This is a genomic window from Paenibacillus sp. FSL H8-0122 (genome assembly GCF_038005345.1).
Classification (GTDB): domain Bacteria; phylum Bacillota; class Bacilli; order Paenibacillales; family Paenibacillaceae; genus Paenibacillus_AQ.
This window is the reverse complement of the sequence record NZ_JBBOTB010000001.1, coordinates 5,419,558-5,534,900: the sequence shown is the minus strand read 5'-3', so window position 1 is coordinate 5,534,900 and position 115,343 is coordinate 5,419,558. Positions and strand designations below refer to the sequence as shown.

Genomic DNA, 115,343 nt, shown 5'->3' with positions numbered 1-115,343 from the left:
GGTACATGAGCTGTCAGGCGGACAAAAGCAGCTCATGAACCTGGCCTCAGTGCTGCTGCTTCAGCCGAAGGTGCTGCTGCTGGATGAGCCAACCTCCCAGCTTGATCCTGTTGCTGCGCGGGAATTCATTATGGCGCTGCAGCGGCTGAACGAGGAAATGGCGGTCACAGTGATCATCAGCGAGCACAGGCTGGAGGAGGTGCTGCCGCTGGCCGATCGGGTGCTGATGCTGGAAGACGGCAAGCTGCTGGCCGATGCCGCCCCCCGCCTGTTCGCCCGGCAGACCGGCAGCGGAGCCTTGACCTCGGCTGGGCGCTACCTGCCAGCCGCCACACGCCTGTACTTGCCGCTCGCACCGGGAGCGGATTCGGCTGCGCCGGAGAATATTCCGCTGACCGTGCGTGAAGGCAGACGCTGGATACATTCTCTGATGACAGGAACGGAGGCTGGCGCTGAACTGGTTAATAACTTGAATAGGGAGGTAGGGATGACTCCCCTCGTTTCCCGCATACAATCTGTTCCAGAGGGGGATACACCTCCACCCCCCGCCGGAGTATCCGTGAAATCCCCGTCAGAGGAACTCCAAGCTGCCTTCGCCAAGACTATGCTCACCTGCCGCGAAGTGACCTTCCGGTATGAGAAGGAGGGCCGGGAGGTCCTGAGGAAGCTCTCGCTGACGCTTAAGCAGGGGGAGCTCCTGGCCGTCATGGGCGGAAACGGTGCGGGCAAGTCCACACTGCTGCATGTGCTGAACGGGCTGATGAAGCCGCAGCGCGGCAAGATAGAGCTGGCCAAGGGCATGACTACAGGTCTGCTGGCGCAGAATCCGCTGCTCTATTTCAGCTATGATACGGTAGCCGAGGAGCTGCAGCATATGGGCAGCTACGCCGGGTTATCGCCTGAAGCAGCAGCAAGCGAGATTGAGGCTTTGCTGGCGGTATTTCAGCTCCGGGAGGTGCTGCAGAGTCATCCGCATGACCTCAGCGGCGGGCAGCAGCAGCAGACCGCGCTTGCCATGATGCTGCTGATGAAACCGGATATTCTGCTGCTGGATGAGCCGACTAAGGGGCTTGATCCGGCCGCCAAAGACAGGCTGGCCGCCCTGCTTCAGCAATTGCGCGGGCAGGGGATCAGCATTCTCATCGTAACGCATGATGTAGAATTCGCGGCTAAGCATGCTTCGCGCTGCGCACTCCTGTTTGACGGGGGAATTACGGCAGAGGGCACACCGGCTGAGTTCTTCAGCAGCAATTACTTCTATACCACGGCAGTCAACCGGATAGTGCGGGACTGGCTGCCGCAGGCATTGACCATAGAGGATGTGATTCGCGCATGGCCCGCTTCCGCATTCCGCTGCTAATTGCCCTGGGACTCTTCACCGCCGGGCTTGCGCTTACCGCAGCCTTCACTGACCGGCATTATTTGCTGCTTAGCGTGGTGCTGCTGCTGGCTGCTCTCCTGCCGCTGTTCATCCGTCTGGAGCGCCGGCCGCGCAAGTCCCGTGAACTCGTGCTGCTGGCTGTGTTGTCCGCTATTGCAGCGGTCAGCCGGATTCCTTTTGCTGCGTTGCCGGGGGTAAAGCCTGTGTCGGCCGTTGTCATCCTCTCCGCTTATGTCTTCGGGGCAGAGGCGGGCTTCGTCATCGGAGCAGTCGCTGCCCTGGTCTCTAATATTTACTTCGGGCAGGGGCCCTGGACGCCATGGCAGATGTTTGCCTGGGGCATGACCGGACTTACAGCCGGTTGGCTGCGCAGGAGCTGGCTATTGCGCCGGAGAGCCGGGCTGCTGGTTTTTGGCTTCATCTGGGGGTTCCTGTTCGGCTGGATTATGAATATCTGGGTCCTTCTCAGTCTGCCGGATGCCTTAAGCTGGCGGCTGGTTGCCGTTACGTTTGCCGCAAGCTTTTACTTCGATCTGGCCCATGCCTTGTCGAATGTATTCTTCTTAGCGGTGCTGGCCGGAGGCTGGACCAAGGTGCTGCAGAGATTCCGCAAGAAATATGGCTTGCTTCAAGAGTGAATGGAATTATAATTAAGGGATATCGCTCTGTTAAAATGATATTTTTCTCCTTTATTCGACAAATTTCTTAGCAGGGCCATCAACAATTCGATGTTATTCTCCGATAATTAAGGTTACAGCTAGATATCGAGAAGGCGGGATAACAGGAAATGAGACATCTGAAGATTAAGCATAAAATGATTGTACTGATCGCAGTGGTTATCCTGCTGCTGATCGGGATCGGAACAACGGGTATCCTGACGACAGCCAGAATGGCTGAGAGGTCTGAAGAGACATACAGGCAGAACCTGCAGCCGATTTATTTCGTAACGGAGATCCGCGGGAATAACCGGGCGATTGAGTCTTTTCTGCTGGAGGATCTGATTACCACGGATGACGCGAAGAAGCAGGAGCTGAAGGCGAGAATTCAGGAGAATATCCAGACGAATAATGAGCTGATGGCCGAACTGAGGAAGATTGAATTCAACAATGACAAGATTGCAGCTTATGTGAACGAATATACCCTGCTGCTGCCGGATTACCGCTCACAGCGTGATAATATTATCCATCTGGCCGATAACGACCTTAACGATGAAGGATATCAGGTGTACACGGGCCGGACCTTTAATGAGCTGCGTGACAAAATGGTCCGGCTGCTTGAAGAGACAGCGACGTTATTCATTCAGGATGCGTCTGCCCATAATACACGGACGGCTGACAGTGCCAAGAGCTCTGTTACGTTAAGCAGCATTCTGATTGCGCTGGCCTTGCTGCTCAGTATTGTCCTGAGTGTGATCATTACCAGATTGATTACGAGACCGCTGAAGGAATTGCAGGGGCTGATGAAGCGTGCGGAAGAGGGGGATCTGACGGCCTCTGCCGCTTACCGGTCCAAGGATGAGATCGGCCAGATTAATACATCGTTCAATACCATGCTGGACGGGTTGAAAAATATGATGCGCGGCGTCTCGGAGAGCGCCGAGATTCTCTCGGCCTCCTCCCAGCAGATGAGCGCCAGTGCCGACCAGACCGCGCACGCCTCACAGATGATTGCTGAGACCTCAGGCGAGATCGCAGCCGGATTCGATGTGCAGGCGGAGAGCATTACCCTGACTACGCAGTCTGTGCGGACGATGTCCTATGAGATTGCCGAAGCCCGGTATAGCGGACAAGAAATGACCCGCCTGATGGAGCAGGCTGCCTCCTCCACGGAACGCGGTGTAGACGCAGTAGGGCAGATTCTGGCCCAGATGCGGGAGATTGACTCCAGTGTCTCGGCGAGCCGCCAGATTGTCGGCAACCTGGGCAGCCTGTCCGAAGAGATTAACACCATTATTACAACCATTAATGAGATTGCGACCCAGACCAATCTGTTGTCCCTGAATGCTTCCATCGAAGCCGCCCGGGCGGGCGAGCATGGCCGTGGCTTCGCTGTAGTTGCTGGTGAGATCCGCAAGCTGGCGGAAGCTACCGGAACAAGCTCGCTGCAGATTACAGAGATCATTAACCATATCCGTCAGCAGACCGCCAGTGCCGTAGAATCGATGGAGCAGGGCTCCGGGATTGTCTCTCACGGTGTAGCGCAGAGTGAAGTGGTATCCGAAGCCTTTACGGCGATCCAGACCTCCATTCAGGCTGCCAGTGAGCAGACAGAGCAGATTACAGAGGTCATCGGCCATGTCGCGCAGGAATCGGAGGAAGTGGCCAAATCCATGTCGACGGTGAATGAAATCTCGCGCAAAGGCGCCGCAGACGTTCAGGGCACCAGTGAAGCAAGCCTGGAGCAGCTGACTGCGATGGGAGAGATGTCCTCCTCTGCGCAGTATCTGGCTACCCTGGCCGAGGACCTGCAGAAGCATCTGGCCCGGTTCCGGCTGTAACGGTATAATAGACATCAGCCCGGCCCGATTCGGCCGAGGAACCCTGGAGATTCCCGGGCATCTTCGGCGGAGCCGGGCTTTTGAACGTATTAGTATTAACCCCAAGGAGGCGGTCTCTATAATGAACACCCGAACATGGAAGCTGGCGATAGTTCCAGCCTTGTTAATGACACTTGCAGCATGTAGCTCGAATCAGGCCAGTGCTCCGGCGGTTAGCCCCAGTCCACAGCCAACAGCGGCTCCTGTAGAAGCTTCTGCCCAGCCTACGGAAGGGCCAAAGGTTACACCGGCACCTGCTGAAGCTGCTGGGGTAACGGTAGGGGAAAGTAAACAGTATGAGAAAATAGCAATTTCCGACTGGAAGGACGATAGAACCGTTGTCGTGTCCAAGCAGAACGATAAGCTGGGGCCGATCAGCTCGGGAGAGCTGAAGGGTTCCTATCCGCAGAGCCTGTATTTCTTCCATCTGGATACCGGCGAATACGAATTGATTACAGAGAAGGCGAACATGATGCTGGGGGATGCCAAGCTGTCCGCCGATCAGTTGTTTCTGCTCTATAGTGAATTCTCCCTGGGTGATCCAGTCTACAATGTAATGGACCTGGGGTCCAAGAAGACGTTCACCATTAAGGGTGATACCATTGCTGGAGCAATGGGGGCCGATTGGGCGGATAAGGATACGGTAGTGGGTCCTGCATACAGCGGCGGTGCTTATACAGCGACGGCTACCTCAATGAAGATTGCCCCGGTGGAGGGACTAGGCGGGGAAGGTCTGATTGTTGTAAGACAAATCAAGGATAAGATCTATTACACCAGTAATTCGAAGGACTCCCTGCATAGCTTGGACCTGAATACTAAGGCGAAGGCTGACTTGAATATTCAGGGTACCAGCAGCGTAATCCCTTCACCTGACGAAGAACAAATGCTGATCCTGCAATATAAGGAGACGACCCAGTCGCTGCTGCTCAGCGGCACAGACGGTAAGAATCCGCGGATCCTGGTGGAAGGCACCGAGCTTGGGGCCGTCTCCTGGTCCCCGGATCAGCGGCTGATTGCCTATAGTGTAGCTCTTGAGGAGAATGGTACAACGAATCATACCTTATATGTCTACGATCTGTCTTCTGACAAGTCCGTCCAGATTGCGGAGAGCAACGGGACGATGACCACCTCATGGAGCCCCTCGGGCAAGCAGCTTGCGTATACAGAGCGGGATGACAGCGGGAGCAGCAGCAGTATAGTCCAGTTGAAGTATTAATCAAAAAAGCGGTCCGTACCGGTAAATCTACCGGATACGGACCGCTTTTTTTATAGATTGCTAGAAGGAGCATAACGCTCCTTTGCTTCTTACATACTAAGCATACCAGCCCCATACGAAGATGAACAGGGTGCCGAAGATGGTGACCAGAGCCACGAACATGGCGTATGCGATGTTGATATACAGTTCTTTTTTGGAATCGGCCGATTCTCCGATGTGCATGAACACAAACAGCTGCAAGGAGGCCTGGATCAGCGCTGTAACCAGCAGCACCACCATATTGGCACTGGAGGACAGGTCTCCGTAAATTACAATCAGTGCAGCGGCAGAGAGGACCAGAGAGGCTACATAACCCATCACATGCTTAATTGGGAATAGTTGCTTCATCATGTCACATCAGTCCTTTCAGGTAGACGAAGCTGAAGATAAAGATCCAGACCACGTCTAAGAAGTGCCAGAACAAGGAGAAGATGAACGTTTTGTTGGCGGTAGCGGGCGTAATGCCGCGCTTCCACAGCTGAATCATAATGCCAATTCCCCACAGCAGACCGAAGCTGACGTGAAGACCATGCGTTCCCAGCAGTATGAACAGACTGGAGAGGAAGCCGCTGGTCTGCAGGGTAGCTCCTTCATGTACATAAGTGAAGAACTCGTCGATTTCGATACCGACAAAAGCCAGACCCATCACCAGCGTAATCGCCATGAAGACCATCATGGCTTTCTTGTAGCCATGTCGCATGGCATGGACAGCCAGACCGATGGTGAAGGAGCTCGACAGCAGGAGGAAGGTCTCCATCAGCACTGGGCCGATCTCGAACAGCTCGCTGCCGCTCGGTCCGCTGGCATAGCGGTTAACCATTACGAAATATACAGTGAACAGCGTAGCGAAGAGAGGGATCTCGGCTCCGAGAAAGACCCAGAAGCCGAAGATCTTGTTACTGTTCTCTTCCGTTGAATATTCGAGCGGCTTGGACGCATCTATTTTCATACAGTCTCACCCCGCATCAGTTTCTTTTCTGTAGCTGCAATCTCTTCTACAGGAATATAGTAGCCCTGGTCCTTATCGAAGGACATGAAGGCCAGTACGACCAGAATTCCAATCCCTGAGACGATCGCCGGAATCCACATGCTGAAGACCAGGAAGAAGCCTAGGAAGAAGAAGACTACACCCAATATGAACGGTTTGCCGGTATTGCTTGGCATATGAATCTTGGTGTATTTAGTGTCTGTATACAATGGAATATTCTCATGCTTCGCAGACCATAGAGCATCGCGCGTCTCAACCTTAGGCACAACCGCAAAGTTGTAGAGCGGGATCGGGCTGTGTGTCGCCCATTCGAGCGTCCGGCCATCCCAAGGGTCGTTGGTCGTATCTCTCGGCATGTAGCGTGTACTCCAGTAGATATTGTAGACCAGGATCACGAAGCCGATGGCGAGCCCGACAGCCCCGACGAAGCTCAGCATATTGAGCGGACCGAAGCCTGATTCCTCAGAGTACGTATACATACGCCGCGTCATTCCCATGAGACCCAGGAAGAACAGCGGGAAGAAGGTTACGTTAAAGGAAATGATGATCCACCAGAAGGCATGCTTGCCCAGCCGTTCGTTCAGGCGGAAGCCGAACACTTTAGGGAACCAATAGTGGAACCCGGCGATGACGGCAAATACGGCACCCGGAATCAGGACGTAGTGGAAATGCGCCACCAGGAACATCGTATTGTGATACTGGTAATCGGCGCTGGCCATTGCCAGCATGACGCCCGTTACCCCGCCGATCGTAAAGATCGGGATAAAGGCGAGCGTATAGAGCATCGGTGTCGTGAAGGTAATCCTGCCCTTTCGCAGGGTGAATAGCCAGTTGAATATTTTGACCCCGGTTGGGACCGCTATGGCCATCGTTGTAATAGAGAAGAAGCTGTTGACCATGGCCCCTTGACCCATCGTATAGAAATGGTGCGCCCATACAAGGAAGGACAGGAGCGAGATGATCAGCATACTGAATACCATGGAGGTATATCCGTACAGGTTCTTCTTCGAGAAGGTGGCGATAATCTCACTGTATATCCCGAAGGCCGGCAGTATAACGATATAGACCTCCGGATGTCCCCAGACCCAGAACAGGTTGGCCCAGAGCATATCCATCCCGCCGTTGGCCATCGTGAAGAACTGGGAGCCGAAGAGGCGGTCGAACATCATCATCGCCAGCGCTACGGTAAGAACCGGGAAGGCGAAGACAATGATAACGTTGGTGATGAGTACGGACCAGGTGAACATCGGCATCTTCATCAGCGTCATGCCTGGTGCGCGCATTTTGAGAATCGTTACGATAAAGTTAACCCCGGTGATCAGCGTACCAATACCGGATATTTGCAGGGCCAGAGAGTAGTAGTTGTTCCCTACGGTCGGGCTGAATTCAAGACTCGCCAGCGGGAAGTAGGCTGACCAGCCCGCATCCGGCGAGCCGCCGATGACGAAGGAAATGTTCAGCAGCATGGCGCCCATGAAGAAGAGCCAGAAGCTGACGGCGTTCAGCCGCGGGAAGGCAACGTCCCGTGCGCCGATCTGCAGCGGAATGATTACGTTCATCAGACCGATGATAAAAGGCATGGCCATGAAGAGAATCATGATCAGACCATGGGTGGTGAAGACCTCATTGTAGTGCTGCGCATCGAGGAATTTCATTTCCGGCGCAGCCGTCTGCAGACGCATCATCATCGCATCTACACCGCCGCGGAACAGCATCAGCAGCGCCGCAAGGATGTACATGATCCCGATTTTTTTGTGGTCAACCGTGGTCAGCCATTCACGCCACAGATAGCCCCATTTCTTGAAATAGGTAAGCCCTACGAGAATCCCGATGGTTGCCAGTGCAATACTGATCATGGCTCCGTATATCAAGGGTTCGCCGTGAACCTTAAATTTGTCCAAATCCATTAGGGTAGCTCCTTTCAGTGTGTTGCATTAAGCTCTTCAGAGAGCTAGTGTCCTTCATGTGTGCTTTCATCCACAGGGGAGCTTGGCAGCGGCTGATCGACTTCCGGATCAGGCTTGCTGTCGAATTCCGTTCCGCTGGACGGCTCGGGAGACGGATGAATTTCCTTGTTATCCTGATGCTCCGGATTGCCGTTGTCCATATCCATCTCTTTGCCGCCGCCGCTCATATGATCTCCGTGATTTCCCGGAGGAGGGCTGAACTCCAGATGGGTGGAGGAATACGTTTTGCGTCCGAGGTAATCCGTGGCCAGCAGGCCTTTGAATTCTTCCTCAGTCAGCTTAGGTGCGGTTTCCTTCACTTCCTTCACCCAGTCCTCGTAACCCTTGTTACTAAGTACAAGCGCTTCGAATTCCATGTGGGCGAAGCCTTTACCGCTGAAGTTAGCATTCTTTCCGATATAAGAGCCTTCCGTATCAGCGGAGAGATGAAGCGTTGTCAGCATGTCGCTCATGGCGTACTTTTGACCGGCAAGCTGTGGAATCCAGAGACTGGTAATGGTGCCGAACGAGTACATTCTGAATTCTACCGCACGATGCACCGGCATATTCACGTAGTTGACCGTCTCGATCCCTTCCTCAGGGTAGCTGAAATGCCATTTCCAGTTGGACGAGGAAGCATAGATGACCAGAGGAGTCTGATCTTGATAGTCCGCAGCTACATTCTCCACTTCGTTAGTCGTCTTGACGGTAACAACGGACAAGAAGGCTACGATAATGATCGGGATAATGATCCAGATGGCCTCAAGTACCACATTGCCTTCTTCATGTTTAGGAATGTAGCCCTCATTACTCTTCTTCGCACGATATTTCACCAGTACAAAGATATACAGAATGTAGACAACAGCCAGAACCCCGAGCATAACAAGAATAGAGAGCACAATGGTGTCAGATAACGTCCTTGCAGACGGCCCCTTCGGGTTCAGAACAGCGATTGAGCTGCATCCCGGCAGGAGAAGGATCAGGCTTAGAAACAAAGCGTATAACGGTCCCTTTTTTTTCATATAGAACTCCTTCCTTCAATACTACTTTTCATTCGCCGTTCATTAACGGGAGTACATTGATCTGTATCTATAGTAAGAACTACTTACCCATAATGCAAAATACATATTTTGTATAAATATATAAAATAGACCTTAAAAATGGCGAACAAGTTAAATATGTGTGATCAAATTGTTACAACTCCCTAAGGGTATGATAAAGATCACTGTAGTGGCGCACTTTAGCTAATTTTAAGGTTGTTCAATTTTTGTTCAAAATTCCGATATTGTTATTAATTTTGTCACAATTATTCTGTGCCAAAAACCGCTGTTTTAACCGTGTAACGCCTGCTGTGACAGCATTCGACGAGAATTGCTTGCTTTCTGAAAATAATGGCGACCCCTCATTTATCATTGCATAAGAGTAACAAATTCTTAGCTTGCGGTTACAATCTCTCAAATTACGTTGAAAGTATATATGATAAAGTGATAGACAAATATACATAGATTGGAGACTGCTGCTGTGCGCATCAAGAAAATTCTGCTTTTATTCATGTCTTTATTCCTAATTATGGGGCTTGTGCAGGTCCCGGCTGACGCTAAAGGTGATAGCACTATTCTTAAACTCGGAGTCAACGATAAATTAAGCAAGGTTGAAGCTGTATCCGTAAAAGGCACCTATTATGTACCGCTGCGCGCGCTTGCGGATGAGCTGAAATGGACCCTTACCGGCCTGACGGACGGGATTCACGTAGCCGGCGGGACAGGTTCGCTGACCCTGCTGAGCAAGGACGGAGGTGCGGTGCTGAAGGATGGGACTGCCGTGCCTATGAGCACTTTCGTACAGGACGGCAAACTCATGGCTCCGCTGAAGCTCAGCGGGTACCTCGGGTATAGCATTTCCTATGCGGGAGATAAATATTTACTTCGTGTGAAGGACGGCTCGGCGCAGCTTACCGATGCAGCCTTCACCGATAAATATGCTGCAGAGCTGAAGCCTAAGGCTCCAGTGGCTCCGGTAACTCCAGTCACTCCGGTTCAGCCCACGGAGCCGGGCAAGCCTGGCCGGACCGTGTATCTGACCTTTGACGACGGCCCGTCAGCCACGACTGGCGACCTGCTGGACATCCTGCGTAAATATGACGTACAGGCAACCTTCTTCATGCTGGGGAACAACATGAACCAGCACCCCGCCCAGGTGAAGCGGACGGCGAAGGAAGGCCATGGCTTAGCGCTGCACGGCGTAACCCACCGCCAGGAGAAGTTCTATGCCTCCCCTTCAGCGGCGCTTGCCGAGATGTCAGGGGCCAATGCGACGCTGAAGAAGCTGACGGGAACCAGCACCACCTTGATCCGTACGCCTTACGGAAGTAAGCCCTATTTCACCAAGTCCTTCCGCGATAAAGTCCTGACTCAGGGCTATCATCTCTGGGACTGGAACGTGGATTCCTATGACTGGAAATACAAACAGAACAGCGACAGAATCTATAACACCGTGATGGATCAGGTGAATAAGCTGAAGGCGTCCAAGACCAATCCGGTGATTCTGATGCATGACCAGAAGGCTACACTCAAGGTGCTGCCGCGTATTCTGGAGAAGCTGAAGAAGGAAGGCTATACCTTCAAGCTCATTACGAAGGATATGGAGCCGCTCAATTTCTGGAAGGATAAACGCTGATTACTGCTTATAGCAACAGCAAAGAGCAAGCCCGGGAGACAATCTGTTCCCGCAGGCTTGCTCTTTTTTTGCGCTGAAACTAGACAAAGTAAAAGTTAATGATTGACATCATTCCTCAACTGTATTAATAATAGTAGTACAGTTAATACACTATGATACAGCAGCCGGAGTATCAGATGAAAGGAGGACTGTCATGTTCGAGTTGGATGTACGCAGCCGCAAGCCGATCTATGAGCAGCTGACCGACAAGGTGAAGGAGTTGATTATGCATGGTATTCTGCGGGCGGATGAACAGCTGCCTTCGGTGCGGGCGTTATCCTCGCAGCTTACCCTGAATCCCAATACGATCCAGAAGGCCTATAGGGAACTGGAGCGTGAGGGGTATATCTATTCACTGCAGGGCAAGGGCAACTTCGTAGCCGAGTTGCAGCAGGGCCAGAGTGAGCGCAAACGGGCAGAGCTGAAGGAGGAGCTGCTGCGGCTGATGGCAGAAGCAGTCTACCTTGGGTTCACGGAGACAGAGATCAGTTCCTTGTACCGCCAGGCGCTGGATATGAGAAGAGAGGAGAGCAGCCATGATTGAGATACGCGGTGTGAACAAGATTTTTCAGGAGGAAAAGGCTGTGAACGGCCTCTCGCTGACGGTACCCAAAGGGGCCATCTACGGATTGCTGGGATCGAACGGAGCAGGCAAAACCACGCTTCTTAAGATGCTTGCAGGCATCTATCGCCCGGATACAGGAAGTGTCAAGGTAGGCGGGCAGCCCGTCTATGAATCACCTGAGGTGAAGCGCAGTCTGTTCTTCATGCCGGACAGCCCTTATTTCTTCCCGCAGGCCACAATGAAGAGTATGGCGGAATTCTACCGCTCAATCTATACACAGTGGAGTCAAAAAAGGTATGAGGAGCTGGTTACAGTGTTCCGGCTCGATCCCCGGCGCAGGCTCAGCCGCTTCTCCAAAGGGATGCAACGGCAGGCCGCCTTCCTGCTGGCGCTTAGCTGCAAGCCGGATGCGCTGATTATGGACGAGCCGATCGACGGCCTGGACCCGGTGATGCGCCGCCAGATCAAGAATCTCCTGTTCCAGGAAGTCGCTGAACGCGAGCTTACCGTGCTGATCTCCTCGCATAATCTGCGGGAGATTGAGGATCTGTGCGACCATGTCGGCATTATGCATGAGGGAAGGATGCTTGTGGAGAAGGATCTGGATGATCTGAAGGCCGACACGCACAAGATTCAGGTCGCTTTCCGTGACGTACGTCATGCGGCGGCGCTGGAATCCAAGCTGCAGATTCTCCATCAGGAGCAGCGGGGAAGCGTCAGCCTATACATTGTAAAAGGGGAGCGGGAACGCATCAGCCAAGCTTTTCATGTCTATGACCCGTATGTGTATGACCAGCTTCCGCTGACGCTGGAGGAAATCTTTATCTATGAAATGGGGGATGCCGGTTATGACGCGCAGCCGATTATTCTGTAACAGCAGCATTATCCGCCAGAACCTGCGCCAGTATGGCTGGATCGGAATTTTGTATACACTGGTGCTATTGTTTCAGCTTCCACTGCAGATGTTCATGAACGGTGATCCTAATGCGGAGTCTGTGAAGCCTGATAACCTGTTCAATCTGGGGCCTGATATCGCACCCTTTTTGCTTGCTTTTCCGGTGATCGCCGGATTGTTCCTGTCCCGTTATCTGCAGTCCAAAGGCTCCTCCGATCTGATGCACAGCCTCCCGCTGCGCCGCTCGAATCTGCTGTCTTCCCATATGCTTAGCGGTCTGCTACTGCTGCTGCCTCCGGTGTGGGTCACTGCTGCGGTTACGGCTCTCGTCCGCCCCCTGAAGGGCAATATGTACATCTATCACGGAGCGGAGGTCTGGGAGTGGTGCCTGACCCTTACGGTGCTGACCCTGTTCCTGTTCGCGTTCACTATGTTTGTCGGGATATGTACGGGACAGACCATTCTGCAGGGTGTGGTGGTCTTCATTCTGCTGCTGCTGCCGTCGGCTCTTCTGGAATTTATCAATTTACATCTGAACCGTTATCTGTATGGTTACTTAAACGGGTCCGGACTGACAAGTCTTTCGAATAACGACTGGTCACCAATTCTGCGGATTATGGATATGTCCTATAAGACTTTCAGCCATACGGAGCTGTGGATATATGCCATTCTATCCGTTGTGTTCCTGGCGCTGTGCTTCGTTCTGTACCCTAAACGTCACAGTGAGAAGACCGGACATGCGGTAGCCTTCACTTACTTCGATCCGCTGTTCAAAGCGGGAGTGATGCTGTGCAGTATGCTTGTGGCTCTTGCCTATATTGGCGGCGACAAGCAGGGGGCAGGCTGGATTATCGGCAGCGTCCTGGCTGGAGGGCTGATCGGCTATCTTGCTGCAGAGATGGTACTCCGCAAAAGCTGGCATATTCTGACCCGCAGGCTGCCAATTGAATTCGCTGTGTACTTTGTGCTGCTGGGTCTGCTGCTCTATGTTCCTGTATCCGGCTTAACCGGATATGAGAACCGGGTTCCGGCGAGTGATAAGGTGGCTGCAGTATTCGCCGGAGGCAATTATGAGCAATTAACACAGCCGCCGCAGGGTGCTGAGAACTCAAAAGTCCTGGTCGATGATATCCGGTCCAAAGACCCTAAGTATATCGAAGCGGTAACCGCACTGCATCGGGCTGTCGTCACGGCGAGGCCGGAACAGCAGAAAAATGAGTGGAACAACGGCTACCTTTCACGGGTGAGCTTTACGCTGTCTTATCAGTTGAAGAACGGCAGGACGCTGCAGCGGACGTATTTCGTTCCGCGGACAGGCTTTGAGCCGGAGCTGAAGGCGGTTATGGAGCATGCGGATTATAAGCGCGAGCGCTATCAGGCGTTTCGCATGAATGAGAATGTGGAGAGCATCTGGCTCGGCAACCTGAACAAGGCGGTCACGATTTCCGACCCGCAGGAGGTTCAGGAGTTCAAGGATATTCTAACTCGGGAAATACTGAATATGTCCTACGAGGATCAGTTTTCGGATCAGCGGACACGGGCTTCTATCCGTGTTAGACTTAAGCCGGATCAATACGGAAACAGCGTCAATTATTACTATGACTGGTTCCCCTCCTATCAGGAGCTGGGGGCTTGGCTGGAACAGAAAGGCTATGCCGCAAAAATTAAAATTACTGCAGCGGATGTCGTATCCGCCGAGATGTTCAGGGATATTAATCACAGCCAGCTGACTTACGGGCTGAGAAATAATCCCGATACCCGCTTCGAATTAGCGCGCAAAGAGAAACGGTCGGTCACAGTCACTGACAAGGCGCTTATCAACGGCATTCTGGAGCAGCGGCGCAATTTCACCGGCGTGGAGGGAAGGGTTGTGGTAAGAATAGAGTATAAGGATGGAATGATTAATTACATTTCCCTGGAGGAGCAGGAGATGTCTCCTGCGCTCAAGGCGCTTCTTCCTAAATAGGTTTGTTATATTGCAGTAACCCGGCAATCCTGTTCCCCCCGTTAACGGATCTATATCCTGTGCGGGGGGATTTCTGTGTTGCAGCGTAAAGCCGGTGCGAGTGAGGTCCTCTGCTTCGGCTTCAGGTGTACCTGAGTCCAAAGCATGGGTATATTAGATTAGGGTCTGCAAAATAATGCGGCCAGTGTAAGGAGGAACGAACATGGAAGAGGTACGGGATCATCTGGATCACGGACTCCAGATTGTTTTCATCGGGTTCAACCCCAGCATCCGCTCCGGGGAGCTGGGGCATCATTATGCCAATCCGCGCAATAATTTCTGGCGCATCCTGCATAAGTCCGGGCTGACGCCGCGGTTATACGAGGCTTCCGAGGACGGGGAACTGCTGAAGCTGGGGTACGGGTTCACCAACATCGTCGCCCGCCCCACCGTAGGCGCTGAAGATATCACCCGGGAGGAGTACGCCAAGGGCCGCGAGCTTCTGCGGGCCAAGCTGGAGGAATACCGCCCGGAGATTGCCTGCTTTGTCGGCAAGGGCGTATATACAGAGTTCAGCCGCAGAACTACAGCCTCCTGGGGCTTCCAGGAAGGTATTGCTCCCGTGGTGGACGGAGTCCGCGAGTTCGTCGCCCCGTCATCCAGCGGTCTGGTCCGCATGCCGATGCCGGAGATCATCGGAATCTACTCGCAGCTGCGTGACTTCACGGAGGAGCAGGAGCCTTAAGGCCGTAGAAACGCGTCATATAGTTGCGTGGAATCGATGTATGCGAAAAACCGATTACAATCGGTACAGATGGGGGTGCGCGGGCCTGATGTATGCGGAAAACAGCATACATTTGCTGGCGCGCAGGCGTGTGTTCCGAATGTATGCGGAAAACAGCATACATTGTGCTGGTGCGCAGGCGTGTGTCCCGAATGTATGCGAAAAACAGCATACATTTGCTGGCGCGCAGGCGTGTGGCCTGAATGTATGCGAAAAACCTAACGCATGAGCTGACGCGAGGGCGAAAGGGTGTGTAGTATCGGGTTTGTGGTTTTAAATCGCATCCCGCTTAAACAGCGGAGAGGACGGAACGAATGCGGAAAAGCGATAGCGGTCGCCTTTGTCTCCGGATTTTTACCGATTAGGGAAATAAATAAAATCTGGAGACAACAGCGATTGTAGCAACGTTCCGTTCGCGGAGCGTCCACCCAAGTGCCCGCGTTGATCCTGCTCAAAAGTAAAAGGTTCTCCCATGTAATCAGGCAGGGCCCACGCTGATCCTGCTCGAAAAATTAAAAAGGCCGCCCCCATCAGCCATTTCATGACTTTTGGGAACAGCCCTTTTAATAAATAGCAGCCTGCCTACGTCTGGATCAGCAGCAGGATGATGGACGACAGGGAGAGGCAAACGCTGGCCAGATAGAGCACGCCGACCACCTGTCTCTGGTTCAGACCAGCCTTGAGCAGACGGTAATGAACCTGACTGGCGTCCGCCTGATAGATGGCTTGTCCCTTCAGGAAGCGTCTGATGACGACAAAAATATTGTCGAAGATCGGTACGCCCAGCGCGAGAATCGGAATGAACAGCGACAACACCGTGGCCTGCTTGAAGGCGCCGTCCAGCGCAATCACCGCCAGAATGAAGCCGAGGAAGGTGGCGCCGGCATCGCCCATGAAGATTTTGGCCGGAGCCTTGTTGAAGCGCAAGTACGCCAGCGTAACCCCGATCAGCGAAATTGCCATGTAGGCAGAAGTAGATTGGCCCATCGTGAGTGCGACGACGAACAGGGTAACTGCCGAGATCGCTGTAAGTCCGCCGGCCAGACCGTCCATGCCGTCCGAGAAATTAATGACCGTAGTGACGCCGAAGATCCAGATGATCGTCAGCAGGAACTGCAAAATGAACGGCAGTGAGATATAATCACCTGAGAACGGATTAATGAAGCCGGTAAACGCATTGCCGGAAAAGAACACCAGAACCGCGGCGGCAATCTGTACGATGAATTTGGGCAGGGCCGGGAAATCCTTGCCTTTGGTTTTGTACCAGTCATCGATGGTTCCTATAGTCAGCAGAAGCACACCGCCAATGAACAGGGCGAGCGTCTCCAGGGTGAATTCACGTGCGAAGAGCAGATATGTAATGAAAAAACCTACGAATATAGCGTAGCTTGCCGTTAGCGGGATAGGCTCCCTATGGATTTTGCGTTCAACATCTTCCCTCGGCCTGTCCACGAAATCCAGCCGGAAAGCCAGCCTGCCCAGAGGAGGAATCAGCAGATAAACGATAAAAAATGACACGAGAAAAGCTAAACCGTATAAAATGACAATCACCCCGTTGATTTTTTTAAGGCCTATCCCAAATTATATCGCAGAAGGATGTATGTTGTCGAACTACATAAGCGAGATGGAGGAAATGATGAAATACGAATGTATCTTATTTGATGCCGATGATACGCTGTTCGATTATGGAATGGCAGAGAGTCATGCCTTGATCCATGCCTTCGCCCACTTCGGGCTGCCGACGGGCGCGCAGGAGTATGCCGCCAGCTACCAGGAAATTAACCATGGACTGTGGAAGGAGCTTGAACAAGGGCAGATTACCGCTGCCGCCCTGCGGGTGGAACGGTTCAACCGGCTGTTCGCCGCCCATCAGCTCAGCCTGAAGCCGGATGAATTCAGTGAAGCATATTTGCGTTTTCTGGGGGAAGGCACCTTCCTGATTCAAGGGGCGGTAGAGATCTGCGGAGAGCTGGCGGGATGCAGGCTGGCTATTATCACTAATGGCTTCAAGCATGTACAGCAGGCGAGGATCAAGGGTTCTCCGCTAAGCGAGGTGTTCGAGGAGATTATCATCTCAGAGGAGGCCGGTTACCAGAAGCCGGAGACGGGGATTTTTGATTATGCTTTTGCTAAGCTTAAGCTGTCCGATAGACGCAAGGTGCTGATCGTCGGGGACTCCCTGACCTCGGATATCCGGGGCGGGAACAATTACGGCATCGATACATGCTGGTTCAATCCGCTGGGCAAGCCCGGTGATCCTGAGATCCTTCCTACCTATGAAATCGGCAGTCTGGACGAGCTGGTGGAGATTGTGAACCGCGCGTAAGCGGAATAAACGGCGGCAGGCAGGTTGAAAGTTTCGCTTCCGTGTTAAATATATAGGGATGCAAAGTTTCTACTTTTTTAACAACAACATACGGGAGAGGATATTATGAGAAAAAAATGGCTGATTGCCGCGGTGGTCACCGGCATGACGGTAACAGGCTCGGCAGGGGTGTATGCGGGCACCAAGCTGCAGCAGATTAAGGCTTATCTGAACCATAGCCTGGGTATTGTGGTGGATGGTAATCCTTTTTGGATGAAGGATGGCAATGGCAAAACCCTGACTCCGATCACCTACGAAGGTCTCACCTACCTGCCGGTCCAGTCGATCGCCACGGTGCTGAAGGTGCCTATCAATTATGACTCGGTTAACTATAAAGTGAGAATTGGTGCCGGCAGCGCGGATATTCCTGCGCCGACTCCTGCTCCGGGAACCTCTACCGGCGGGGTGAATACAACTCCTGCTCCAGTAGTGGAGGGAACGGCCAGACCGGTTAATCTGCCTAAGGATTTTCCGATTCCCCAGGACGCCCTGATTGCGATCACGCTGGATACAGATGCTAACGGCCAGAAGAAGGTGGCGTTCACGTATTCCACGCAGGAGACACTGGAGATCATGGGCTTCGTGTACAGTGAATATGCACGGATTAAAAATCTGGATAATGCCTCGGAGTCGGTATCAGCCAGCAATGTCAAAATTACGGGCAGACTCGGCGGGACAAGCCCTGTATCCATTACAGGTAAAGCCTCCACGGCCCGGCCGGGCTTCAACCTCTTCACGATCACCTGGTCGGAGAGCTGATCTGAGCCGGTAAGCCTAAGCTGTTATGCAGGCTTGGCCAACTCAAAAGAAACTCCGGCTTGTAAGTCAGCCGGAGTTTCTTCATGTGCAATTCGCCAAGGCTAATTCACCAAGGGAATATGATCAGACTTGCGGGCGGGTATCCAGCGGCTTCAGGTGGGCCTCAATCTGTTCGCGCTTTGCTTCCAGGAACGGAGGAAGGGCCAGCGCCTCGCCCAGATGCTCAACCTCTTCATCCGTCGCGAATCCCGGTCCGTCCGTTGCCAGCTCGAACAGAATACCATTCGGCTCCCGGAAATACAGGGAGCGGAAGTAGAAGCGGTCCACAAAACCTGAGTTCGGGAGCTGTACGCTGCGGATGCGTTCAATCCACTGCTTCAGCTCCTCTTCATTATCGACGCGGAAGGCTACATGATGCACGCCGCCCCGTCCCAGGCGCTCCTGCGGAAGATCGCTGCGTTCCTCCAGATGGATCTCCGTACCAGAGCCGCCTTCGCCAGTCTCGAACACGATAATATCCGGCTGGCCCGCGACTGGAGAAGGATAACTGCCTGCACGGCGGAAGCCGAGCAGGTCCTCCAGAATCAGGGCCGTATGCTCAGCAGTCTCGACGGTCAGATGTGCCGGTCCCAGCCCGACTATGGCATACTCGGCAGGTACCGGGCTCTTGGCCCAGGGCTTACCGCCGGGCATGCCCTCGTTATGCTCATCTGAGACGAGGATGAGGCGCTGGCCCTCATGGTCGGTGAAGGCCAGTGTCTTGCGGCCGCCGCGTTCGGTGATTTCTTCATGCTCTACGCCGAGCACCGTGAAGCGCTGTGTCCAGAAGAGCAGGGCATCATCTCCGGGAACGCGCAGGGAGAGCGCGGAGATGCTGTTGTTGCCATCACGGTTACGCCCGGCGTTAGGCAGCTCGAAGAAGGTAAGCTCCGTGCCGGGATTCCCGGTCTCATCCCCGTAGAACAGGTGGTAGACAGATACGTCATCCTGGTTGACGGTCTTCTTGATCAAGCGGAGCCCCAGCACTTCTGTATAGAATTTATAGTTTTCCGGCGCTTTGGCGGTAATGGCAGATACATGGTGAAGTCCTTTTAATGTTAAACTCATGGGAATACCTCCTGAAGTTTGGTTGTTATATAAGACACACTTAAGAGTTGAACTCGAAGCTAGGTCGTCACTGCGGTGAACATTTGGACTTTCGGCCGCTGTTGTATTAGGATTTCCTGATTAGAACCGCTCTTCGCGGTAGAAATCCAAATACAAAGGCGGTCGCTAACGCTCCTCCAGTTCCAAATTTCCCCTCCGCTTCTTTTTGCTTTTTGTTAATTTCTTTAGTGTTTCTTATATAACTTGGGTTGTTATATAAAAGCTGCAAATTACTTATTAATATTAAGTTACTATAATTTTAATAGTAAATGAGTAATTTTGCAAGATGTATTTCAGGGTGTATTTCAAGATGCATTTCAAGCTGGTATTTATTATTCAGGAAAGCGGGGTTAATCATGCACACCAGATCAAGTCTGATGAAGCAGCTGGAGAGGATGGGAATCGATCCGCAGGGGACACTGCTGGTCCATTCCTCGCTCAAAAGCATTGGTGAAGTGGAAGGGGGAGCGGATACCGTACTGGATGTTCTCTCAGAATATATGAAGGAGGGGCTGCTGGTTCTGCCCACTCATACCTGGTCTTATATCGACGGGCAGAATCCGCGCTTCTCTGTGCTGGAGTCGCCCGCCTGCGTAGGTATTCTGCCGGAGCTGTTCCGCAAGCGGCCGGGCGTGATCCGTTCCTGGCATCCCACACATTCGGTGGCGGCGCTGGGCAGGGAGGCGGCGGTGTTCACAGCCGGAGATGAGCGCTGGGATACGCCCTGTGCACGCGGGTCGGTCTATGGCAAGCTGCTGGACCGGGGAGCGGAGATTATGCTGCTCGGTGTGGATCTGCGGAGGAATACGTTCATTCACGGTATTGAAGAGTGGGTGGATATTCCCGGCCGGATGACGGACGGGCATGAGGCGCTCTATACCGTGACGCCGGAAGGAGAGGAGATTGCGGTGCCTTCGCGCAGACACTGCGGACTGTCTTGGTCGCAGCATTTCTGGAAGGTGGAATCCGTGCTGGAGGACGGCGGGGCGCTGCGCAGGGGCAGCTTCGGCGATGCGGCGGTTATGCTCTGCAGCACGGTGGAGACTACGCGTATCCTGAGTGATATGCTCAGGGAGAACCCGGATCTGTTCTCGGATAACGATCCGCTCTTCGGGGAGAATGCGCCTGAGGCGCTGCCGAAGACGAAACGGGGTCAACCTGTACAGGCAGTGCAGGAGCATACCAAGCGTTAACCCAGGCCGGATATTTACGGGTCTCTGGCAGGTTTCTATCAATGTATGGTATATTATTCTCACAAAAACATAGTAAGGAGATTGGAAATGACAAAAACTTTGATCTTTGGTCACAAAAACCCGGATACAGATACGATCTGCTCGGCCATTGCTTATGCGGCACTGAAGAAGGAACTGGGCTGGGATGCCGAGCCGGTCCGGCTTGGAGACATCAGCGGAGAGACTCAGTTCGCCCTCGACCACTTCGGGGTAGAAGCGCCGCGTCTGGTGGAGAACGTTGCTGCAGAAGCTGAACAAGTGATTCTGGTTGACCATAATGAACGCCAGCAAAGTGCGAATGATATCGATCAGGTCCGTGTGGTTGAGGTTATTGATCATCACCGGATTGCGAACTTCGAGACCGCCTATCCGCTGTATTACCGGGCTGAGCCAGTCGGCTGTACGGCTACCATTCTGAACAAGCTGTACAAAGAGAATGGCGTGGCCATTCCTAAGAACATCGCCGGTCTGATGCTGTCCGCTATCATTTCCGATTCCTTGCTGTTCAAATCGCCGACCTGCACGGAGCAGGATGTGGCTGCTGCGCGTGAACTGGCGGTCATTGCCGGAGTGGATGCCGAGAGCTATGGCCTGGACATGCTCAAAGCCGGTGCCGACCTGAGCGATAAGAGTATTGCCCAGCTGATCTCTCTGGATGCCAAGGAATTCAAAATGGGTGAATATAAGGTGGAGATTGCCCAGGTTAACGCTGTGGACGTGAATGATGTCCTGTCCAAACAGCCGGAGCTGGAAGCGGCGCTTACCGCGATTATTGACGACAAGGGACTGGATCTGTTCCTGTTCGTGGTTACCGATATCCTGAACAACGATTCCGTGGGTCTTGCCCTGGGCCGCGTAGCCGGCGCTGTGGAGCAGGCTTACAATGTGAAGCTGGATGATAACAAGGCTGTGCTGAAGGGTGTAGTGTCCCGTAAATCACAGATTGTACCGGTTCTTACCGAGACGATCGCCAAGCTGTAAATGCTGCTTCCGGGTGCACCCGGTGCAAGAAGGTTGTCCCGTGACCGGCTGTGCCTTTTCCTCAGGAAAAACGTACAGCCGGTTTTATTTTACAATTCACAGCAACTCCTTGCCGCCTGAAGGGTATAAACAGCATAGGACATTATAGAGGGGGACGGGAATAATGGGGAAGATGCGCAAGCTGGCGATTTCAACAATGTGCCTGATGATGGTCTCGGGGGGAGGCCTGCTGTATGCTGCTGCCGGCAAAACAGATCTCTCATTCTATGTGAATAATATGATGCTTAAGCAGCCTGCACTATCCTCGGATGGCGGGGTCTATGTGCCTGTGGAGCAGCTTTCGGAGAATATGCAGGCGATTGTATCCGTGGACGAGTCAGCAGGGACGGTCAAGCTCTACAAGCCTAATGTGAACACGGTGCTGCTGGATGAGCAGGGCAAGATTTTCGGCAAAGTCAGAATGGACACCAGCAATACCTTCTCTGCCCTGGTGCAGGTGGATGATCTCAAAACAGATATCTCCGATCTGAAAATCACCATTACAGACCCGGCAGGCAAGACGGATATTGTGGATAACCAGCCGATTACAGAGAAGAAGGACAGCTTCTGGTTCAAATCGGCAGCGTATAATTATAAGGTTACCGACAAGGGGAACTATATGATCCAGGTGTATTTCAAGGATGCTGCGTCCAAGAAATGGTTCATCGTTTCTGAACTGCAGATATCGACCACTTCATAATAACCACAGGAGGCGGTTCCATTGATTACAATCTATCCAGCTGCGTCTGCGCACCAGTTCGATCACGGCTGGCTGAAGGGCAGTCATGTCTTCTCCTTCGGGGATTTCTACGATCCGGACAACACGGCCTTTGGGCCGATGCGTGTCTGTAACGATGATACGATCGCTCCGGGAAAAGGCTTCGGCGCCCATCCGCACAGTGACATGGAGATTGTCTCGATTGTGCTGTCCGGCGTGCTTCGTCATGAGGACAACCTCGGTAATGTCGCGCAGACGTCCTTCGGCGGCATCCAGCGGATGTCGGCCGGGACCGGCGCGATTCATACGGAGCATAACCCTTCGGACAGTGAGCCGGTCCGCCTGCTTCAGCTGTGGTTCATGCCCCGGAACCGGGGGACAGCTCCCTCCTATGCAACCGGACGCTTCGATCCGGCCAAGCTTGAAGGACGCTTGCTTCCGGTAGTAGCGGCTGAAGCGTCGAAGGAGATTGTTGATATAGCCCAGGATATGACGATTTATCTGGGGAAGGCCGAGGCGGGAGGGCAACTGAATTTCCGGCAGGAGCCGGGGCGGCGCAGCTTTGTATATCTGGTAGAAGGGCAGCTTACCCTGAACGGGAATGATGTGCTGAAGCCGGGCGATTCGGCAAGAATCGAGGACACAGCGCAGCTGGAGCTGAAGGCGGATGAGCATATACTGGTCATGGTGATTGATCTGCCGTAATGAGCGGCGGGATTCAGACATGAAGGAGGAGCGCGAATGGCAGAACAGGAAAGAGTGCTGGTGAAGCATTCCGTAACCGGGCGCATGCTTGTGAACAGCATGGAGGGAGCCGGGTACACCTTCGATGAGCAGGGCGGGCTGACCTTGATCACCCTGACGAATGTGGCGGCAGATAAGGGCGCGGCGGTAGTGGAGCTGAAGGCGGAGCTTAATGTATTCCGCTTCGAGGAGCCTGCGGACGGGCCGGTCATCAAGCATTGGTACTACGTTGGAGATCAGCCTGTAACCTATGATGCGGACTCCGGGCGCTTAACGATAGCCGTGCAATCCGAAATCGAGTACCGGCCAGATCAATACTGGGCCTGATCCCTTCCAGACTCCACCCCATGTGCTTACAATAGGCGTGAGGTTCGGGGTCTGCTGCTTTGTGCGCATTTATGAAAAAAGATGAAAATGGGACAAATGAACTTGACAATACATTCCAGAACGACTAGCTTTGTTATGAAACGTAACATGTACATAAGAATAGACAGGAGAAATGAAGCGGATGGAATTGTTTGCGGCGATGGAGCGGGAGGATTACGAGGAAGTACTATTTTGTCAGGATAAGGCATCAGGGCTTAAGGCGATTATTGCGATTCACGACACCACGCTGGGACCGGCGCTGGGCGGAACGAGAATGTGGACTTATGCAACGGAGGAGGAGGCGCTTGTTGACGCTCTTCGTCTGGCTAAAGGCATGACGTATAAGAATGCGGTGGCCGGACTTAATCTGGGCGGCGGCAAGACGGTCATTATCGGTGATCCGCACACAGACAAGAACGAAGCGATGTTCCGCGCCTTCGGCAGATACATACAGGGCTTGAACGGCCGTTACATTACAGCAGAGGATGTAGGCACTACGGAAGAGGATATGGATATCATCCACCAGGAGACCGACTTCGTTACCGGAATATCGGCTTCCTACGGCTCGTCCGGCAACCCCTCACCGGCTACAGCCTTCGGGGTATATCAAGGCATGAAGGCCGCAGCGAAGGCTGCCTTCGGCAGTGATTCCCTGGCTGGCAGAACCGTCGCCGTGCAGGGGGTTGGCAATGTCTCCTTTACACTATGCAAGTATCTGCATGAAGAAGGCGCACGCCTGCTGGTTGCAGACATTCATAGAGAGGCAGTGAACCGGGCCGTGGAGGCTTACGGGGCAACCGCCGTAGACCCGGGCGAAATTATTGGAGCAGATTGTGATATCTATGCACCATGTGCGCTCGGTGCCACCATTAATGATGAGTCTCTGCCGCAGCTTAGAGCCAAGGTGATTGCAGGGGCTGCCAATAATCAGCTCAAGGAGCCGCGTCACGGGGATGCGCTGCACCAGATGGGGATTGTCTACGCACCGGACTATGTAATTAACGCCGGGGGCGTTATTAATATTGCCGATGAATTGAACGGTTACCACAAGGAGCGGGCGTACAAGCAGATCTCCCGAATCTATGACAGCATCACCCGTGTGCTGGAGATCTCCCGCCTGAAGGGGATTCCGGCTTATGCGGCTGCGGATCAGCTTGCAGAAGAACGGATATCCCTGCTGCGCAACAGCCGCAGCACCTTCCTGCGGAACGGGCAGCACGCCCTTAGCCGGAGATAAGCCCCCAGACGGGGCGGCTAATTTCGACTTTATTCTGCTTTTTATCCATTTCCCGTTAGAATTGTGAGAAATGTAGCAGTGCTCGCCATGGATAATAAGGAAAATAGAACCAGGAATAATTTGCATGAATGAAAGGCGGAGGCCCATGGGAGCACTTCATATGAATCCGGCAGCGATGAATTATGGAAGCAGGGAATCTTATTTTGACGGGAAGCTTATTGAGTACATTGGCTGGTGTCTGGTAGGCTGGCTGGTTACGGTCTGTACCTTCGGCATCTGCTATCCCTGGTCAGTAGTCATGCTCTACCGCTGGAAGGTCGAGCATACCGTGGTGGAGGGGCAGCGCCTGCGGTTCGACGGTACAGCCGTCAGTCTGTTCGGACAATGGATCAAATGGTTCCTGCTGACGCTGATTACGCTCGGAATCTACGGCTTCTGGGTGGTCATTAAACTGGAGCAGTGGAGAACGAAGCACACCCACTTCCAATAAGAAGCTGCATGCTTCAAGTATACTTAAGATGCGAAGAAGAGCCATTCTCCGGTTATGGGGGATGGCTCTTCTGTGTGGATTTTGGAGCAAGACTAGTTGAGCATCAGACCTATAGAAGTTAATGCAGTTCAACCATGCAGTGCTTTATGGCGTGTAGTTCCAAGTAGACATTCAGGGATAGTTGCAGAATGTACACTTAAAAACAGCGAAAAAGAAGGCTTGCCTCTTCTAGCTGTAATCTGTACAACTAAATCTGCCCCAACGGGTGGAAACTCGGGAAAGTGGGGATTTTAAGTGTACGAAATACAGCTAAACGTATACTGGGGAGCAAACCAGACGTTTTAGTTGTACAAAATACAATTAAGCCTATCGCCTATGACTGGTTACGGTACTCGGGGCGCTGCAACAAACTGCAGGTGCCGGAACGATAGCAACTGCAGTTTGTACATTAGAATGCTGTAAAAAAGCCTACAAAATTGATTCTATTGTATTCAGTACAATGGAATGTTGAAAAAAGGCCATTTTTCAGCTGAAACACAACATTCCACTGTATGAAATACAATAGAATCTTATTTTACGGTCGGCTATGCCTTTTCTATTGCAGGAAATACAATCAGCTACTTGAATGTAGGAGTTGAAGTCAGTAACGGGGTTCAGCCCTAGTGTTAAATCGATGTTCATGCTCAGATTTTAACACGCCTGAGGTCTATTCTTACAGTTCTAAATCTGATGCTTTACTAGTCTGTGCAACCTGCTTGCAGGCTGCTTATTGTACTTTTTGCGGCTCGGGATACGTAACCCCAAGGGTATCAACGGTGACCTTCTTCATGACCGGCGGCTGATCCGGACGGTCATTCTTGCCACGCGGCAGACTGACGATGGCCTGGACCGCATCCAGTCCTTCGGTAACCTTGCCGAAGGCGGCGTATTCGCCGTCAAGGCTTGGATAAGCAGCGGCCATAATGAAGAATTGGGAGCCGGCAGAGTTCATATCTTTACTTCTCGCCATGGACAGCACGCCCTCTGTATGCAGCAGATTGTTGGTGAAGCCGTTGTTATTGAATTCTCCCGCAATGCTGTAGTCCGGTCCGCCCATTCCTGTGCCATCCGGGTCTCCGCCCTGAATCATGAAGCCCGGAATGACCCGGTGGAAGATGGTTCCGTCATAGAAGCCCTTCTTGATCAATGAAATGAAGCTGTTGACCGTATTGGGGGCAACCTCGGGATACAGCTCAGCCTTAATGACGGCACCGTTATCCATCTCAATCGTAAGCACCGGATGACTGGCTGTGGCTGAAGGCACGCCTTCTGTAGCGGCGGCGCTCTCCTGTGGTGCTGCTGTAGCCTCACTGCCTGCTCCGGTACTGCTGTTACCATTGCCGGCGGCATTATTATTCACTGGCTTGTTGCCGCAGCCCGCCAGAATGACGAGTATCAGGCACATCACCGCAAGCAGGATGACGGGTTTTCTTGTGATAGACTTCACTTCAGTATCTCTCCTTTTGAATAATCTGGTGCATTCACCTCTGTATCATACCTTCTTTGTCCTGCTTCTGGCAAAGCCTGCTTCCGCGCCCTGCCGGATTCCGCTACTTTGGTGCGGGATGCTCCTTGGCGGAAGCAAGCGTCGTTCCTTCGGGAACCGGCAGCAGGGCGCTTTTGGAGATGCCGATGAGCTGGGAGCTGTAGATGCCGCTGTGCCCGGAGAACAGATAACTGATGATGCAGGCGATGAACATATAGACCGCTCCGCTGGAGCCGAACAGCTCGATGCCCATAATGAAGCAGGCAAGCGGTGTATTGGTGGCTCCACAGAAGACAGCGATGAAGCCAAGTGAAGCCAGAAAAGGCCCATATAGATGAAGAACTCCGGCCAGGCTGCTACCCAGAGAAGCTCCGATCGCGAACAGCGGCGTCACTTCGCCGCCCTGGAAGCCGGTCCCCAGGGTGAACGCGGTGAAAATCAGCTTCCATAGAAAAGCGAAGGGCGATACGCCGTCTTCGAAGGAGCTGCTTATCAGCGGAAGGCCGAGCCCCAGATAGTCCCGGGAACCGGCTATGTAGACCAGGGCAATAATGATCAGCCCGCCGGCGGCGCTTTTGAGCATAGGATTACGGATGATAGCGGTGAAGGTCCGCTTCAGATAATGGGTAAGCTCACTGAACAGCAGGCTGCACAGGCCGAAGAGGATGGAGGCGAATATAACCTTGACCAGCACCAGCGCATCCATAGCGGGGAAGACATCCACCTGATAGTGGATATGGTGAACGCCCCACAAGCGGGAGGCTACCAGATCACCGGTGAAGCTGGCGGCAAAACAGGGCAGCAGCGCCTTATGGCTGATCAGCCCGATGGCGATGACCTCCAGGCCGAATACCGTTCCGGCCAGCGGAGTGCCGAAGATGGAGCCGAAGCCGCCGCTGATGCCGCACATCAGCAGGATTCGGCGGTCCAGCGGACCGATTCTGAGCCAGCGTCCGAGTGCGTCGGCCAGACTGCCGCCCATCTGCACGGCCGTGCCTTCGCGTCCGGCCGAGCCGCCGAAGAGATGGGTAATCAGCGTCCCGCCAAGAACCAGCGGGGCCATGCGCAGCGGAATCGCTTCATTGCCCTGGCGGATCTGCTCCAGGATCAGATTGTTACCCTTCAGGCTGCTCTTGCCGTAACGCATATACATTCCGCTGACGAGCGCGCCTCCTACCGGAAGCAGGAAGAGCAGCCAGGCATGCTCCAGCCTTACCTGGGTGACCGCATTCAGACTGGCCAGGAACAAGGCCGAGGCGCTTCCTGCCAGCAGCCCGACCATTCCCCCCAGGATCACCCATTTGACGAATGTACTCCAGAGCGCAAGCTGGCTCTGGCGCGCTGCAAGTGCTGCCCACCGTTCATACTTCCTCTTCACTATGGCTAACGCCCCCCGACCCGAAATACATACTACCCTGAAATCAAAACAGACTCCTACCAGCGCAGTTAACCACTGGTAGGAGTCATTAGCCCCGAAGGGCGGTTATGGCGAACTCCATCGCCGCAATTGAATGAAACTATCGTATGCCGATTGTCTCCAAAAGTCAATATGAACCTGGACCTTGGGTGTACGCTCCGGCAGGGACGCTTAGCCGTATCTACTCGTCGCCGTTCGAGCCGTTCAGCACATCGGTTCCGGGCATAGCATCAGGGTCCGGGGAGGCCGGGTCAATGCTGCTGCCGGGAACCAGCTCATCCGCATCCGGGACATCCTCCAACGGAGCGGCTTCCTCCGCTTCTTCGGTCACCTCGTCCTCCGTATCCGCATAATCAATGACACTGCCGGTTAAGCCAGCCGCCCCGGCCGTGTATATAGCATCTGACTCCAGCAGCTCATCCCGCTGCGGACCCGGGGTGACAGAGGAAGGGGCAGGGCGGTCTGCGCGCGGTCCAAGCCCGGCGTCCGGTACATTCAGCCCGATATCGGCCGCTAGAATAGGGTCGCTCACTAGCTCCGGATCAGAGCCGTCATCCACTACACCGTCGAAATCGATTGGCGTGAAATGAGCAGGGTCATGACTGGCCAGTGCGGATTCCAGCGGGCGTCTCCCGGCGTCTGCGGTATCCTCACTGGGGCTTTGTTCAGTAATCGTGCCAAGCGGACGCAATTCTTCCAGCGGGATATCCTGCTCAGGGGAGATACCGCCCATTTTGGTATAGCGCTCATATGCAAAGTCGGCTTCCGTCTTATTGAATTCGTTACCCATCGTCAATCAGCTCCCTTTTCCCTTGTTGTAAGTCTTCTTCATCTTATAGTACAACTATACCCGTTTACACGGCGGCGAATCTGCCCGGCATCCAGGCTGCCCATCTGATTAATATATTCATTTCGCCGTCAGAATAACCGGAATAGATGAATTAACCGAGCCGGTTCGAGGTTATTTGCAGTCTGATGGCAGGTATTGTGCAAACGTTGTCGAAAATAAGAATCATATGGACTATATAAATACAACTAAGGATTCACTGAGGTGCCACAATGAAGTTAGCATCAACCAGAACAGCCGCAGTCTTTATTATGCTGCTGCTTGTCATAACCATCATTCCGGCGGGGATCGCCATAGAATGGGATGCACATACCGAAGCGGAAATTCCGGCCTGGGAGCTGAAGTGGGAAACGGCCGGGAATAGCGGCATAGAAGCTGTAATGGCAGGGCCAGCCGCCGGATGGACATGGGTGCGGGCCGGGGAGGCCAGGCCCCTTTCGCCACCTGGTACCGCTTCCGCCTGGATGCGGATCACCTTGCCCCCTGCGGGAGCAACTCCCGCTATTCTGATCAATAGAGTATTTGGCGACAACCTGAAAGCATATATAGACAACCGGCTAATCTACGATTCCAGCGGGGATGTGGAATATAGCGGCAACAAGGTGCTGATTCCATTACCGGCACAAGATAGTGCGAAGCCGCTCTATCTATGGAATGCGGGCAGCGGGGAGTTTGGAATCGAGGGGGACATAAGGGTCGGCAGCTATAATCAGCTGCTGTCCTTTTATGTGAAGCAGGATCTGGTGGACGTTGTACTCGGAGCCGCCATGATCTTCATGGCCGGAGCGTTATTGATCTGTCTGCTGTTCCTTAAGCCGGAATTCTTCCACAGCGGTTTCTTTCTGGCGCTTGTCATCCTGTCCTTTGGAGTGCTGCTGCTTACATACTCCCCGTTTCTGACGCTGATTCTAAGCCGGGGGGACCGTCTGAGGCAGATCAGCTTCGATTTGGCCCTGTTTACCATTATGCCGGCGTTCACGCTTTATTTTGAGCAGTTATTCGGACCGGGCAAGCGGAGACTCACTACCCGAGTGCGTAAATTTCAGCTGGCCTACTCCCTGTTCTGTACCGCAGCGCTTATTCTGAATGCCGCAGTGTCCTTCCGGCTGGACGCGCTCTACTCTGTTCTGACTATTAACGCAACCGGTGTACTAATGATTGCCCAGTTTATCTACCTGCTGTATCTGGCGCTTTCTTATGCCCGCAGAGGCAATTCAGATGCCATACTGTTCACTGGCGGCTTCTCTGTATTTGCCGTAGTCTCCTTGGCGGAGCTGCTGCATTACTTCATTTCATCGGAGAGATATCATCTGTACTGGTGGAAATGGGGCATGATGGTGTTCATTCTTTCCCTGATAGCTATTCTGGGGAGAAGGTTTGCAGGAAGCCATGAGAAGGCGCTGGAATACGCCAGGGAGCTGGAGAAATTCAATAATGAGCTGCAGCGTTCGGAGAAAATGGAGATTATCAGCGAGCTTGCCGCCTCTGTAGCCCATGAGGTGCGTAATCCGCTCCAGGTCACACGCGGGTTCCTGCAGATTCTGGGGGAACGCTCCGGCAATAAGGAGAAGGAATATCTGCAGATGGCTGTGGGGGAGCTGGACCGGGCCTCGGTGATCATTACTGATTTCCTGACCTTTGCGAAGCCGGGCGTGGATATCGTAGATGTATTCGAAGTCTCGGGGGAGCTGAAGCATGTGTCGGGAATCCTGATGCCGCTGGCTAATCTGCAGGGCGGTTCGATAGAGCTGCGTCTGCAGCAGGAGCTTCAAGTGACGGGCAGTCCGGCCAAATTCAAGCAGGCGTTCATTAATCTGATCAAGAACAGCATTGAATCACTGCAGGAGGAGGGGCAGATTGTCGTAACGGCCTGGAGGACAGGCAGCTCTGTAATCATCAGCGTGAAGGATAACGGCGAAGGAATGAAGGTCAGTGAGCTGGCCCGGCTGGGAGAGCCGTATTACTCCAATAAGACCAAGGGCACGGGGCTTGGCCTCATGGTCACTTTCCGTATTATTGAAGCGATGAACGGCACGATTAAGTTTAACAGCCGCAAGGGCGAAGGGACCGAGGTGCTTATTGAATTGCCGGCCTCCAGCATAAATTAGGAATTTTTTTTGTTTATTCCGTTTTTTTGAAGGGATGGGCATAGCATGGGGCGAAATATTAACACTAACAGAACTTTTCTTCTAAAACTTTCCTCTGAGGTGCTTGCATGTCTTTGATGGTCAAAAGTTTACATACAGCGTTAGTATTGTTTCTGCTTTGCTTAACCTGCGGAAGCCTCCTGGTATCCGCGCAAAGTGCTTCACCCGCCGGTGAGATCAGACATTGGCAGATGAAGTGGCAGGAGGGGACGGATGATGGCGGACTCCAGGCTCCGGTAACGGAAGACCAGGGGTGGATCGATGTGGAGGCGAAGGCCGAGATGCCGCGCAAGCCTTCCGGGGTATCCTCCGCCTGGACCAAGATTACTTTGCCCTCCTATCATTACGTGTCCCCCTCCGTCTATATTCAGACGATCTATGCGCTGCATGTGAAGGTGTATGTGGAGGACCGGCTGGTTTTTGAAGGGGACCGCGGCTTTATTATGGATAATTATTCCTTGCTTGTGCCCCTGGACATGCGGGATAACGGAAAGACGCTCTATATCTGGACGCAGACGCTCCAGGACCGGATTGGAATCAAAGAGCAGGTGATGCTCGGTGAGCACAGTATTCTAATCAAGGACTATATCAAGAACGGACTCATAGATGTGATTCTGGGCGGCGCTTTTATCTTCGTGGCGGCGGTGCTGTTTGTGTGCGCATTTTTCCTGAACAAGGAGTATTTCCCTGTGGCGGCTTCGCTGTCTATTGTTATCGCCTCTACCGGTGTGCTGTCTGTAACCTACTCTCCCTTCACGTATACCTTCTACAGCTATTTGGGCGGGCTCAGCGTATTTTTGTTCGATGTGGCGCTGTTGTCCCTGTTACCCGCACTGACCTTCCTGTTCGAGAAAATATTCGGCGCGGGCAAATACGGCATCATCCGCAGGTTCCGCAAATTCCAGACGGCCTATTCCTTATTCTGCTGTGTCCTCCTCATTATAAATGCACTCTCCGGGGGCCGGTATCTGCAATTCTACTACTTCATCTCCACCAACATTGTCGGCATTATTATGATTCTTCAATTCATTCTGCTGATCGGCTGCGTCATCGTGTTCTCCCTGAAGCGCAATAAGGATGCGATCATCTTCGCCTGCGGCTTCGGTACGGCTGCCCTTACCGGGGTGTTGGAGCTGTTGTGGTATTATTTCAAACGCGGAAATTATGATCTCTTCTACTGGAAATGGGCGCTGGTTGTGTTCATTCTCTCGCTGATTGTGATTCTGGGACGGCGGCTGGCGCAGAACCACAGCCAAGTGGTGAAATATTCGCAGGAGCTGGAGCTGTTCAACAACGAACTGCAGCGTTCGGAGAAAATGGAGATTATCAGCGAGCTGGCAGCGTCGGTAGCCCATGAGGTGCGTAATCCGCTCCAGGTGACCCGGGGGTTCCTCCAGCTGCTCAGCGAGAAGTCGAGCGGGGACGAGCAGAAATACCTGTCCATGGCGCTCAGTGAGCTGGACCGGGCGGCGAGTATTATCACCGATTTTCTGACCTTTGCCAAGCCGGAATTTGAACAGGTCTCCCTGCTCTATGTGAATGAAGAGTTCATGCATATCCAGAGCATCCTGTTGCCTTTATGCCATTTGAACGGGGGCAAAATGATTCTGGAGGTGGAAGACGGCCTGCGGGTCAAAGGGAATTCCTCGAAGTTCAAGCAAGCGATGATTAATATCATCAAGAACAGCATTGAATCCCTGGGGGAGGAAGGCACGATCCATTTGCTGGCCTACAGCCGGGGCGATAAGGTACATATTCATATTAAGGATAACGGGGCAGGTATGGAACCGGCTGTGCTTAGCCGTCTGGGCGAGCCATATTTCTCCTCCAATAAGACGAAGGGCACGGGGCTCGGGCTGATGGTTACCTTCCGTATTATTGAAGCGATGGAGGGCGAAATTCGTTTTATGAGCAAAAAAGGAGTTGGAACCGAGTCCATCACCATTCTGCCGCGTGCAGAAGGGCCGGACGATTCCAACTCCCGATAATAGGTTGACTTGAGTATGCTACCAGGTTCCCATTGGGGTGATACGTGTCTTCATTACATCGGAAGAAGGGCTTGGGGGAATGACCAGGTAGAATTCATTAGAGCCTTCCTCTACGGTCTTCAGTGTAATGTTGTCAGGAAGGTTGATGCCCAGCACTTCCTGGAGCGCTGCCTTCGGATCTGCAAGCAGTCTTTGTTTGAAAGCCGGATCTTCCCACGCCTTCTGAATCACCTGGTTCTTAAGAACTCCTACTGACAATACAATCACCCTTTCGAAATGGTTATAATTGCCTTTTTAGTATATCATAGGCCATTCTATAATTCTATTGCTATTTGCATAAATTATGAGAGATTCGAGTGCGAAGATAGCCAGTAATCCAGCCCCCCGCCCAGCAGCAATTGCTTCTGCGCTTCAATGGCTGCGGCGATCTGCTGCAGGTTCTGCACGAGCACGAGATGGAAGGACACCAGCAAGGGCAGCTGTAAGCTGGCCTCCTCCAGGATGAGCTGGTTGGCTTGGGCCGTTGCAGCATATCCGGTAAGTCCGCCTGCTACATAGAGGAAGTCCTTCACTGCTGATTCGGTCAGTGGTTCTTCTGCGGCTATCCCGGTACTGGAGCGTACCAGTGACAGCAGGCAGTTATAGCTGCTGTCCTCCAGATCCTGTTCCCAATCCTCGTAGTCATCAAGCAGCTGCAAGGTCAAGAGCACAGTGTGAATCATCTCTTCGGCCTCGGGAATGGAGGAGGACTGGCCGGAGAGCAGCAGCGCAGCCGTGCTGCTGAGCTTAAGCGGGCTGGCCTTATGGGAGATACGGATGCGGTCATTCAGGAAGTAATCGCTGCCGGCTTCCCCGCTTACGCTGTCTGCCCACTCGCTGATGTAACGGCTGAAGCAGGGCCAGAAGGGAGAGTCCGCCGGGAACAGCGGAAGGTAGGTAGCCAGAAACTCGACATAGAGCAGATTGGCAAGCGGCAGCGTTTGCGCAGCCGACGCCTCCGGGCTGTCCATCAGATCATCCTGGAGGAAGAAGTAGAGCATGAGGAAGATGTTACCTGCGGACATCCTGCGGGCCAGTTCGGGGTTCAGGCTGCACGGGTCCTGGAGCCAGAAGGGCAGCAGGTAACAGATGTAATTCTTGTGGCTGTCCGGGTGGAACACGTTGAACTGATTGAGATACGACAGGCCGCGGGCATTAAGCGGCTCTGGAAACGCAGAGATCACCCTGCGGCTCTCCTCAAAGACCACACGGAGCTCGTCCTCATAAGCATGAAGCCAATCCATAGGCTTATCTCCTGTCAATTATGTATTGTCTTACTAACAATAGGTAAAAAGTGGGTATGTGACCTGATTATAATCCTACGTCCGTCCTATTTCAATCAAAATTTGGAAAGTAGGTCCGGGGAGGGTAATCGGGCTATTCTACCCACGAAAATTAGTGCTGGCGGGGCAGAGAAATAACAGAAATAGACCATAGTGAGTATTACAGAAGGGGAGTGGGGTCATGGGAATCATCAGATTTGGACTGGTGGGCGGGGGATGGCGGGCAGAATTCTATCTGCGGATCGCCAAGGCCCTGCCTGAGCGCTTTGCTATTGCGGCCATGTACGTCCGCAATAAGGATAAAGCCGAAGAATTGAAGAGAATATGGGGAGTGGAAGTGTACACCTCGCTGGATCTATTTGTTGCAGCGGGCGGTTATTCCTTCGCAGTAATCTGCCTGAACCGCGAGGTCAGCAAAGGTAGCATCATTAGACTGGCTGCCGAAGGGGTTCCCGTCTTGGCCGAGACGCCTCCGGCGCTGGATCTGGAACAGCTTCTTCAGCTATGGAATGCGGTGGACCGTTCAGCCGTTATCCAGATCGCTGAGCAGTATATGTACCAGCCGATGCATGCAGCAAGAATCAGGCTAGTGCGTTCGGGACGACTCGGGAGAATCAGTCAGGCGCAGGTATCGGTGGCCCATGGCTATCACGGGATCAGCCTGATCCGCAAGCTGCTGGATGTCCGCTTCGAGAAGGCGGCTATCCGGGCTCAGAGCTTCGGTTCAGCTATTATGAAGGGGCCGCAGCGCAGCGGGCCTCCTCTTGCGGAGGAGCTGATTCAGACCGATCAGACACTGGCTACCCTGGATTTCGGGGACCGGCTGGGGGTCTATGATTTCACCCGTGACCAGTATTTCTCCTGGATCCGGGCCAGCAGGCTGCTCGTCCGGGGAGAGCGCGGTGAGATCATGAATGACGAGGTATCCTGGCTACAGAGCTATGACACTCCGGTCTACACTAAGCTGCGGCGGATAGATGCCGGTCATGGCGGCAATCTGGAAGGCCTGCATCTCCGGGGAATCATGGGGGAGGGGGAGTGGCTGTACCGCAATCCATTTATTCCTGCCCGGCTTACGGATGAGGAGATTGCTATCGCCGAGTGTCTGGATAGAATGTAGCAGCATGTAGAGGGCGGCCCTTCATTCTACAGTCTGGCAGAGGGCTGCCAGGACCAATACCTGGCCCTGCTCATGGAGCAGGCGGCGGCCAGCGGGGAGACGGTCCTGTCCGTTGCCCAGCCTTGGGCGGCGGAGTGACGTACAAAGAAACCTTTCCATGTTGGCGGAAAGGTTTCTTTTCTTGTTCATAGGATGCACGGTCATCACCTGTCTGAGGGGCTTCATAGCAGCATCACGGAAACGGTGAACTGACCCTATACACTTTGCCATTTATGTATTCATTTTCTTCGCTATCCGTAAAAAAGACGATATAAATAACATATGAGGATTTAATTCCCATGATAGGACTGGTTATAATGCAGGTACACCGCTCCAAGGTACAGCGGTTTACAGCCTGACATTTAAATGACTTCATGGAGGTGATTGGGTGAGGCAGGCGGCTTCATATAAATTACAGCACCTTGCACGTGAAAAATGAAAGGGCGTGTACAAGATATGAATTCACCGGATTCGGTTCAAGCTAGTGTAAGCGGCATATTTATAAGGGTTAACCAGGTTGGATACAGTCCGGCTGCGGCTAAAATAGCCATCGTATTATCAAGCACGGGCTTGAGCGGAGTTAGATATGATGTGTTCAATTCAAACAACACCTCGGTATTGAACGGAACCATTACCACAGCCAGTAAAGGGAGCTGGGGTGACGCGGGTGGTGCAAATTGTGCTTATTCCTATGCTATAGATTTCAGTGCACTAACTACTGCAGGAAGCGGATATTATATAAAAATCAACGCCTATAAGTCCCCGGTCTTCGCTATAAGCAATTCGGTTTACAGCAGTCTGGCCGATCTGTCCATGCAGTTCTTCAAAGTGCAGCGGTGTGGGAATACCAGTCCGCAGGATCATGGCGTATGCCATATGACGGGAATGAACTCATCCATTGACGGAAAGCCGGATGGTGCTTCCGGCACCAAGGACTTTACCGGGGGCTGGCATGATGCCTCGGATTATATCAAATTTCTGAGCACCATCGGACATGTTACGGATGTGATGCTAACGACTTATATCCACCATCCGGAAGCTTTTCCTGCTCCCGGAGGCGCGGCCGGAGCATTGACGGAAGCGAAGGTAGGTCTTGATTTCATTCTCAAGCTGTGGGACAACACCAACCAGATTCTGTATATGGAAGTAGCCGACGGCCTGGACCATGATGTCGAGAATGATGATCTGGATTCCCGCAGCAAAACCTGGCCGCAAAATGACAATACGATCTATGGCGCGGCGCGTCCGGTGCATCCATGCCCTGCCGGTACAGGCGCAAACTTGGCCGGAAAAGCTGCAGCTGCCTTAGCGCTAGGAGCTAAAATATGGGGGGATTCTGCCGGACCGGTCTATAATGCTGCATTAGCTGCCGGCTATTTGACTGCAGCCCAGCAGATCTACACCTGGGGTAAGACAAGGACGGGAATTGCCGGGGATGCGGACGGATTCTACGTGGATACGGACTATAAAGACGATATGGCCTGGGCGGCTGCCGAACTCTACCGGGCCACAGGTACCGCCGCCTATTTAACAGAAGCGAAATCGTTCTGTGACAGTGCGGGAGAATGGTACAACAAAAGTAACACAAGCCTCAACTGGTCCAGAGCCTATCACTGGGCAAACTATGAGGTCGCCTCCCTTGATCCGGCTTATAAGAATACTGCCGCAGGCCGGATGAATAATCATCTGAACCTGAAAAAGAATTATGCTGCCGGGCAATTCTGGAATACCAGCAGTGAACCCAAATGGGGTACGTATGAAGCCATGAGCAATAATGCGGTAGAAGCAATGATGTATCAGGAATTAACCGGAAATACCACATATGCGGTTCTGGCCCAGCAGCAGATTGATTTCATGCTGGGAAGGAATCCGTGGGGTGTTAGTAAGTTAAATGGTGCGGGTACAACCTGGTTTAAAAATCCCCGCCACCGTGTAACCACATTGAACCGTGTGAATAACCCGAATTACCAGCTCCGCGGAGCCTGGAGTGAGGGGTTTGAGACCAGCAGCCAGTACGCTGTAGACCAGCAGGACCCGCTGCTTGCCGGGCAGGAAGATCCGGGTATCGTGCAGTTCAATGACAACCGGATGATCTGGCATGATAACCGCAGAGATTATGCTACCAATGAGGTTACCATATCAGGCAATGCAGCGGGTATGGCGATGGTCGCCTTCATGGGAGGAGGCGCATCCTCAGGTGCACCAACCGACTATATTACAAATGGAGATGCCTATGTAAGAGACGGCACCTATGCGGCAACCAACTATGGAACAGCAGCAACAGTCGATGTAAAGGGAGATGCGGATGAGGGCTATAACCGGAAAGGGTTTGTAAGATTCGATCTTACCGGTCGTACGGGATCACCCGTTGCTTCTGCTCTACTGAAGATATACTGTAATGCCGTATCTGCGTCAACGCCTGTGAAGGTATACGGACTTACCGGCAGTGATGAATGGATAGAGTCGGGAACAGGAGGCATCACCTGGAACAATCAGCCGGGCAGTACAGGTGCAGTGCTGGTTGGAACAATTAATGTATCTACAGCCGGCTGGTACACTATCGATGCAGCGGGTTTTGTGAATAGCCAGCTCGGCGGCGATAAGAAAATGACCTTCAAGCTGCAGGTTGAGAACAATAACGGTGCAACGATAAGCTTCAACAGCAAAGAAAACACAGCCAATAAACCGGTTCTGACTGTGAGTTAGGCAGGTGATTAATAGGAACCACAGAGAATCCAGACTGGAACGGAAGGCTGCTGAGCTTAGATCAGCAGCCTTTTCTTTGCGTGCATATGGACCATCGAGGCAGAGGAAGCGGACCGCCTCAAGGCCCGTCTTCCGCAGCGGGCAGTCCTCCGCTGGCATGGCTTTTGCGGTATTCGCCGGGAGTAAGGCCGGAGGCGCGTTTGAACATACGGATGAAGGAATTGACATTCAGGTAGCCGACCTGGAGTGCGATCTCCTGAATGCGCAGGTCGAGGTTCATCAGCAGCTCCTTGGCATGGCTGATCCGCAGGTTGTTCAGATAGTCGCTGAAATTGATGCCTTGCTTCTCCTTGAAGAAGGTAGACAGATAGCCCGGACTCAGATTCAGCTTGTCTGCAACAAGATTCAGATTGATATTCTCTCCGTAGTGCTTATCCAGATAGTCCAGCATAAAAGCAAGTACGGGGTCCCTGGTCTCGGATTTCGCCCGCATGGCGGCAAGGATCGGCCGGACCATTGCGTGAAGCCATTCCTTATATTGCCCGGTGGAATAGAAGCTCTCGAAGTTCTCCTTAAGGGCTGGCTGAATCAGTACAGCCTCCTCCAACCCCAGCTTCATTACCGTCTTGCCCGCCTGCTCCACCGCTCCCGCGGCAAAGGCCCGGAAATCTTCGGCCGCAGCGTCCTTCTGGTTCAACTGCTCCAGCTGTCTGGCCAGCCATCCCAGCACCGCTTCCTCATTGCCTGACAGCAGAAGGCCCGACAGCTCCTCCCCATGGGTTACCTTGACATGAAAGGAACGGGCCGATGAAGCGCGCGGCTCCACGATAATCTGGGTTTCTTCGTTCAGCCTGCGTTCTTTAAGCAGTGAGGAGAGAATCCCGTAAGCACCGGTAATCGGAGTCTCTCCGGAGTAGACAGGACTTACCGCGATGGTCAAATAAAAGGCGGGCTCCACCTCCAGCAGCTCCTTCAGAGTCTGGAGTGTCTGAAGAATAGCGCTCTGCGGTCCGCATTGGAACAGCAGCAGCAGGAGCTGGTTCTGCTCCGGCTGCACAGCCACTATATCCCCTTCGCTGCCCAGGAACAGGTGCTGGATCAGCTGCCACAGCATCAGGGTATCCTTCTCCGGGCTCTGGGACGGCTGCTTGAAGCTGAGCTTGAACAGCACGGCTGCATACGGCCGGTCTTCCGCTTGGGCATCCTCCAGATCCAGCAGATTGGGGTTCAGGGGGATGTTCTTAATTTTATGGGAGTAGGCGTACTGGCGCACCAGCGAATTTTTATGCTCCAGATCGGTCTGAATGAATCGGTTGGTCTCCAGAATACGGCTCATGCGCTCCCCGATGATAGCGAATTCCTTCACGCTGCTTAGCTTACCCGCGCCTGTACCCGACTTGCGCTCCAGTGCTGCAATCAGCCGCTGCAGCGGCCGGTTAAGACGGTAACTGAAGAACAGCGAAAACAGAATACTGGTGAGCACGGCGGCAGTCAGCAGGGCGGCCAGCAGCAGCTGCATCTGGCGCATTCCGGAAGTCACTGCAGCGGCTGGTGTAACCTGGACATAAGTGAATCCGGTCTGCCCGCCTTTTTGATAGAAATAATATTGGTCTCCGACCTGCTCATGGTAGCTGATGCTCCCGGAGATGTCGCTTAATACCGGCCGGTCTGCCGAGGTGGAGAACAGCATGACGCCGTCTGCATCCAGAATATAGAACGGACTTGCGCTCCCATCCCCGTAAGCCGTGTGCAATTCGCGTGCATTCAGCATGACAATGCCATAGACCTCCTTATTGGGAAGAACCTGGGTGACCAGCGGCAGCAGCGACCCGAGCGGACGCGAGGAATTCATCGTACTCTCTCTAAAATTAGCTGCAGGCAGGACCCTCATGTACTGATTGCCCATCGTCTGCCGGCTCCAATAATCCGGCGGATACTCCTTGCTGGCATAATATTTGGAGAACATATCGTTCATACTGCTGGTGCCGTCCTTTTCAAAAACATAATCCGCTTCTTTGAAATAGAGAATGAAGTTCTCAATATGCAGGAACGGGTTGGAGTAGACGTTCGCCAGATCCGATTTGACCTCACGGACCACATCATAACGCCTGTTCTCGCGGACCTGGCTCAAGAGGCCCAGGTTGGCCGTCCATGTACGCGATCGGTTAAGGGTTAGAATGATGTTCTGTGTCAGCCGGAAATGATTCTCGTAGCTCAGGGCGGTCTGCTTGAGACCCAGCTCATTCTGGCGGACCATCTCCTGATAGACCTTCTTGCTCAGATATAGATGAGAGACAAGATTGAAAGAAGCCAGCAGCAGGATAACGCTGAGAAAGCTCAGCATTAGCTTCACGAACAAGGCGTTGAAAGCAAATTTAAAGTCTGTTCTTCTGCGCATGATGGTCCCCCTTGCTATGGACATTCTTTTTATACCATCATAGCTCCCGAAAGCTCACACGGACAATATGCACTTTCTTCTTTTTATACGCCGATTCTTAGAAAATCGCTAATCGGGCGATATGTATTATAACATGCTGATAGCGCTATCACGGATTTTATCCCTATAATTCAACCATAACTCCCGGCTTGAAAGGGGAAATAAGCCAACATCACTACAGTATTTAGGGGGGGATGCGTATGGGGCAAGCAAATGCACTGCCGGAGACAACCGCCGGGAGAAACCGGGAACGGCCGCAGCTGAGGGAACGGGTGATGAAGACCTGGAGAAGAAACAAATTATTATGGCTGCTGTTTCTTCCCTGTCTGCTGTATTATTTGATTTTCAAGTATCTGCCGATGTTCGGGCTGGTGATCACGTTTAAGGATTACAATCTGTTCAAGGGGATCTGGGCCAGCAACTGGGTGGGCTTCAAATATTACCGGATGTTTCTGGAGAACCCGGATTTCCTGCTGCTGATGAAGAATACCTTTCTGCTTGGATTATACCGGCTGGTATTCGGCTTTCCTGCCCCGATCCTGCTCGCGATTCTGCTGAATGAGGTAAGGAAGGCATCCTTCAAACGTCTCGTGCAGACGGTAAGCTATCTTCCGCATTTCATCTCCAATGTCATTGTTGCCAGTATGGTGATTATGTTTCTCTCGCCAACGGGAGGGCTGATCAATAATCTGCTCGGCGGCCTTGGCATCGGGCCTATTAACTTCATGAACGAGCCGGATTTCTTCCGTATCATTTATGTACTCTCCGAAATCTGGCAGCATATCGGCTGGGAGACCATCATCTATCTGGCTGCGCTAACCGCCATTGATCCCCAGCTGTACGAAGCGGCAGAAATGGACGGAGCAGGCAGACTGCGGCGGATCTGGCATATTACGCTGCCGGGTATCTCTCCCGCGATTGTCATTACACTCATTCTGAACATCGGGCAGGTGCTGGAGATAGGCTTCGAGAAGGTCTTCTTGATGCAGAATCCGGCGATTTACGAAACTGCGGATATTATCAGCACTTATGTATACAGAGTCGGTATGCAGCAAGGTAATTTCAGCTACGGTGCTTCCATAGACCTATTCATGGGGATGATCAGTCTGGTCTTCATCTATAGTGCCAACTGGATCAGCCGCCGCATAAGTGAAACCAGTCTATGGTAAAAAGAGGTGCTTAATATGAAATTCCGGATGAACCTGTTCAGTATAATCAATGGGATTGCGCTGCTGATGGTTGTGGTCGTTACGCTGTATCCGTTTGTACACATGCTGGCGGTGTCGCTCAGCAGTGATTCTAATGTCATCCAGAATAAAGTGTCCATCTGGCCTAAGGGCTTTAACCTTGACATGTATAAAGTGGTACTGGAGGACTCCAAGATCTGGGTAGCTTACAAGAACACGATCGTCTACACCGTTACGGGTACACTGATCTCCCTGCTCATCACCTCCACGGGAGCTTACGCCTTGTCGCGGAGTGATATGGCGCTGCGCAAAAGCTTGACCATGCTGATTGTGGTCACCATGTTCTTCAGCGGCGGGATGATTCCCACCTTCCTCGTGGTCCGCTCTCTGAATCTGGTCGATACCGTATGGGGAATGGTGCTGCCGGGTGCGGTGAGCACCTGGAATCTGATTCTGATGCGCACGTTCTTCGCGGGCATTCCGAAGGAGCTGGAGGAGTCGGGGCGTATGGACGGATTGAATGACATCGGTATCTTTGCCCGTATCATCGTGCCCTTGTCCAAAGCTTCATTTGCGACGATTGCGCTCTTCTATGCGGTGAGTATGTGGAATAATTTCCTCGGCCCGCTCTTGTATCTGCGCTCCTCGGAGCTGTTCCCGCTGCAGGTACTGCTGCGCAATCTGGTCCTTGCCGGCACCTCCAGCTCAGGAGATGTAACCGGTATTGGGGGGGATAATCAGATTGTTGAAGAATCGCTGAAATATGCGACGATTATGGTATCAACACTTCCGATTCTGGCCGTGTATCCGTTTATCCAGAAGTATTTCGTCCAAGGCGCAATGATTGGAGCCGTCAAAGGCTGACAACGAACAGTACAATTCATAGGAATGGGAGTGGCTTATTATGAGAAAATGGATGACTGCAAGTCTGCTTACCATGATGGCATCGCTGCTTCTGTCCGGCTGCAGCGGCAACAATAAGAATGCAGCCGTGCCGGAAGCTGCTGTGCAGGAGGGCAGTGAAGGTTCGGGAAGTCCGTCTGCATTGCCGGTCAAGACCTTCACGGCGCTGCTGGACAACAATGCTACGTTTCCTTATTCGGAGTCCTGGCCAGTCTGGAGCTGGCTGAAGGAGAAGACCGGTGTCACCCTGAAGGTGCAGACGCCTTCCGGGGAGCTTGAAGAAAGCCTCAATCTGGCGATTGCCTCCAAAAACCTGCCGGACATCCTATATATGCCGAACCGTAAGGAATCTAACAAATTCGGCCAGCAAGGCGCTCTGGTGGATATCAAGGAGTATATGGACAAGATGCCGAACCTGAGCAAGTGGATCCAGCAGTATCCTGATGAAGCTAAGGCGGCGTTGTCCGCAGACGGGAAGATGTATATGTTTCCGAACCAGGGCTTCGGAGAGACGAACCGCTTAGTCTGGATGTACCGGAAGGATATTTTTGACAAGGAAGGCTTGAAGGCGCCAACGACCTATAAGGAGCTTCATGAAGCTCTTCAGGTGCTGAAGGCGAAATACCCGGATAGCTTTCCGCTCTCCATCCGTTACGGGCAGAACCCCGATGAGCTGAATGCCAGCATGACGATAAACTTCGGGACCAGTGAGGGCGCATATTATAATTTTGATAACAGTGAGTGGCATTACGGGCCAACGGAGCCCGCTTATAAGGAAATGCTCGGCATGTGGAAAAGCTTCTATGATGAAGGGCTGATTCCTCCGGATTTCCTCTCGCTGCAGACAAAGCAGTGGCAGGATATGGTATCTACCAGCAAGTCTTTTGTCACCGTCGATTATATCAGCCGGATTGATTTCTTCAACAATGCGATGCAGAAAGACAACCCTGAATACAACATGCAGTTCCTGGCTCCACCCGCAGGTCTGGCGGGCGGCAAGCAGCTCAATCCATATTTTCACTATCTGGAGAGCGGTCTGACAGTGGCTTCGACCTCGAAGCAGATTGAAGACATCATGGCCTATATGGATTTCTTCTATACAGAGGATGGGCGTACACTTGCAAGCTGGGGCAAGGAGGGGGAGACCTATACCAAAGAAGGCGATACGATCAAGTTCAAGCCGGAATACAGCGATGTGACCGAAATGCGCAAGCAGACCGGGCTGCAGACCAGCGGCACGTATACCTGGATCGACTTTGATGCCCATCTGTCGCTGTTCTCCGATAACCTGAAGCATGCTTATGAAGAAGCGGCCAAGTATGACCCGTCTGCCATGCAGCCCCGCCCGGCCTTCACCGAGCAGGAGAATGAAGTGATCTCGCTTACCGGGGAAGCGATCAACAAGCACCGGGATGAGAGCTTCGCCAAATTCGTCACCGGCTCCAGAAATCTTGCCGAGTGGGATAAGTATGTGGAGGAAATGAACAATCTGGGCGTGGATAAGCTGGTAGGCGTATATAAGGAAGCTTACGACCGTATGCAGAATGTGCAGCTGAGCGGGGAATGAAGCTGCAAGATAAGGAGGAGAGTCATGTATAATTTACTGCCAGAACCGCAACAGATGAAGCTTGAGGACGGAAGCGCTTTTCAGATCAATGACGGAGTATGGCTGAGTCTGATGATGGAGCAGGAGGAGCCAAGGCTAGAGCGGCATTGCCGCCGTGCTTTTCCCGGGGCGAAGCTGGTCAGCTCCACAGAAGGCAGCGGCTATTCTCTGCTGCTGCACAGCGCGGCGGGAACGTCTGCTGGTGAGCGTCTGCAGAAAGGAGCGCTGGGAGGGGGCAGCGGTGAGAACGGCGTAGCGGGAGCCGGGCTAGTTGGAGTGCTGGAAGCGGAGCTTTCGCTGCTGGAAGACCGGAAGGAGAGTTATCTGCTGGAGGTGTCTGAGCATCGCGTTCGCATCCGGGCTACGGATGCCGCCGGGCTGTATTATGGGCTCCAGACCTTGCTGCAGCTGCGGAATCCGCAGGGAGAGTTATTAGCAGTCACCATTATGGACTGGCCGGATACCCGTTTGCGTGCGATGAACTATGACCTCCGCCAGACCTTCTCGAAGCCGGAGCTGCTGGTCCGTTATTTGGCTGATTTCTCCAACTACAAGATCAATGCGGTCCTGATCGAATACGAAGACAAGTTTCCGTTCCGGAAGTATCCGGAGCTGACGCACCCGCAGCATGCGCTGAATCCGGAGCAGCTGGAGGCGCTGCTGGGCGCTGCGAAGGAGCATTTTATCGAGATTATTCCGCTTCAGCAGAGCTTCGGGCATCTGGAATATGTGCTTCGGCACGACCGTTGGCGGCATCTCCGGGAGACCGAGTCTTCCACCGGAGAAATCTGCCCGTCCCGTCCGGAATCCTATCAGCTCATTACGGATTTGCTGGAGGAGATGATGGAGGCTCATCCGGACTCCCCTTATATTCATCTAGGCTGTGATGAAGTGTATAGCTTGTGTGAGTGTGCGCAATGCCGGGAAGCCTTCGGCGGAATCCGGGAGCGGGCGTTCATCGCCTTTCTGAACCGGCTGATTGAATTCACTTCAAGCCGGGGCAGAACGCCGGTATTCTGGCATGACATGCTGGATAAATGCCCGCCTGAGGAACTGGCAAAGCTGGACCCGCGCAGTGTAGCGATGATCTGGATCTATAACGGCCGCAATATTGAAGCGGAGGTCTCAGGGCTGGCGGACAAATTCCGGGCTCTCGGCATTGAAGTGATGGGTGCACCGGCGGTCCGCAGCTTCGACTCGGCAGAGCATCAGAATTATCCCGTGCTGGATAACCGGACGGATAATCTGCGGCAGTGGGCTGAAGCAGCCGGTCGTCTCCATCTTGATTGCGTGGTGGCTACGAACTGGACTGCCCCGTTCAGTCTGGGAGTCCCTTACGGAATCTTTGAAACGACCTGGTATCCCATGCTGCTTCATGCGGAGCTGGCCTGGAACCGGAAGGCGGATACGGAGACTTACATTGACCGCTTCCTGGAGCGGTTCCACGGCATTCCTGCCGGGAAGGCGCATGAGCTTCAGGGAAGGTACAGGCTGGAGGATTATTATAATCTGATCTGGAAGCTGGTTGATGAAGTCCGGCTCAACAAAGATGTTGCCGGACTGATTGCGGTAATGCATGATTTTGAAGAGGCTACAGATCGTTCGCGGGCTATCCATAAATACGTCTACCGCTGGGAGATGTATCCGGGGGATGAGGCGGAATGGCAGTCCCTGCTGAACAGTTACCGGCATAACCGCCATGGGCGGGAGGCGGTCCTCCCGCGCATGACAGCAGCGTTGGAACAGTATCAGTCTCCCGATATGGCCGCTCATTTTGTAAGCTCGCGTTTCTTCCTGCATGATTATCTGGAGCGGACCTTATACCATGTGATGGGGCTTCATTTGGATCACTCAGCAACCAGTTGATAGAACTCTTCAAGCAGAGTCAACAGGACAAGTCTCCAAGTTAACAGCGGGGCTTGTTTTTTTGGCATGGAATGATGACTCATTTTCCATTTGTCTAAACTTAGAAGCTTTACTCCACAGCCGCCCCACTCAGCTTGGCGGTAAGTGCGGTATATTCCCCGCGCAGGCGGACCAGCTTCGAGACACTGCGCTCCAGGCCGCCCGGCCGGTTGCGCCGGGTCCAGAGCTGGCGGTACTGGTGAAGCAGCAGATCCAGATCATGGATCAGCGCCTGAACCTGCGCTGCCTGGGGCTGCGAATCGGCTGCGGCGAGCTGCTGCTTGAGCCGGGTGAGCTGCACGGCATGCTTCACGAAGTGAATGCCGCTGCGCAGCTCCTGGATCACCAGCCCGGCATCGCTGCATTCCAGAACCGGCTGCTCAAGCCGGGCTTCAAGGCCGAGGATGTACTGCTCAAGCCTGTCAAGCTGCTCTACAGGCAGCTTCGTAGCCAGCTGCACATGCTCCAGATGGCTGCGCAGCAGCATAGACATCTCCGTGTCATTCGGGCGGACCGTGCCCGACTCCAGCTTATAGTAGTTCCCCAGATCTAGCAGCAATTGTCCGATGGTTCCTGAGCGGTCTTGGAAGACCGATGTGTTCAGATAATGCGCCACATCCACCTCCAGATTCCCGTCTACATTCCAGGCCAGTGCTGCCCCGTAGGCGAATCCGGCATAGCTGACCGGCAGATGCTGCCAGTGGCCGAAATCGCCCCAGTCGGTAATCAGGTAGCCGACAGCGCCGTTTCTCTTGCCATGCACCGCAGCGCTGCGCAGATTGGCGAGCATGTTGTCGGTCCTGCCGGTGAGCGAGTTCCAGGAACTGGTTCCCGGACAGACATAGAACGGGATGCCTGCTTCCTTGAATTTGCGGGTATCCGCTTCAAAAGGATGAGCCGCGCTGTACCCCCATTCCATGGCGATGATATCCTTCGGCAGCCGGGGGATCAGCCCGGGATGCTGGATGATGATATCGCCCCAGAACTGCATGGTTTTGCCGCGCTGCTTGACCAGTCCGTGAATCTTCTGCAGGAAGGAGAGATACAGCTCGCCTTTGCCGGAAGACTCCGCCAGTGCCTGGCTTGCGCCAAGTCCCAGTTCATAAGTCTCATCGCAGCCGACATTGAACATCTCTGAGCTGAAGTAGGGAAGGAGGTCGTCATACATCGTGCCCAGAAGCTGCAATACCTCAGGGTCCTCCGTATGGAAGGTGCCGGGATGCATGAACAATCCTTCCGGGTATAAATCGCTATCATACATCTGATCCGGGAGCATGAAGCCTTCGGGGATCTCTGCCAGATGGTTGAACTCCGGCCGGGTCAGCCAGCCTTCCATATGGCCGAAGCTGTTCTGGTTGGGCACCAGCTCAATATACCGCTCGCGGCAGTAGGCATCCAGCAGCAGGATTTCATCGCCGGTGAGCGGAGTTTCCAGCTCCCATACCTGCGGGAAGGATTCGTAAGCAAACGGAGCTCCTTCTATATATAGCTGCAGCTGATTCAGCTTGAGGTCCGCCATGAGATCAATGATCCGGTACAGGGTTTCCAGCTTGGGGATTTTGTTGCGGCTGATATCTAGCATCAGTCCTCTGGCGGCGAAGTCCGGCTGATCTTGAATATGCAGATAAGGCACAGTTCTGCCGAATTGCACAAGGAGCTGCTTCAGCGTCGCCGCTGCATAATAAGCGCCTTGCGGGGAACTGTAAGCGGCAATGAGACCTTTTTCGTTAATGTGCAGCTCGTAGGCTCCTTCTGCAAGCAGTGGGTTATAGCGGAAAGTGCAAGCCGGAACTGTGGCAGACCGCTGCCCTATGGACAGAGGCAGACTGAGACGGACCACCTCGGAAGCGGTCTGTTGAAGCCTGCGGGCTGCGGGAAGGGCAGACACCTGATCCTCACCGGCCAGCACAATGCTGCCCCGGGAAGGAAGGTGGAACTGTCCTGCGGATACCGTGATCTTCTGCGGTCGGGGAAAAAGCTGTAAGTGAACAACATCAGACATAGCGTGGACACCTCTTATTCATGTAGAATATGATCATCTTCATTATCAACATACCACTCCTGAACACATGGAGGAATGCAGTGTATGCCCAAGCTCATGGATTATATGATCAGCCCGTATCCAGTAAGAATTATTGATCCGAAGGTGGAGGCCGCCAGGCTGCGCCTGAAGTCGATTCGTGTCGGGCAAGCCGGCCATCTGCCGGGAAGAACGCTGTTTCGTTCGGGTGTCACCTTTGAACACTGGGCACTTGTATATATAGTCGCAGGAGGCGGAACTTATACGGAGAACGGAGGACCGGAGCAGCAGGTCCATGAGGGAAGCCTGTTTTTTTTCAGACCCGGTTATAGCTACAGCTTCGGACCGCCCCCAGGCGGGTATTGGGATGAATACTATATTAATTTCAGCGGAAGCCGTGTCACAGAATGGCTGGAAGCGGGAATGATTGCGAGTGGAGAGGTAACCCGGGGGGATAAGGCGGAAGGGCTGAAAGCGTCCTTTGAAAAGGTTCTGGCGTACATGGCCGGAGATGTTCCCGGTGATGCGGACCGGGCTGCGCTGCTGCTGGAGGAGATGCTGCTGGAATGCTCGCTGCAGCTCCAGGGCAGCCGCCGCCCGTGGCGGCAGGAAGCCATGCCGCTGATCCGGGAGGCGCTGAATGCCTGCATCTATGAGCAGCCGGATCTGCCGGGGATGGCCGAGCGCCTGCACCTGTCCATGTCTACACTCCGCCGCACAGTGCGGCGGAGCAGCGGGTACCCGCTGCATGAATATATCCACCGGCTGAAGATGGCCGAGGCCAAGCATTTGCTGCTGAATACCTCCCTGCAGGTGCAGGAGATAGCGGGAATGCTTCATTATAGGGATAGTTTTTATTTTTCAAGGCTATTCAAGAAATATATGGGCCTCTCCCCGCAGACCTGCCGGAATCATCTCTGACATAATAAACGACATAATTCTACTTTTTATCTTAAAAGAGTCTCGAAAAAATGTCGTTTTTTGCAGATTTTTGTTGACACGCAGAAAAAAACAGTGATATGCTCTAGATAATATTAGCAGTTCTAGAATAGTTCTTCTAGACTATGCCGGAGATGAGACTATTGAGAGAGTATTACTGCATCAGTTGCCGCAGTCTCCATAAGGTGGTAGGACCTAATCATACCTTGCGTATTTTGTCCACCGGGTATCATATCGTTGGCGAACAGCGCTATCAAATTTGTATATGTAATCATGCCAAGCTGGAGCAAGCTGTGACGGCGGCGACCGAATAGACTGTGCCGGGTGTACTCACCGGATAACCGAAGACTTCTCTTTTGAAGAGCCTGTCCCTTGAGGGAGAGGCTCTTTGTCATGCCTGGAGCTGAATTGGATAATTTTGCATACGCTATCATTTGAGAAGCTGGATAGAGATGGTTAATTTTTCATGAAAAAAGAATAATTATACCCATTTTATTTTCAAAGTAAACGCTATCATTAGAAATCGAAACTTGTTATTGTGATTTTTCTCATGTATGATGCTTTTAAACATAGCTTAGAATAAACTCGAATTTTCCACAAACTGGAGAATAGGGTGGTGGGATGAACATTAAATTAACAGTCGAAGACCGTACGATCGCCTTTTTCAGAATCTTTTCTTTGTCCCTCACATCGTTTATGTACCTCATGGTTTCTGCGGGGCCTTCCGTAATATACAAATCCCTACTAATCATTGTGCTATTCTTATTTGCCCAACTATTCCCGTACTATTACCGGAGGTTCCATGCAAGAGCCCGTACTCTAATGCTGATGGTCAGTATGGAGACGGCACTCATTGCGGTGTTGATGTTATTTACTGGAGGATACGATAGTCCTTTTAAGCTATATGTACTTAATCCGGTGTTGTTTGCGGCGGGTGCGCTCTCTTTGTATTGTGTCTGGAGTCTGATCCTGGGGTATATTGCCATGGTGGCGGTATCGGGCTACATGGAAGCCGGTTCTCCGGGTCTTACGATAGCTGAAATTATGCTTGCCAATGGTAACCTGTTTCTAGCCCTGGCTCTCGCGGTTATAGTTATGCAGATGGTTAAGGGGATAAAGCGGCAGCGGGAGGAAGCGAACGCGCGGACCAACGATACCATGGAGCATATCAAATCGCTTTATCACATCGTGGAAACATCAAGCCAGCATGACTTCATGAATATTGGCCAAGTCATTACCGACTATGTGGTCAAGCTTACTAAGCTGGAGAAGGCCCTGTTCTGGTTCGCCAAAAAAAGCGGTGAGCCTGCTCCGCAGAGCCGCCAGACGGGATGGCAGCATGAGGAGGAGCGCTTTCTGTTCATGGAGCTGGAGAAGCATGAGCATGAATGGAGGCTGCAGCGTGAACCGGTATTCAAGAGTATGCCGGGGATCGGCGACTTCCTGCTGATGCCGGTAAGAATGAGCACCCGGTTCGTCGGTATGATTGGCGTGAAGCTGGAAGCCTCGGAAGGGCTGGAGGGCCGCCGGTGGTATATCCAGCAACTGATGTTCCTGTCGGAGCTGAGTGCGATTATTCTTGAGCGCCACGAGCTGGGCGTGATCGAGAACCGGCTGATCATCACGAACGAGCAGAACCGGATCGCCGATGAGATGCACGACAGTGTCTCCCAGAGTCTTTTCGGCATCGTCTATGCGACCCATTCCCTGAAGCAGACGTGGCGCAAAATGTCTGAGCGGGAGCTGGAGGAGCAGATTGAGCTTATCCATGATTCAGCCACCAAGGTAGCCAAGGAGCTGCGGATTACCATCTACAGCCTCAGCTCGAAGAAGAGCGGCGGTCCGAGCTGGCTTGGGATGGTGCGCTCGCATCTGAAGAGCCTCTCCCGGCTTAATGATGTTGAGATTGAACTGAAAATAACGGGGGATGATTTCAGTCTCCCTTATCCTTACCACAAGGCACTCTTCCGGATTATCTCCGAAGCGACCGGCAACGCCATAAGACACGGTGCTGCCAGCCGGGTGGATGTAGAACTGTCGCTTAAGCCGAAATGGATTAGACTATCGATTGTCGACGATGGCATCGGTTTCGATGCAGATCTGATCTGGGCTGAATCCGAGGATCACTCAGGCGGACTGGGAATGAAGAATATGCAATATCTGGCACAGTCCCTTGGAGGCGATTTCCAGTTAACCAGCAGCGAGAACGCTGGAACCAGAATTTTAATCTCTATACCTGTCGGTGTGGCTGAACTGAAAAATGCATAAACTTTAGGCAGGAGGTCGTTCAAGTGAAAATCGTCATTGTTGATGATCACCCTTTGGTGAGAAGAGGATTGGCATCTGTGATATCGATGCAGTCCAATCTGCAGTTTGCCGGCGAAGCAACGAATGGCCAAGAAGCTCTTCTCGTGATTGAGGAGATACAGCCTGATCTTGTGCTGATTGATCTGAAGCTTGCCGATGAATCGGGCCTGGATATTATCAAGGAAGCCCGCGTGCGCGGATTCTCATGCAAGTTCATCCTGCTGACATCCTCAGCCAGCCGGGAAGATTTCCTGAAGGCGGAGGAAGTGCTGGTAGACGGTTATGTACTGAAGGAAGCTCTGCCTGAGGAATTGCTGTTTGCAATTCAACTGGTCCACAAGGGCAGGAAGTATTACGATCCCGGGCTGATGGAAGATAAGATGCGCATGAGCGGCAGCAGTCCGACGGATGAGCTTACACCCAAAGAGAAGGAAGTTCTGATTGAGCTGGGACAGGGGGCCTGCAACCGCGAGATTGCTTCACGCCTGTTCATCAGCGAATTCACCGTCAAGAAGCATGTCAGCCAGATTCTGGCGAAGCTGCAGGTGGCGGACCGGACGCAGGCGGCCTTATACGCCAATGCTGTCGGGCTTACCAAATATGAGATGTCATACGATTAATAATCATCCCTGTGAATGATCGGGGACGGAGCACGGACAATACTGTCCGTGTTTTTTTGCGTTCCGGGAAATCAAAGAAGGGGGGAAGATTATCGGTGCGGGCCGAATGTATGCGAAAAACAGCATACATCGGGCGGCTGTGAGGTCCACGGCCCGAATGTATGTGAAAAACAGCATACATTATGTTCGCAAGCAGGCACACGCCCTGAATGTATGTGAAAAACAGCATACATTATGTTCGCAAGCAGGCACACGCCCTGAATGTATGTGAAAAACAGCATACATTAGCTCGCAAGCAGGCACACGGCCCAAATGTATGCGAAAAACAGCATACATTGTGCTCGCGCGGAATGCTGACACGAAGGTGCACCGGCATCCTTCACCCGGCTGGGTGATTTTTGTGTTTGGGTAAGTAAACACCTGAAGGAGGCAAGGCTCACCGGGGGTGTTAGCATTTTCCATGGATATGGTACTAAAGTATACCATTCACCCCCTCTAGCGGACCAAACGGGGGTACTCGAAAGTGAAGTGTAAAGTGATGCGAGGGGGCATGTGATAAATCCTGCGCATTGATAGAATAAAAGCAAGACATCTGAAACTTTCATGATTGCTTTCAAAACGAACACAAGCGGAAGGAGGGTTACTGTGGAAAAGACGATTCTGGATTACATTAACCTGATAAAGAAAAAATTATGGTTAATCATGGTATTTGTACTGATCTCCTGCGCCACCACCTTCTACGTCAGTAAAAACTTCGTTGCACCCGTCTACTCCGCCTCTGGACAGCTACTGGTCAACAACGTTGTGAATGTCCCCGAGAGCAATAATCTCAACGCACTGAACTTCAGTCTTAACCTCATCGAGAGCTATAAGGAAATCATGAAGTCGCCAACCATTATGAAGAGTGTGATCGCGGAGCATCCCGAGTTCGGTCTGACGGCGGGCCAACTGGCTGCCAAGCTGCAGATCAAATCCTCGGAGAAAAGCCAGGTGATTAATCTGACCGTGGAGGATAAGGATTACGGCACCGCAGCTACGATTGTAAACGCGGTTTCGCAGACCTTCATCCGCAGCCTGCCGGCACTGATGAATCTGGATAATGTAACATTCCTGACTCCGGCTGATCCTGCAGCCCAGCCTCTGCCGGTCAACGGCGGGGTGACCATGAATATTCTGATCAGCTTCGTGGTGTCACTGATGGCAGCGGTCGGGATTATCCTGCTGATGGAGACGCTGAACAGTACGCTGAGAAACGAGAAGGAAGCGGAATTTGAGCTTGGCCTTCCGGTCATTGCCAGTATTCCGGCGATCCGCAAACGCGATTTCGGCAGTGCGGATAATGACAAGGCAAGAGTAGGGGAGGGCAAATATGTTACGGCTGAATAGAAGTCTTATTACAGATATGAACCCGTCCTCGCATGTCTCCGAATCCTTCCGTTCGCTGCGCACGTATATCCGCCAGCTCGGCTTGCTGAAGGGGCCCGGCGGACAGGTGCTGCTCTTCACCTCAGCGGAGAGCGGCGAAGGCAAGACCACGATTCTCTCCAATCTGGCTGTATCCTTCGTACAGGATGGCAAGAAGGTAGCGGTGGTGGATTGTAACCTGCGGAAGCCCGGCCTGCATAGCGTGTTCGATGTGGAAGGCAGCCAGGGGCTGGCAGCTTACTTGAGCGGCTACGAGGAAGCGAAGGACGTTCTGGTATACGGCAGCCTGGCGAATCTGGCGGTAATCCCTGCCGGAGTAAGTACGGTCAGTCCGCCGGATCTGCTCGGCAGCGAGAAGATGGCCGGACTGCTTACAGAGCTGAAAGCAAGCTTCGATCTGATTCTGCTGGATTCCCCGCAGGGGGTCGATTACAGCGATGCACGGATTCTGGCCCCGCTCTCGGACGGGGTGGTCATTGTCGCCAGACACGGCCGGACGAAGCGCGAAGCGCTCCGCAAGCTGAAAGGTCTCATGGAACAGACAGGTGTAAGGATTCTCGGAATAGCAATGAACCAGACCAAGTAGAACACCGAAGCGGCAATGTGAACGAAACTATTGGGAGGTATGTGTGATGAAAAAGGTAAAAAAGGTAATTATCCCGGCGGCCGGGTTAGGCACACGTTTCCTTCCGGCGACCAAGGCAATGCCCAAGGAAATGCTGCCTATTATCAACAAACCGACGATCCAGTATATCGTGGAGGAGGCCATTGCCTCCGGGATTGAAGACATCATCATTGTAACCGGTAAAGGCAAACGGGCGATTGAGGATCATTTCGACAATGCCTTCGAGCTTGAGTCCAGACTGCTGGAAGACGGTAAGCTGGAGCTGCTCAAAGAGGTGCAGCGGTCCTCCAAAGTGGAAATTCACTACATCCGGCAAAAGGAACCCAAGGGTCTAGGCCACGCCGTATGGTGTGCCAGACGGTTCATCGGCGATGAGCCGTTCGGCGTTATGCTCGGCGATGATATTGTAACCGGACAGGTCCCTTGCCTGAAGCAGCTGATCGACCAGTATGAAGAGACCCAGAATTCGGTGATCGGGGTACAGGTTATCCCGGATGAATTCACGAACCGCTACGGGATTATCGAGCCGGATATGCAGGACGGGAAGCTCTACCGGGTGAACAATTTCGTAGAGAAGCCTCCGCTTGGAACAGCGCCTTCCAATCTGGCAATCATGGGCCGCTATGTCTTTACCCCTAAGATCTTCAAGTATCTCGATCTTCAGGAGAAGGGCGCAGGCGGTGAGATTCAGCTGACGGATGCCATTCAGAAGCTGAACCAGAGCGAACGTGTCTACGCTTATAACTTCGACGGTACAAGATATGATGTCGGCGAACGGCTCGGCTATATTTTGACCACACTGGAATTTGCCTTAGAGAGCGAAGATCTGCGTTATCAGGTCATGGATGCTATGGCGGAATGGCTGAACAAAGCGGGACAGACCACGCTCAGCAGCTGAGACGGTTCCCCGAGAGCGAGCGACACAAGCCGGAGTCAAGAAGTAAGGCTGCATAAACCTTTACGAGAAATGAGGAGAGATGAGCATGCAAAAACTGCCGGAAGACTATGAGGCCGTCCTGCCGAAACTTTACATGCTGCATTCGGGTGAAGAAAGCAAGGGAATGGAATCCTATCTGGTCATGAAGCGGATCATCGACATCTTGTTCTCTGCCCTGGGGCTGCTGTTCCTGCTCCCGCTCTTCGCAGTGGTGGCTGTTCTGATTAAGCTGGAAGATCCGAAGGGCAAGGTGTTCTTCCGCCAAATGCGGGTCGGCAAGGACGAGAAGCTGTTCCCCATGTACAAGTTCAGATCCATGGTCTCTAATGCCGAGGAGCTGAAGGAGAGTCTCATGGCCTATAACGAAGTAAGCGGCGCGATGTTCAAGATCAAGAATGATCCCCGTATTACCCGGATTGGAAGATTCCTGCGCAAGACCAGTATTGATGAACTGCCGCAGCTCTGGAACGTGCTGATGGGGCATATGAGTCTGGTGGGTCCCCGTCCTCCGCTCGTTGAAGAGGTGGAGCAGTACACGGAATACGACAAGCAGCGGCTGATGGTAACCCCCGGCTGCACCGGCTACTGGCAGGTAAATGCCAGAAACAGCGTCGGCTTCGACGAGATGGTTCAGCTGGATCTCACGTATATCCACATGCGCAGCACGATGCTGGATCTGAAGATTATTGTCAAGACTGGCCTGATGCTGCTGGGTTCCAAAAATGCTTATTAAAAATATGGGAATTAGGTGATGCCGATGTTCGTACACGGAGATGGACCTGAGATTTCCATTATCATATGCACCTATAACCGGTCGGCGCTGCTGGTGAAGACTCTTCATTCGCTGCTGCCGCTGGAGAATTTGCACCAGGCCGAGATCATCGTCGTGGATAACCAGTCCACGGATGATACGGCGGCCGCCATTAAGGGGTTCATCGAAACCTATGGTGCGGATATGGATATCCGTTATCTGCTGGAGCCGGTTCAAGGGCTGTCAGCAGCCCGGAACACGGGAATTCTGGCTTCCAAATCGCAGCTCATCGCCTTCCTGGATGATGATGCGATCCCTTGCCGGACCTGGATTACAACCATTGTGAACACCTTTGCGGATAAGCCTGAGGTGATGGCTATGGGCGGCAGGATTGCTCCGATCTTCGAGAGCAAGCGCCCGGATTGGCTGATTAAGCCGTTCGAGCTTCCTTATACGATTGTCGATCTGGGGAGCCGGATCAAAGAGTATCCGAAGCGCCTTCACCCTTGCGGGGCCAACATGGCGATGCGCAAGCCGGTATTCGATATCAGCCTGTTCCCGCTGGAGCTGGGCCGCAAGGGCGATTCGCTGCTCTCGGGTGAAGAGACCTGGCTGTTCAGCCAGTTGCAGCAGGAAGGGCATTCGATTCTCTATCATCCCGAAATGGCCGTGGATCATTTCGTTCCGGCGAACCGGCTGACGGAGGACTGGATCATGAAGCGGTACTATAGCCAAGGCATATCAAACGCTATGAAGAGTGAAGGAATGAAAGGGCATCTGCTGCTCCTGGGCAAGACAGGTGCCAAAGTCATCTACATCCTGGCAGATTCCGTTCTTTCCCGCAGTAAGGGAAGGAAGCTGCTGAATAAATGCCGGCTGGAGAGTATTCGCGGAACTCTTCATATGATTCTTAACCGGAAGAGGGAATCCGCAGCGGGGTGAGGGGAGGTACGCGCGATGACCCATTTTGAGTGGGGCTCCAAAATCAATAGTCTGCCATATGGAATGCTCTATCTCGTAACCGCACTGTTCCTGGGAACAGCCGTCATCTTCCAGCCGGTCATCGCAGTAGCGGCCGTATTCTTCATTCTGCTGCTTGTTGCCTCCCTGTCACGCCCTGAACTGATCAGCTATTTCGTCCTGCTGACCACAGCGGTCTCGATTAACTTCCTGTACAGCGGGAGTATGTTCGGTATTGAGATCCTGTCGCTCTACAAGCTGGTTATTCTGATGCTGCTGGTGCCGTGTATCCTGGTCAATGGCCTCAGGTTCAAGCTCAGCCCACCCTTATGGGCGATGCTGGCCCTGATTCTGCTCACCTTCAGCTTCTCCATCTGGCTGCCGGAGATGAGCACATCGATTGCTATCAAAGCCTTCATCGGACTGTCTCTGCCCTTCGTGCTTCTGCTGATCAACTGGAAGAAGGAGGTCGCCGAGAAGCAGATTCGGATCATTACCCTGCTGCCGCTGGTCAGCATGCTGCTGGGCGTGGTGCTCCAGGCTGCGAATATACATTCACTGGTAGCCGTTGAGTTCACAGGCGCGGTACGGGTGCAGGGGGCGAACATACCACCTCACCTGGCGATGCTGGCCTTCATGGGAGTAGCGATCGCGTTCATCGAGATCAAGCGCAGTCCGCAGTATACCCGGTTCAATTACATCATGCTGGGGCTGAATTTCTTCATTCTGGTGATTACAGGCACGCGCGGGCCGATTCTCGCCCTGGTCCTGATGGTGCTCTATTACTTCTATGATATCTCCCGCGCTTTTCTGAAGGGCAAGAAGAAGTACCTGCTCCCGCTGCTGGGCTCACTGCTGATCATTACCTCGGCGGTGTACCTGCAGCTCGACAACCTCAAGAAGCGCTCCTTCGAACGGACGACCGAGACGGGAATTGACCTGTCGGGGCGGGCGGAGGCCTGGGAGTACTTCCTGAACAAGGCGGCGGATTCGCCGGTGGCAGGGCGGGGGCTTGGAGCCGTAACGGTGGCGAATGACGGAACGCTCTACGGAGGGTTCGTGGTTCCGCATAACGAATATATCCGCTTTTATTACGATGGGGGATACATCGGGGCCATCCTGCTGCTGCTGTCCTTGCTCGCTGTGTTTCTTATGGTATACAGAGTTCTTTTGCCGGCGGTCAAACCTTATTTCCTGCTCTTTATTGCAGCATTTCTGATCTATTCTTTCACGGATAACACGCTGTCGACGGTCCAATTTATCATTCCGTTCTGTTGGTACCTGAACTGCCTGTATCGATCTTCACAGCTGGCCGATTCCCCACAAAAAGAAGTGATACGATGAACCAAGTGAACATGTTCGATGTCAATTTCGATAACTATGATTTCATGGACCTGCTGGATTATATCGACAGAACCATTCAGGAGAGGAACCAGTCCTACATCCTGACCTGTAACGTCGACCATGTGATCAAGCTGCGCAAGGATAAAGAGTTCCGGGAAGTGTATTCCGAAGCAGGTGCCGTAGTCGCGGACGGGATGCCGATAATCTGGGCGTCCAAGATGCTCGGCAAGCCGCTGAAGCAAAAGGTGTCCGGCGCAGACCTGTTCAGCCGCCTGGGCAATGCGTTCGAGCAAAGGCAATACCGGTTGTTCTTCCTCGGTGCCGCCGAGGGTGTGGCGGAGCAGGCTACCAAGAATCTGAAGGCCGCCTTCCCGGGCATTAACGTAGTGGGCTGTTACTCTCCTTCCTACGGCTTCGAGCACAACGAAGAAGAGAACCGGCATATTATCCGGCTGCTGACCGAGAGCCAGCCCGATATCGTATTCGTAGGAGTAGGTGCACCGAAGCAGGAGAAGTGGATATACCGTCACTATACCTCCTACCAGGCGCCGGTCTCTATCGGCGTAGGTGCAACCTTCGACTTCCTGTCCGGCTCGGTGAAGCGGGCACCGGATTTCATGCAGAGAACCGGCATGGAGTGGCTATGGAGACTTAGCCAGGAGCCGGGCCGGTTATGGAAAAGATACCTTGTCGACGATGCCCAGTTCCTGGTGCTGCTGCTCAAGGAGCTGCGCAAACGGGGCAAGGTGAAGAACAGCAGTACGGATTGAAGAGTGCGGCGAAAGACGGGAGGCAGGGAATGAAGATGCTAAGCAGAGATGAGAATAGTCTGAATCTTCCATCGGCACAAGCCGTGAAGTCGGCTGTAATGATGACCTTGATCTGCGCTTCGGCGCTGGCCCTGCCGCTGGCGATCGGCTTCGCCAGTGCGAACCTGAGCGCGTCGAACAGCCTGCAGGGCATCATTCTGGCAGGCATCCTCTTTCCGGCCTTGCTGCTGGCCTTGCTGAATACACGGATGCTCATCCCGTACACGCTGCTGATCTGGGCGGTTGCCCCGGAGCTGCGGCGGATTGCAGACTGGTACGAAGGCGTGTATCATTCCGTCTCTCTGCTCAGTCTGGCCCCGCTGCTGACCGGAGCGACCTTAGCCATTCCGGTGCTGCGGGAAATTCACCGGATCCGCAAGTCCTCCACCCGGATTATTCTGCTGTTCTCCATCGCTCTGGCCTACGGCGCATTGATTGGTCTGGCGAAGAACGGCATCGGCTCGGTATACGATCTGGCGAATTACATCGTACCGCTGCTGCTGATTCCTTTCTTCGCGGTGACGCCGTTTAAGCCGAAGGATATCGACCGGCTGCTGTACGCTTTTGCCAACATAGCCGTACTGGTTGCGATCTACGGGATTGTGCAGTATTTGACCGTTCCCCCCTGGGACGCCTTCTGGATGCGGAATGCCGATATGATCTCAATCGGGACCCCCTATCCGCTGGAGATCCGGGTCTTCTCGACCCTGAACTCTCCGGGTCCGGCAGCAACCTTCCTGGTCTTCGCCCTGGTGCCGATGATTCTGGAGAAAAGATGGCAGGGTACTCTGCGCTGGCTCGGTGTTCTGCTCGTAGTAGTCTGCCTGCTGACTACGCTCGTCCGTTCCGCATGGCTGGTCCTGCTGGTGATGCTGCTGGTCTACATCGCTTCCTCTCCCTCCAAGGGCAAATGGAAGACGCTGCTGCAGCTTGCATTCGTGGCAGCCGCGCTGTTCTGGATCGTGCCGAAGCTCCCTGGAGCAGAGGGGCTGGTGGCCCGGATGGAGACCTTGACCTCCGTGCAGGAGGATCATTCCTACAATGAACGCCTCAGCCTCTGGACCAACATGCTGCCGATGGTGGCAGGCAATCCGGTAGGGCAGGGGATCGGCAGTGTAGGCCAGGGCACCAAGCTTGGAAACGGCGGAGAGCTGGGGGAATACGGCAATATGGATAACGGCTTCATCGCGCTGCTGCTGACCTTCGGTGTACTCGGCGCATTGTTCTTCTTCGGGGCACTCGGTGCGGTCATCAAGGAGATCGGCGCCAGAGTCACCCGCAGGAATGAACTTCAGCCTTACGCCAGACTGGCGCTGGCGGCGTGGATGGGGGCTGTAGCCAGCCTGATATCGGATAACGGCTTTCCCGGTCTTAAGGGGTATCTGATCTGGATGCTGATCGGACTTGGCCTCAGTGCCAAGGAGCTCACTCAAAGCAGAAAGAAGGGACTACCGCATGCAGCAGTCAAGCGCCAAATCACTACCCGCTAACCGGGTATGGTCCACCTTCCGGAGATTCACGAAGAGTAAGGACAATAGCTCGGCTGCTGTCAAAACGATGTTCGTCAGCGTGCTGATCCTGCTGGTCAATATGCTGACCGGTGTACTGACCGCCCGTTATCTCGGCCCGTCAGGCCGGGGGGAGCAGACAGCGATGGTGAACTGGTCGCAGTTCCTGGCCTTCAGCATGAGCTTCGGCATTCCCTCGGCGCTGATCTATAACGCCAAGAAGAATCCGGAGGAAGCCGGGGTGCTGTACCGGATCGCCCTGCTGATCGGCCTGACATTCGGAACCATCGCCATGACAGTCGGGATACTCGTGCTGCCTTACTGGCTGGGGTCCTTCAGTCATGAGGTAGTGGTCTTCGCCCAGTGGTCGATGATTCTCTGCCCGCTGATTGTGGTGTCGCAGATCAACAACGCGGCCTTCCAGTTCAGAGGGGATTACAAGACCTTCAACTGGATGCGGTACCTGGTGCCGCTGCTGACACTGGGAGCCATCGGGATTCTGATCCTGACCGGTTACATGAATCCTTATACAACTGCACTGGCTTATCTGGTTCCGTCGGCTCCGCTGTTCATCTGGATGACCATCCTGCTGCTGCGGACCTACAAGGTCAAGCTCCGGGATTCCTATCTTAATTTCAAAAGATTGTTCACCTATGGTCTGGGCTCCTACGGAAACGACCTGCTCGGACAATTCTCGGTATACATAGACCAGATCATCATTGCCGGATTACTGAGACCGGCAGATCTGGGGCTCTATGCGGTAGCGGTCAGCCTGTCGCGTATGGTGAACTTCTTCGCGAATTCGATCACGGTGGTGCTCTTCCCGAAGGCCTCCGAGATGTCGAAGGACGAAGCGGTTGCCCTTACGTTCAAGGCTTTCCGGATCAGTACTACCTGTACTCTGCTAGGCGCAGTGTTCCTGATGCTGGTAGCGCCCTTTGTCATCCCGCTGCTCTACGGCAAGGATTTCAATACCGCGCTTACCGTGTTCCGCCTGCTGCTGCTGGAAGTAACCATCAGCGGCGGGACGCTGATTCTAGCTCAGGTGTTCATGGCGCTGGGCAAGCCGAAGTTCGTATCCATCCTGCAGGGGGTCGGCCTGATCCTTGTGATTCCGCTGCTCTTCCTGCTGGTGCCGAAGTTCGGACTGTTCGGAGCCGGAGTGGCTATGCTCTCATCAGCTGTGCTGCGGTTCTTGTTCATTATTCTCAATATCAGGTACAACCTGAAGGTTAAGCTTCCTCGGCTGCTCATTAACGCCCAGGACCTTCAGTGGATGAAGACGACGATGAATTCGTATATTCGTAAGAAACCTATGGATGTGTAGAGGATGTCTAGGCAGTTAAGGGTTTGATTCAAGTGTTTTGCTTATGAATCAAATGGTTTGTATTTGTTTCAGCGAGCAGAGACACGATGCGAGCCCCTATCTGCTTAAAAAACCATGGGAAGGTGCTTGGAGGAACGTAGAGAAAATTTGGAGCTGTAGGAGCGAATGCGTCCGCCTTTGTGTTTGGATTTCTACCGCGAAAAGCGGTTCTAATCAGGAAATCTAAACACAACAGCGGCCGTAAGCCCAAACTTTTCTCGGAGCGACGACACACACCGGACCATCAGAAGGAGGATACCTATCATGGATTCAGTAACAAGCGTGCTTGGCGGCCGGGGAAGCTACCCGATCTCGGCGGTCATCATTGCCCAGGACGACGAAGTTCGGATATCCAAAGCCATTCAGTCCTGCCGGTTATTCGCCGATGAGGTGGTGGTAATCGACGGAGGAAGCACAGACGGGACCGTAGGGCTATCCGAGAGCCTGGGATGCCGGGTGTATGTCAACCCATGGCCCGGATATGCGAAGCAAAGGGAATTCGGAGTGGAACGTGCCATCCATGATTGGGTCTTCCTGATTGATACCGACGAAGTGGTCAGCGAGGAGCTGGCCCGGGATATCCTGGAGCGCAAGCCGGGACTGACCGATGCTACGGTGGCGTTCTCGCTGTACCGGATTGGCGACTTCCTCGGCAAATGGCTGGATAAAGGCGAGTATCTGGTGCGGCTGTATAACCGCAAGGAATACGGTATCCGCAACTCTCTGGTGCATGAGATGCCCGAGGTGTCCGAGGAACGGACGGTGAAGCTGAACGGAACGCTGTGGCATCAAGGCTTCCGCAGCATCAACGATCATGTCGCCCGGTTCAACAAATACACTGATCTGGAAGCAGAGAGTGCGTTCGCCAGCGGCAAGCCGTTCAAGCTGAGCCACCTGCTCCTGCGTCCGCCCGCACGGTTCCTGCAGAAGTATTTCCTGCATGGCCTGTTCAAAAAAGGCATCTCGGGCTTTGCGGTATCCGTCTTCTGGGTGATGTATGAATTCATGGTCGGCTTCAAGCATTACGAATTACACAGCGCAGGCAGGCTGGCCCGGCATAACGAAGCGGGTCAGGCCGAGCAGGAGAACAAGGGGGAGAGAAGCTATGTCGTACAATGACGGACTCAACATTATGACGACCGGCCTCAGCTGGCCCTCGTTACAGCCTGGAGGACTGAACACCTATTTCAAATCCGTGTGTGAGCAGCTCTCCTCACGGAACCGGGTGCATGCCCTGATCTGCAGCCAGGAAACGCCGGAGACGCAGAAGGAACTGATCATCCACAACGCCGGTGATCCGAAGGAGACGATCTGGAAGCGCAAGGATGCCTTCCAGCGCAAGGCGGCCTCCCTGATGGGAGATGGCAGCGGGCGGATTGATATCCTCTACACCCACTTCGCCCCTTACGGCATCGGGCCGGCGATTGAAGCGAAGAAGCGGGGCATTCCGGTCATTATGACCTTCCATGGCCCGTGGAACGAAGAGATGAAGATCGAAGGTCAAGGCATCAAGCATAAGGTCAAAACAACGATTGCCAAATCGATAGAACATAAGGCTTACAAGCTGGCGGACAAATTCATCGTCCTCAGCGAATACTTCCGTAACATGCTGCATGAACTGCACGGTGTGCCGCTGCATAAGATCACCGTCATTCCGGGAGCGGCCAATGTCGAGCGGTTCACACCCGCCCCCAATCGGCTGGCGGTCCGCCGGACGCTGAATCTGCCGGAAGGCGCAACAACGGTCCTGACCGTCCGCCGGCTGATGAACCGGATGGGGCTGCTGCAGCTGCTTGAAGCCTGGAAGCAGGTGGGAGAGCGGTTCCCGAATGCGATTCTGCTGATCGGGGGCAAGGGCCCGCTGCGCGGGGAGCTGGAAGAGCGGATCGCCGATTACGGGCTGGGCAACAAGGTCCGCCTGCTCGGCTACATTCCCGATCATGAGCTGGCCTCCTATTATCAGGCAGCCGACATGTTCGTCGTCCCTTCCCAGGCGCTGGAAGGCTTCGGCCTGATCACCGTTGAGGCCTTGGCCTCGGGACTGCCAGTGATGGCTACGCCGGTCGGTGGCAACAAGGAGATCCTCCAGGGCTTCCGGCCGGAGCTGCTGTTCAAGAGTGCAGCCAGCGAGGATATGGCGGAAGGCATGATTCATATGCTGAGCAACCGCAAGCTGCTGCCGGGCCGGGAGGAATGCCGGAATCATGTGCTGGAGAAGTACACCTGGCAGCATGTAGGCGACAAGATTGAATCTGTATTCCTCGAAACCTTGGGAAAGGGTGTGAGCGTAGGATGATCAAAGTCGCTTATATCGACCACACCGCCAAATGGAGCGGAGGAGAGGTCGCCCTGTTCAACATCCTCACCAACATTGGTGAGCAGATTGAGCCGCTGGTGATCCTGGCGGAGGAAGGCACGCTTGCCGAACGTCTGCGGGAGAAGGGCATTGATGTCCGCATTATCCCGCTGGATGAGAGCATCCGCAGCCGCGGCCGCAATGCCGTGAACCTCGGCGCTCCGGCGGCAGCGATGAAGCTGCTGGCTTATGGCCGCAAGCTTGCCCCGCTGCTGAAGGAAGAGAAGGTGGATTGTGTGCATACCAATTCATTGAAATCGGCCTTCTACGGAGCCGTCGCTGCCAAAAAAGCGGGCGTGCCGCTGATCTGGCACATCCGGGACCACATCGGGGCGCCTTATCTGAAGCCGGTTGTCGCCAAGGCGATCCGGCTGCTGTCACGCCTGCTGCCGAACGGGGTCATTGCCAATTCCCACTCCACGCTGAATGCGCTGGAGCTGCCGCGCTCGAAGAAGACGCTGGTCGTCTACTCGGCGTTCGCCAAGGCGATCGGCGAAGGGATCGGCAAGCGGGATCAGAAGGACTTCAACGTCCTGCTGGTCGGACGGCTTGCCCACTGGAAAGGCCAGCATATTGTGCTGGAAGCAGCCAAGGCCTTCAAGCAGGATAGCCGGGTGAAGTTTTGGCTGGCCGGCGACGCCCTATTCGGGGAAGAGGAATACAAGCAGGAATTAATTGCGCAGATGCAGCAGGGGGACATCACCAATGTCAGCCTTCTGGGTCATGTAGATGATATACAAGGACTCATGAACCAAGCGGATCTGTTGATCCATACGTCGATTACCCCTGAGCCGTTCGGCCAGGTCATCGTCGAAGGCATGGCAGCCGGACTGCCGGTGATTGCCTCCAATGAAGGCGGACCGGTGGAGATCGTGGTTCCTGGTGAGACAGGACTGCTGATCCAGCCGGGAGATGCTACTGTACTTGCAGACTCCATCACCTGGATGCTGAACCATCCCGAAGAGCGTAGACGGATGGCGGACAATGGAATGAGACGGGTGAAAGAGCATTTTGTCATCGAGAACACGGTCAAGGATATTGTCGCTTACTACAAAGGTCTGCTGGCAGTTACCTGACCTTCCCGCTCCATAATGCTTAAGGCTTGCATCATATCTGTCTCTAGCCATGCGTGTACTGCTTAATGATGCTGCTCCATAAAACTTTGAGGATGATTCACATGAAAATTGCGATAGCGCACGATTATTTAATCCAGATGGGCGGGGCGGAACGGGTGGTGGAGGTTTTTCATCACATGTACCCGGAGGCTCCGATCTTCACAACGGTTTTTAACGGAAGCCGCCTGACCGATAACCTCAAAGATGCCGATATCCGGGCCTCCTGGCTGCAGAAGATTCCGGGAGTGAAGCGTAACTTCAAAGGGGTGCTCCCGCTCTACCCCATGGCTGTCCGCGATTTGGACTTCAGCGGGTATGATATCGTTCTTAGCTCGAGCAGCGCTTTTATGAAAAGCATCCAGGTGCCCGAGTCCACCTTCCATCTGTGCTACTGTCATACGCCGATGCGTTTTGCCTGGGACTATGACACGTACATGGAGCGGCAATCGAATTCCGGGTTATTCAAAAGACTGCTCAAGGTGTATATGCAGCGGCTCAAGAACTGGGATCAGCGCACCTCCAAAAATGTGAACCAGTTCGTCGCCAACTCCTCAGTCGTGAAGACGCGGATTCAGAATTATTACCACCGGGATTCCGATGTGATTTTCCCGCCGATCAATACGGCCCGCTTCACCAGCTCTACGAGCATCGGCGATTATTATCTGATTGTCTCGCGGCTGGTCTCCTACAAGCGGATCGATCTGGCGGTGGAGGCGTTCAACCGTAACGGTCTCAAGCTGTATATTGTCGGGGACGGACCGGACAGGAAGCGTCTGGAAGGCATGGCCAAGGGGAACGTTTCGTTTCTGGGCCGGCTGGAGGATGAGGAAGTTACAGGGCTGATGTCCCAGTGCCGGGCGTTTGTTTTTCCGGGGGAAGAGGATTTCGGCATCACGCCGCTGGAGGCGAATGCCGCAGGAAGGCCGGTCATCGCCTATCAGGCTGGGGGAGCGCTCGACACGATTATTCCATACGTTAACGGCGTGTTTTTCCAGCATCAGGAAGTTGATGATTTGCTTAAGGCCATTGATGAGGTGGAGTCCTATGCGTGGGATATCGACCAGATTATGGGCCATGCACGCAAATTCGATGAGCAGGCGTTTATGGTTCAGTTCAAGCAGTATGTGGAACAGGCCTACGTCAATTTCCTAAAAGGAGGATGAAAGTATGAAACTCGCAGTGATTGGTACCGGCTATGTAGGACTTGTATCAGGCGTATGCTTTACCCTAAATGGAAATCATGTCATCTGTGTGGATAAGGATGAACAGAAGATCGAAAAGCTGAACCGGATGGAATCCCCTATCTATGAGCCGGGCATTGAAGCCCTGATCGAAATGAATCTGCGCGAGGGGCGGCTGAGCTTCTCGTCCGATCTTCAGGAGTCGGTCCGCCGCTCCGATATCGTCATTCTTGCCGTGGGTACACCTTCTCTGCCGGGCGGCGAAGCCGACCTGAGATATATCGAAGGAGCGGCTGCCGAGATTGCGCAGGCGATGGAGGGCTATAAGATCATTATGACCAAGTCGACCGTCCCTGTTGGAACCAATGAGCGCATCCGCCAGCTGATCTCCTCCCTCACGAATCATCCCTTCGATATCGTCTCTGCGCCTGAATTCCTCCGTGAAGGCTCTGCCATCCGCGACACGCTTCATCCCGACCGGATCGTAATCGGACTGGATAATCAGGCGCTTGAGCCGACCATGCGTGAGCTGCATAAGGGCTTCACAGAGAATGTATTCGTCACGGATATCCGCAGCGCAGAGATGATCAAATATGCTTCGAATGCTTTTCTGGCGACGAAGATCTCGTTCATTAATGAGATTGCCAACATTTGCGAAAAGGTAGGAGCGGATGTCACCGAAGTCGCAGGCGGCATGGGGATGGACCAGAGAATCGGTGCGACCTTCCTGCAGGCAGGTATCGGCTATGGCGGCTCCTGCTTCCCGAAGGATACCAATGCGCTGATCCAGATTGCCGGGAATGTGGATTATGAGTTCAAGTTGCTCAAATCCGTCGTTGAAGTCAATAAAGGCCAGCGCTTCATGATTATCTCCAAGCTCCATGAATCGCTCGGCAGCCTTCGCGGCGCGGTCATTGGCATCTGGGGGCTTGCCTTCAAGCCCAATACCGATGATGTCCGCGAAGCCCCGGCCCGTGAGATCGTCGAGGCGCTGGTCGCCGAGGGCGCCATCGTGAAGCTGTACGATCCCATCGCTGCCGAGAATTTCCGGCGCGAGTACGATCACCCGCAACTCCGCTGGTGCGGACTGGCCGAAGAGGCAGCCGAAGGCAGCGATGCTGTCTGCCTGCTGACCGACTGGAGCCAGTTCAAGGAGATCAACCTGCACCAGCTTGCCGGAACCATGCGCCGCCAGGTGCTGATCGACGGCCGCAATGTCTACACCAAAGAGCAAATCGAGGGCACCGGCCTCGAGTACATCTCCGTCGGCCGCCCGCAGATGGGCGGGCTTAGCGGATTCTCCGCCAGCGTGGCTGGCGCGGTCTAATCTCTCTGGCGGAGTGCGCCGGCAGTGGTCCGCACGGCGAATGAGAGGGATAAATCCCATTAAATGCGCCGAAAGCGGGCTGGACGGCGGAATGAGAGGGATAAATCCCCTTGAATGCGCCGAAAGCGGGCTGGACGGCGAAATGAGAGGGATAAATCCCATTGAATGCGCTGAAAGTGGGCTGAACGGCGGAATGAGAGGGATAAATCCCATTAAATGCGCTGAAAGTGGGCTGGAAGCGGAAATGAAGAGCACAAGTGCACCTGAATCCCGGGAATGTTAGCTGAACGAGCAAATGAAGAGCACAAATGCACCTGAATCCCGGGAAAGATGGCTAAATGAGTAAATGAAGAGCACAAGTGCACCTGAATCCCGGGAAAGATGGCTGAACGAGCAAATGAAGAGCACAAGTGCACCTGAATCCCGGGAATGTTAGCTGAACGAGCAAATGAAGAGCATAAGTACCCCTGATTTCCCGGATACGAGCCAAATGGAGCAACTGAGCAGCACTAGTGCCTAGTACTTAACTAACTAGCTTTGCCGCCGCGAACTTGTGCGCAAGCCCTTGGCACAAGAGTCTTGGATTCCGGTCTTGAATCTTGGTCTTGAATTCCAATGTCTTGAATTCTATTATCTTGGATTTTGTTGTCCTATACTCTTGTTCATTCCAGCCGCTAACTCAGCGGCGACGCCTTGGAACAAGCGGGACTTAAGAGTCTTTGAGCTTTTGAATCTTTCTCCGCTGGAACAGCTAGGCGGCAACCAGGGATTCACTGTCGTGAAGGCAGGCTGCCGGCAACCAGGATTTCAACTGCTGCTGCTGCAAGTATAGCGCGGCAGCCCCGGCCCCCTTGCCGCTACAACAAGCGGCAAGATCGGATCTTTAGCCGGGAGCTTCGCCTGCGGGCGAAGCGGATATAAAATCACAAGCCTGTTATGAAATGGAGCGGAGGGGAATTTTGGAGCTGTAGGAGCGTTAGCGTCCGCCTTTGTATTTGGATTTCTACCGCGAGAAGCGGTTTTAATCAAAAAATCCAAATACAACAGCGGCCGTAAGCCCAAAATTCCTTGCAGCGACCCTCATAACAGGCGGGATTTTAAATTACAATTCCAGCAACAAGAAATACCCAATAACAATACGATATGGAGGGTTCACTATGAAACTAGTACTTCTATCAGGCGGCTCCGGCAAGCGGCTCTGGCCGTTGTCCAATGATTCACGCTCCAAGCAATTTCTGAAGGTACTGGCAAGTCCGGCAGGTGAACCGGAATCAATGGTACAACGGGTATGGAGACAGCTGGAGGAGAACGGCATGGCCGGGTCCTCTTATCTGGCGACCGGACGCAGCCAGGTGGAGATGATCCAGAGCCAGCTCGGCAGCGGGGTGCCGATCATCGTGGAGCCGGAGCGGCGGGATACCTTCCCGGCTATTGCGCTGACGGCGGCCTACCTGTATTCCATCGCGGGGGTGTCCCCAAGCGAGACCGTGGCGATTCTGCCGGTGGACCCATACGTGGAATCCTCCTTTTTCGAAACGGTGCTGCAACTGGAGAACACCATGCTGGTGAGCGGGGCGAACCTGGCGCTGATGGGCGTAGTTCCCGAGCATGCTTCGGAGAAATACGGCTACATCATTCCAACGGGCGCAGATGCGGGAGCGAATGGTTACCTGCAAGTGAGCCACTTCCAGGAGAAGCCTGACCGTGTGCAGGCCGAGGAGCTAATCAGCCGGGGAGCGCTCTGGAACTGCGGAGTATTCGCCTTCCGTCTGGGCTACCTGCTGGATATCCTGCAGCGCAAAGGGCTGCCGCTGAATTACGAGGAGCTGCAGAAGCAGTATAAGCTGCTGTCCTCCATCAGCTTCGATTACGAAGTGGTAGAGAAAGAAGAGAACATCGTCGTGCAGCCGTACGCCGGATTCTGGAAGGACCTGGGTACCTGGAACACCCTGACCGAGGAAATGACCAGCAACCATGTCGGCAAAGGCTTCATCACCGCTGACTCCGAAGGCACCTGCCTCATTAACGAGCTGGATATTCCAATTACGGTCATCGGGGCGAAGGATCTGATTATCGCCGCCAGCCCGGACGGCATTCTGGTGACACACAAGGCCGAGAGTCCGCGGATCAAGGAAGTGCTGAAGACTTTTGAACAAAGACCGATGTACGAGGAACGCCGCTGGGGACACTACAAGGTGATCGATTATGTGAAATATGATGAAGGCAACGAGGTGCTGACCAAGCGGATTTTCATCAATGAGGGCAAAAATATCAGCTATCAGCTGCATCACAAACGCAGTGAAATCTGGACCTTCGTCAGCGGGGAAGCCAGCATTGTCATCAATGAGAAGATGCATACGGTGAAGGCGGGAGATGTGGTACGGATACCGGAAGGGACCAAGCATGCCATTCTTGCTCTTACCGATGTGGAGTTCATTGAGGTGCAGACGGGGTCTGAGCTGGTAGAGGAAGACAATATCCGTATTACTCTGGACTGGGAGGATATCGCTCTACATCAGTTCATTTCTTAGGTCTAACTTATCTATTTAACCAATTGTTACAATTTTAAATCAGGTATTGAGAACTATTTTTTAGACAAATTTTGTTTTTACTCTACATTAAATTTGCATATCGACGATACTTACGGTAAGAGGGATTGATCCTTCCAAAACGACAATGGCAAACCTAATCGAAAGATAGGGACGCAAAGCTATAGGGCCTTCGCAAGAGTGGCAGCCTGGCTACCGAAAGGAAGAGAATATTGTGAAAACTTACCGTAAGTCTCGTTTGCTCTGCGCTGTGCTGTCGCTGGCCGTGGTATTGTCTGCTGTACCCGTGGGACTGGGAATCGCCCCGTCCACTGTCAAGGCTGCTTCCTCTACAGGAGCGCCCGTGAACCCTAATGCCTCAGCCGAGGCGGTCAAGCTGCTGAACAATCTGTATGATATCTCGGGAAATGGAATTATTACAGGGCAGCATGACTATTTCGAGAGTCCGGATGAGCTGAGCAACAAGTTGAAGGGAACAAGCGGACAATACGCCGCACTGCATGGTTATGAGCTTGGAGCAATCGGTGGACAGAGTGAGAGCGGAGTAGCTGCACAACGCAAAAATATTGTCTGGAGTGCGACGAACTGGTCCAGAGCGGGCGGCATTGTCGCCATGACCTTCCACCAGAATCTGCCGGGTACCAAGTACGAATGGTCCAATGTGCAAAAGTCAATCAGCCAGGCACAGTTCAACAAATACGTAACCCCCGGCACCACGGAGTATAACGCGCTGATCACCGATCTGGATAAAGTAGCCGTCTCGCTTAAAAGCCTGCGGGATGCCAAGGTTCCCATCCTGTGGAGACCGTACCATGAAATGAACGGCGGCTGGTTCTGGTGGGGGAAGAAAGATAATTTCTCAGCTCTGTGGAATATTATGTATGACCGTTTCGTAAACGTTCATCAATTAAATAATCTGATTTGGGTATGGAACCCGAATGCGCCGAATGCCAACTCTGATCCCTATGCACGGACTTATCCGGGTGCGGACAGAGTGGATGTGCTGGCAGCGGATATATATAATAACGACTACTCGAATAAATATCATGATGATCTGACCAGCCTGGCTGGCGGCAAACCGATCGGCATCGGCGAGAACGGTGAAATGCCGAATATCTCGAAGCTGAAGCTGACCCAGCAGAATTACGTGTTCATGATGAACTGGGGCAAGATGCTCTATGAGAATAACAGCACGGCTACGATCAAGAATTTCATGAATGACAGCTACACACTGACCCGTGACCAATATAAGGCCTGGACTGCTCCAGTGGCGGCCCCTAAGCCAACCGCAACACCGACGCCTACAGCAACACCAGCGCCTACAGCAACACCAACGCCTATAGTAACACCGACGCCAACGCCAACACCGACAGCAACGCCAACCGTAACACCGGCACCAACCGTTGCGCCGATTCCGAAGCCGGTCCCAACCTCCGGTGATACGGAGAGCAAGCCTGCCCAGAACGGGTTGCTTGGAGAATACTTCAAGAACATGACGCTCTCGGGGACACCGGTTATGGTGCGTAACGATGAGGTAATCAGCTTCAATTGGCGTCAGAGTACTCCTAATACCACACTCGGCGTGGACTACTTCTCGATCCGTTGGACCGGCCAGATTAAGCCGGCTTACAGCGAGACCTATCAGTTCTATACTACATCGGATGACGGTATCCGCTTATGGGTGAACGGCACAGCAGTCATTGACAGCTGGGTCAAGCAGAGCGGAACTGCCCGCACAGGAAGCATAGCCTTGACTGCCGGGCAACTGTACGATATTAAGGTAGAGTATTATGAGAATGCAGGCGATGCGAATGTCCATCTGATGTGGCAGAGCCCCAGCCAGGTGAAGGGAACCGTACCTGCAAGTGCGCTTTTCTCCAGAGCAGGCAACACATCCATACCTGCTCCGGCTGCAACAGCAGTACCGACAACGTTACCAGCAGCGACAGTAGCGCCAGCACAGACAGCAACGCCGGCACCAGTAACGACACCAATGCCAACACCAGCACCAACACCAACACTGACGCCAGCACCGACACCAACGCCAACACCGGTGCCTACGCCGACAGCGGCTCCCGTTCCTTCTCCTACAGCAACACCGGTGGATCTGCCGGTAGAAGTTCCTGCTGCCAATGGACTGTACGCGGAATACTTCAATAACATGACGCTATCGGGCGAACCCGCTGTAGTGCGTACCGATGCTGTGCTTGATTTCAACTGGCGCCAAGGCTCGCCGGATGCCGCTCTCGGCATAGACTTCTTCTCTGTCCGCTGGAGCGGGAAGATGAAGCCGCTGTACACGGAGACTTATCAGATCTATACCCATTCCGATGACGGTATCCGCGTACGGGTGAACGGTGAGCTTGTGATTGACAGCTGGGTGAAGCAGAGCGGCACCGAACGCATGGGCAGCATCAGCCTGACCGCAGGCGAGCTGTATGATATTCAGGTAGAGTATTATGAGAATCAAGGGGATGCAAAAGCGCGGCTGATGTGGCAGAGTCCAAGCCAGGCCAAAGGAACCATTCCGGCAAGCGCGCTGTTTCTCCCTTCCGCTTCGTAAGCTCATAAGGTCCGCAGCTGTGTTCAACATTGGCGCTGTTACTGGTTAAGACGTTACAATTATAAATCCTGCAAGCCACTCTTAATGGCCCTGCTTACCAGCAGGGCTACTAAGCTATAGACGACCATCCGGGAAGCGTAACCGCTCCGGGGTCTGCCGAAGCGGTGTGGCTGGAGAAAGGAGATTACATTGAACACTAACCGTAAGTACAGGCTATTTACAACTGTTTTTCCTCTTATCCTTATCCTTTCATTGCTTCCATGGGGGGAAGGGCGCAGTCTTCCGGCAGATGCCAAGGTTACCACACTGGCCGCCCCTGCCGCCGCTCCCATTAAGCCCATTAATCCTTCGGCCTCCAAGGAGGCTTCCGCACTGCTAAGCTATCTCCACGATCTCAGCGGCAAGGGCATGATATCCGGCCAGCATGATTATCTGGAGAGCCCCGATGAATTCAATAATAAGCTCCGCACCACAACCGGCCGCTATGCCGTTCTGCATGGCTATGAGCTGGGAGCCATAGGTAACCAGTCCAAGGCGACCATTGCCAAGCAGCGTCAGGCTGTCGTGGACAGCGCCATCCGGTGGCATAAGGGCGGCGGCATTGTCGCCATGACCTTCCATCAGAATCTGCCGGGAACTGCGCCGGTATGGACCAATGTGCAGAAGCCGCTTAGCCAGAATCAATTCAAGCAGTACGTCACTCCCGGAACGCCGCAGTATAAGGCTCTGATTGCCGAGCTGGATGAAGTGGCCGAGTATCTGGGTGAGCTGCGGGATGCCGGAGTTCCGGTGTTATGGCGGCCCTATCATGAGATGAACGGCGGCTGGTTCTGGTGGGGGCAGAAGGATGACTTTGTGAAGCTCTGGGACCTGGTCTATGACCGCATGGTGAATACGCATAAGCTGAACAATCTGCTGTGGGTGTGGAATCCGAATGCCCCCAACAAGTCGTCTGAGCCGTATGCCGCCTATTTTCCCGGCACCGCCAAGGTGGATATTCTGGCCGCCGACATTTATGACAATGATTTCAAGCAGTCTTATTATGACAGCCTCCTGAAGCTTGCGGACGGCAAACCGATAGGCATCGGGGAGAGCGGAGAGCTGCCAGACCCTGTCATCATGTCTCAAAAACAAAGCAAATGGGTATATACGATGACATGGGGCAAGATGCTGGTGGAGAATAACCCGACCGTGAAAATTCAAAGCTTCATGAACCATAAATATACGGTCTCGCGGGAGGATTACAAGCTCGCAGCGGGTGCCAAAACCCATGCGGCGGCTGTAAGCTCAAGGAACGGCCTGAGAGGCCAGTATTATGGCAATATGGACCTGTCCGGCACACCGCTGCTTACCCGTAACGACAGTACCATTCAGTTCAACTGGCATGGGAATTCACCGGCATCCGGCCTTCCCAAGGATTCATTCTCGGTACGCTGGACCGGGACCCTTAAGCCTCTCTACAGTGAAAAGTATACGTTCACCGCTTCTTCGGATGACGGCATCCGCGTATGGATCGGCGGCAAGCTCCTGATCGACAGCTGGAAGAACCAGAGCAGTGCGAGCAAGGAGGGCAGCATCACGCTCTCTGCGGGTACCCCCTATGCTATCAAGGTAGAGTATTACGAGAACCGCGGGGATGCCAGCGTCAGTCTGATGTGGAGAAGCCAGAGCCAGAAGCAGATGATTATTCCCCAGAGTGCGCTGACGCTTCCTTAAGGAAGCCGCGCAGAGGAAGAAGCGTGACGTTAGCCCGGTGCAGCACAGAATTCCGGAAGAAAGCGAGGACAAGGGAATGAGGACTAGAGTTCAAAAGAAACCCAGTAAATATCTCCACAGGCTACTAAAATTTGCAGCACTGATCATCTTGATTCTGTTGTCCGTCTCTGTCTTCGGAGATTACGGGACCAGGGACGGTGAAGCAGATGTGGATCTGTCTTCATTGTCGGCGGCCAAGGATGCCGGTCCTGAGATGCCGGAAGGAACTGTTCTATGGAAGCTTGGCAAGCATGACGGCTCTGCCGGTGAGTTCAAGGCGGCAGGGTCAAGCGGGGTGAAGAAGTCGCTCAGCATAGCCTCAACCACTGCCAGGTCGGCAGAGCTGAAGTCACTGCCCTCCGGCCTGCACGGGGAGACCAACCCGGAGCTGCGGATTCAGTATGAGCTGGATAAGATCCCGGAGCACGGGGTCTTATTTCGCGTGAGCATTATCGATGCTTACAAATCCGTTCCCCAGATGAGCGTGTTCTCCAACCGTCAGCTCTCAGGCATTATTCAGATCGCCGGGATTGCCGGAACAGGCAGCAAATACGACTTCCGCAAAACCTATGAGCTGTACATTCCCAAAGAGCAGCTCATCAGCGGCACCAACGAGCTGGCGCTGCGGACGGCCAGGGGAATCTATTCCTCAGAGGCTGAGGATAAGTACAACTGGTGGACCTGGGATAATCTGAGTCTGGAGGCGCTGAAGTCTCCGATTAAGGAGCCGATTCACGGCAGCTATACGCTGACGGGGACGGTGGTGAATAACAAGCAGTTTTATTTTGACGAGGGGGCGGTTACGCATCTGCCCTATATTATGAAGTGGCTGGGCGTAGCCTATAGCGGCAATATCATGCGGACCAGCTGTGCCAGCGATGTGGGCCGCTCGTGTGAGAATATGGAGGAGTATTACAAGGTTCTGAAGGATTACAATATGCAGGCCGTAGCGCTCTATCTGTACACAGGCGATATCAAGCTGAAGGCGGACGGATCGCTGCCCGAGGATGCCGAGAAGAAGCTGACGGAATATTTCCAGAAGTACAGCCCGTACTTCCAGTATTACGAGGTGGATAACGAACCGGGTCTGTTCAACCGTTCCAAAGCGGTCAATCTGGCCATAGCCGGGTGGCTGAACAGCAAGGGTAAGACGATCGCACCGCATCTGCAGACGGTTGCACCCGGATGGGCCTACTGGCCGGGCTACAGCGAAGACTCGTGCGGCAATCAGAAGGGGCCGGTGAAGCAGTGCGGAGACCCCGACGGCTGGGAACGCGATCCGAAGCAGCGCGATGAGCTTGAAGCGGTAACGGATCTGACGAATGGCCATTCTTATGGGGATTCCTATATTTTCGGACAGGGCGGGAGCTTCACGGAGAACCTGAAGACCTTCGGGGGCTCGCTAGACGGCCTTAGCAAAAAAATGCTCGCCACCGAGTTCGGCACCTCGGACTCCCATGTGGACGCGTATCAATATGGGGCCAAGGAGCGGACTTCAGCGGTGTTCGACCGGATTATGCGGGCACATATCGGCTATGCCGAGATGTTCGTGCAGCATGCCGCCTTCTTTAAGAATTTCAGCCTGTTCAAATACGGCTTCAATCTGGAGGATCATGATCCGGCGGCTACAGAGATCTACTACACCAAGGAAGGCGAAGAATCCCGCGTCAGTATCATGCGCAGGCTGGATCTGGCTTATGCTACACACGGCGCTCCGCTGACCTACCAGATCAGCAATAAGGAGGAGCTGAAGGATAAGCTGGTCTACGTAAGAGCAGTGGACACCTCCACGCTTGAGCCGCTGGCGGGCAGCAAGGCGACATCCAACAAGGTGCTGGTGAACTTCGTCAATTTCGAGAAGACGGAGCAGACCGTTAAGGTCAAGGTCACTATGCCGAAGAAAACGGAGTACGAAGGAGAACGGTTCGGCAAGGGCGATACTTATGAGGAGGCCCGCAGCTATGTAACCGGCAGAGCAGCTTCGCCGGAGCTGGAATTCACGGAGACGCTGGCTCCGGGAGAAGGCGTGCAGTACATTCTGGAGCCTTCCTCCGAGGTGGCGGATACGGCGCCTCAGGGCCTGAAGGCGACTGCTGTCAAGGGATTATCGATGCATCTGAACTGGCTGGAAGCCCCCGGAGCAAGCTATGAAGTGCTCCGGGCGGACGGCCCGGACGAGAAGCTGAAGGTCATCGCTACAGCAGTGAAGGGAACGGAGTACAACGACAGCAAGCTGAAGGAAGGCACACTTTATACTTATGCTGTAAGAGTGTCCGGCTCTGGTGTGATATCAGAGAAGACACAGATTACAGCAACCGGACTTGTCCCGCTGGACCGGGCAGGCTGGAAGGTGACGTCCAGTGTGAGTAAGGAGGCTTCCAATCCGGCAGGTGCCATTGACGGAGACCGGCGGACCCGCTGGGATACGGTCAAGCATCAGGCTTCGGGGGAGTACTTCCAGATTGATCTGGGCGCAGAACATACGGTAGAAGCTATAGATATGGATTACCCTTTATCGCCATATGATTATCCGCGCGGCTACACTGTCCACGTATCGGAGGATGCCAAGAGCTGGAGACAGGTCGCAGCGGGCAAAGGCCAGCTGGAGAAGACCAAGATTACGTTTGCTCCGGTCAAGACCCGGCATATCAAGATTACCCAGACAGGCTCCGGCGGCAACTACTGGTCCATTCAGGAGCTGCAGGTGTATTCAAGAGAATGAAGGACGGCATAATAACCTCCGTGGAATTCAGCCCACCGGGGTTTTTTTCTATCTAACGAATCATACACATACTATAAAATACATGGGGCTAAGGCGAATACTCGTTCCCGGGAAAGGTGTGAACCGGTTCATGACTCATCTTGCAGATCAAATCATCCTGCTGCTGGCGGCTTTGCTGCTGATCGCCGTGCTCTCCACCAAATTCTCCACCCGTTTTGGCATGCCTGCCCTGGTCCTGTTTATTGCAGCCGGCATGGTGCTCAGCCATTTTATTTATTTCAACAATGCTTCGCTCACGCAGATTGCCGGCATTTTTGCCCTGGTGGTGATTCTGTTTGAGGGCGGGATGCAGACGAGCATGAAGGATATTCGCCCGATTCTGAAGCCGGCGTTGTCGCTGGCTACACTCGGAGTGCTGCTGACTGCGGTGATCGTTGGTTTTTTTGCCAAATTTATACTCGGGGTGCCCTGGGCGGAGAGCTTCCTGTTCGGGGCCATTGTCGGCTCCACAGATGCGGCGGCGGTATTCTCCGTGCTGGGCGGCAAAAATATCGACAAACGGCTGACCTCGACGCTTGAAGCCGAATCCGGCAGCAATGATCCGATGGCTGTATTCCTTACCGTGTCGCTGATTGAATGGGTACAGCATCCGGATACCGCAGTCTGGAGCCTGGTGCTGTCGTTCTTCTGGGAGATGGGGGTAGGGCTGCTGGTCGGGATCATCCTCGGCAAGCTGGCAGTGTATCTGATTAACCGGATTAATCTGGACTCCACCGGGCTGTATCCGGTCATGGCGGTAGGCTTCGCAGTTCTGACTTACGGGGTCTCGGCTATGGTGCACAGCAGTGGACTGCTTGCCGTCTATGTCATGGGGCTGGTGCTGGGGAATTCCGAGCTGATGTACCACCGTACCATTATGAATTTCAGTCATGGCTTTGCCTGGATGATGCAGATTGCCATGTTCATTCTGCTCGGGATGCTGGTCTTCCCGCAGGAGCTGGCGGCTGTGGCCTGGCAGGGGCTGCTGCTGTCAGTGATTCTGATGGCCCTGGCAAGGCCGCTCGGCGTATTTCTTAGCCTGCTCGTGTCCCGGTTCTCCTTCCGTGAAAAGACACTGATCTCCTGGGCCGGGCTCCGGGGAGCCGTCCCGATTGTCCTGGCGACCTACCCGCTGCTCGCGGGGCTGCCGCATGGCAGGCTGTTCTTCAATGTCGTATTCTTCGTTGTCCTGACCTCGGCAGTGATTCAGGGAACAACCATTTCACCCCTGGCCTCGCGGCTGAGGCTGGTGGGCCGGGAGCATGCGTCCCAGCCATCCTTGATGGAGCTTGTTGCGCTAGGGAAGACCGATTCCGAATTCAATCATATCGGAATCGACCGGCAGATGGCGATATCCGGCATGCAGATTGCAGAGATCGGCCTGCCGGATGATATTCTGTTCACGGCCATTATACGGAACAAGAGCATCGTGACACCGCATGGCAGCACGGTGATTGAGCCCGGAGATACGGTATATGTGCTTAGCCCCAAGAGCAAACGGGAGGAGATGCGCACCATCTTCCGCAGCGGCCTGGGGCGGGCGGCAGAGGCGGATATCCCTACGGTATAAGGGACATCCTACGGGAGGATGGAAGCTTCTCTTCCGGTTCAGGTGATTTATGTCAATCCATGTGCTTTTGCAGAATTGTGATTCAAATTATAGGATAGCCTCCCGGAGGAGTGCTAGAATGTGCAGTACATCAAGGATGCAGGACATTAGATTGCAATACGGCAAAAAGTATGTTAAATTGTATATAGATTTAGAACGAGTCTAAATACAATAGTTTGTAGATTACACATTCCGGGAGGTTATTTAAATGAGTACACAAGTTAACAGCCACACTGCACTGCATGCTGTTCTGAACCGTCAGACCGCGAACTGGACGTTGCTGGGAGTGAAGCTGCATCACTACCACTGGTATGTCAGCGGAACCCAATTCTTCACACTGCATGAGAAATTCGAAGAGCTGTACAATGAAGCTGCGGGTTATGTGGATGAGCTGGCTGAGCGGCTGCTCGCGATCGGCGGACGTCCTGCTTCTACGATGGCAGAGTACCTGAAGCTCTCCAGCCTGAAGGAAGCTGCCGGCGGTGAGAGCGCCAAGGAAATGGTGGCACAGCTGGTTCAAGACTTCGCTGCCGTAGCTGAAGAGCTGAAGCAGGGCATTACTAGCGCAGAGGAGGTCAGCGACCAGCCTACCGCCGATCTGCTGATCGGAATCCGGACAAGTGTAGAGAAGACATCCTGGATGCTGAACGCTTACCTGGCGTAACTCCGGCATAAGACATATAGAAGAGCGCCCGCATGTATAACGCGGGCGCTCTTTGCTTACTTAATAAATACACCGCCGAAGGGCAGCGCCTCCCGCAGGAAGCGCTTGATAATGCCGTCTTCATTATTGTCGCGCTCGAAGCGTCTGCTCTGGCGGCCGGCCTGGAACAGCACAGGCCCGTGGCCGGTCATCTTCCAGTGATAGCTCATATGCTGGCTGGCGAGATGGTTGCCGTACACCGTCAGCTCAAGCTTGGCATTCTCGGGATAAGCGATAATGCTCCCGGCATCGACATACAGCGGATCGAAGGGATGCAGCTCGGCTTCGCAGACCGTGCCCTCCGTCAGAATGCCGATGCTGCCGCGGCCGGAGAATTTGACCTTGACGATATCCCGGGTGATCAGCATGTTCTTCATGCTCAGCACTCTCGTCTGCATCGTGACACCCTTGCTGTAGAAGAAGAGATGCCTGAAGTCGTAGAGCAGATCGCTCTTGCTGTCGAGCTGGATGGTCTTGACCCGGTAGCCGGGCGGCAGCGCGGCTGTGAACCGGCAAGGGCCGGTCAGATCCGCCCGGATCAGCTTGCGCTTGCGGTACATGCCCTTCACATCCATGAACCGGTCGGCCCGTCCCGCCGAAGGGCCCTGGTAGGCAATAATCTGCTGCGGATGCAGCACATGGACCTCCTCGTTCTCCTGAACGGTAAAAGCAACCGCCTGTCCGCTGCCGCTGTCGCCTTCATCCTGAATGTCAATGTTCATTCTTCATCCTCCTTAACGCAGCCGGTCGCTTCTTCTGGAGCGGTGCCGCATCGTGAAGCGCAGCACCCGGATCAGCAGGAAGTAGCCCAGCAGAAGAGCAATCCCGGAGATGACCGTCACCTTGATCCGGTTGAAGTAGTTCTCTCTCGCCGTGCGGTCATTCTTCAGCTCGTCCACGACCTGGCTGAGCTGGCGGTTCTGCTCCTGCAGGGCAGCATTCTGGGACTGATACGTCTGCATTTGCTGCAGGCTGTCCGTCAGCTGGTCCTTGGCTTCACCGAGATCCTCCTTCGTCTGCTGAAGCTCTTCTGCAGTCTTCTGGTAACTCTCCTGCAGCTTGGTGACTTCTCCGGGAAGCTCCGAGAAGCTCTGTATTCCATTGTATATATCATTCAGATAATTGGCCTTGGCCTCGGGGGCAGGCCAAGTGAGAGTAAGGCCAAGCATAAGCAGGGAAGAACCCAGCAGCCTCAGCATCACTCCTGTTACCCGTCTTTTCATAAGCTGATCACCACCTGTTAGAGCTAATTGTCCTCCTATTTTATCATAGCTGCTTGCTGTTTGAACAACCCGGGCGGCTGTAGGCATAATTACCCTTTGTGTCTATGGAGAGAACCAAGAGGTAATACAGCGTTAAGGCAGGGATGGTTTCCATAATATTGAGTGTAACTGCAAATTAACGTATACTGTGAACGGAAAGGGGCTGTATTCAATGAATAGATGGCTCAAAACACTGTTGTTCCTGGCGGGCTCCGCCCTGTTGACCCGGTTTATTCCGTTCTCCTCCTTATTCCGTAATCTGGATACCATGTTCCATGAATTCGGCCACGCGCTGATGACTCTGCTGCTCTCCGGCAATGTGCTGCGCATTGAGCTGTATTCTGATCACAGCGGTGTGACCTATTCGGCGATTGCTGCCGGAGGCAAGGCGATCCTGGTGTCGCTGGCGGGTTATCCTCTGGCATCACTGTTCGCGTTGATGCTCTTCTATTTCTATAGTAGAGATAAGCGGGAATGGGGGCTTGTTCTGACCAGCCTGGTCGCGCTGATTATGCTTGTGCTGTATGTACGGGGCGGCTTCGGGATGATCTGGCTCAGCGGCTTCATTCTGCTGAATGCTGCGATGCTGTTCCTCTGGCCGAAGGTCAGCAAGGTGTATTATCTGTTTCTTGCGTTCCTGACCCTGGAGGAGTCTGTGATGGGGACCTTATTCCTGGTCTATGCTTCCGTCGTGACGCCTTCCCGGGCAGGGGACGCGGCGAATCTGGCCCGATTGACCATTTTACCGGCCCCTGTGTGGTCACTCCTGTTCTTCCTCTTCGCATTGCTGTGTGCAACCTGGGCCCTTGGGCTGTTCTTCCGGCATGAGAAGGCGGGCAGACGGGTCCGATTGATGTAATGCGTAAAACTTTGTTCGTCATAATTTGACAAAAGAATAGACTTTCATAAAGAGGCAATCACCTTTTGGGGTAGGTTGGCTCTTTTTTTGTCGATATTATAGGACCGAACATACATTCCATGACAAGGAGTTGTCCGCCAATATTGGTACATTAATAGAAGACCCAAATTAAGAAAGAGGTGGAAATATGCAAGCAAGTATTCAGACGATGTTTACATGGAGCCAGGAGCGTATTTTGGCAGGCGGTGCCAAGAAAATAGTGCTGCTCGTGGAGTGGAAGGGAGCGCTACAAGGGGAGGATTCCCGCAAGAAGAGCCGCAAGGTGGTTGCCCGGGATATTGAGCTGCGTGTCTGGCTCGAAAGTCATGTCAAGGTAACAGGATGTTACGGCTGTAGTGCAGAAGAAGGAGAGGGGAGGTCACTGCTCCTGAAGCTTGGCAAAATCCATTCCGGGCAGCGCAGGTACATCGCCCTGGAATTCATGATGGCGGGTATGCCTGCAGGTATACATGAAGCCCTCTGGCTGCAATGGCAATACAAGCAGCCTACGGTGGAGCGTATCCGCGAGCTGCCGCTCAAGAAGCTGGGAATCGAATATTCCCATCATACCGGCCTGCTGGGAGCCAGCTCCTGCTTCCATGTGGAGAAGCATCTGGCGCTGTTGCAGACAGAGGCGCTAATCGCGGAAGCCCAGGAGGCCCGGATGAGGAACAAGCCGGAGGTGCCCGCAGTTATTCTTCGCAGGCAGGCCGATCATCTACTCCTGATGGCTGCCCGTTCCGGGGATATGCAGCTGCTCAGAGAAGCGGAAGCGCTGTATAAAAGACTGGAGGCGGAGAATCTGCCGCTCAGCAGGATAGGAATGAGATAATTGCAGGGAAACTGCGTAGATAGAATAGGAATTACCCATACATAGGGCTCAAATATAGAATCACACTCGGCGGAGCAGATAAAGAAATGCGTAATATCTAAATGTGGTAACATAGTAAAATAGTTCTATTATATTTTCTTATCTCGGTTATTACATCCTTGGTTATAGATATATATAACTAGTTTATTTAAAAATAATGGGTCTATTTTACCATAAGTCAAGGAGAACTGAATATGACAGACCGATTGATCCGGCTGATGCGCATCATTACGCTAGTTCAAGCCAAACCGGGAATTCTGGCCCGTGAGCTGGCGGAACGATGCGGCAACAGCGAGAGAACGATTTATCGGGATATGGATGCGCTCAGTGCCATGCATATCCCCATTACTCATATGGGACACGGCAAGGGGTATGCTTTTATCGGTAATTTCGCGCTGTACCCCTTGGATTGGTCAGAAGAGGAAGAAGAGGCTTTTTCACAGTTGCGCAGTATTATGGCGGAGATCAAACCTTTGCTGCCCCCGAGCTTTGAAGACGCATACGAGAAAGTGATGGCTGCAGACTATAAGCAAAAGGCAGAAAGGGAAGAAACAATGGAGCGTACGAAAAAGGAAGCCGGACCAAACTGGACGGAAAGCAGCAGATCTCAGGGAGACCAGCCCCTCTTTCTGACCGACATTCTGGATGCCGTAATGAAGCAGAGAAGCATACAGGCCGACTATAGTGAGAATGCCTACGAAGAAAAAGGTATCCGGATTGATCCCTATTGCCTGGTCCCGCTAGAGAATCGTTTTCACCTGATTGGTTTCTGTCACCGCTTCGGGATCATCCGCACCTTTCATATTAACGGCTTCTCCAGTGTCAATCCGCTGGACAGGTGGTTCTCCAAAGATCAGTTCGATCTGCAGTCCTTCATGGAGCAGAAGTGGTCCCTGGAACAGGACAGCCTGCAGGTTGAATTCAGAGTCAAATTCTCGCAGCGGATGATGGAACGGCTGAAGCAGGAGGAGATGTTTGTGAAGCCGAGCAGGGTGGACCGCCAGAACCGCAGCCTGCATTTCAAGGTCGCTGTGGAGCAGGACATCGGCTTCGTCCATTGGATTATGAAATACAAGGAAGAGGCTGAGATTATGGAGCCGCTGTACTACCGGGATGTGCTGAAGCATCAGCTGGAGAAGTGGCTGTCGCTATATAAATAACGATAGGTATATTTTCCCCACACTTTTATGCTCTGATATATTCATACAAAATTCATAGGGTTAGTTATATGCATAAATTTTCCTTGCCTAGATAGGACATCCATAGTAAAGTTATACATTAAATAACAGTAATATGTATTTAAAGTAAATTACTTTACTTATTGTGTTAGGTAATAGTTAATATATCTAACTTTTTAAATAGTTTTCCTGACTAGGCATTTGACCTTCGTTCAATTTTTAACAGAAAAGAGGGAGAGACTTGATCCAGCCGATTCTGAGCATTGAGAACCTGCATACCCACTTTTTTACCGACCGGGGTGAGGTCCCGGCAGTGGATGGTGTCGATCTCTACATTAATCCGGGCGAAGTTCTGGGTGTCGTAGGAGAATCAGGCTGCGGCAAAAGCGTCACCTCCCTGTCTATCCTGAAGCTGGTCCCAAGCCCTCCAGGGAGAATTGTAGACGGGCGCATCCTGCTGAAGGGACGCGATATTGTTCCGCTGAAGGAGAAGGATATGCGGAAGATCCGGGGGGATTCGGTCTCGATGATCTTTCAGGAGCCGATGACCTCGCTGAATCCCTTATTCACGGTTGGACAGCAGATTATGGAGACGGTACGCCTGCACCGTGGTCTCTCCAGGAAGGAGGCCAGGGAGCTTGCTGTCGGTATGCTGCGCAAGGTTGGAATTCCCCGGCCGGAAGCGATCATCGATGAGTACCCGCATCAGCTGTCGGGAGGCATGCGCCAGCGTGTCATGATTGCCATGTCGATCTCCTGCAGCCCGGAGCTGCTGATTGCCGATGAGCCGACAACGGCGCTTGATGTCACCATTCAGGCCCAGATTCTGGAGCTGATCCGCCAGTTGAATGAGGAGCAGGGCACTGCCGTTATGCTGATTACCCATGATCTTGGCGTAGTAGCCGAGATGTGCCACCGTGTGGCTGTGATGTATGCCGGCAAGGTGGTGGAGGAAGGCAGTGTGCATGATATTTTCAAAAATCCGCTGCATCCGTATACGAGAGGACTGATTGCCTCCGTCCCCCGGATGGATGAAGCTAAGGAACGTCTCTACTCCATTCCGGGCAATGTGCCGATTCTCAGCACAGAGATGCAGGGCTGCCGGTTCGCACCGCGCTGCCCGGAGGTCATGGAGCTCTGCATGCAGAGCCTTCCGGCGCTGACACGGCAAGAGGAGCAGCACAGCTGCAGATGCTGGCTGCATGACAGTCCACAGGAGGATGCGGTATGAGTGAGAGCCTGCTTGAGGTCAAGGGACTCCGGAAGTATTATCCGCTGAACAAGAGCTTCTTCAGCCGGGAACGAGGCAGTGTGAAGGCTGTAGATGATATCTCCTTCGCGGTGAGCAAGGGGGAGACCTTCGGTCTGGTAGGGGAGAGCGGCTGCGGCAAATCGACCACCGGCCGCGCGCTACTCCGGCTGATTGAGCCGACAGCGGGCGAGATCTGGTTCGAAGGGCAGGAGCTTACGAAGCTATCTGCGGAAGAGATGCGGCGGCAGCGCCGGGAGATGCAGATTGTCTTCCAGGACCCGTTCTCCTCCCTGGACCCGCGCCATACTGTGCAGCGTATTCTCGAAGAGCCGATGATTGTACACGGCACTTGCGATGCCAGGCAGCGCAAGGCAGAGGTGGAGCGGCTGGCGGATGTAGTCGGGTTGTCCAGGGCGCATCTGCAGCGTTACCCTCACCAGTTCTCCGGCGGACAACGCCAACGGATCGGCATTGCCAGAGCACTGGCACTCCATCCGAAGCTGATTATTGCGGATGAGCCTGTCTCTGCGCTGGATGTATCGATCCAGTCCCAGGTCATTAACCTGATGCAGGATTTGCAGCGGGAATTCGGCTTAACTTACATATTTATCGCCCATGATCTCAGTGTGGTGAAGCATATCTGCGACCGGGTAGCGGTAATGTACCTGGGGCGGATTGTCGAAATTACGGACAAGCATAAGCTCTATGCCCGGCCGCAGCATCCTTATACGCAGGCTCTGCTGTCTGCGGTTCCTGAACCTGATCCCGATATCCGCAAGGAACGGATCATTCTGCAGGGGGAGGTACCAAGTCCTGCTAATGCGCCAATCGGATGTGCGTTTAACACGCGTTGTCCGCGCGTGATGGAGCGGTGCCGGGTGATCAGACCTCCGCTGATAGAGACAGAAGCCGGACACTTCACAGCCTGCCATCTCTATGATGAAGAAGCCAATACACCGCTTTCCTGATCTGCTTGCATCGTAGAGCCATACACAGAAGAACCTTGGTTTATAGCTGTGCTACCTGCACCGCTCTATATAAACACTTTGATATTTCAATGAAAGAAGGGAGCTTTCTGGAGATGAACAAATGGGGTAATTTCGCATTGGTACTGATGCTTGGCGCGGGGCTCGCGCTCAGCGGCTGCGGCGGAGGGAACAACACAGGCAACACGGGAAATACCGGAGGGAATACGGCGGCAACAAATGCTCCGGCAAGCTCACCTGAGACCTCCGGGACAGCGCAGGATACCCTGATTCTGGGGCGCGGGGGCGACTCGGCTTCCCTGGACCCGGCGATTGTGACGGACGGGGAGTCGCTGAAGATTGCGCATCAGGTCTTCGATTCGCTGCTCGAGTATAAGCCGGGTACCTCTGAAGTCCAGGCCTCACTTGCCGATAGCTGGGAAGTAACGCCGGACGGGCTGAGCTACACCTTCAAGCTGCATCCCGGCGTGAAGTTTCATGACGGAACCGATTTCAACGCCGAGGCAGTCGTGTTCAATTTCCAGCGCTGGAGTGATCCGGCCAGTGAATACAAATTCGAAGGTGATTCTTTCGATTACTATGACTCCATGTTCGGTCCGGACGGTTCACGGGTGATCAAGGAAGTGAAGGCGGTGGACGAGTCAACGGTTCAATTTGTACTGAACCAGCCGCAGGCGCCGTTCCTGCAGAATATCGCCATGACCACCTTCGGGATTGCCAGTCCTGCTGCGGTCAAGGAGAAGAAGGAGAATTTCAAGAATGAGCCGGTAGGGACAGGCCCGTTCGTGTTCAAGGAGTGGAAGCGCAATGATTCCATCACCCTGGACAAGAATACCGCCTACTGGAAAGAAGGGCTTCCCAAGCTGAACAAGGTCATCGTGCGCTCGATCCCGGACAACTCAGCCCGCTTCACGGCGCTGCAAAACGGGGAAATCGATCTGATGGAAGATCTCAGCCCGGATGACTTGTCCACGCTGGAGAGTAACAGTGCGCTGACCAAGATTGAGCGTCCGCCGTTCAATGTGTCGTACCTCGGCTTCAACTTCAAGAAGAAGCCGTTCGACAATGTGAAGGTCAGACAGGCGCTCAGCCATGCAGTCAACAAGCAGGAGATTATCGATGCATTCTTCGCCGGCCAGGCCCAGGCTGCGGTCAATCCTATGCCGCCTTCCCTGTGGGGCTATAACGACAGTGTGAAGGATTATGAGTATGATCTGGACAAAGCTAAAGCGTTGCTGGCCGAAGCGGGTTATCCTGACGGACTGCCTGACCCGGTGACCCTGTACGCGATGCCTGTATCCCGTCCTTATATGCCTGACGGCAAGAAGGTAGCCGAAGCGATTCAAGCAGAATGGGAGAAGATCGGGGTCAAGACCGTCATCGAGTCCCCGGAATGGGCCACTTATCTCGATGACACCAAGGCCGGGGAGAAGGACGATATCTTCATGCTTGGCTGGACCGGCGACAACGGCGACCCGGACAACTTCCTGTACACCCTGCTGGATAAGGATGCTATTCCCGGCAATAACCGTGCCTTTTATGTGAATGAAGAATTGCATACACTTCTGACCGGTGCCCAGAAGGAGACGGATCAGGACAAGCGCTCCGAGCTGTACAAGCAGGCGCAGGAGATGATCAAAGCCGATGCACCGTGGATTCCGCTGGTTCATACCACACCGCTGCTGGCCGGAAAGGCCAACCTGAAGGGCTTCGTTCCCGGACCGACAGGGACAGAGTATTACAGTGAGATTTATTTTGAATAAATACACCTTTGGAAGGTGAACGGAATTGAACTCTTACCTCATAAAACGTGTGATGGTGCTGTTCCCGGTTCTGATCGGCATGACCCTGATCGTCTTCTCCATCATCCATGCCATTCCGGGTGATCCGGCCGAGACGATTCTCGGCCAGAAGGCAACGGAGCAATCCAAGCAGGCGCTGCGTAACCAGCTTGGTCTCGACAAGCCCTGGCTGCAGCAATATTTTAACTACATGGGTGATTTGGTCCGGGGCGACCTGGGGACTTCGATCCGCACCAAAACGCCGATTGCCAAGGAAATCGTACCGTATCTGGCGGCTACGCTGGAGCTGACGGCTGCCAGTATGCTTTTCGCAACCTTCGTCGGAGTCAACGCCGGTATCCTTAGCGCCTGGAGACAGAACTCCTGGTTCGATTACACGGCTATGATCATCGCGCTCATTGGGGTATCGATGCCGATCTTCTGGCTGGGGCTGATGGAGCAGCTGCTCTTCGCGCTGAAGCTGCACTGGCTGCCGTCCATCGGCAGGATGGACCAGCGCAATCCGGTGGAGACGATAACCAACCTGTACGTGCTGGATACAATTCTGGCCGGGCGGTGGGACCAGCTGTGGACGGTCATTAAGCATCTCATTCTGCCGAGTATTGCGCTTGGCACGATACCGATGGCGATCATTGCCCGGATGACCCGCTCCAGTATGCTGGAGGTGATGAATTCCGATTATATCCGTACAGCCAAGGCTAAGGGTATGTCGCAGTTCCTCGTGGTCTATAAGCATGCGCTGAAGAATGCGCTCATTCCGGTGCTGACGGTAATCGGCCTGCAGACGGGGGCGCTGCTCGGAGGGGCGGTGCTGACCGAGACGATTTTTGCTTGGCCCGGGGTAGGGCGTTATATCTTTGAAGCGATCAGCTCGCGGGATTATCCTGTGATTCAGACGGGGATTCTGATTATTGCCTTTATCTTTGTGCTCATCAATCTGCTGGTGGATCTGCTGTATGCCGCTATCGATCCGCGCATCAATTACAAGTGAGGGGGAGCAGCTATGGGACAGGCAGCACTACAGGCTTCACCTCCTAAGGCTCCGGCGGATCAGGCCTCCGGCCCCTGGCGCGATGCGTGGAAGGCCTTCCGCAAGAACAAGACAGCCATGGCCGGGCTTGGCATTATCCTGTTCTTCGTACTGATTGCGCTGCTCGCGCCGTGGATCGCCCCGTATGATTTCAAAGCCCAGCAATTGGTGAACCGCCTGAAGCCGCCGTCGGCGGAGCATTGGTTCGGTACGGATGATCTGGGGCGGGATCTGTTCACCCGGGTGATCTACGGGGCACGGATTTCACTCTGGGTGGGATTCTTCTCCGTAATCGGCTCGATCATTGTCGGCACCGCGCTGGGCATCCTCGCCGGGTACTACGGCAAATGGATGGATATGATCATCTCCCGTCTGTTTGACATTTTGCTGGCCTTTCCGAGTATTCTGCTGGCTATCGCGATTGTAGCTATTCTGGGACCCTCCTTGCAGAATGCGCTCTACGCGATTGCCATCGTCAACATTCCGACCTATGGCCGGCTGGTCCGGGCCAAGGTGCTGAGCCTGAAGTCCGAGGAGTATATTACGGCGGCCAGGGCCATCGGGATGAAGAACGGGCGGATTCTGTTCAGCCACATCCTGCCGAACAGTCTGACGCCGATCATTGTCCAAGGCACCCTTGGCGTCGCGACAGCTATCATTGAAGCCGCTGCCCTGGGCTTCCTTGGACTGGGCGCTCAGCCGCCGGACCCGGAATGGGGCAAGATGCTCTCCGATTCCAGACAATTCATCCAAAAAGCTCCCTGGACCGTCATCTTCCCGGGTCTGTCCATCATGTTGACCGTCCTCGGCTTCAATCTGATGGGCGACGGCCTGCGGGATGTGCTGGACCCGCGGATGAAGAGTTGAATTTGAATAGAAGGTATTCGCAAGTGTTGTCCCAAGCCATATCAATGGCTGCTTGGGACAGCTCTTTCTTTTAACAGAAGGTGGTTTACTGTTGGAAGGCGCGAGCATGCTTCACCTGTTAGGATGATGTTGTTCAAATATAGTTAGTTGTAGAATGTACACTTAAAAACAGCGAAAAGGCATAGCTTCATCTTCTAACTGTATTCTGTACAACTAAATCTGCCTAATTAGCTGATAACCGGGAGAAGGCTGCCTTTTAAATGAACGAAATACAACTAAACGTGGAAAGGGTTATGAATAGGACATTTTAGTTGTACAAAGTGCAATTAAGCCAAACCACCTCCTATCCTCGGGTCAGGGCTATTTTCAAATTTCATTAACTTTTTCTAAAAATAACCTTGTGAATTTTCGAACAATATCCAGATCACTTCGTAATGTAGGTTGAAAGGGCGGCGGGGAACAGATGATGACCGACAAACAGCTCGTTGAAGGATGCAAGGCCGGTCAACAAGCGCATCTTGAGCTCCTCATTGTCAGGTATAGGGATGATTTATACCGGTTCTGCCGCCATCTTACCTTGAACCGGCAGGATGCGGAGGACCTGTTCCAGGAGGTATGGGTACGTGTGCTCCGCAAGCTGGAGAAGTATGATGCCGAGCGTCCCTTTAAGCCTTGGCTGTTCCAGGTGGCATTCAACATGTACCGCGACCGCTATCGGAAGTGGAAAAGCGTGTATGCCCTTTGGACCTGGTTGTCCTCGGATGCGGAGCTTATTCAAATTAGAGACCCAGCTTCACTGGCAGAAGAGGAGCTGCTGCGGCATGAGGAGCACCGGTTCCTGGAGGAATGCCTGCGCAGTCTGCCCGAACGTTATCTTGCCCCTCTCGTGCTGTATTACTATGAGGAGTTCAGCTATGAGGGCATTGCGGAGGTGCTGGGAGTTCCCCTCGGAACCGTCAAATCCCGATTGAATCAGGGCAAGAAGCTGCTGCACAATTTAATGAGGGAGATGAACTAAATGAAGGAGTCCGGAGACAAAGACCAGCTGCTGACGGAATATTTCAATCTACCGCTCACGCCATCCCCAGAGCTTGTCTCTAATACGATTCAGCGGATACAAGGGCGCAGGACAATGGGCACACTTTCCATTTTAATGGCCCTGCAATGGCTGGTATTCATGGTGCTGGGACTGTACTTCCTGGCCGGTCCGGCTGCCCTGCAATGGAAGATCAGCATGGGGCTGCTGTTCATCCTGTCTCCAATGATCGCCGGAACATTGCTGTTGTACAGTACTATGGGAGGCGGGAGAGGGTCTTATGAAAGTTCACTTAACCGTTGAGAAATTTGTTTTTTGGGCGCTTACGGCAACCATCCTGTTAAGCTGTATTGCGCTGGGGTATGCCATAAGCCCCTATATGGGCGAGTTTTTGGAGGAGAATCTGACCTGGCTTATCGTGATAAGCCTGCTGGCCCTGCTGTTCCTGGGGCTGAATGTGCTGATCGCGGTATTCATTTATAAAGATGCCTCGCGGCGGCGGATGAATGCCTGGCTCTGGGTGACTGCGGTCATCTATATTCCTAATTTCATCGGTCTGATCCTTTATCTCCTGGCAAGGAAACAGCATCACATTCACATAGCATCTAATGCAGGCAATAAGGGTTTCCATTGTCCGCACTGCGGCCATTTAATCTAAACCAGGGAGTGTTAAGTATATGAAGAATAAATGGATGACACTGGGGATCTTGATCATCATGGCGTCGGTGCTGCTGACTTCCTGCGACAAGAGAATAATGTACGCCGGGTCCAGCACGAAGAGCAAAATAAGCGGCTCCTACAAGTTTTTTACGGGCACAGAGGAGAAGAAGCTGAGTATGAAAAGCGGCGAAACGCTCAGTATAGATTACGATTCCAAGGTGGAGAAGGGCCAGCTGACCATGAAGTTATACGGGCCGGATAATGAGGTGCTTACTGAACTGGCAACCAATGAATCCGGTACCGAGAAGGTGGAAGCCGGGAAGGACGGGAAATACCGGATTGAAATCAAGGGTGAAGATGCCAAGGGAAGCTTCAAGGTTGCTTTCAAGGTCAAATAACTGGAACTGGTGAGAAATTTATTGCGAATAGCCTTAGAACAGGCCTCTTCCCTATACATAGGGCGGGGTTTTTTGGCATGGATAAGAGGGGAATCCCTGATTTTAATACTAATTATAACTAAACATATACAAACATAATCAAATATATTGTATAATTCGATTTGACTTGCTAGAATATGTTCAAATATACGAAATAGCGATTGGGAGGTATGGAGTGTGCTGAAGAAGTGGTTAGCGGGATTATTGGTGCTGCTTATGGTGGCGGGAGTGTCGGCGGGTTCAGCAGGAGATGTTGAGGCGGCAATGAAAAAGACGGAGATTATTGTCTCCGCAGCAGCGAGTCTGCAGGATAGTCTGGACAAGATTGCTGTACAGTATGAGCAGCAGCATCCTGAGATTAAGCTAGTGTTCAATTACGGCGCTTCAGGTACGCTACAGAAGCAGATTGAGCAGGGGGCGCCGGCTGACTTGTTCTTCTCGGCAGGCGATAAGCAGATGAACGCACTGGTGGATAAAGGGCTGATTGCAGACCACAAGGCGCTGCTGAAGAATCAATTGGTCGTCGTTGTGCCTTCCGATTCGAACACGAAGCTTACAACCATTACTGACCTTACCGCTCCAGCCTTCAAAAAGGTAGCCGTAGGCCAGCCGGAATCGGTACCGGCCGGACAATACGCTCAGCAGTCCTTGACCGCGAAGAAGGTATGGGATACGCTGCAAGGCAAGCTGGTCTTCGCCAAGGATGTCCGACAGGTGCTGTCCTATGTGGAGACAGGCAATGCGGATGCCGGGTTCGTCTACAAGACGGATGCGCTTACCTCGAAGAAAGTGAAGATTGCCCTGACCGTTGGCGGCCATGTACATAAGGCGATTAACTATCCGGCGGGCATGGTTAAGGATTCGAAGCATCAGGCCGAGGCCAAAGCGTTCTATAGCTATGTGCAGACCGCTGCTGCCAGCTCTGTCTTTACCAGCTACGGCTTTCAATTGGCTAAATAACTAACTACCATTAGATGGGGTGAAGAGATGGAGATCAATTGGCCCGACTTTTTCGCCCCGGTCTGGTTATCAATCAAGATTGCGGTATTGACCAGTATCATCGTGTTCCTGTTGGCCATGCTGGCAGCCAGGAAGATGGCGGGGCGCAGGTTCTTCGGACATAATCTGGTAGAGACCGTGTTGCTGCTGCCGCTGGTGCTGCCGCCAACCGTGGTCGGCTTCGTCCTGCTGATGGTCCTCGGGCGGCGCAGCTGGATCGGCAGGCTGTATGAACAGTTCACGGAGCAGACGATTCTGTTCACCTGGGGGGCGGCAGTCATTGCCGCTGTTGTGGTTGCTTTTCCGCTGGTATACCGCACGGTTAAAGCGGGCTTCGAGGGCGTGGAGAAGGATCTGGAGGATGCCGCGCGGGCGCAGGGAGCCAGCGAGCTTCAGGTGCTGCGTTATGTGACCCTGCCGTTGGCCGGGCGTTCGCTGGCTGCCGGTTATGTCCTCGGCTTCGCCCGCGGGCTGGGCGAGTTCGGGGCAACGATTATGGTGGCGGGCAATATCCCGGGCCGTACCCAGACCGTGCCTACTGCGATCTATGTAGCGGTGGATGGCGGCAATATGACGCTGGCCTGGATGTGGGTCGGCTCGATCATCGTGATTTCCATGCTTATGCTGATGTTCGTGAACCGCCGTACCTGACGGATGATTACAGGTTAACAAGAGCAACCCCCGTCCTCACCGGGTTTCCGGTGAAGGCGGGGGTTGTTCGGTAAACCGGACACAATTGGCTGGAGCGGACGGCATATGGACCCAATGTAATCGAAAAACCGACCATAATGGGACGGAAGACGGCGCGTAAGCCAAATGTAATCGAAAAACCGACTACAATGGGACGGAAGGCGGCGCGTAGGCCAAATGTAATCGAAAAACCGACCACAATAGGACCGGGGGCGGCGCGCAGGCCAAATGTAATCGAAAAACCGACTACAATGGGACCGGGAGCGGCCCGTAGGCCAAATGTAATCGAAAAACCGACCACAATAGGACCGGGAGCGGCCCGTAAGCCAAATGTAATCGAAAAACCGACTACAATGGGACGGAAGGCGGCGCGTAGGCCAAATGTAATCGAAAAACGGAACACAATCGGCCAGCCGATGGCCCCATAGTCTAATTTATATGCTGTGAGTCCCCTGCCGGCGGTAATCGGAGGGCGAGACGCCGGTCTCCTTCTTGAAGATCCGGTTGAAGGACCGGTAATTCTCGAACCCGATGGATTCGGAGATTTCGAAGGTCTTGTGGTCGGTGGTGAGCAGCAGCAGCTTGGCCTGTTCGATCCGCAGGCGGGTCAGGTATTGGACAAAGCTCTCACCGACGGCCTTCTTGAACATGGAGCTGAAGTAGGGCACGCTGTAATTGATCGAAGCGGCCAGCTCCTCCAGCTTGTAGGGATAGCTGAGATCTTCGCGCATCTGTTGAATGATCCGTGTGATGGAGGCATCGATCTTCCGGCCGCCCTCCTGAAGCTGCTGAAGCTTGCGGAAATGATCGCAGGTGATCTCATGTACAGCGTTGAAGGTCTGGCACAGCTCGATTTGTACACGCAGCTCCGCTTCGAGATCCGCCCCGCCTTCTGCCCCAATAACGTTATGGCTCATATCCAGGAAGACTCGCAGATACAGGGACTTGATCTGCTCCGGGTCCCAGGCTTGCTCCATGGCCTGACGGTATAGGGACAGCCGCTCCTGCTCCAGGGCTGCCGTGCTGAGATGCGGCTCCAGCAGCGCTTGCTTCAGCACCTTGCTCCAGAAGCGGCTCTGCGGCTCGGGAATCCGCTGGAAGCTGGAGAGCTGCCCCCACTCCCCAATGCCGATAAGCTCATTGCTGCGGTAAAAGAACGGATACGGCGCCGAAGCCAGCCGCTTCAGCGCCTCCGGCCGCTCCTCCAGTCCCTGTTCGAAGCTGCACAGCAGGGCGATGCAGCTCATCCGGAGATTCGCAGCCAGGGACTCCAGCACCTGCTCCAGAAAGCGGGGTCTCCCCTCCTTCAAGCTGTCGGTATACAGGGCAAGGAACCGCCCTTTGTCGAGGGCGATCACCTTATGCGCGCCTATACTGCCGAGCAGCTCCTTCAGCACGTTCACCCCGGCGAATTGCCACAGCTTCAGCTCCTCCAGCTGGTCGATCGGGAAGCGCAGGGAGTTGCGGTCCAGCTCCACCAGCAGGGTCATGAAGCCCTGGCCGTGAAGCGGAAGCTGCGAGTCCGCAAGACTGCGCAGCCACTTGGCTTCCGCCGCCGGGCTGCGCAGCATTTCCAGGAACAGGCTCTGCTCGATCTCCACCTCGCTCAGGCGGACCTGCTGCTCCAGCTGCATATAATTGTCTCTCGTCTCGCCGCGTGAATCCGCCAGGACCGCCAGCTCCTCCATCGTCCGGGTCAGCAGGCCCGGATCGGAGAGGCAGTCATCCTTAATCAGATAGGAGGCTGCCTTCAGATGAATGGCCTGCTGGGCATAGTGGAAGTCCTGATGGCAGGTCAGGATAATGATCTGCGGCGCACGTACCCCGCTCCGTTCAATCTCGCGCAGCATCTCCAGGCCGTTCATGCCCGGCATCGTAATGTCGGTGACGATCAGCTCCGGCTTATGCTTCAGGAACAGCTCCAGCCCGTCCCGGCCATCCTCGGCTTCACCGACAAGGGTGAACAGGTCTGCGCGCTCCTCAATGAAATGCCGGAAGACGGTTCTTGCCGGAATCTCGTCTTCCACAAGGACAACCCTATAGTGATTCATGATGTTCCTCCTTAATCAGAACGTTCCCGGATGGCAGCAGCATGCGGATGGTCAAGCCTTCACCCGGAGCGCTTGTGAGCAGGATCTGTGTCTCCGCCCCGAACAGCAGCTTCATGCGCATCCATACATTCTGCAGTCCGATGTTCTCGGCAGACTCTTCCTGCTGGAGATGGAGCTGCAGCTTCCTCAGGTCAGCCTCTTCCAGACCGGTTCCGTCGTCCTCCACTTGTACAATAATATGGCTTCCGCCGGGACTTCTGTATACGCGCACACGGATATGGCCTTCCGGTGCCTTGCGCGGGAGAATGCCGTGGAACACGGAGTTCTCAATCAGCGGCTGCAGACCCAGCTTCGGAATCATCATGCCCCGCAGCGGCTCTTCAATCTCAGTCTCCAGATGAATCTGGCATTTGTAGCGCATATTCAACAGCCCGGTATAATCCGCCAGATAATCAAGCTCCTGCTGGAGCTGCACCGTCTGCTCGAAATTCTCCATCGAATACCGCAGCAAGGCCACCAGCCGTCCCATCAGGGAGTTGATCTTCTCATAATCCTTCATCATGGCGAACATACGGATCGTATTGAGGGTATTGTACATGAAATGGGGATTGATCTGCGATTGCAGCGCCCGGATCTCCAGCTTGCGCTTCAGATCCTCCGAATCATGCAGGTCTGCCAGCAGATCCTGTATGCGGACAGCCATGGTATTGAGCATCCGGCCCAGATCCCCGATTTCATTATTGGCGAAATGGGTGACCCTGGCCTCGAAATTCCCTTTTTTCAGAGCATCGACCTGCCGCTTCACAGCCTGTAGAGGCCGGTAGAGCTGATACCCGAAGCCGACCACACAGAGCGCCCCCAGACAGACCAGTATCAGCAGAAAATAAGTGACCGTCCGGCGGATAATCTCGGCGCTGGCTGTAAGCTCCTTGGACGGAATCTCCGAGAGTACGATCCACTTGTCGTAGGTGGAGGTCTGCTTGACAGAGACTATCGAGGAGCCTGCCGCGAACTGATCCGGGCGCTTCAGCTCCTTCCAGCGCTTCAGAATCTCCTGCACCCGCTGCGTATCCTCCTGCTTCTCCAGCTTGCTGGTCGTGGCAATGGTCAGGCCGTCTTCTGTCAGCAGTGAGATGGAGCCCTCGCTCCCAAGCTGAATATTCTCGATCTGCTGCTGGTATTGGCTGTTATTCATGGAGATCAGCAGCACGCCCTTGAGGTCCTTATATAAATCGAAGGGAACGCGTGAGATATAATAGGTGGACGATTGAAGAATAGCCAGCTCAGGCAGCGAGTGCTTGTCCAGAAAAAGATTCGGCCGTCCCGAAGCCAGATACGCTTCAATCAGCGGCCCGTATGGAGACTCCTCCAGCATGGCCGGGGCTTCTGTGGAGGAGAGGACTTCTCCTGTAACGGCGGAATAGACCTGCAGACCCTCCACATTCCCGATGATGGCGGAGGCGCCGCTGAGCACGGAGATCAGATCCTTTTTGCGGACCACCTCTTCAAAATATTGGGCCGAAGGCGAGACCAGCGCACTCTGAATGGACGAGATCCGCGAGTATTGCTCGCTCAGTTCCCGCAGCCGGGTCATGGTTAATTCAATCCGGTCCACGACCTGATTGACGAGCTGGGCATTCAGGCGGTTCACCTGCTGCTCCACCGTCGTGCTGGATACGCTTACAGAGATGAAGGACAGCACAATGAGCGGAACCACCGAGATGGCGAACATGACCACAATCATCTTAATATAGAAGCTCCGCCGCAAAAAGCTGAAAAAGGGTGAATTCATAGAGTCACATCCGTTAAGGGTTTTGGACTACGGATACCGGGCAGGCTATCCTAAACAGATTATAGTACATTGGCGAACATGGAGATACCTGCGGACCGGCAAATCTTAAAAATGGTGACACTTTGGCTGGAATCCGGCATGTTCTTAAGCTCGGGTGTCTTCTATAATCCAAAGTGTAAGCACGATGTAAACGCAATCAATACAAGCAAATGGGGGATGACAATGAATATCACAAGAAAGCTTGTACCGCTTGCAGCTTCAGCGGCGTTGATGGTAACTGCACTGGCGGGCTGCGGCGGCGGCAATAATTCTGCGGCAGGCAGCACAGCGGCACCGGAAGGCAGTACACTAAGCGGTGCGGCTAGCAAGCCGGCCAGCATCAAGGCCATGACCATTCTGTTCGGCAATCCGCCGGAGATGACGAACAACAAGGCGCTGGAGGATCTGGAGAAGCGCGGCAATGTAGATCTGAACGTAACCTTCGTGCCATCCGAAGCCTATACGGACAAGCTCTCTGTGGCGGTATCGGCCGGAGATTCCTATGACCTGCTGCTGATGGATGGCGGCAAGGACGATAAATTCAACAACCTGGTGAAGATGGGCGCTTTTCATGACCTGACGCCTTACCTTGCGAAGACCAAGAATATCAGCCAGATTGATGAGGTGGTCTGGAACGGAGCCAAGATTGACGGCAAATCGTACGGGATTCCCCGGCCGCGCGGCCTTTACGGCGGAGGTGAAGCCAATATTCTGATCCGCAAGGACTGGCTGGATAAATATAATCTGCCGGTTCCGAAGACCATGGATGAGCTGACGAATGCGCTTGCGGTGTTCAAGGAGAAGGACCCGGCAGGCGGCGGCAAAACCATTCCGTTCACGATCTACGGTTCTGACGGTGTGAATAGCCCCGGGCCGTTCTCGGGTGTCCTCCCGATCCAGTATGCCTTTGGCATTCCTAATGTCTGGAAGCTGGAAGGTGACAACGTGGTCCGTGATTTCCAGACGCCTGAATACAAGGCATTCCTGGAGTGGCTGAGAGATTCGTGGAGCAAGGGCCTGATCGACAAGGATGCGCCGGTACTGAAGAACCAGGGGCAGGCGCGGAGTAAGTTCCTTGCGGGCACAGCGGGTGCTTTTGTCGGGAATGTCAGTGATATTGTAGAGACCAACGTCGAGAAGCTGAAGCAGACGGACCCGAAGGCTGAAATCGCGATTGTCGATGTGCTTGAAGGCGCGAACGGACAGAAGGGCGCTTCTGTACTCTCCGGGTACTACGGACTGTGGGCGGTTCCTAGCTCCGTGCCGGAGGATAAGGTGCAGCAGATTGTAGACTTCCTTGACTTCACGGCTTCCGAAGAGAATGTAGCGTTCTCCAAAGCGGGAGTCACCGGCATCCATTCCAGCGATTTCAAGAATGGGGTTGCGGTGCAGACCGAGGAGCAGAAGAAGCAGTATGAGCTGGATAAGCCGAACAATTTCATCCTGGAGAACCGTGCAGATCCATATGTATACGCCAACTCCAAGGAGACGGACATCCTGGCGCTGCAAAAGGCGACACTCGATACGATCAGCAAGATCGGGGTGGAGAATCCGTTCCTCAGCTACAACTCACAGTACGCCAGCAAGAATCCGGACAGCTATAAGAAAATGAGTGCGGTCATGACGAAGTATGTGCTGGGCGAGGGAGCCTGGGAGGATGTGCAGAAGGAGATTGATACCTGGACTAAGGGTCCGGGCGAGCAGATCACCAAGGAACTGCTGGACCAGTATAAAGCAGAGCATTCCACGAAGTAATACAACAACACTATAAACAGAGGCAAAGGAGGGGGCTTCCCCTTTCTTTTGCCCATTTGGATAAGGAGGTTTAGCCTGTGCAGAGAGCTTTACGACCGAAACGGTTTCATCAGCTATGGCCCTTTTACTTACTGGCAGCACCGGGTATTCTCTACTTTCTCACCTTTCATTACATCCCTATGACAGGACTCATATTAGCCTTCAAGGAATACAGCCCGTTCAAGGGTATGATGGACAGTCCCTGGGTAGGGCTGGATAATTTCAGACAGTTTTTCGGAACCTCCGATTTCTATATGTTGCTGAAAAATACGCTGCTGATCAGTCTGCTGAATCTGATCATTTATTTTCCCTTCACGATCTTCCTGTCGCTGCTCCTGAATGAAGTGCGGCTCAAGGTGTTCAAGCGTGTCTCGCAGACCATCGTGTATCTGCCCCATTTTCTCTCCTGGGTCGTGATTTACGGGATTACGATTTCCTTCTTCGGGCCTTCGGGCGTCATTAACCATTACCTCGGCCAGTGGTTCGACGGCAGCGCCAACTTCCTGGTTAGCAATGAATGGTTCCGGCCGCTGGTCATCTTCCAGTCCATCTGGAAGGATGCGGGCTGGGGCACGATTATCTTCCTGGCGGCACTGGCGGGAATTAACCCTGAGCAGTATGAAGCAGCGAAAGTGGATGGAGCAAGCCGCCTGCAGAGCATCTGGCATATTACGCTCCCCGGCATCAAGGGGACTATCGTGATTCTGCTGCTGCTCCGTCTGGGCTCCTCCATGGACTCCAACTTCATGCAGATCTTCCTGATGACCAACAGCCTGAACCTGGATGTCTCCAATGTCTTCGATCTGTTCGTCTACCATGTCGGTCTGGAGCAATTCAATTACAGCTTCGCGATTACGGTAGGCATGTTCAAATCCGTTGCCAGTCTGATCCTGGTCCTCGGGGCCAATTATGCGGCCAAGCTGCTTGGTGAGGAAGGCATATTCTAGAACAAGAACAGGAGTGGAGAGGTTATGAAGCTTAAGGCAACCTGGTTTGACACCATTATTGTAGTCATTATTTGCTTAATCAGCTTGCTGGTTATTCTGCCTTTTCTATATATTATCGCGGTCTCATTCAGTCCGCCGGGAGATTCGATGGCCGGGAATTTCTTCATCTGGCCCAAGCACTGGACACTGGATGCCTATAGCTATCTGCTGAATGCGAATACGTTCCTGACCTCCGTCAAGAACTCTGTCATTATCACGGCGATGGGAACGGTGCTCAGCCTGTTCGTCTCCATTACACTGGCCTATGCCCTGTCGAAGAAATTTCTGCCCGGACGCCGGATTATGCTGCTGGTTATTTTCTTCACGATGATCTTCCATGGGGGCATGATTCCGAACTATCTGGTCGTCAAAAATCTGGGTCTGATCGATTCCTACTGGGCAGTAGTGCTTCCGGCAGCCTCCAGTGCCTTCAATATTATGGTCATCCGCTCCTTCTTCCAGAGCCTGCCCGAGAGTCTGGACGAAGCAGCCAGAATTGACGGGGCCGGGGAATTCAGAATTCTCTACTCGATCGTGCTGCCGCTGTCCAAGCCGATTATCGCCACCTTCACGCTGTTCTTCATGGTGCAGTTCTGGAATGAGTTCTTCTCGGCGGTCATCTATCTGAATGATACCTCGCGCTGGCCGATTCAACCGCTCCTGCGGCAGATGGTGGCAATCAGCGCCTCCAATATCTCGGCAGAGGCAGCGGTAGATGCTTCGCTTGCAGCCAATCTTGGACCCAATGTCCAGAATGCAGCCATTCTGCTGGCGATGCTGCCTATAGTCATAGTGTACCCGTTCCTGCAGAAGTATTTTGCCAAGGGTGCCATGCTTGGTTCAATTAAGGAATAGACTTTAGGCGGAGAGAGCCGCGAATATAAAGGTGATGATAGAATTGACTATGCGATATAAAGATCTGCGCCACAATCCCGCATACACGAAGCCGCAGCTAACGGCCGGGGAATTCTTAAGCACGATGCTGGACTTGAACAGACCGGAGCTTGCAGAGGTAGCTGCGAAGCTGGACTTAGGCGATGTCCCTGGTGCACGGGATGCTTATTTAGAAGTCATTGCAGCGGGTAACAACGGGAGATATTACTTTGAGGTGAAGGATGTTCCCAAGCTTCGAGCGTACGCCGCCAGCCATTACAGCGGGGAGGAAGAGGCACAGCAGGATATTGCCGAGGCGGACCGGATTGTGGAGGGGGATATTCCCCTGTTCAAAGGGAAAAGAGTGCTCTTCCGGCACGGAAGCTATGACTGGAACAGCTGGCTGTTCGACAGCTCGCAGTATCAGCTCCATCTGACCCGGTTCGTCTACGTGAAGCGCCTGTCCAGAGCCTATGCGCTGACCGGGGATGACAAATACGCCAGATGCTTCAATGATATGATCAGCCATTTCATTGACGACAACCCTATGCCGGTGGATGGTACCTTCCGGGCGGAGCATTCGACCTGGGACCCCCTCTCCGCCGGTGTGCGGATGTTCATGCTGCCGGAAGCCTTCATTACCTTCTTCAGCTCCCCGGCCTTCGAGCCAGAGGTGAAGCTGAAGCTGATTCAGTCCTTCCAGCAGCACGGGGATTACGTCCGTAAATATCATGCCAGCGGCGGCAACCATGTCTGTATGCAGCTCCGGGGGCTGACTCAGACGGCGCTGCTGCTGCCGGAGCTGAAGGATTCCGCCGCATGGCTGGAATACGCTGGTCGTAAGCTGCCGGGCTATATCCTTGAGAACGTCTACCCCGACGGGGTACAGTTCGAGGGCAGCCCGAATTACCACCTGATCGTCATGCGTGAGCTGTATGAGCTGGTGGTTCTGTATCAGAAGCTCGGCATCGATGCCGGAGAATACCGGGAGACGCTGGAGAAGATGTATGTCGTTACGATGCATCTGCTGGCCCCGGACGGGCAGCTGGTCAAGTTCGGCGATACCGATGTTCAGGTCGTCAGCGAGCTGCGTGGTGTCATGAGCCTGGGCGCTTACCTGTATCAGCGGGGAGACTTCAAAGCGCTGGGGCATGAGCGGCTGCCGTTCTCCCTGCTGTGGAGAATCGGGCCGGAGGCTGCAGCGGAGTATGATCAGCTGAAGGCCGTCGAGCCGGCGGAGACGGCAGCCTGCTTCCCGGCAGGCGGTTATGTGACCTCGCGCCAGGGCTGGAGCCCTAACGACATGTACATGGCGATGCGTGCAGGCGTCGGGATCGGCGGGCATGCGCATTCCGATGCGCTCAGCCTGGTGCTCTACGCCGGAGGACGCGAGCTGCTGGCGGATTCGGGTATGGGCTTGTTCGAGTGGAACAAGGAACGAAAATATACAGTCTCGACCCGTGCCCATAACACTGTGGTTGTCGACGGGCAGGACCAGCATGTCCGCAGCTTCCACTGGAATACACCGCCTACGGCGAGCTGCAGAATCTGGGATACCCAGTTCAATGAAGCATATGACTACACCTTTGCGAGCCAGTACGGATATACCCGGTACGAAGATCCGGTGGTTCACTCCCGTAAGGTACTGTTCGTCAAGAACAGCTATTGGCTGATCGTGGATCTGTTCGAAGCCAAAGGGCAGCACCGCTATGAGCAGTACTTCCACCTGCCGCCGGGTGCAGCGGCCTACGATGCTCTCAGCGGGGACGTTGTCTCCCAACTGGAGGGGGCTAATCTGCTGCTGAAGCCGCTGCCCTCCGGGCTGGCCGACGACCGGCTGACGCTGGAGCAGGGCCTGATCTTCAAGCAAGGTCACTACCATGAGAGTACGGTCATGAAGCGTTCCCTTACCCTAACCGGCAGTGCAGCCATCGTCACTCTGGCGGTTCCGTTCGGGGCAGCGAAGCCGCAGATGCATGCAGAACGGCTGCCTGTGCGGCAGCATGGGGAACTGCTCTCGGTGCAGGAGGCCACCGCGCTGCGTATCGTCATGGATGACCGGGTGGATGACATCTGCCTCTATCATAAGAGTGTCGATGTCACCAGCTACCTTGACCATACCGGCAATATTATCTCTGAAGCGCTGCTGCCCCGTAAGACGGAGCCGAAAGGCATTGCGTTTGCCGGAGGCAGCTATAACCGGGATGTTATTGTCATTAGTGGTCTCAGAGAATAGCAGAGCAGAAATAAGCAACGCCCATCCTGAACCGGGGATGGGCGTTGCTCAGTTGTTCAATATATTGCATCTCTCTTCCGGGGATAGCTTGGGGCAAGTGCTGCAATACTCTCCGGCATCAGGCCCGATTCTGATCCGGTAGGCCAGGCAGCAATGCCTGCGCAGATAGAATGAACGGCCACGGAGCTTCGGATGCTCATACCGCCGGAACCGCATGGATAATTCATCCGGCTTCTCCGGCTGAAGCAGGGTATTATAATCCTGGCCGATGATCCGGCCCCGATCCTCTGAGTCCCAGATTCCCTTGTCCGTATGCAGCTGTCCATACAGGTTATGCAAATTATGTGCAATCAGCGACCACATGATTTTCTCCTTGGCCCCCGTATAACCTGATACAGCCTGGAGCACCTGCCGTAAATGTGCCAGCAGGCGATCTATATAGCCGGAAAGGCAGGCTTGACGAACTTCCGAAGGGTTATCAGGCCATTTGTCCGTGGCTGCCGTCTCCGCTTCATACTGCATCATTCCTGCATCCGTTAGCCTGAACCGTAAAGCGCCGGGCAGCAGAGAGAGCGGGGTATCGAAGAGAGTGATGGAGGCGGCCAGTCCCATGATCAACACCGAGTACCTTTTGGCAAACAAAGTTCCGACCACAATTCCTCCAGGCTCCCCAAGCTGGAGTGATTGCTGCCCGATAATTAACGGGAGCTTCGCCTCGTCCAATAGATCTTCTGTACTGTATGGAAAAGAATTATTCCTGTTCTTCGCGACAGTCACGGCAAAATGCTGCTGCATGAAATCTTGTATCCACTGGCTGCTAAAAGGTATAACCTCACTCATTGCTCCAGCCATGCCATGATTTCATCAATAATTTCACCCCGGCCGATCACTCCCCAGCCCTTAAAGAGCCAGAAGGAATCGGTCTCATGAACCTTTCCTCCCTGTACAGCAGGGATGTTCTTCCAGAGTGCGCTGGCCTGCATGTTGTCCAGGAAATCGCGGGCATTGGAATCCACCTCAAGGACGATAAAGTCTGCCCCCAGCTCCGGTATTTTCTCCAAAGATAGATCTGCTCTCTGCTCTGACGGTGTAAGTGCGGCGGGTTCAAATCCGAGATCCTGGTAAAGGAGTGCATTGGTTGGATGACCTTGTTGTGCGTACACCTGGAGCGTCTTCTCACGTACACGGAGGTAGGCAAGTTTTTTGTTGTCCAGCGCTTTGATTTTCTCACTGGCCTGGACCGTTTTCTGTTCCAGTTCGGCAATTTTTTCCTTCGCCACATCCGTCTTGTCATACATCTCGGCAATGGTTAGCAGATCCTTGGTCCAAAAGGAAGTATCGTCGCCATAATCAAGCCATTCATTTCCAAGAACGATGGTAGGGGCGATTTTGTTCAGTTGCTCATACTTATTCTCGGCCGTCCGGCTCTCAATAAGAATCACATCCGGATCAAGCAAGGTAATGGCCTCAAGGTTGGGATTATCCGCCGAACCTACAGTTTGTACCCCCTGCAGCTTGTCAGCCATATAGGGAAGATACTCTCCTCCGTACCGGACCTCGGTGTTCACACCGGAGGGCTTCTCTCCGATAGTCAACAGATGATCTATGTACTCTGCCGAGAGAACAACGATTTTTTCGATTTTGGCCGGAATCACAGCTTCTCCCTTAAGGTGGGTAATCGTGCGTGTGCCCGGTTCTGCAGCCGCCTGATCCCTGGTTTGGGAAGCGGCGGGACTCTGTTCTCCGGAGGCCGGTTGTCCCGCTGTATTGCTGCAAGCGGCCAGTATCAGCAGCAGAACGGCAAGGAGCATGACCTGGATGGATTTCATTCGATTCATTTATTTCTAGTCTCCTTTGTCTAATAGATAATAATAATCATTATCATTATGATAGGAGATCGATACATACTTTTCAATGGATTATAACCCTGTGTTGCCGTGGATAATTCTATCGTCCCGCCTGCCAATCCGGGATGCAACATAGGACATGGCCCACTTTCTGCCTGAGGGTCCAAGTGTTTTGAACAACAGATCTCCGGCATCGAATACCCGGGAGTGCTTCACTGCATCCAGTGAAGACCATTCTCTGGATGAGAGCAGTGCTTCCAGCCGTTGTCTCGATTCCAAGGTAGGGTCCGCAGCCAAAAAGATGGTTCCCGGGTTATACCGGGGAAGCTCATGAATCTCAAAATCCACTGCTCCTGTCTGCTCAGGGGTTGAGAGGGGCGGGCGTAGTCCAAGATCTTGGTATAGGAGAGTTCCTGTCTGATTGGAGGCACCGTACAGGCGGTAGAATTCAGAGCTGACTCTGATAAAAGAAACCGTGGGCAGTACATTCTGTGCTTCCAGCCGTGATCTAAGGAGGCGCTTCTGCTCTGCGTAGCGGTTCATCCAGTCGTCAGCCTGCTGCTCTCTGCCCAGAATACGGGACAACCGGGACAACTGCTGCTCCACATTATCGGTATGCTCAAGGACAACCGTGGGTGCGATGGACTCCAGCAACTCGCCTGGTAACAGGCGGTCGCTCCCGATAATCAGATCAGGCCTCACCCGTGCCAGCTCCTCATAATTCAACCGGGAACCGTTCAGGCGGACAATTTCCTGCTCCAGCACACCCGGGTGGGGGAGGCTATAATTTCTTGACACCCGTTCCCGGTAAGACAGCGCAGCCACTGGCGTCAGTCCAAGTGTCATCAGGTAATCATCCAGACCATAGTAGAGAACAGCAATACGGATATGATTGTTTTTGAGGTAGCTGGCCGGTGCCACGCCTTCCGATTTTTTGAACACCCGGCTGAAATAATGCTCGTCCTTATAGCCCACTTCCTTGGCGATCTGCTTGACACGTTCGGAAGAGAAGAGCAGCTGCTTAGCCCTTTTTATCCGTTCCTCCAGCAAATAGGCCATAGGTGTCTTTTCTGTAAGCTGCTTGAACGCTCTGATAAAATGATTGGTGCTTAAGCCTGCCATTAGAGCCAGTTGCCCAACTTTAAGCTCTTGGTTGTAGTTGTTCTTCATGTGGGCGAGCACAGTATCCATCCCTACAGCCTTGCCCTGCACCATTCGCTTACTTGGTTGAAGCAGCAACGCGAGCAGCCGCTGCAGCCGGTATTTGGCGTGCATGATATCCTCCGGATTACGGGTACGGTGAAAGGAGGTCATTTGCCGGCTGATCTCTGCAGCCCGTGGATGGCCGGGTGCTTTAAGCTTCCCGTTAACCGGAAATACCGGAGGATGGAGCTCCTGGTGCCTGTGATCCTTACGAAGCTGTATACAGGAGAAGAAAATGATCATATAACGCAGCGGTTCTGCCGTCAGCGCTTTGCCTTCCACTGAAGTTTCGGGCAACAACAAAAAGAGGTCTCCTTTATTCGCCGTAAGCAGCCCCCCATTTAGGATAATCTGCCCCTTACCTTCTGTTACATAACACAGGGCATGGTGGTGAAGGGTCCTTCGGGGCAAAGCTTCCCCTTCTGCAAATCTTCCGTAATAGCTGTGTACGCTTGAAAAAAACAAGCGCTCCAGCCTGAATGCTGCCTGCGGTATTGTGGATAACATACGTTCCTCCTCTGGTTTCAAGTCTCGTAAATAATATTGCCTGTCTCGCTCAGGTCATAGCTGTGAATCGAGCTTAGCTCACTGCGGAAGGCCTCCGAGCGCAGAATATCCAGAATGGCGTTAATCCAGGCTTCATTCTCCGGCTTCTTCACCATGACCAGATCGTAGCGCTCCCGGATCAGCGGAATGAAGTCGATGCCGTCAATGATTCTGGCGGCTTTCTCGGTGCCGATGCCCACATCCGCTCCGCCTCTCGCCACCAGGCTGGCTACTGCCAGATGGCTGTTCTCTTCATTAATGTATCCGTTCAAGCGGGAGGTCGGAATTCCATGCAGGCGCAGCTGTTCATCCAGCAGCACCCGGGCACCGGAGCCGCGCTCACGGTTGATCAGCGTTAGCCCGTCCTGCCGGAGGTCCCCCCAACTGCGGATGCCCAGCGGATTGCCCTTTTGCACATAGAAGCCTGCGCTGCGCGTTAGCAGATGCACTACAATATAGGAGAAGCCTACGAGCAGCTTGCGGATATAGGGCAGGTTATATTCGCCGCTATCGCCGTCCAGCAGATGGGTACTGACAATATCTGATTCGCCCTGATACATGGCAATGAGGCTGTCCAGACTGCCCGCATAGGAACGGAGCGGGCGGGTGGAGGGCAGGGTCCGCTCCAGATGGGTCGCCAGAATATCAAGTGACATATCCTGCCCGGTAATGACTACATGTACACCGCTGCTCTTCATGCTGTGCGGCGGCGGGGAGGCGAAGGCCTGGTAAGGCGCGGCGAACGGGGGGCCCGTCTGCTGCGACGGCTGCGCCTGAGGCAATGCAGCTTCAGTCAGCCCGCCCCCGGGCAGCGGATGCGCAGAAGGCCCGCTGTTGCGGGAATTCTGCTTGTACCTCTCCAGATCAGAGAGGTCAACCCGCATCTGCTTGCCGACACGGTAAGAGGGCAGCTCGCCCTTTTTAATGAGATCATAGACCTTGAGCTTGGAGATTTTGAGCAGCCGGGCGATTTCCTCGGTTGTATAGGAAGTATTCTCGGTCATGTATTGTACCCTCCTGGGGGATGGACTGCGGCAGATTCACAAATAGCCATATTAGGATAGCCTTATTATGCTCAAGACTACCTTATTTTGTGAACCTGTGCAATCCGGGCAGGCCCCCTAATAGGTCATATGCCGGTCTGTCTTCGCCTGCTGCACATCGGATAACTCAATCAGCTCCGAGACGGTAACAAACCTGAAGCCTTGCTTCTTCAGCTCAGGCAGAATAATCTTCAGTGCTTCCTTCGTCTGCGAGGGCCCGTGGACATGGTCGTGGAACAGGACAATATCGCCGCTCTTGGCATTGCGGATCACCCGGCTTGAGATGTTCCAGACGCCGGGGCGGTTCCAGTCGCGGGTGTCCTGATGCCAGGACCACAGCACGGGCTTCAGGCCCATGCTGTTGGACACATCGATCAGTGTCTCGTCATACATGCCGCCCGGCGGTCTGAACAGGCTGCTGTGTCTGCCGGATATCTTCATAATTTCCTTCTCCGTCAGCGCAAGCTCCTCCTGAATCTGCTCCCCGGAGACCGGCCTTTTGAAATAGACATGGTTGTAGGTATGGTTCGCCAGCTCATGTCCTTCATTAATCACGCGTCTGGCGACATCGGGATAAGCGGCGATCCGTTTGCCAATCGCAAAAAACGTGCATTTCGCTTGATACTCATGCAGCACCTCCAGAATGCCGTCCGTCTCCAGGGGGTCCGGGCCGTCATCGAAGGTCAGCGCAATCACCTTCTGGCTGGTGCGCACTTCCCAGATCATATCGCCGCGCTCCTCATAGTAGTAGCGGTTTTTTGCCTTGTTCGGACTGCCCAGCGCCAGATCGGAAGGGCTGTGCATCAGCGCCAGTGCGGCAAGAACTGCGGCGGTCAATCGGGTGGCTGTTCTCATGGCTCTCAGATTCACTCCACACTTGTTTTTATAGGCGGTTCCTGCTGCTTAAGTCTTAGAATGCTCTATCCCCCTTGGTTGCTATGCATTTATAGCAGCCCGCAGGGCGATTTGCATTTTAGAGTGAAAGTTCCGGCGGAAATGACTTATAATAAATTACTAAATACAGATCAAGGAATAGGGGCAGCGGAGATGACACTGATTGAACAAAGAGAGCATAGACAATATCCGGAAATCACGAAGCTGGAGACCTCCAGAGCCGCATATGAACGCGACTATTCGCGTCTGATCCATTCGCCGACCTTCCGGCGGCTGCAGGGCAAATCGCAGGTGTTCGGGGCCGGAACCGGGGATTACTACCGGACGCGCCTGACCCACTCGCTGGAGGTGGCGCAGATTGCCCGCGAAGCGGCCAAGAGTCTGCTGCGTGCTTACCCGGAAGTAGAGACAGGAGCCGCGGAGAATCCGGGCCTGGTCATTGATCCCGAGGTAGTGGAATGTGCGGCAATCGCCCATGACTTCGGCCATCCCCCATTTGGGCATAAGGGAGAAGAGGTGCTGGACAATCTGCTGGAGAAGCTGGTTACCCGCAAGACGGTAGAGGCAGTGGCCAAGTCAGGCGCAGGTCCGGTTCAGCAGCAGACGATACATGAGAGCATGAAGCGCAAATTTGAGCATTTTGAAGGCAACGCCCATAACTTCCGCCTGATCATGTTCCTGGAGAAGCGCGAGAATATCGACGGTCTGAACCTCTCGGACGCGGTGCTGCTGGGCATTAACAAATATCCTTTTCCCGGGACGGTGCTGAAGAAGGGGATGTATCTGCATGAATGGGAGTATATCCATGAGATCCGCACCCAGTGGGGAATTCCGGCCGGCAAAAAGACGCTGGAAGCGCAGCTGATGGACCTGTGTGACGATATTGCTTATTCGGCGCATGATCTGGAGGACGGCATCAAGGCCGGTAAGATTGAGGTACATGAGCATTTCCTGCATGACGACTATATTCAGCGGCTGATTGTGGAGAAGATCACTACGCTTGAGGATGCGTTCTGGTCCGGCTGGAACAAGTCGGCGATCCGCTTCAAGGTGGAGGAGGTGCTGAGTTCATTCCTGCGGATCTGGAAGGAGAAGATGCCTACCTGTGAGAATGACTATTCCCGCACCCGCCGTGAAGTCAAGGCCTATTGGGTCAGTACCTTTGTCGCCAGCCTCGGCGTGATCGGGGACGGGGACTGGAAGAAGGTTACCTTCATTAAGGAAGGCAGGGAGGATGAGGACATGCTGCGGACCGTCAGTGTGCTCAAAAGCTTCGCCTGGGTAACGATGATCCGCGATTTGCGCGTACAGCGTCTGCAGAAACGGAGCGAGTGGATACTGCGGCGGCTGTGGGAGGCGTTCCTTGATCCCGAGACGTCCCGGAGTATTATCCCTTCGGACTGGCTGCAGCGGTTCGAGAAGGATCAGAAGTCGGCCAAGCCGATCTGGACCTGGGAGCATATGGTGACCGATTACATCGCCGGAATGACCGACGCTTTTGCCGAGAAAATCTACAATGAGCTGTACGGGCTGAAGGTCGGTTCGATTTACGATCTGGATTAGACTTATCCTATATAGTAGAAACTTTACCTGTCCGCCGTCTGGGCTGGCAGGTAAAACCTTACATCGAGAGAAACATGTTAATTTTTAACCGTCTGCTGCCGACATAGTACATATAACCTATTTTTTTTTGCTTTTTTTATGAAAATAAATGTAATCAGATGGAAATTGGTGGAATCATCCAGAATAATTTCAAGGGGGCACACAGGTGTGGGGATAGGTCAGCGACTGAAGGATTGGTTAGGAAAAGGGAGGAATGAAGCGGGCAAGAAGCAGCAGGCGAAGCTGTCCAGCGGCCGAAAAAGCATCGGCTTCAAGATCGCTTCCGGTTATGCGGCTCTGGCTGTATTCGTTCTGATCAGCGGCGGGGTATCGCTCTATCAAATGAACGGTATGCAGAAGAACACCGGGAAAGTCATTAATCACATCATTCCCGAGCTGAACAAAATTCACAATGTCAACTATCTGACAGAGCATGTTATGGCACTCAGCCTGCAGCATATCCTGAGCACTGACAGCGCGGACAAAAACGCCCTTGCGGAAGAGCGGTCCAAATTCATCGGCAAAGTAGCGGATACTTTTAAGGAATATAAAGCCAATCTGAAAGGAGATCAGGAGCTGAAGCAATTACAGTCGCTCGTCGGAAAATGGGGCGAGTTCCTGACCGTCAACAATCAGGCGATTCTGCTCAGCAGCTCCAATGACGAGAAATTGGCCCTTGAGGTATCGCAGAAGGGGATTGACGCTTTTAATTCCATGCAGGTGGATTTGGATGCGCTGGTAGCGCACAGCCAGAAGGATGCAGAGAATGAGGGGGAAATATCTACAAGTATTTTCAATACCGCCGGGAGAATGAATATTGCGACTGTGTTGATTGTCCTTGTCGTTATCGGTGTGGTTAATATGGTTATCCGCAGAACGATCATCAATCCGCTGAAGAGGGTAACTTCGCAGCTGCAGCAGATCTCAAGCGGGGATCTGACGGCGGAAGAGACGATGATCCGCAACAAGGACGAGATTGGCCTGCTGGCCAAGACGGTGAATGAAACGAACCGCACGCTGCTGGAAATGGTCAGCCGGATCAGAGATGTATCAAGGATCATTGGGGAGCAGGGCGATGTGTTAATGCATACCATTGCGGATACGAAGGAAGGCAGCAGCCAGATCGCGCTGACGATGGAAGAGCTGGCCACAGCGTCCGGAAGCCAGGCCGAAGCAGCGGTGGATGCCTCCAAGGCGGTGGAGGAGCTGAATACGTTAATTGAGAATTTTGCCGGCAGAGGTACCGATCTCTCCAATCATTCAGAGCAGGTACGGCAAAAGGGTGAAAAGGGCCGGGCGCTCATGGAAAGCTCCGTGGCGCAGATGAACGAGATTGCCGATGCGGTCTCGCAGTCCATGGATACCGTAGAAGAGCTGAACCGCAAGAATGAAGGCATCTTCCATCTGGTAGGCTCCATCCGGAGCATCTCGGAGCAGACCCATCTGCTGGCGATCAATGCCGCCATTGAAGCCGCACGGGCCGGAGACAGCGGACGCGGCTTCGCGGTTGTCGCACAGGAGGTGCGGAAGCTGTCAGAGGATGTGCAGCGGACGGTCTCCGAGATTACAGAGATTACGCAGGGCATCCAGCTCGACTCCAGAACCATGGTAGAGCAGCTGCGCGGCGGAGTAGCCAAGACGGAGCAAGGCAGCCGGCAGATTGTCGAGACCGGTGATGCGCTGGCTGAGATCAACGGCTCGGTCCGCATGATGGCGGTGACTATCGACGAGATGAGCCAGGATCTGCAGCAAATGACCGGTGCCAGCGAGACCATGAACGAGTTCAGCCAGCATATCTCGGCACTCTCCCAGCAAGCGGCGGCCGGTGTTGAAGAGACCTCTGCTTCTGCGCATGAGCAGCTCAGCTCAACCACCGCTGTGGCTAACGGCATCGCGGAGCTGAAGCTGCTGCTTACGGAGCTCCGGGAGTCGGTGACCCGCTTTAAAGTGTGAGGGGGATAGATTGAAGCTGCGAAATTTCGGGGATTAGGGATACGCCGTGACTGCAGAGAATGTTTGGACTTACGGCCGCTGTTGTTCCCGGATTTCTTGGATTGAACCGCAGTAGCGGTTGAAATCCGGTAACAAAGGCGGACGCTGTCGCTCCTACAGTTCCAAACTTCTCTTCCGCCACTGCTCCCTAATGGGTGAATTTCAAGTTCAATCTATTTAGTGATGGAAGTAAATAAAGAGCCTCTGCTTAGTTTGCAGAGGCTCTTTGTTTTGCGTGAATGCGTGAATTCGTAAATCGCTGAAGCACTGAATGAACTGAATTGCTGAAATTAGTTGAAAGAGTTGAACGAGCTGAGCATGTATCGACATGTGGGTGCTGGTGATGCTAATGCTGCTGGTGGTTCTGCTGATGCTGCTGGTGCTGCTGGTGCTGCTAACGCTGCTGCTGATTTTGGTGCTAATGTTGGTGTTGTGTTGTGTTGGTGCTGGTGCTGGTGCTGGTGCTGGTGCTAAAGAGCTCGCTTAGAATCCTGCACAATTTGCAACATTTACCTGATCTATATGAGGTGAATGAGAGATTGTTGCACAAATGTCAGCAATTCCTCTCCAGTTGGCAGATGAACGGGACAATTCCTGCATTTCATGCAACATTCCGCTCGAATAGCCCAAATTGGCGGTACACAAGTTGCAATATGTGCAGGCGTGTTGATTACCCATATTATGGGATGACAAAAACACCTAAATGTTCTTTACGCCTGAGCAGATTAAACTGAACCTGCCACTCCAGCGGAAGATTAAATATACGCCAGTGCTGCATAAATTCCCAAAGAGTCAGCTCAGCAAAGACCGGTACCTTCGGGTGAATTTCATCAAAAATGTATTTCAAAAGCACATACGTGGCAAGGGCTACAAACAATTGGCTATATACTGCATTTTCGGTGGTTCCAAATAGACAAGGGACATTCAAATGCTGTTTCACCCAGCGGAAAAAGACTTCAATTTCCCAGCGTGCTTTGTACATTTCAGCAATCACATGAGCGGACTCTTTTCTCAAATCGGTCACAATTCGTACCACTTCACCCCGGTCATTTTCAAATTCAACGACGCGGTGGCGCTGGGCGGATTGGTGTTTGCCTTGACCAATATAACAGGTGATATCGCGTACAATTTTGGTGTCTCCCTCCGCCGGTCGCTGAAGCTTTCGCGGCATCACCAAATGGAGATTGTCTTTCAGACGAATCACAAAGGACTGACCTTGCTGCACATATTGATCCAATCGACCGATTTTTCCATACGCCCGATCCTGAACTAAAAGGTAGTCCTTATCGGCCAAAACTTCTCCAAATGGAGCGTCATTGCGCCTGGCAATCGATTCGACCACATTCACGGGTGAATGCTGTCCATGTGAAAGAGCGACATGCAGCTTGATGCCTCCTCTGAATTTTTTATACGGAGCCCAAGACATGCGGGAGTTTGCCGCCGTAACCGTCGTAGAGTCAATCAGTAGAAGATCTTTAGGCAGATTTAGGTGCCGACGGGTTTGCCGATTACATTTCTGGACGAGCAGTTGAAACAAACGCTTGAAGATATCGTAAGGCACTTCACCGGCTTTGCCCGAAAGGGTGGAGTAATGAACCTTGGGCAAATCGTAGTTCGAGCCCACCCGAGCACTTTGACGAAAGCCATCCCATTGGTGGTAGCAGGCTTGGATAAAGTAATCGAACAACACACCCACGGTCATTTTGGTTCCGGTATCCTCGTAGTCCTTGGTTTGCCCGGTCACCCTTTGGACTTCTTCTGAAGTTAATACTTGTTTGAACACGGCCAAGAATGGGGTATTATTATTCATGAGGTCGCCTCATTTCGGTTTGGTTTGGTCGTACTTACCATTACCCGAAATGGCGGCCTTTTTTGTCCCTTTTTTTGGGAAATCAACACGCTTACAATATGTGCAACATTTGGCGGCAAGGGACCGTTAGAACTCTAAACTGTGAGTCTGCGAGGTAACAAAATTCCATTACTCAACCAACCCGCTAGCTTGCTAACCCACCGACGCACCAAGCTACGGCCTGCCCGCCGACCCACTAGCCCGCCGACCCGCCAAGCTACGGCCTGCCAACCCCCTAGCTCTCCAACCCGCCAGCTGAGCCGCGAAAGCAACCTAATACTGGCGGCTATAATCCACCAGGTTGCGCGAAGGCTTGCCGGATTCCAGGTAGGCCTTCATGTTCTCCACGAAGATGTCGACCACCCGGTCGGCATAGCGGTCGGTTACCCCGGCACAGTGAGGGGTGATGATGACCTGCTCCATGCCCCAGAGCGGGTGGTCCTCCGGCAGCGGCTCGGTCTCGAAGACATCGAGGCCCGCACCGGCCAGTTGGCCGCTGTTCAGTGCAGCGATCAGGTCATCCGTATGCGTGGTCACTCCACGGCCGATATTAATATAATATGCCCCCTGCTTGCAGGCGGAGAAGACCTCAGCATCGAACAGCCCGCGCGTTTCGTCGGTGAGCGGCAGCGTGTTGACCACGAAGTCCGCCTCGCGGACGGCGTTCTTCAGCTCCCCGGTGGTGAAGATCTGGTCGAAGCCGTCCACCGGTCGCCCGGAGCGGCTGACTCCGATCGTCTTCATCCGGAAGGCTTGGGCGATTCTGGCAGTCTCGCTGCCGATGGCGCCGGTTCCGGCGATAACAATCGTCTTGCCGGTCAGCTCGCTCTCCTGTCCGTCCGAGTGCCAGCGGCGGTTCTGC

At 53.6% G+C, this 115,343-nt stretch carries 95 protein-coding genes and 2 riboswitches (2 of these 97 only partly in view); of the genes, 71 read left to right on the top strand and 24 right to left on the bottom strand.

Annotated elements, in window-relative coordinates; all coding sequences use genetic code 11:
* From NSS64_RS23885 to NSS64_RS23870, 4 genes are all read left to right on the top strand, one after another.
* Positions 1 to 1,360: the 3' portion of an ABC transporter ATP-binding protein gene (locus NSS64_RS23885; protein WP_341141752.1), read on the top strand. 413 nt of this gene lie to the left of the window's left edge; only the last 1,360 of its 1,773 coding nucleotides appear in the window; the start codon falls outside the window, past its left edge; the stop codon is at positions 1,358 to 1,360.
* Complete coding sequence (locus NSS64_RS23880; protein WP_341141751.1) at positions 1,333 to 2,019, top strand: ECF transporter S component; 687 nt, start codon at positions 1,333 to 1,335, stop codon at positions 2,017 to 2,019. Before NSS64_RS23885 ends, NSS64_RS23880 begins: the two co-directional genes overlap by 28 nt.
* A 149-nt stretch (positions 2,020 to 2,168) precedes the next feature.
* A complete protein-coding gene (locus tag NSS64_RS23875) occupies positions 2,169 to 3,878 on the top strand; it encodes a methyl-accepting chemotaxis protein (RefSeq protein ID WP_341141750.1) in 1,710 nt (569 codons plus the stop codon).
* 121 nt (positions 3,879 to 3,999) lie between these two features.
* Positions 4,000 to 5,133 carry a TolB family protein gene (locus NSS64_RS23870; protein WP_341141749.1) on the top strand — a complete coding sequence of 378 codons (1,134 nt, stop codon included), beginning with the start codon at positions 4,000 to 4,002 and terminating at the stop codon, positions 5,131 to 5,133.
* A 96-nt stretch (positions 5,134 to 5,229) separates the two neighbouring features.
* Here the strand turns inward: NSS64_RS23870 and qoxD are convergent, their stop codons facing one another.
* The 4 genes from qoxD to qoxA are packed head-to-tail and all read right to left on the bottom strand — an operon-like array spanning position 5,230 to position 9,128.
* Positions 5,230 to 5,523: a cytochrome aa3 quinol oxidase subunit IV gene (gene qoxD / locus NSS64_RS23865; protein ID WP_036731442.1), complete on the bottom strand. Its 294-nt coding sequence runs from the start codon at positions 5,521 to 5,523 to the stop codon at positions 5,230 to 5,232.
* Position 5,524: 1 nt separating this feature from the next.
* Positions 5,525 to 6,121 carry a cytochrome aa3 quinol oxidase subunit III gene (qoxC, locus tag NSS64_RS23860; RefSeq protein ID WP_036693560.1) on the bottom strand — a complete coding sequence of 199 codons (597 nt, stop codon included), beginning with the start codon at positions 6,119 to 6,121 and terminating at the stop codon, positions 5,525 to 5,527.
* Positions 6,118 to 8,067 (bottom strand): cytochrome aa3 quinol oxidase subunit I, encoded by a 1,950-nt coding sequence (qoxB, locus tag NSS64_RS23855; protein WP_340943919.1) that lies wholly within the window; start codon positions 8,065 to 8,067, stop codon positions 6,118 to 6,120. Before qoxB ends, qoxC begins: the two co-directional genes overlap by 4 nt.
* Before the next feature lie 44 nt (positions 8,068 to 8,111).
* Complete coding sequence (gene qoxA, locus NSS64_RS23850) at positions 8,112 to 9,128, bottom strand: cytochrome aa3 quinol oxidase subunit II (protein ID WP_340943917.1); 1,017 nt, start codon at positions 9,126 to 9,128, stop codon at positions 8,112 to 8,114.
* Positions 9,129 to 9,627: 499 nt separating this feature from the next.
* Between qoxA and NSS64_RS23845 the strand changes: the two genes are divergently transcribed.
* The 5 genes from NSS64_RS23845 (at position 9,628) to NSS64_RS23825 (ending at position 14,971) form a co-directional block, all read left to right on the top strand.
* Entirely contained in the window at positions 9,628 to 10,782 is a 1,155-nt protein-coding gene (locus NSS64_RS23845; protein WP_340943915.1) for a polysaccharide deacetylase family protein, read from the top strand.
* A 193-nt stretch (positions 10,783 to 10,975) separates the two neighbouring features.
* The gene (locus tag NSS64_RS23840; protein ID WP_341141748.1) at positions 10,976 to 11,365 is read left to right on the top strand and encodes a GntR family transcriptional regulator; all 390 of its coding nucleotides are present in this window, start codon (positions 10,976 to 10,978) and stop codon (positions 11,363 to 11,365) included.
* A complete protein-coding gene (locus NSS64_RS23835; protein ID WP_341141747.1) occupies positions 11,358 to 12,260 on the top strand; it encodes an ABC transporter ATP-binding protein in 903 nt (300 codons plus the stop codon). Before NSS64_RS23840 ends, NSS64_RS23835 begins: the two co-directional genes overlap by 8 nt.
* Positions 12,214 to 14,247: a DUF6449 domain-containing protein gene (locus tag NSS64_RS23830; protein WP_341141746.1), complete on the top strand. Its 2,034-nt coding sequence runs from the start codon at positions 12,214 to 12,216 to the stop codon at positions 14,245 to 14,247. Before NSS64_RS23835 ends, NSS64_RS23830 begins: the two co-directional genes overlap by 47 nt.
* Positions 14,248 to 14,449: 202 nt before the next feature.
* Positions 14,450 to 14,971, top strand: coding sequence for a mismatch-specific DNA-glycosylase (locus NSS64_RS23825; RefSeq protein ID WP_341141745.1), 522 nt, complete (start codon positions 14,450 to 14,452; stop codon positions 14,969 to 14,971).
* Positions 14,972 to 15,592: 621 nt separating this feature from the next.
* Here NSS64_RS23825 and NSS64_RS23820 read toward each other — a convergent pair.
* Entirely contained in the window at positions 15,593 to 16,552 is a 960-nt protein-coding gene (locus NSS64_RS23820) for an MraY family glycosyltransferase (RefSeq protein ID WP_445322055.1), read from the bottom strand.
* Positions 16,553 to 16,646: 94 nt separating this feature from the next.
* Here NSS64_RS23820 and NSS64_RS23815 point away from each other — a divergent pair, with 94 nt between their 5' ends.
* Positions 16,647 to 17,336, top strand: coding sequence for a YjjG family noncanonical pyrimidine nucleotidase (locus NSS64_RS23815; RefSeq protein ID WP_341142894.1), 690 nt, complete (start codon positions 16,647 to 16,649; stop codon positions 17,334 to 17,336).
* A gap of 105 nt (positions 17,337 to 17,441) precedes the next feature.
* Positions 17,442 to 18,134 (top strand): hypothetical protein, encoded by a 693-nt coding sequence (locus NSS64_RS23810; RefSeq protein WP_341141744.1) that lies wholly within the window; start codon positions 17,442 to 17,444, stop codon positions 18,132 to 18,134.
* A 123-nt stretch (positions 18,135 to 18,257) separates the two neighbouring features.
* Here the strand turns inward: NSS64_RS23810 and NSS64_RS23805 are convergent, their stop codons facing one another.
* Positions 18,258 to 19,241, bottom strand: a complete 984-nt coding sequence (locus tag NSS64_RS23805; protein WP_341141743.1) for a ring-cleaving dioxygenase — start codon at positions 19,239 to 19,241, stop codon at positions 18,258 to 18,260.
* Positions 19,242 to 19,636: 395 nt separating this feature from the next.
* Between NSS64_RS23805 and NSS64_RS23800 the strand changes: the two genes are divergently transcribed.
* From NSS64_RS23800 to NSS64_RS23770, 7 genes are all read left to right on the top strand, one after another.
* Positions 19,637 to 20,473: an AAC(3) family N-acetyltransferase gene (locus tag NSS64_RS23800; RefSeq protein ID WP_341141742.1), complete on the top strand. Its 837-nt coding sequence runs from the start codon at positions 19,637 to 19,639 to the stop codon at positions 20,471 to 20,473.
* A gap of 87 nt (positions 20,474 to 20,560) precedes the next feature.
* A complete protein-coding gene (locus NSS64_RS23795) occupies positions 20,561 to 21,493 on the top strand; it encodes a manganese-dependent inorganic pyrophosphatase (RefSeq protein WP_036723453.1) in 933 nt (310 codons plus the stop codon).
* Positions 21,494 to 21,656: 163 nt separating this feature from the next.
* Complete coding sequence (locus tag NSS64_RS23790; RefSeq protein ID WP_341141741.1) at positions 21,657 to 22,232, top strand: hypothetical protein; 576 nt, start codon at positions 21,657 to 21,659, stop codon at positions 22,230 to 22,232.
* Between the two features lie 21 nt (positions 22,233 to 22,253).
* Positions 22,254 to 22,955, top strand: a complete 702-nt coding sequence (locus tag NSS64_RS23785; protein WP_341141740.1) for a pirin family protein — start codon at positions 22,254 to 22,256, stop codon at positions 22,953 to 22,955.
* A gap of 36 nt (positions 22,956 to 22,991) precedes the next feature.
* Positions 22,992 to 23,321 (top strand): hypothetical protein, encoded by a 330-nt coding sequence (locus NSS64_RS23780; protein WP_036693580.1) that lies wholly within the window; start codon positions 22,992 to 22,994, stop codon positions 23,319 to 23,321.
* Positions 23,322 to 23,502: 181 nt separating this feature from the next.
* Positions 23,503 to 24,597 carry a Glu/Leu/Phe/Val family dehydrogenase gene (locus tag NSS64_RS23775; RefSeq protein WP_340943893.1) on the top strand — a complete coding sequence of 365 codons (1,095 nt, stop codon included), beginning with the start codon at positions 23,503 to 23,505 and terminating at the stop codon, positions 24,595 to 24,597.
* Positions 24,598 to 24,742: 145 nt separating this feature from the next.
* Positions 24,743 to 25,087 carry a DUF898 family protein gene (locus tag NSS64_RS23770; protein ID WP_340991207.1) on the top strand — a complete coding sequence of 115 codons (345 nt, stop codon included), beginning with the start codon at positions 24,743 to 24,745 and terminating at the stop codon, positions 25,085 to 25,087.
* Between the two features lie 766 nt (positions 25,088 to 25,853).
* On the opposite strand, the gene NSS64_RS23765 is transcribed toward NSS64_RS23770, so the two are convergent.
* The 3 genes from NSS64_RS23765 to NSS64_RS23755 form a co-directional block, all read right to left on the bottom strand.
* Positions 25,854 to 26,531 carry a peptidylprolyl isomerase gene (locus NSS64_RS23765; protein ID WP_341142893.1) on the bottom strand — a complete coding sequence of 226 codons (678 nt, stop codon included), beginning with the start codon at positions 26,529 to 26,531 and terminating at the stop codon, positions 25,854 to 25,856.
* A gap of 145 nt (positions 26,532 to 26,676) precedes the next feature.
* Positions 26,677 to 27,990, bottom strand: a complete 1,314-nt coding sequence (locus NSS64_RS23760) for a voltage-gated chloride channel family protein (RefSeq protein WP_341141739.1) — start codon at positions 27,988 to 27,990, stop codon at positions 26,677 to 26,679.
* Between the two features lie 72 nt (positions 27,991 to 28,062).
* A riboswitch (Fluoride riboswitch) is annotated at positions 28,063 to 28,124 on the bottom strand.
* Between the two features lie 86 nt (positions 28,125 to 28,210).
* Positions 28,211 to 28,819: a hypothetical protein gene (locus tag NSS64_RS23755; RefSeq protein ID WP_341141738.1), complete on the bottom strand. Its 609-nt coding sequence runs from the start codon at positions 28,817 to 28,819 to the stop codon at positions 28,211 to 28,213.
* 269 nt (positions 28,820 to 29,088) lie between these two features.
* Here NSS64_RS23755 and NSS64_RS23750 point away from each other — a divergent pair, with 269 nt between their 5' ends.
* The gene (locus NSS64_RS23750) at positions 29,089 to 30,984 is read left to right on the top strand and encodes an ATP-binding protein (RefSeq protein WP_341141737.1); all 1,896 of its coding nucleotides are present in this window, start codon (positions 29,089 to 29,091) and stop codon (positions 30,982 to 30,984) included.
* A gap of 116 nt (positions 30,985 to 31,100) precedes the next feature.
* Complete coding sequence (locus NSS64_RS23745; protein WP_341142892.1) at positions 31,101 to 33,011, top strand: ATP-binding protein; 1,911 nt, start codon at positions 31,101 to 31,103, stop codon at positions 33,009 to 33,011.
* An 18-nt stretch (positions 33,012 to 33,029) separates the two neighbouring features.
* Here the strand turns inward: NSS64_RS23745 and NSS64_RS23740 are convergent, their stop codons facing one another.
* Positions 33,030 to 33,278, bottom strand: a complete 249-nt coding sequence (locus NSS64_RS23740) for an NHLP leader peptide family RiPP precursor (protein ID WP_445321980.1) — start codon at positions 33,276 to 33,278, stop codon at positions 33,030 to 33,032.
* A 74-nt stretch (positions 33,279 to 33,352) separates the two neighbouring features.
* Complete coding sequence (locus NSS64_RS23735; RefSeq protein ID WP_340943878.1) at positions 33,353 to 34,294, bottom strand: hypothetical protein; 942 nt, start codon at positions 34,292 to 34,294, stop codon at positions 33,353 to 33,355.
* 220 nt (positions 34,295 to 34,514) lie between these two features.
* Here NSS64_RS23735 and NSS64_RS23730 point away from each other — a divergent pair, with 220 nt between their 5' ends.
* The gene (locus tag NSS64_RS23730; RefSeq protein WP_341141736.1) at positions 34,515 to 35,453 is read left to right on the top strand and encodes a Gfo/Idh/MocA family protein; all 939 of its coding nucleotides are present in this window, start codon (positions 34,515 to 34,517) and stop codon (positions 35,451 to 35,453) included.
* A gap of 474 nt (positions 35,454 to 35,927) precedes the next feature.
* Positions 35,928 to 38,198: a glycoside hydrolase family 9 protein gene (locus tag NSS64_RS23725; RefSeq protein ID WP_341141735.1), complete on the top strand. Its 2,271-nt coding sequence runs from the start codon at positions 35,928 to 35,930 to the stop codon at positions 38,196 to 38,198.
* 118 nt (positions 38,199 to 38,316) lie between these two features.
* Here the strand turns inward: NSS64_RS23725 and NSS64_RS23720 are convergent, their stop codons facing one another.
* Positions 38,317 to 40,596, bottom strand: a complete 2,280-nt coding sequence (locus tag NSS64_RS23720) for a helix-turn-helix domain-containing protein (RefSeq protein ID WP_341141734.1) — start codon at positions 40,594 to 40,596, stop codon at positions 38,317 to 38,319.
* Positions 40,597 to 40,910: 314 nt separating this feature from the next.
* On the opposite strand from NSS64_RS23720, the gene NSS64_RS23715 reads away from it, so the two are divergent.
* The 4 genes from NSS64_RS23715 to NSS64_RS23700 are packed head-to-tail and all read left to right on the top strand — an operon-like array spanning position 40,911 to position 46,197.
* The gene (locus tag NSS64_RS23715; RefSeq protein ID WP_341142891.1) at positions 40,911 to 41,804 is read left to right on the top strand and encodes an ABC transporter permease; all 894 of its coding nucleotides are present in this window, start codon (positions 40,911 to 40,913) and stop codon (positions 41,802 to 41,804) included.
* Positions 41,805 to 41,819: 15 nt separating this feature from the next.
* Positions 41,820 to 42,686, top strand: a complete 867-nt coding sequence (locus NSS64_RS23710; protein ID WP_341141733.1) for a carbohydrate ABC transporter permease — start codon at positions 41,820 to 41,822, stop codon at positions 42,684 to 42,686.
* Between the two features lie 40 nt (positions 42,687 to 42,726).
* Entirely contained in the window at positions 42,727 to 44,292 is a 1,566-nt protein-coding gene (locus tag NSS64_RS23705) for an extracellular solute-binding protein (protein ID WP_341141732.1), read from the top strand.
* 24 nt (positions 44,293 to 44,316) lie between these two features.
* Complete coding sequence (locus NSS64_RS23700) at positions 44,317 to 46,197, top strand: glycoside hydrolase family 20 zincin-like fold domain-containing protein (RefSeq protein ID WP_341141731.1); 1,881 nt, start codon at positions 44,317 to 44,319, stop codon at positions 46,195 to 46,197.
* Positions 46,198 to 46,306: 109 nt separating this feature from the next.
* Here NSS64_RS23700 and NSS64_RS23695 read toward each other — a convergent pair whose 3' ends face one another.
* Positions 46,307 to 48,238, bottom strand: a complete 1,932-nt coding sequence (locus NSS64_RS23695) for a beta-N-acetylhexosaminidase (protein WP_341141730.1) — start codon at positions 48,236 to 48,238, stop codon at positions 46,307 to 46,309.
* Positions 48,239 to 48,322: 84 nt separating this feature from the next.
* Here NSS64_RS23695 and NSS64_RS23690 point away from each other — a divergent pair, with 84 nt between their 5' ends.
* The 23 genes from NSS64_RS23690 to NSS64_RS23580 all read left to right on the top strand — a co-directional run bounded on the left by NSS64_RS23690 (position 48,323) and on the right by NSS64_RS23580 (position 79,727).
* Positions 48,323 to 49,177: an AraC family transcriptional regulator gene (locus NSS64_RS23690; RefSeq protein ID WP_341141729.1), complete on the top strand. Its 855-nt coding sequence runs from the start codon at positions 48,323 to 48,325 to the stop codon at positions 49,175 to 49,177.
* Positions 49,178 to 50,017: 840 nt separating this feature from the next.
* Entirely contained in the window at positions 50,018 to 51,463 is a 1,446-nt protein-coding gene (locus NSS64_RS23685) for a sensor histidine kinase (RefSeq protein WP_340943857.1), read from the top strand.
* A gap of 23 nt (positions 51,464 to 51,486) precedes the next feature.
* On the top strand, positions 51,487 to 52,122 hold the full coding sequence (locus NSS64_RS23680; protein ID WP_036693598.1) for a response regulator: 636 nt from the start codon (positions 51,487 to 51,489) through the stop codon (positions 52,120 to 52,122).
* 645 nt (positions 52,123 to 52,767) lie between these two features.
* Entirely contained in the window at positions 52,768 to 53,508 is a 741-nt protein-coding gene (locus NSS64_RS23675) for a YveK family protein (protein WP_341141728.1), read from the top strand.
* The gene (locus NSS64_RS23670; RefSeq protein WP_341141727.1) at positions 53,492 to 54,133 is read left to right on the top strand and encodes a CpsD/CapB family tyrosine-protein kinase; all 642 of its coding nucleotides are present in this window, start codon (positions 53,492 to 53,494) and stop codon (positions 54,131 to 54,133) included. The genes NSS64_RS23675 and NSS64_RS23670 overlap by 17 nt, the downstream gene beginning before the upstream one ends.
* A gap of 46 nt (positions 54,134 to 54,179) precedes the next feature.
* On the top strand, positions 54,180 to 55,070 hold the full coding sequence (galU, locus tag NSS64_RS23665; RefSeq protein WP_340756620.1) for a UTP--glucose-1-phosphate uridylyltransferase GalU: 891 nt from the start codon (positions 54,180 to 54,182) through the stop codon (positions 55,068 to 55,070).
* Between the two features lie 79 nt (positions 55,071 to 55,149).
* Positions 55,150 to 55,842, top strand: a complete 693-nt coding sequence (locus NSS64_RS23660; protein ID WP_341141726.1) for a sugar transferase — start codon at positions 55,150 to 55,152, stop codon at positions 55,840 to 55,842.
* 24 nt (positions 55,843 to 55,866) lie between these two features.
* The gene (locus NSS64_RS23655; protein ID WP_209879411.1) at positions 55,867 to 56,802 is read left to right on the top strand and encodes a glycosyltransferase; all 936 of its coding nucleotides are present in this window, start codon (positions 55,867 to 55,869) and stop codon (positions 56,800 to 56,802) included.
* 15 nt (positions 56,803 to 56,817) lie between these two features.
* Entirely contained in the window at positions 56,818 to 58,164 is a 1,347-nt protein-coding gene (locus NSS64_RS23650; protein WP_341141725.1) for an O-antigen ligase family protein, read from the top strand.
* A complete protein-coding gene (locus tag NSS64_RS23645; RefSeq protein ID WP_076078985.1) occupies positions 58,161 to 58,934 on the top strand; it encodes a WecB/TagA/CpsF family glycosyltransferase in 774 nt (257 codons plus the stop codon). Before NSS64_RS23650 ends, NSS64_RS23645 begins: the two co-directional genes overlap by 4 nt.
* A gap of 98 nt (positions 58,935 to 59,032) precedes the next feature.
* The gene (locus NSS64_RS23640) at positions 59,033 to 60,463 is read left to right on the top strand and encodes an O-antigen ligase family protein (RefSeq protein WP_341142890.1); all 1,431 of its coding nucleotides are present in this window, start codon (positions 59,033 to 59,035) and stop codon (positions 60,461 to 60,463) included.
* On the top strand, positions 60,429 to 61,808 hold the full coding sequence (locus tag NSS64_RS23635; protein WP_340943848.1) for an oligosaccharide flippase family protein: 1,380 nt from the start codon (positions 60,429 to 60,431) through the stop codon (positions 61,806 to 61,808). The genes NSS64_RS23640 and NSS64_RS23635 overlap by 35 nt, the downstream gene beginning before the upstream one ends.
* A 303-nt stretch (positions 61,809 to 62,111) precedes the next feature.
* The gene (locus NSS64_RS23630) at positions 62,112 to 62,966 is read left to right on the top strand and encodes a glycosyltransferase family 2 protein (RefSeq protein ID WP_076078988.1); all 855 of its coding nucleotides are present in this window, start codon (positions 62,112 to 62,114) and stop codon (positions 62,964 to 62,966) included.
* On the top strand, positions 62,953 to 64,143 hold the full coding sequence (locus NSS64_RS23625; protein ID WP_341141724.1) for a glycosyltransferase family 4 protein: 1,191 nt from the start codon (positions 62,953 to 62,955) through the stop codon (positions 64,141 to 64,143). Before NSS64_RS23630 ends, NSS64_RS23625 begins: the two co-directional genes overlap by 14 nt.
* Positions 64,140 to 65,279, top strand: coding sequence for a glycosyltransferase family 4 protein (locus tag NSS64_RS23620; RefSeq protein ID WP_076078990.1), 1,140 nt, complete (start codon positions 64,140 to 64,142; stop codon positions 65,277 to 65,279). The genes NSS64_RS23625 and NSS64_RS23620 overlap by 4 nt, the downstream gene beginning before the upstream one ends.
* Positions 65,280 to 65,380: 101 nt before the next feature.
* A complete protein-coding gene (locus NSS64_RS23615) occupies positions 65,381 to 66,481 on the top strand; it encodes a glycosyltransferase (protein WP_341141723.1) in 1,101 nt (366 codons plus the stop codon).
* Positions 66,482 to 66,485: 4 nt separating this feature from the next.
* Complete coding sequence (locus NSS64_RS23610) at positions 66,486 to 67,826, top strand: UDP-glucose dehydrogenase family protein (RefSeq protein ID WP_076078992.1); 1,341 nt, start codon at positions 66,486 to 66,488, stop codon at positions 67,824 to 67,826.
* 1,157 nt (positions 67,827 to 68,983) lie between these two features.
* Positions 68,984 to 70,357, top strand: coding sequence for a sugar phosphate nucleotidyltransferase (locus NSS64_RS23605; protein WP_036723110.1), 1,374 nt, complete (start codon positions 68,984 to 68,986; stop codon positions 70,355 to 70,357).
* 137 nt (positions 70,358 to 70,494) lie between these two features.
* A riboswitch (cyclic di-GMP riboswitch) is annotated at positions 70,495 to 70,575 on the top strand.
* 14 nt (positions 70,576 to 70,589) lie between these two features.
* Positions 70,590 to 72,938 (top strand): PA14 domain-containing protein, encoded by a 2,349-nt coding sequence (locus NSS64_RS23600; protein ID WP_341141722.1) that lies wholly within the window; start codon positions 70,590 to 70,592, stop codon positions 72,936 to 72,938.
* A gap of 189 nt (positions 72,939 to 73,127) precedes the next feature.
* Complete coding sequence (locus tag NSS64_RS23595) at positions 73,128 to 74,654, top strand: glycosyl hydrolase (RefSeq protein WP_341141721.1); 1,527 nt, start codon at positions 73,128 to 73,130, stop codon at positions 74,652 to 74,654.
* A 76-nt stretch (positions 74,655 to 74,730) separates the two neighbouring features.
* Complete coding sequence (locus NSS64_RS23590; RefSeq protein ID WP_445667809.1) at positions 74,731 to 77,415, top strand: discoidin domain-containing protein; 2,685 nt, start codon at positions 74,731 to 74,733, stop codon at positions 77,413 to 77,415.
* Between the two features lie 130 nt (positions 77,416 to 77,545).
* Positions 77,546 to 79,024, top strand: a complete 1,479-nt coding sequence (locus tag NSS64_RS23585) for a potassium/proton antiporter (RefSeq protein WP_341141720.1) — start codon at positions 77,546 to 77,548, stop codon at positions 79,022 to 79,024.
* 247 nt (positions 79,025 to 79,271) lie between these two features.
* A complete protein-coding gene (locus NSS64_RS23580; protein WP_340943825.1) occupies positions 79,272 to 79,727 on the top strand; it encodes a Dps family protein in 456 nt (151 codons plus the stop codon).
* A 56-nt stretch (positions 79,728 to 79,783) separates the two neighbouring features.
* Here NSS64_RS23580 and NSS64_RS23575 read toward each other — a convergent pair whose 3' ends face one another.
* Positions 79,784 to 80,488 carry an AIM24 family protein gene (locus NSS64_RS23575; protein ID WP_036723116.1) on the bottom strand — a complete coding sequence of 235 codons (705 nt, stop codon included), beginning with the start codon at positions 80,486 to 80,488 and terminating at the stop codon, positions 79,784 to 79,786.
* Between the two features lie 12 nt (positions 80,489 to 80,500).
* A complete protein-coding gene (locus NSS64_RS23570) occupies positions 80,501 to 80,989 on the bottom strand; it encodes a hypothetical protein (RefSeq protein WP_340943824.1) in 489 nt (162 codons plus the stop codon).
* 211 nt (positions 80,990 to 81,200) lie between these two features.
* On the opposite strand from NSS64_RS23570, the gene NSS64_RS23565 reads away from it, so the two are divergent.
* From NSS64_RS23565 to NSS64_RS23495, 15 genes are all read left to right on the top strand, one after another.
* Complete coding sequence (locus NSS64_RS23565) at positions 81,201 to 81,887, top strand: M50 family metallopeptidase (RefSeq protein ID WP_341141719.1); 687 nt, start codon at positions 81,201 to 81,203, stop codon at positions 81,885 to 81,887.
* 187 nt (positions 81,888 to 82,074) lie between these two features.
* Complete coding sequence (locus NSS64_RS23560) at positions 82,075 to 82,758, top strand: hypothetical protein (RefSeq protein WP_341141718.1); 684 nt, start codon at positions 82,075 to 82,077, stop codon at positions 82,756 to 82,758.
* 233 nt (positions 82,759 to 82,991) lie between these two features.
* On the top strand, positions 82,992 to 83,957 hold the full coding sequence (locus tag NSS64_RS23555; protein ID WP_340943821.1) for a helix-turn-helix transcriptional regulator: 966 nt from the start codon (positions 82,992 to 82,994) through the stop codon (positions 83,955 to 83,957).
* A 259-nt stretch (positions 83,958 to 84,216) separates the two neighbouring features.
* Positions 84,217 to 85,206 carry an ABC transporter ATP-binding protein gene (locus tag NSS64_RS23550; protein WP_341141717.1) on the top strand — a complete coding sequence of 330 codons (990 nt, stop codon included), beginning with the start codon at positions 84,217 to 84,219 and terminating at the stop codon, positions 85,204 to 85,206.
* Complete coding sequence (locus NSS64_RS23545; protein ID WP_341141716.1) at positions 85,203 to 86,195, top strand: ABC transporter ATP-binding protein; 993 nt, start codon at positions 85,203 to 85,205, stop codon at positions 86,193 to 86,195. Before NSS64_RS23550 ends, NSS64_RS23545 begins: the two co-directional genes overlap by 4 nt.
* Positions 86,196 to 86,308: 113 nt before the next feature.
* Positions 86,309 to 87,976 (top strand): ABC transporter substrate-binding protein, encoded by a 1,668-nt coding sequence (locus tag NSS64_RS23540; protein WP_341141715.1) that lies wholly within the window; start codon positions 86,309 to 86,311, stop codon positions 87,974 to 87,976.
* Positions 87,977 to 88,001: 25 nt separating this feature from the next.
* Positions 88,002 to 89,006 (top strand): ABC transporter permease, encoded by a 1,005-nt coding sequence (locus NSS64_RS23535; protein WP_340991229.1) that lies wholly within the window; start codon positions 88,002 to 88,004, stop codon positions 89,004 to 89,006.
* Positions 89,007 to 89,018: 12 nt separating this feature from the next.
* A complete protein-coding gene (gene nikC, locus NSS64_RS23530; RefSeq protein WP_341141714.1) occupies positions 89,019 to 89,912 on the top strand; it encodes a nickel transporter permease in 894 nt (297 codons plus the stop codon).
* A gap of 463 nt (positions 89,913 to 90,375) precedes the next feature.
* Positions 90,376 to 90,930 (top strand): RNA polymerase sigma factor, encoded by a 555-nt coding sequence (locus tag NSS64_RS23525; RefSeq protein ID WP_341141713.1) that lies wholly within the window; start codon positions 90,376 to 90,378, stop codon positions 90,928 to 90,930.
* Positions 90,931 to 91,251: a hypothetical protein gene (locus NSS64_RS23520; protein WP_341141712.1), complete on the top strand. Its 321-nt coding sequence runs from the start codon at positions 90,931 to 90,933 to the stop codon at positions 91,249 to 91,251.
* On the top strand, positions 91,229 to 91,606 hold the full coding sequence (locus NSS64_RS23515) for a PLDc N-terminal domain-containing protein (RefSeq protein ID WP_341141711.1): 378 nt from the start codon (positions 91,229 to 91,231) through the stop codon (positions 91,604 to 91,606). The genes NSS64_RS23520 and NSS64_RS23515 overlap by 23 nt, the downstream gene beginning before the upstream one ends.
* A 19-nt stretch (positions 91,607 to 91,625) precedes the next feature.
* A complete protein-coding gene (locus NSS64_RS23510) occupies positions 91,626 to 92,006 on the top strand; it encodes a hypothetical protein (protein ID WP_341141710.1) in 381 nt (126 codons plus the stop codon).
* Between the two features lie 255 nt (positions 92,007 to 92,261).
* Entirely contained in the window at positions 92,262 to 93,005 is a 744-nt protein-coding gene (gene modA / locus NSS64_RS23505) for a molybdate ABC transporter substrate-binding protein (RefSeq protein WP_341142888.1), read from the top strand.
* 27 nt (positions 93,006 to 93,032) lie between these two features.
* Entirely contained in the window at positions 93,033 to 93,695 is a 663-nt protein-coding gene (gene modB, locus NSS64_RS23500) for a molybdate ABC transporter permease subunit (RefSeq protein ID WP_341141709.1), read from the top strand.
* Positions 93,696 to 93,832: 137 nt separating this feature from the next.
* Positions 93,833 to 94,162: a hypothetical protein gene (locus NSS64_RS23495; RefSeq protein ID WP_341141708.1), complete on the top strand. Its 330-nt coding sequence runs from the start codon at positions 93,833 to 93,835 to the stop codon at positions 94,160 to 94,162.
* Positions 94,163 to 94,168: 6 nt separating this feature from the next.
* Here NSS64_RS23495 and NSS64_RS23490 read toward each other — a convergent pair whose 3' ends face one another.
* Both NSS64_RS23490 and NSS64_RS23485 read right to left on the bottom strand, forming a co-directional pair.
* On the bottom strand, positions 94,169 to 95,785 hold the full coding sequence (locus tag NSS64_RS23490) for a helix-turn-helix domain-containing protein (RefSeq protein ID WP_341141707.1): 1,617 nt from the start codon (positions 95,783 to 95,785) through the stop codon (positions 94,169 to 94,171).
* Entirely contained in the window at positions 95,772 to 97,577 is a 1,806-nt protein-coding gene (locus NSS64_RS23485) for a sensor histidine kinase (protein WP_341141706.1), read from the bottom strand. The genes NSS64_RS23490 and NSS64_RS23485 overlap by 14 nt, the downstream gene beginning before the upstream one ends.
* 222 nt (positions 97,578 to 97,799) lie before the next feature.
* On the opposite strand from NSS64_RS23485, the gene NSS64_RS23480 reads away from it, so the two are divergent.
* The 4 genes from NSS64_RS23480 (at position 97,800) to NSS64_RS23465 (ending at position 103,505) form a co-directional block, all read left to right on the top strand.
* The gene (locus NSS64_RS23480) at positions 97,800 to 99,371 is read left to right on the top strand and encodes an extracellular solute-binding protein (RefSeq protein WP_341141705.1); all 1,572 of its coding nucleotides are present in this window, start codon (positions 97,800 to 97,802) and stop codon (positions 99,369 to 99,371) included.
* Between the two features lie 77 nt (positions 99,372 to 99,448).
* The gene (locus NSS64_RS23475; protein ID WP_076157105.1) at positions 99,449 to 100,357 is read left to right on the top strand and encodes an ABC transporter permease; all 909 of its coding nucleotides are present in this window, start codon (positions 99,449 to 99,451) and stop codon (positions 100,355 to 100,357) included.
* A gap of 24 nt (positions 100,358 to 100,381) precedes the next feature.
* The gene (locus tag NSS64_RS23470) at positions 100,382 to 101,251 is read left to right on the top strand and encodes a carbohydrate ABC transporter permease (protein ID WP_209992080.1); all 870 of its coding nucleotides are present in this window, start codon (positions 100,382 to 100,384) and stop codon (positions 101,249 to 101,251) included.
* A gap of 49 nt (positions 101,252 to 101,300) precedes the next feature.
* Complete coding sequence (locus tag NSS64_RS23465) at positions 101,301 to 103,505, top strand: alginate lyase family protein (RefSeq protein WP_341142887.1); 2,205 nt, start codon at positions 101,301 to 101,303, stop codon at positions 103,503 to 103,505.
* 48 nt (positions 103,506 to 103,553) lie between these two features.
* Here NSS64_RS23465 and NSS64_RS23460 read toward each other — a convergent pair whose 3' ends face one another.
* The 5 genes from NSS64_RS23460 to NSS64_RS23440 form a co-directional block, all read right to left on the bottom strand.
* On the bottom strand, positions 103,554 to 104,345 hold the full coding sequence (locus NSS64_RS23460; protein ID WP_341141704.1) for a hypothetical protein: 792 nt from the start codon (positions 104,343 to 104,345) through the stop codon (positions 103,554 to 103,556).
* Complete coding sequence (locus NSS64_RS23455) at positions 104,342 to 105,343, bottom strand: iron-siderophore ABC transporter substrate-binding protein (protein ID WP_340943787.1); 1,002 nt, start codon at positions 105,341 to 105,343, stop codon at positions 104,342 to 104,344. The genes NSS64_RS23460 and NSS64_RS23455 overlap by 4 nt, the downstream gene beginning before the upstream one ends.
* 81 nt (positions 105,344 to 105,424) lie before the next feature.
* On the bottom strand, positions 105,425 to 107,062 hold the full coding sequence (locus NSS64_RS23450) for an AraC family transcriptional regulator (protein WP_341141703.1): 1,638 nt from the start codon (positions 107,060 to 107,062) through the stop codon (positions 105,425 to 105,427).
* Positions 107,063 to 107,079: 17 nt separating this feature from the next.
* A complete protein-coding gene (locus NSS64_RS23445; RefSeq protein ID WP_341141702.1) occupies positions 107,080 to 108,105 on the bottom strand; it encodes a helix-turn-helix transcriptional regulator in 1,026 nt (341 codons plus the stop codon).
* 117 nt (positions 108,106 to 108,222) lie between these two features.
* A complete protein-coding gene (locus NSS64_RS23440; protein ID WP_340991242.1) occupies positions 108,223 to 108,999 on the bottom strand; it encodes a polysaccharide deacetylase family protein in 777 nt (258 codons plus the stop codon).
* 192 nt (positions 109,000 to 109,191) lie between these two features.
* On the opposite strand from NSS64_RS23440, the gene NSS64_RS23435 reads away from it, so the two are divergent.
* The 3 genes from NSS64_RS23435 to NSS64_RS23425 all read left to right on the top strand — a co-directional run bounded on the left by NSS64_RS23435 (position 109,192) and on the right by NSS64_RS23425 (position 113,119).
* Positions 109,192 to 110,601: a deoxyguanosinetriphosphate triphosphohydrolase family protein gene (locus NSS64_RS23435; protein ID WP_340943776.1), complete on the top strand. Its 1,410-nt coding sequence runs from the start codon at positions 109,192 to 109,194 to the stop codon at positions 110,599 to 110,601.
* Positions 110,602 to 110,808: 207 nt separating this feature from the next.
* Complete coding sequence (locus NSS64_RS23430; protein WP_340943775.1) at positions 110,809 to 112,593, top strand: methyl-accepting chemotaxis protein; 1,785 nt, start codon at positions 110,809 to 110,811, stop codon at positions 112,591 to 112,593.
* Positions 112,594 to 112,960: 367 nt separating this feature from the next.
* Positions 112,961 to 113,119 carry a hypothetical protein gene (locus NSS64_RS23425; protein ID WP_341141701.1) on the top strand — a complete coding sequence of 53 codons (159 nt, stop codon included), beginning with the start codon at positions 112,961 to 112,963 and terminating at the stop codon, positions 113,117 to 113,119.
* A gap of 192 nt (positions 113,120 to 113,311) precedes the next feature.
* Here NSS64_RS23425 and NSS64_RS23420 read toward each other — a convergent pair whose 3' ends face one another.
* The gene (locus tag NSS64_RS23420) at positions 113,312 to 114,442 is read right to left on the bottom strand and encodes an IS4 family transposase (protein ID WP_341139054.1); all 1,131 of its coding nucleotides are present in this window, start codon (positions 114,440 to 114,442) and stop codon (positions 113,312 to 113,314) included.
* A 312-nt stretch (positions 114,443 to 114,754) separates the two neighbouring features.
* Positions 114,755 to 115,343, bottom strand: the 3' portion of a protein-coding gene (locus NSS64_RS23415) for a D-2-hydroxyacid dehydrogenase (RefSeq protein WP_341141700.1). The gene runs 368 nt beyond the window's last position; only the last 589 of its 957 coding nucleotides appear in the window; its start codon lies beyond the right edge, outside the window; it ends in the stop codon at positions 114,755 to 114,757.

What these genes read in the sequence shown, in the direction of transcription:
- NSS64_RS23455 (WP_340943787.1), bottom strand. Translation starts at nt 105,343, where the DNA reads ATGAATCGAATGAAATCCATCCAGGTCATGCTCCTTGCCGTTCTGCTG.
- NSS64_RS23540 (WP_341141715.1), top strand. Translation starts at nt 86,309, where the DNA reads ATGAACAAATGGGGTAATTTCGCATTGGTACTGATGCTTGGCGCGGGG.
- NSS64_RS23650 (WP_341141725.1), top strand. Translation starts at nt 56,818, where the DNA reads ATGACCCATTTTGAGTGGGGCTCCAAAATCAATAGTCTGCCATATGGA.
- NSS64_RS23420 (WP_341139054.1), bottom strand. Translation starts at nt 114,442, where the DNA reads ATGAATAATAATACCCCATTCTTGGCCGTGTTCAAACAAGTATTAACT.
- NSS64_RS23495 (WP_341141708.1), top strand. Translation starts at nt 93,833, where the DNA reads ATGGGACGGAAGACGGCGCGTAAGCCAAATGTAATCGAAAAACCGACT.
- NSS64_RS23735 (WP_340943878.1), bottom strand. Translation starts at nt 34,294, where the DNA reads ATGGATTGGCTTCATGCTTATGAGGACGAGCTCCGTGTGGTCTTTGAG.
- NSS64_RS23480 (WP_341141705.1), top strand. Translation starts at nt 97,800, where the DNA reads ATGAATATCACAAGAAAGCTTGTACCGCTTGCAGCTTCAGCGGCGTTG.
- NSS64_RS23610 (WP_076078992.1), top strand. Translation starts at nt 66,486, where the DNA reads ATGAAACTCGCAGTGATTGGTACCGGCTATGTAGGACTTGTATCAGGC.
- NSS64_RS23645 (WP_076078985.1), top strand. Translation starts at nt 58,161, where the DNA reads ATGAACCAAGTGAACATGTTCGATGTCAATTTCGATAACTATGATTTC.
- NSS64_RS23710 (WP_341141733.1), top strand. Translation starts at nt 41,820, where the DNA reads ATGAAATTCCGGATGAACCTGTTCAGTATAATCAATGGGATTGCGCTG.
- NSS64_RS23755 (WP_341141738.1), bottom strand. Translation starts at nt 28,819, where the DNA reads ATGGGTAACGAATTCAATAAGACGGAAGCCGACTTTGCATATGAGCGC.
- NSS64_RS23795 (WP_036723453.1), top strand. Translation starts at nt 20,561, where the DNA reads ATGACAAAAACTTTGATCTTTGGTCACAAAAACCCGGATACAGATACG.
- NSS64_RS23515 (WP_341141711.1), top strand. Translation starts at nt 91,229, where the DNA reads ATGAAAGTTCACTTAACCGTTGAGAAATTTGTTTTTTGGGCGCTTACG.
- NSS64_RS23815 (WP_341142894.1), top strand. Translation starts at nt 16,647, where the DNA reads ATGAAATACGAATGTATCTTATTTGATGCCGATGATACGCTGTTCGAT.
- NSS64_RS23560 (WP_341141718.1), top strand. Translation starts at nt 82,075, where the DNA reads ATGCAAGCAAGTATTCAGACGATGTTTACATGGAGCCAGGAGCGTATT.
- NSS64_RS23750 (WP_341141737.1), top strand. Translation starts at nt 29,089, where the DNA reads ATGAAGTTAGCATCAACCAGAACAGCCGCAGTCTTTATTATGCTGCTG.
- NSS64_RS23730 (WP_341141736.1), top strand. Translation starts at nt 34,515, where the DNA reads ATGGGAATCATCAGATTTGGACTGGTGGGCGGGGGATGGCGGGCAGAA.
- NSS64_RS23440 (WP_340991242.1), bottom strand. Translation starts at nt 108,999, where the DNA reads ATGAGAACAGCCACCCGATTGACCGCCGCAGTTCTTGCCGCACTGGCG.
- NSS64_RS23705 (WP_341141732.1), top strand. Translation starts at nt 42,727, where the DNA reads ATGAGAAAATGGATGACTGCAAGTCTGCTTACCATGATGGCATCGCTG.
- NSS64_RS23605 (WP_036723110.1), top strand. Translation starts at nt 68,984, where the DNA reads ATGAAACTAGTACTTCTATCAGGCGGCTCCGGCAAGCGGCTCTGGCCG.
- NSS64_RS23780 (WP_036693580.1), top strand. Translation starts at nt 22,992, where the DNA reads ATGGCAGAACAGGAAAGAGTGCTGGTGAAGCATTCCGTAACCGGGCGC.
- modB (WP_341141709.1), top strand. Translation starts at nt 93,033, where the DNA reads ATGGAGATCAATTGGCCCGACTTTTTCGCCCCGGTCTGGTTATCAATC.
- NSS64_RS23620 (WP_076078990.1), top strand. Translation starts at nt 64,140, where the DNA reads ATGATCAAAGTCGCTTATATCGACCACACCGCCAAATGGAGCGGAGGA.
- NSS64_RS23555 (WP_340943821.1), top strand. Translation starts at nt 82,992, where the DNA reads ATGACAGACCGATTGATCCGGCTGATGCGCATCATTACGCTAGTTCAA.
- NSS64_RS23565 (WP_341141719.1), top strand. Translation starts at nt 81,201, where the DNA reads ATGAATAGATGGCTCAAAACACTGTTGTTCCTGGCGGGCTCCGCCCTG.
- NSS64_RS23720 (WP_341141734.1), bottom strand. Translation starts at nt 40,596, where the DNA reads ATGCGCAGAAGAACAGACTTTAAATTTGCTTTCAACGCCTTGTTCGTG.
- NSS64_RS23525 (WP_341141713.1), top strand. Translation starts at nt 90,376, where the DNA reads ATGATGACCGACAAACAGCTCGTTGAAGGATGCAAGGCCGGTCAACAA.
- NSS64_RS23875 (WP_341141750.1), top strand. Translation starts at nt 2,169, where the DNA reads ATGAGACATCTGAAGATTAAGCATAAAATGATTGTACTGATCGCAGTG.
- NSS64_RS23685 (WP_340943857.1), top strand. Translation starts at nt 50,018, where the DNA reads ATGCTGATGGTCAGTATGGAGACGGCACTCATTGCGGTGTTGATGTTA.
- NSS64_RS23490 (WP_341141707.1), bottom strand. Translation starts at nt 95,785, where the DNA reads ATGAATCACTATAGGGTTGTCCTTGTGGAAGACGAGATTCCGGCAAGA.
- NSS64_RS23545 (WP_341141716.1), top strand. Translation starts at nt 85,203, where the DNA reads ATGAGTGAGAGCCTGCTTGAGGTCAAGGGACTCCGGAAGTATTATCCG.
- NSS64_RS23830 (WP_341141746.1), top strand. Translation starts at nt 12,214, where the DNA reads ATGAAATGGGGGATGCCGGTTATGACGCGCAGCCGATTATTCTGTAAC.
- NSS64_RS23725 (WP_341141735.1), top strand. Translation starts at nt 35,928, where the DNA reads ATGAAAGGGCGTGTACAAGATATGAATTCACCGGATTCGGTTCAAGCT.
- NSS64_RS23450 (WP_341141703.1), bottom strand. Translation starts at nt 107,062, where the DNA reads ATGTTATCCACAATACCGCAGGCAGCATTCAGGCTGGAGCGCTTGTTT.
- NSS64_RS23585 (WP_341141720.1), top strand. Translation starts at nt 77,546, where the DNA reads ATGACTCATCTTGCAGATCAAATCATCCTGCTGCTGGCGGCTTTGCTG.
- NSS64_RS23835 (WP_341141747.1), top strand. Translation starts at nt 11,358, where the DNA reads ATGATTGAGATACGCGGTGTGAACAAGATTTTTCAGGAGGAAAAGGCT.
- NSS64_RS23825 (WP_341141745.1), top strand. Translation starts at nt 14,450, where the DNA reads ATGGAAGAGGTACGGGATCATCTGGATCACGGACTCCAGATTGTTTTC.
- NSS64_RS23470 (WP_209992080.1), top strand. Translation starts at nt 100,382, where the DNA reads ATGAAGCTTAAGGCAACCTGGTTTGACACCATTATTGTAGTCATTATT.
- NSS64_RS23425 (WP_341141701.1), top strand. Translation starts at nt 112,961, where the DNA reads ATGTGGGTGCTGGTGATGCTAATGCTGCTGGTGGTTCTGCTGATGCTG.
- NSS64_RS23640 (WP_341142890.1), top strand. Translation starts at nt 59,033, where the DNA reads ATGATGACCTTGATCTGCGCTTCGGCGCTGGCCCTGCCGCTGGCGATC.
- NSS64_RS23580 (WP_340943825.1), top strand. Translation starts at nt 79,272, where the DNA reads ATGAGTACACAAGTTAACAGCCACACTGCACTGCATGCTGTTCTGAAC.
- NSS64_RS23630 (WP_076078988.1), top strand. Translation starts at nt 62,112, where the DNA reads ATGGATTCAGTAACAAGCGTGCTTGGCGGCCGGGGAAGCTACCCGATC.
- NSS64_RS23445 (WP_341141702.1), bottom strand. Translation starts at nt 108,105, where the DNA reads ATGACCGAGAATACTTCCTATACAACCGAGGAAATCGCCCGGCTGCTC.
- NSS64_RS23695 (WP_341141730.1), bottom strand. Translation starts at nt 48,238, where the DNA reads ATGTCTGATGTTGTTCACTTACAGCTTTTTCCCCGACCGCAGAAGATC.
- NSS64_RS23590 (WP_445667809.1), top strand. Translation starts at nt 74,731, where the DNA reads ATGAGGACTAGAGTTCAAAAGAAACCCAGTAAATATCTCCACAGGCTA.
- NSS64_RS23460 (WP_341141704.1), bottom strand. Translation starts at nt 104,345, where the DNA reads ATGAGTGAGGTTATACCTTTTAGCAGCCAGTGGATACAAGATTTCATG.
- nikC (WP_341141714.1), top strand. Translation starts at nt 89,019, where the DNA reads ATGGGACAGGCAGCACTACAGGCTTCACCTCCTAAGGCTCCGGCGGAT.
- NSS64_RS23880 (WP_341141751.1), top strand. Translation starts at nt 1,333, where the DNA reads ATGGCCCGCTTCCGCATTCCGCTGCTAATTGCCCTGGGACTCTTCACC.
- NSS64_RS23635 (WP_340943848.1), top strand. Translation starts at nt 60,429, where the DNA reads ATGCAGCAGTCAAGCGCCAAATCACTACCCGCTAACCGGGTATGGTCC.
- NSS64_RS23745 (WP_341142892.1), top strand. Translation starts at nt 31,101, where the DNA reads ATGGTCAAAAGTTTACATACAGCGTTAGTATTGTTTCTGCTTTGCTTA.
- NSS64_RS23625 (WP_341141724.1), top strand. Translation starts at nt 62,953, where the DNA reads ATGTCGTACAATGACGGACTCAACATTATGACGACCGGCCTCAGCTGG.
- NSS64_RS23700 (WP_341141731.1), top strand. Translation starts at nt 44,317, where the DNA reads ATGTATAATTTACTGCCAGAACCGCAACAGATGAAGCTTGAGGACGGA.
- NSS64_RS23810 (WP_341141744.1), top strand. Translation starts at nt 17,442, where the DNA reads ATGAGAAAAAAATGGCTGATTGCCGCGGTGGTCACCGGCATGACGGTA.
- NSS64_RS23520 (WP_341141712.1), top strand. Translation starts at nt 90,931, where the DNA reads ATGAAGGAGTCCGGAGACAAAGACCAGCTGCTGACGGAATATTTCAAT.
- NSS64_RS23435 (WP_340943776.1), top strand. Translation starts at nt 109,192, where the DNA reads ATGACACTGATTGAACAAAGAGAGCATAGACAATATCCGGAAATCACG.
- NSS64_RS23870 (WP_341141749.1), top strand. Translation starts at nt 4,000, where the DNA reads ATGAACACCCGAACATGGAAGCTGGCGATAGTTCCAGCCTTGTTAATG.
- NSS64_RS23655 (WP_209879411.1), top strand. Translation starts at nt 55,867, where the DNA reads ATGTTCGTACACGGAGATGGACCTGAGATTTCCATTATCATATGCACC.
- NSS64_RS23775 (WP_340943893.1), top strand. Translation starts at nt 23,503, where the DNA reads ATGGAATTGTTTGCGGCGATGGAGCGGGAGGATTACGAGGAAGTACTA.
- NSS64_RS23715 (WP_341142891.1), top strand. Translation starts at nt 40,911, where the DNA reads ATGAAGACCTGGAGAAGAAACAAATTATTATGGCTGCTGTTTCTTCCC.
- NSS64_RS23670 (WP_341141727.1), top strand. Translation starts at nt 53,492, where the DNA reads ATGTTACGGCTGAATAGAAGTCTTATTACAGATATGAACCCGTCCTCG.
- NSS64_RS23510 (WP_341141710.1), top strand. Translation starts at nt 91,626, where the DNA reads ATGAAGAATAAATGGATGACACTGGGGATCTTGATCATCATGGCGTCG.
- NSS64_RS23770 (WP_340991207.1), top strand. Translation starts at nt 24,743, where the DNA reads ATGGGAGCACTTCATATGAATCCGGCAGCGATGAATTATGGAAGCAGG.
- NSS64_RS23485 (WP_341141706.1), bottom strand. Translation starts at nt 97,577, where the DNA reads ATGAATTCACCCTTTTTCAGCTTTTTGCGGCGGAGCTTCTATATTAAG.
- qoxB (WP_340943919.1), bottom strand. Translation starts at nt 8,067, where the DNA reads ATGGATTTGGACAAATTTAAGGTTCACGGCGAACCCTTGATATACGGA.
- galU (WP_340756620.1), top strand. Translation starts at nt 54,180, where the DNA reads ATGAAAAAGGTAAAAAAGGTAATTATCCCGGCGGCCGGGTTAGGCACA.
- NSS64_RS23805 (WP_341141743.1), bottom strand. Translation starts at nt 19,241, where the DNA reads ATGAGTTTAACATTAAAAGGACTTCACCATGTATCTGCCATTACCGCC.
- modA (WP_341142888.1), top strand. Translation starts at nt 92,262, where the DNA reads ATGGTGGCGGGAGTGTCGGCGGGTTCAGCAGGAGATGTTGAGGCGGCA.
- NSS64_RS23465 (WP_341142887.1), top strand. Translation starts at nt 101,301, where the DNA reads ATGCGATATAAAGATCTGCGCCACAATCCCGCATACACGAAGCCGCAG.
- NSS64_RS23800 (WP_341141742.1), top strand. Translation starts at nt 19,637, where the DNA reads ATGCACACCAGATCAAGTCTGATGAAGCAGCTGGAGAGGATGGGAATC.
- NSS64_RS23615 (WP_341141723.1), top strand. Translation starts at nt 65,381, where the DNA reads ATGAAAATTGCGATAGCGCACGATTATTTAATCCAGATGGGCGGGGCG.
- NSS64_RS23840 (WP_341141748.1), top strand. Translation starts at nt 10,976, where the DNA reads ATGTTCGAGTTGGATGTACGCAGCCGCAAGCCGATCTATGAGCAGCTG.
- qoxC (WP_036693560.1), bottom strand. Translation starts at nt 6,121, where the DNA reads ATGAAAATAGATGCGTCCAAGCCGCTCGAATATTCAACGGAAGAGAAC.
- qoxA (WP_340943917.1), bottom strand. Translation starts at nt 9,128, where the DNA reads ATGAAAAAAAAGGGACCGTTATACGCTTTGTTTCTAAGCCTGATCCTT.
- NSS64_RS23575 (WP_036723116.1), bottom strand. Translation starts at nt 80,488, where the DNA reads ATGAACATTGACATTCAGGATGAAGGCGACAGCGGCAGCGGACAGGCG.
- NSS64_RS23765 (WP_341142893.1), bottom strand. Translation starts at nt 26,531, where the DNA reads ATGTGCCTGATACTCGTCATTCTGGCGGGCTGCGGCAACAAGCCAGTG.
- NSS64_RS23690 (WP_341141729.1), top strand. Translation starts at nt 48,323, where the DNA reads ATGCCCAAGCTCATGGATTATATGATCAGCCCGTATCCAGTAAGAATT.
- NSS64_RS23570 (WP_340943824.1), bottom strand. Translation starts at nt 80,989, where the DNA reads ATGAAAAGACGGGTAACAGGAGTGATGCTGAGGCTGCTGGGTTCTTCC.
- NSS64_RS23660 (WP_341141726.1), top strand. Translation starts at nt 55,150, where the DNA reads ATGAGCATGCAAAAACTGCCGGAAGACTATGAGGCCGTCCTGCCGAAA.
- NSS64_RS23790 (WP_341141741.1), top strand. Translation starts at nt 21,657, where the DNA reads ATGGGGAAGATGCGCAAGCTGGCGATTTCAACAATGTGCCTGATGATG.
- qoxD (WP_036731442.1), bottom strand. Translation starts at nt 5,523, where the DNA reads ATGATGAAGCAACTATTCCCAATTAAGCATGTGATGGGTTATGTAGCC.